Consider the following 115,343-nt stretch of genomic DNA (forward strand, 5'->3'; position numbering starts at 1 on the left):
ATTCTCGAAATTTTTGTTTACTAAGAATTACGACTTTGGCTTTTCTCTTTTTTGCAAGAAATTTAATCTGACTAATATGATTTCCTCTTGCACCAAAAAGGATATAAACTTTCTCAACAAAATTTTTTGATTTCAACGCTTCTAAAACTGGCTGACGACCTACTATTAATGGCATCTTTCTATCCTTGCATTTTTGTTTGACCTAAATCTTTAATACTAAAACTCTTTTTCTCTTTCTGAATAAATTTAATATTGAATCAAAAACTTCGATCGATCCAATTTTAATTTTTAAGACAATTACAAATACTATTTGATTTAATTAAGGTTACTCCCAGAAACCTTAGACTATTGGAGAACACCTCAACTCTCTTACTCTCTAATTCAATAGAGCCTGCAATTTATTTTCTCTTCTTTGGTTCATATTTGATTTGTTTGGGATCAAATTGAACCAGACCAGGATTTTTCTTCAGATAAAAAATTCCAACAATTCCCGCAGCAACAAGAATGATAGATATTAATTGAGCTTCAGAAAGACCAAAAAGAATTCTTGGATTAATTCTAATAAATTCCACTAAAAATCTTGCGCTTCCATGCAAAATTAAGAACCACATAAAAATTTTACCATTCACATCTGTTTTCTTTCTCATATTCCATAAAATCAAGAAAATTATCACACCAAGTAAAAACTCATAAATTGGCGTAGGATGCAAGGGAGTATTATCAGGCACAATTCCATTTGGATAATTTTTTGCAATCTCTGTTCCTCTGAAAGCATAACTTGGAGGATAAGTTCCTTTTGAGTAATCCACACCCCATGGAAGGTTAGTTGGGATTCCATAATCTCCATCACCTGAGAGATGGCAGCCAATTCTGCCAATACCATAGCCGAGAGCAAGAGCAGGAGCGGCAGCATCACCAAGAACAAGGAAAGGAAGATTTCGTCTTCTCGAATTAATATAAACTACAATTAACGCGACTAAAAATCCGCCGTACCAAACAAGCCCTCCAGGTGAAAAAGCCTCACCAATTGGATTCTGTAAAAATGCATCCCACTCATCAAACAAATGAAAAAGTTTTGCTCCAATGATACCAAAAATCAATGCGAATAAAGTTACTTCAGAAGCAAGGTCGGGATGAATACCTTTCCTTTTGAATTCAATTGTCAGAATATAACTCGCAACTAAAAACGCAATTCCTAACATTAAACCGTAACTATAAACCGTTAAAGGACCTATCTTAAAGAGTTCTGGGCACATAAGTTCATCCTAAAAATTGAACAAATTTTCTGTTCGTTTTTTTATCAGGGAATTCTTTTTTTAATTGAATTATTCCTTTAAATGGATCAATAGTAAAATGGAAAACATTTTCTTCTCCGCTTGCTCTTCTGAAATGAAAAACATAATCACCTGCTAAATCTCCAAATTCAATTCTTGCTCGTGCTTTACCCAGACCAGGGAATGATTGATTTTCTGTATTCAAACCTTTTAATGTTATGAAGAATTCAGTTTTCTTTTTCACAACTTCATAATCTATGGTATAACTAAAAAATGCAAATTCACGAAAACTAAAAACATCAATAATAAAAACAGGTTTTGAATTATTTTTTGAGATTTCAAAAGATGGTTTAATTTGAAATTCTATTTTTTCAATCCAGCCTTTTTCTTTATTAAAATGAGGCTGTTCCTTTTCAGGAACATAATATTTCTGTTTTGCCATCTTTATTTGTTATTCAATTTATTTCTAAGATAATCACACAGGTCATTCAAAAAAATTATTTCCTGATCTCCAGTCGATAAATTTTTGACAACAATTTTTTCATTTGCAAGTTCTTCTTCACCAAGAATTAAAGCAAATTTTGCATTAGATCGATTAGCTTCTCGCAACTGAGCTTTCATGCTTCGATCGAGCATATCAGTTTCACAGCTAAAATCATTTTTTCTAAGTTCAGATAGAATTTGAAATGCTTTCACCTTAAATTCAGGTTTTTGAATTACAACGAAAGCATCCAGTTCGTACTTAATTGGTTGTTCATATTTTTCTGAAGCAAGTAAAATTCTTTCGATTCCACAAGCCCAGCCAACTCCTGGAGTTGGTTTACCTCCAAGTTGTTCAACAAGTAAATCATATCTTCCACCACCGCAAATTGCATTTTGAGCACCGAGATCGCTTGATGTAATTTCAAACGCTGTTTTTGTGTAATAATCAAGTCCCCGAACTAAATAAGGATTTTCAACGAACTTAATCTGATTCTGGATAAGGAATTCTTTCAAACCTTCGTAATGCGATTTACACTCGTCACATAGATTATCTAATATTGAAGGAGCGCTCTTCTTTAATTCAATATCTCTTTCATCTTTTGAATCAAGTATTCGTAAAGGATTCTTTTTTAATCGTATCTGGCTGTCTTCTGAAAGTTTATCCTTTAATGGTTCGAAGTATTCTACAAGTTTCTTAATAAAATTTGGACGGCAGTTTTGACATCCGACACTATTTAGCTGAAGCTCAAGATTTTGAACATTTAGCTTTGAAAGCAAATCAATGGCTAAAACTATTAGTTCACCATCGGCGGTATAATTTTTCACGCCGAAAATTTCCGCTCCGATTTGATGAAACTGTCTCAATCTTCCTGATTGCGGCCTTTCCTGTCGAAACATTGGTGAGATGTAATAAAATTTATTAACTGGCCTAAGTTCACCCAGATTATGTTGAACAAATGCGCGAACCACAGCTGCTGTCATCTCGGGTTTAAGAGTTAGACTGACATTGCTTTTATCTTTAAATGTGTACATCTCTTTACCAACAATATCAGTCTCACTTCCAATGCTTCGAGCAAAGAGACCAGTTTCTTCAAAGATTGGAGTGCGGATCTCTGTGAAGTTGTAATTTTTCATCAATTGATGTGTAACTCTTTCGAGTCTCTGCCATCGAAAAATCTCCGGCAGAAAAATATCTTTTGTACCGCGGATTGATTTAAACAATTTTACCCACTAAAATTTATTTGTGAATTCGATTAGACATCAAAATAATTTGATTCTTCTTTTCGGAAGATTTCTAAAACTTCTTCTTTTGTTTTTGCATTAAGAAGATTTTCTCGAAACTCATCGTTATTCATTAATCTTGAAATTCTGCTCAAAAGCTTAATGTGAGAACTCACAAGACTGTCTTTTCCAACCATTAACATTACAAGTCTAACTGGTTGATTATCCAGAGCCTGGTAATCGAGTGGTTCTTTTGTGATTGCAAATGCAAGGACAATATCATTAACGGCGTCTGTTTTTCCATGTGGAACAGCAAACCCTTTACCAACTCCTGTCGATAAAATCTTTTCCCGCTCGTAAACGGCTTCTCGGACTTTTTCTTTATCCAGAATTTTCCCGGATTTTGCTGCCACATCAATTAATTTATCTATTAATTCATATTTATCTTTTGCTTCTACATCTAACAATACATTTTCTTCATTTAAGTATTCGCTTACCTTCATATTAAGACCTATTTGTTAGAGCAATGACCATTAAATTTTTGCTTAATTTTGTATTGCAAAGTTATAAATAAAAAATTAATTAACATATATAAGAGGCTGCATTATGGATATCAAAGGCAAATCAATACTAATCCTCGGAGGTTGGGGATTAGTAGGTTATGCTGTTGCCCGACGAATCATTGTCGAGAATCCTTCCAAAATTATTCTTGCATCGCTGAATGAATGGGAAGCCCGAGAAGCCGTTGAAAATTTAAGCAAAGAATTTCCTGATTATCCAAATGAAAACATTATTCCCTGGTGGGGAAATATTTTTTTAAGACAAGAATGGAAAGACCAGAACAAACTTGAATTACTTAAAAATCCAGAAATCAGAAAAATTTTAATTGACGATATAATCGAAGAACTTGATGATGAAATTCTTAAAGCTCAAAGTCTTTACCAATTAATCACAACTTATAAACCTTCAGTAATTATAGATTGTATTAACACTGCCACTGGAATTGCCTATCAGAATATTTACAGCGTTGGAAGAGATGTAAAAAAAGCAATTAAGACCGGTAAAGTCGATAACATAATTGAACAAGCTGAGCGGCTGCTTGCAACTCTTTACATTCCCCAGTTAATTAGACATGTCCAAGTTTTATACAAAAGTATGGAAGAAGCAAAAACTCAGATTTACCTTAAAATTGGTACAAGCGGAACTGGCGGAATGGGTTTAAACATTCCATATACTCACAGCGAAGAAAGACCTTCAAGAGTTTTATTGAGCAAATCATCAGTCGCGGGTGCTCATACATTACTTTTGTTTTTACTTGCTCGAACTCCCAATGCACCAATCACCAAAGAAATAAAACCTACAGCCGTTATTGCCTGGAAAAAAATTGGTTTTGGTGAAATCAAAAAAGGTGGGAAACCAGTCGAGCTTTTAGATCATAATCCTGAATTGGCAATTGAACTCAGTGAAATTTTCAAAATAAAAGATGAAATTCCAGTTGAAAAAACTGGTGAAACACTAAAAGCAGTCTTTATTGATACAGGTGAAAATGGAATTTTTTCCCGAGGTGAGTTTGATACAATAACCACACTCGGCCAAATGGAATATGTAACTCCAGAGGAAATTGCTGAAACGGTTGTCTTTGAGCTGAAAGGTGGTAATACAGGTCACGATATAATAAACGCACTTGACCACGCAACACTTGAGCCAACTTACCGTGCAGGTTTTATGCAAAACTTTGCAATAAAGAAAATGAAAAAACTTGAGGAGCAATACGGAGCCGATTCAGTTGCTTTTGAGATGCTCGGACCACCAAGACTTTCAAAACTCCTTTATGAAGCTCAAATATTAAAAATTTTATATGGTTCAATGCTCAATGTAATTAATCAAAATGCAAAAGATATTTCACTAAAAGCTGAAGAATTAATAAAAAGTAATCGTGTATTGAGATCACAAATCATATCCATTGGAATCCCGATTTTAATGAGAGATGGTAAAAGACTACTTCGCGGACCAGAAATTAAAATTCCACCATATCGAGGTGAAAATGAATTACAGATTACACCAGAAAATATCGATCTCTGGGCACACGATGGCTGGGTTGATTTAAGAGAAAAGAATTTTGAATTATGGATCAAACGATTCAAAAAGATCATCGAAGAAACTGAAAAAATTCCTGAGGATGATACAAGTTCAAGATTTGTCCGTAATCGAGAATTCTGGAACAACTACGAAGAAATTGACATCGGTAAAATTGTTGGATGGCTCTTTATTTACGAAGAACTTGGTGAACGAATGAAATCCTAATTCCTTTTTCAATCTACTCTTTCTTGAGATTTAAAAAGCCTGTCGGGATTGACAGGCTTTTTAATTTATAAAACTTAGAATGAAAACTTTAAGATGAATTTCTCTTAAAATTAAATTCCTTATAAAAACTTGCATAAAAGATTATAAATCTTAAATAACAAGCCTCTCTGTTTTTTCAAGATACTTACTTTATCATTTCAAATTTTCAAATTGCTGAACTTTTTACATATCACTCTTGTTGTTGAAAAAAATCAGGAGGTTTTATGACACGATTTCTTAAAAACAAATTTTTCCTATCCAATCTTTTCATCAGTCTCGTTGTACTCACATCTTTTTTGTTTTATGGGTACTCAACAGGGGTAACAAACAAAACTCGCAAAAATGGTCAGGGTTGTAATTGTCATGGAAATTCTCCCACAGCTTCTGTTAATGTAACAATCTCTGGTCCAAACTCACTTGCACCTAATGCAAAAGGAACTTATCGAGTTTCAATAAGTGGTGGACCGCTTGTAAGAGCTGGAACAAATATAGCTTCAAGCAGCGGAGAACTTTCAATTGTCCAGGGAAGCGGGTTACAGAAAATTGGAGATGAATTAACTCATACTTCACCAAAAGCTCCAACCGGGGGAGTTGTAACTTTTGATTTTGAATTTACCGCACCTGCTGCAAGTGGGCAAGTTGTTCTTTACGCTAATGGTAATTCAGTTAATTTTAACGGTTCATCCAGCGGCGATCAATGGAATTTTGCGCAAGACTTCATAATCAATGTTGGCTCAACATCAGTTGAAAATGAAAATTTATATATCAAAGGTTTTGAATTGTATCAAAATTATCCTAATCCTTTCAATCCCTCGACAAAAATTTCATATCAGTTAGCCAAAGATGGGATGGTTAAACTAAGTTTATTTAATTTATTTGGTGAAGAATTAACAACTCTCGTAAATGATTTTCAAAAAGAAGGATTTTATGAAATTGAATTCGATGCGAGCAAGTTTAACTTAGTTTCGGGGACTTACTTTTATAGGCTTGAGGCAAATGGAAGTAGCGAAATCAAAAAATTGGTTTATATCAAATAATTTTTAGTTTGGTAAGAGTCTCCTCAGCTTGAGGAGACTTTTCATATTAATTACATCCACACATTCCGCCTGAACAACAACTCGAACCTGAATAATCATCGCTGTCATTTGAACCAAAATCTGACGAATCAAAATCTGAATCTTCTGATACTGGTTTTGCAATTCGAGAAAGAAGTTTTACATAATTTTTAGAATTACATTTCGGACAAATGACATCTTCTACTTTTTCTTTTGTAAGATGAAGTATTTCAAATTTTGTGTTGCAATCGTTACATCTATATTCAAAGACAGGCATAAGCTTCCTCCTGTAAATTAGTTTTTATTATTTTCTTTCCAGTGAAACAAATGAAACATTCTATGAAAGACTGGTGCAAAAATAACTCCAATCGCTACAAGAAAAATAATCCCTGAGTATAAAGCATAAAATCCAGCGAAAATTTTACCACCATTTGTTTGTGGAATTTCTACAGGTCCCATTCCACCGAGTATCATTGCCGCATTGATAAAAGCATCAATCCAGTTTAAACTTTCAAAAAAATGGTAACCCATCATTCCAATTAAAAGAGATACAGTCATCAATAACAGAGAAAATACAAAGTGATTAAAAACCCGTTGATAAAATTTTTTTACCGAGATCGGCCTGGTATATCGAGACTCATACATTTTCATCAATTCGAAATTTTATAGTTGTATTTTAGGGTTAAGAACAACTTTTGACTTGATCGAATTCGAAATCAAACAATTCGCTTCTGCTTTATGAATTATTCTTTCTGCGCGCTCAAGATCTTTTTCATATTTAATTTTAATAATTGGCTCAACTGTTACTTCTGTAATCATATACTTATTATCTACTTTTTCCAGTTTGCCAGTTGCACGACTTTCATAAGAGACAAATTCAAGTTTTGATAGCTCGGCGATTGCAAGAAAAGTAGTCATTATACAGACTGCAACAGATGAAACAAACAAATGTTCAGGTGACCAGATACCTTCGTGTCCTCCAAAAAATTGAGGCGGGGTTGCAACTTCAATATCTGGTAAACCAGATGCAGATAAAAGTCCTTTTTTCTGTTCTGTCCATTTAAGATTTATTTCATAGAGATGAAATTCACTCATCTTTTACCTCGTTTTTTAATTTACATTCTTCACATTGACAGAGTTTTCTGAGATATTCCCAGGTATAAATTCCTGTATTGTGACCATCTTTCCAGGAAAGTTGAATTGCATAATTTCCCACAACCTGAATTCCTGTAAGTGTAATTTGTTCGAGTGTAGGAATCATAATTTGTTTAGTGGGACCATAATGTTTCCAGAGAATTGTTTCGCCATTGCAAGTTGCACAGGGGCACTCGAGTCTCAGATGTTTTAATTCATATTTACTAATGTGTCCATCTGACCATTTTATTTCGAGCGCTTCTGGTGAAATCTGCTTAATTGAAGTCGGATAAATATTCATTTTTGTTTCTTAGATTTTGTTGCCAGCTTTATCTTTTTTAAATAAAATTTTTACAAAAATAATTGAGCTTAAAGCTTACATCAAATTAATCATTTTTAATAAACTTCAGTGAAATTGAGTTGATGCAATACCTTTTCCCAGTTGGCTCTGGTCCATCATCAAACACATGGCCAAGATGAGAGCCACAGGATGCACATTTAATTTCAATTCGTCTCATTCCAAAAGAATAGTCGATATTAGTTTCGATATTGTCATAAGAAATTGGTTCGAAGAAACTTGGCCAGCCCGAACCAGAGTCATACTTAGCTCTGGATGAAAATAATTCATTACCGCAAGCTGCACACAAATAAATTCCATCTTCGAAGTTGTGATAATATTTTCCTGTAAATGGTGGTTCAGTTCCTTTTTGCCTGAGAACGTAATATTCTTCAGGAGAGAGAATTTGCTTCCACTCATTTTCTGTTCGAATAACATTTCTTTTGTTTGCCATAATTTATCTCCAAATTTTCTGAGTAAACAAATTATAGATTTTAAAAATTCGAAATCGATGTAAGAGTGATATTGCCTCAATTCTACTTAGTTGCGATTAATATTTCATCAAACTCTGGCAAGATCTGAATCACTAAAGCAGTTAGGTTTGATGAAACAAGTCTATTAATTTAGAAACTTCAAAAAAGTTCAATCGATTCTATGCCATATATAATTGCACAAATTTTATGGGTGGAATGTTGATTTAATGTTTTTACTGAAAATGATTTTAGTTAGTCTGATACATTAACATCATTCTGGCTCAAATATCAAACGCTAAGTAATTTGGTTTTTGCACTGATTCTTGAAATCTGAAAAACATTTTTAATCATCTAAAAAAGTGGGTAAACAAGAAAAAGTAATTACTTGATTTTAATTTGCCTTTCATATCATTCTATGAAGATATATCTATAAACTAAGAACAATATTTCTTCAAAACTCATCATTACAAGAAACAACTAATTACTTTCCATATACTCACCAAAAACTTCTCTCAAAGTATTGCAAATCTCTCCGATCGATGCATAAACTCTAACAGCATCAATTATGAAAGGCATCAGATTAGAATCACCCTGAGCTGCTTCCTTGAGCAACTTGAGTTTCTCATTTACAAGTGAATTATCTCTCTCTGCTTTTATTTTCTTTAGAAACTCAATTTGATTCTTTTCAATTTCTGGATTGATTCTTAAAATTTCGTGTGTCTCATTTTCTTCTACAACAAACTTATTTACTCCAACAATAATTCTCCTGCCTTCTTCAATATCTTTCTGATACTGGTAAGCAGATTTTTGAATTTCTTTTTGAATATAACCAATCTCAATGGCTGCGGGCGAACCACCGAGTTCATCTATTTTCTTAATGTATTCTTCAGCTTCTTTTTCAATTTCATCAGTTAAAGCCTCAACAAAGAACGAACCTGCAAGCGGATCAATTGTATTTACTACTCCCGACTCATAAGCAATAATTTGTTGAGTTCTTAATGCAACCTGAGCTGAATTTTCAGTCGGCAAAGCAAGTGCTTCATCTTTTGCGTTTGTGTGAAGGCTTTGGGTTCCACCAAGCACAGCAGCAAGAGCTTGAATTGTGGTTCGAATGATATTGTTATCCGGCTGTTGTGCGGTCAAAGACGAGCCCGCAGTTTGAGTATGAAATCTTAACATCATTGAGCGTTTGTCTTTTGCTTTGAAACGCTCTTTCATAATTTTTGCCCACAATCGTCGGGCTGCCCTGAATTTTGCAACTTCTTCAAACAAATCATTGTGTGAATTAAAAAAGAATGAAATTCGATTTGCAAATGAATCAACATCAAGTCCTGCATCTATTGCAGCCTGGACGTAAGCAATTGCATTTGCAAATGTAAATCCGATCTCCTGTGCTGCCGTTGAACCTGCCTCACGAATATGATAACCTGAAATTGAGATCGTATTCCACTTTGGAACTTCTCTTGAGCAGAATTCAAATAAATTAGTCACAAGTCTCATCGAAGGTTTTGGTGGAAAAATATAAGTGCCTCGTGCAATGTATTCTTTCAAAATATCATTCTGAACTGTACCAGAAAGTTTATCTCTTGAAACTCCATTTTTCTCAGCAGTAACAATATACATCGCAAGCAATATTGAAGCTGGCGCATTTATGGTCATTGATGTTGAGACTTGATCTAGAGGAATTCCATCGAAAAGAATTTCCATATCTGCAAGTGTATCAATTGCAACGCCAACGCGACCAACTTCACCTTCAGAGTGTTGATCATCGCTATCGTAACCAATTTGAGTTGGAAGATCAAAAGCAACTGAAAGTCCTGTTGTCCCCTGACTTAACAAAAATTTATATCGTTCGTTAGATTCTTTTGCTGTTCCAAATCCAGCATATTGACGCATCGTCCAGAATTTTCCACGATACATTGTTGGTTGAATTCCTCGAGTGAAAGGATATTCTCCGGGATAACCCAGCTTATCGTCATAATTCTCTAAATCAAAATCGAGCGGAGTGTAAAGTCTTTTAATCTCTTTATTAGATGTTGTAACGAATTTTTCTTTTTGTTCTGGATTTTTTTGAAGGAAAGGATTAAGAGTTTGTTTTTCCCAGAGATTTAGCTTTTCAATAAAATTTTTTTTGTAATCTTCGAATGTCATAACTCATCTCCCTGATGAATGAATTTACGAATGAGCTGCTTTAGTCAAGCGATTCATTATCGCAAGTCCTAGTCCGATTTCCGGAACACTCTGACAGAAAATCACCTCGATATTCTCTTCATCACATTGACGGAAAAACTTAAATATATTTCTTGCATAGTCCCGCAAATCATTGACCCTTTTAATTTTTTTCAGTCCTTTTATCTTTAATAAACCAATAAAAGCTGCTTTATCTTTATCAAACTCAATTTTCTCTAAATCTTCCTCTGAGTTTATCAAAACAACTTTTGCTTTTGGAGCATAGTGCTTGTATTTCATTCCAGGAGACTTTGGCTTACTGATATTCTTTGGCTTGTAAATTTTTACATCAGAAAAAACTTTTTTTAAATCTTCAATTGAAATTATTCCTGGTCGAAGAACTACTGGTTTATTCTTTGTGCAATCGACGACTGTTGATTCAATTCCAACTTCACAATCAGGACCTTTTAAGATGCAAGGTATTTTGCCATTCAAATCATTATAAACATGTTTCCAGCTTGTTGGACTTGGAGAACCAGATAGGTTTGCAGAGGGAGCTGCAATTGGAACTCCGCACTCATCAATAAATTTTTTTGTCAATTCAAGGGAAGGCATTCGTATAGCGATGGTGTTTAACCCACCACTTACTAATTCCGAAATTGCGTCATTTTTTTCTAAAACGATTGTAATTGGTCCAGGGAAAAAATTCTCGATAATTGTTTTTGCACAGTTATTTATTTTTTTTACAAGAGATTCGATTTGATTAATATTTGAGATGTGGACAATCAAAGGATTATCGGTTGGGCGTCTTTTTACAACAAAAATTTTTTTTATCGCATCATCATCATAAACGTTTGCACCGAGTCCATAGACTGTTTCTGTGGGGAAAGCAACAACCTCCCCTTTCTTAATAAATTCAGAAGCTATCTTTACTGATGAGGTAACAAGTGTTTTCATTTGTGTTCTAACTTTATTACTAAAATATTAAATTTGTTTAGTTAAAATATGGTCACCGATGAATAAGAGAAAATTAAAATTCAAATTAGAAGAGCTCCCACTTTATTGCGATTTCAGTTGCGATTTTGCTGATTTTACAGATCCTGATTGCATTGGTGCCTGCAGAAGGGACATTGCTGTGTGGTGCACAATCCTTGAAAGATATAATAACAAGCATTCAAAATGTCTTGTAAGAAAAACTAAAATCAAAAATTAATTAATATGGATCAGACAAATTTTAAAATTTTAGTTGTTGAAGATGAAGAGCCAATCCGAGAACTCTTAAAGATGGAACTCGAGAACGAGGGCTTTATTGTTGATGTTGCAGCAAATGGCGCTGAAGGATTGGATAAGGTGAAATCATTTAAACCCGATTTGATTGTCTGTGATGTAATGATGCCCGTGATGGATGGATTTACAATGGCAGAGAGATTAAGTCAAGATTCAAGATATAAAGACATTCCCCTAATTTTTCTTACTGCAAAGTCAGATAAAAAAGATATCAGATTCGGTAAATCGCTCGGAGCTGAAGATTACATAACAAAGCCATTTGAATTTGAGGATTTACTTGTTTCCATAAATGCTAAGCTTAAAAAATATGTTGAGAGGAAACGTATACTCAATGAGAGACTTGATGAAATTCGGAAATCAATTTTATATGCTTTACCTCACGAATTTAAGAATCCGCTAAGCACAATGAATGGATTTCTTTCCCTTCTTCTTGATAAAGGATATGAGAAATCAGAAGAGGAACAGGAAGAATTTCTCAAATACATAAAACAAAGCAGCGATCGCCTGTATCGACTTGTTATGAATTTTCTAAAGATTGCAGAACTTGAAATTATAGAAACTGATGAGAATAAAATCAAAGAAATAAGATCGATCAGAAATCAAAACTGGAAAACTGAGCTTGAAACTATTCTTAACGATTTATCACAAAAGTTTAATCATAAGATTAATTACACATTTGAAGGAGTTAATCTCCCCTGTCCATTTGATTACAACACATTAAACATAATTTTAACCGAGCTTGTAAGTAATGCAATTAAATTTTCACCGGAGGACAGAGTCGATGTATTTGTGTACGCAAAAGCAACACCAACATTTTTTGAGCTGAGCGTGGAAGATAAAGGTCGAGGAATACCAGAAGAAGAAATTGAAAGAATTGTTGAATTGTTTTATCAATACAATAGAAAATATTACGAACAGCAAGGCGGGGGACTTGGTTTAACCATTGTTAATAAACTTGTCGATATTTTTAATGGCAAATTGACGATTGAAAGTAAAGTTGATGTTGGAACTAAAGTTAAGATTTTTGTTCCGCTTGAGTGATTATTCTCTATAAAATCATTTCAAATATTTTGATTTTTGACAATTAGCCTCATCATTTATATTTATCCCGATTGCAACACAGAGCTAAACACATTCAACTCCTCACGAGTAATTGAAAAACCACAAATACAAGATATTTTCTGAAAAATAATTAGTTCGAAAATTATCTTACGAGGCAAATAGTAATGACAAATCAATTCCAGAAAGGATAATATTATTATAGAAAAAAACAAATGCACATAAAAAACAAAAAATTTAAAAACCCCGCAGGGGTTTAATGTGAATAGCCCCCAATCGCATTGGGGGTAAATGAAAACAAAGAAACAAAGAACCCTGAAGGGGTTCAATGTGTAAATAATTTGTTCTTAATCAGCTAAAATTCAATTGAAAAATCTTTTTTAAAAAAATTTTGAACCTCAAATTCAACCCCTACAGGGTTGGAATTTCCTTTTGACGTTATTTCCCGAGTGCAACTCGGGGCTAATCAAATTCAACTCCTTCGAAGTTGATGAAAAGCAATCAAGATAAGATATAGATTTAATTTGCGTTAATTGAAAATTAAATCCAGAATGGATGAGATTATTATAAAAAAAACAAATGCTCACATAATATAAAAATCCCGAGGGGATGACATTATGAATAACAAATGAACAAAGCAAAATTTCAACACGCTGGAATTTTATGATTGATTTGATAATATCACTCCTTCGGAGTTTTAATTTTTGTGTTTGTGTAAATTTCATTCTATAATAATTTCACCACTTCGTGGTTATGGGTTTTTAATCGATAATCTCAATCAATTGTAGGGTTGTAATTTTTTGTTGATATTATCTCATTGAGTATGGTTTAAGGCAAATCACACTCAACTCCCAGAGAATCAATAAATAATAAAATAAAAGAATCGGTAATCTAATTTTAGATGAGTAGTGGACAAAATAATTAAATCCAGAATGGATGAAATTATTATAGGGAAGGACAAAAACACACAATACGTAAAATCCTGAAGGGATGACATTATAAATGATGAAATGACTAGACAAAATTTCATAACGCTTGAATTTTATAATCAATTTATAATGTCACTCCTTCGGAGTTTTAATTTTTTCAGCACGATTTTAATTCTATAATAATTTCACCACTTCGTGGTTAATTCTTCAAATAGGCCGCTCCGATGGAGCTTTGGTATTTTTCGTTTTATGTCTTTTCTACAAATAGTTCGCCTCTACGAAGCTTTTTTATGCTCAATAAAAAATAAAAATTACCTAAACACATTTTGAAAAAAATCGCCTCGCAATGACCTATTTGTAGAGAGAATTTTTAACAATCCCAAAATAAAAGTTGCGCGGCAATGACCTATTTATAGAAAAAATGTTGATCAACCCCCGAATTAGAGTTGCATAGCAACGACCTATTTGTAGGAAAAGTGTTAAACAAACACAAAATAAAAGTCGCGTAGCGACGACCTGTTTGTAGAACGAAATATGTACCGCATAAAAAATCCAAATCCAGAATGGATGAAATTATTATAGATTAAATCCAAGATACCGCAAAAACAAAATTCCGAAGGGATGACATCAAGAATAACCATAATAAAAAAGAAAATTTCTGGGGATTTATTTCTTTATCGTATTGAAAATGTCAATCGATTGGGGTTTTAATTAATCCATCTGAAAACTTTTTCAATAATCATTTCAACAAGATCATCTTCTTTGTCTTCGAAAATTTTTCTGTTTGAATTTTATAAAAATAAATTCCTGAAGGTAAGTCACCAGCATTAAAAATTATTTCATGTTCTCCAGACTTATAAATTTCATCTGTTATTAGTGACTTAACCTCTGAACCTAGCTGATTGTAAACTTTTAAATTAATTTTTTGAGTTTCGGGTATTCGAAATACAATTTTAGTTTTTGAATTAAACGGATTGGGGAAATTCTGCTTCAGATCAAAATCAAATTTTTGCTCATTTAAACTTGCAAATCCAGTTGTACCGATTTTTGTAATTCGGAATGCATAATCTGTTTGAATAGGTGGAACATCAATCTGAAGTGTAGAAGATAATGAGATAGCTGTATCAACCAAAAATATTGATGAACTTTTTGTATCAAACCATTCGACTCTAAAGATCGAATTTTGACCCGCATTTGTAAAAAATATTTTTCCATCTGAAATAATTTGAGGAAGACTGCCAATATCTCTCACATATTTCCAGTTATAATTTCTGTTTTGCACCCATCCAATAATTTCACTTTCAGATTGAAGTGCATAACACTTCAAAGTAACAGCATAATTTGTAAAGACATATTCAGCAACTCTCATCCAATCTATTCCCTGATTATCAACAAAAATTTGATGTTCACCAATTGGAACTGTAATTGAATAAGTCACATTTGTATTTGCAATTTGATCCAATCGTTTAATCCCATTTAACCAAATTTGCAATCGGGGTGAGGTACTGATTGCATTACCAACAACAACTTTGAACTCAGCTATTTCATCGTAACTTACAATAAAAGTCGGTGGATTTCGATATTCAACATTGAATGCTGTTCCGTAAAGAAACTTGCTCAAATTAATTGTATTTGGATTAACTAAACCGAGGTGTGAAACTGAAAAATTATTTGCAGGACTTAATCCCCACAGTGGGAATGCAGGAGCTACAACAAAATCAGCTTTTTGAGTTGTAAATGTCTGCGGACTTACTGGAGCAAAACTTTTATTTAAGAGATTAATATTCGACAAAAACTCACCGACTGATTTAAAGTGATAAAATAAATTTTTATTAGCGATATAATTATTCCATGACCAGCTCATCGCAGTCAAATATGCGCCTGACATCACTGAAGCCCACAAAGAATTATGAAAGTTTATTCCATAAGGATCATTCGTCGAAGCCCAATAACCAAGCTCAAGAAAATCATATTCACCAATCGCGGTTGGTTTATTGTAATCTGAAAGATATAACCTGGTGAGTTCAACAAGAGCTGTTTGCATATCTGCCGTTGTATTGTAATGATGAATTTGAATTATATCAAAAAATATATTGCTCCAGATTAAAGGATCAAGGAATTCATTTGCAAAGCTCGTTGTAACTAAATGTCCATAAATATCTTTGCTTTTTATATACTGAGCAATTTCAATTAACCATTGAGTTACATTCTGTTTATTTTGATTGTAGTTGTGTGTATGGTCAACCTCATTGAAAATTTCCCATGCAAAAAGGTTCGGCGAATATCCCCATCTCGCAATTATGTAATCCAATCTTCGTTTGAAAAATTCTTTTGCTACTTCATTTGTGAAAAAATTTTCAGGAGTTGAACAGGGTCCTCCATTTGCCGAGTTGTAAGGATTATTATTCCACTCAGGATCAACGTTAATTGAAAATTGTCCATGCGGAACAAGACAAAGCTGAACCACAATATTTTTTTCTTCAGCATAATTTAACAACCAATCAAGTTGATAAGCTCTATCGAGACGATTGGTGTAATTTCCAAGTCCAGTATTTTTCCATTCAATTGCAAACGCATTTTCACTCATCCAGACACGAATTAAATTCCCATTATTAGCTGAGAGTGAGTCAATCCATTTTTGATATGAATAAGTTTTCTCTGGGTAATCGTACCATCCCATATTCAAACCGATTCCGAAAAATTGATCACCACTATCAAATTTTAAATAACGATTATTTGCCACTCGTATGAAACCTTTTTTATCAGAAGATAAACATGTGAAATTCCTATTTTCAGTTGTTGTAGTGCCTGTCGGGTCAGTACAAATAATTTGATAAGTCCAGTTACCAATTTCAGTCGGAGTAAATCTGATTTTCCAGAAAGGTTGACCATTTGGGCTTAGATTCTCTGGTGGACCTGTTCGAATAAAATCCTGATAATAAAAACCATCAACAATTAAATTTTGACCAGACGGAGAAATAAAAACAGCCCTCAAATAAATTTCATTTTTATTGTATGGGTTAGAAAATGAAGCAGTAAGATTAATTGAGATTTCAAATTTTTCATATCGGCCTAAAGTATCTCTATTAGTTACAATCGAATTAAAAACTGGCGCAGCAAAAAGTGATGTTTGAATGATTAAAATTATTAAAACTCTGTTTAACAATTTTCCTCCATAAGTATTTGGATTTTCATATTCAGTTTAACGATTCAAAAAATGAATTTCAATTTTAAATTGGTGAAGAAAGAAGGAACACAATTGAAATTCTGTTTTAGAAATTTGTCAGATAATTTTTTCCCTGATAAAGAACTCATCTGATAAGAATTATAAAAAGGAATGGGACAAACAAAACGAGACTAAATTTATCGATTGTTCATTAGGTCACAAATTTCAAGAATGTCTTTTAAACTATTTCCTTTAATTCAAGTAATCAGCAACTAAACTTTGATCAGGAAGGATATTTTATTGAGAATATCTTTAAGGTCAATTCAAATCAAGCAATGATTTGCTGATCTTTATATTGGAGTTGATACAATCTGTAGTAAATTCCTTTTTTCTCAAGCAATTCGTAATGATTACCCATTTCTCTAATCTGACCTTTATGCAATACAATAATCTTATCAGAGTTTTGAATTGTAGATAAACGATGAGCGATCACAATAGATGTGCGACCTTTTAGAAGCCGTGCAATGGCCTGCTGAATCATTTTCTCTGATTCGGTATCTATTGACGCAGTTGCTTCATCAAGAATCAAAATTTTTGGATCATAAGCCAGTGCTCTTGCAAACGAAATCAATTGTTTTTGACCGAGAGAAAGCGTGGCTCCTCTTTCTTTAACTTCTTCGTCATATTTATTCGGAAGCTTCTCAATAAATTGATCTGCACCAACTATTTTTGATGCCTCAATTACTTTATCAAACGGAATTTCTTCGTTCCACAGATTGATATTCGATTTCACATCGCCACTGAAAAGAATTACATCTTGAAGAACAAGAGCAATATGTCGTCTCAATTCTTTTTCATCAACCTGAGAAATGTCTACATCGTCAATCAAAATTTGTCCTTTGTTTATATCATAAAATCTTAACAGTAAATTGATGATACTTGACTTACCCGCGCCTGTCGCACCAACAATTGCAACTGATTCACCCGGATTAATCAAAAATGAAATATCTTTCAAAACATATTCTTCATCGTTATAAGCAAACCAGACATTTTTGAATTCCACTTTTCCTTTCACATCTTTTAAGGAAACAGGATTTTCGGGCTGCTTAATAAAAATTTTTGTATCGAGTAATTTAAATATCCTTTCAGATGATGCCATTCCAGTCTGTAGAATATTATATTTTTCTGCCAGATCACGAACAGGTCTGAAAAACATTTCGGTGTATTGAATAAATGCAAATAAAACTCCGAGTGTTAAATTATTCTTTACGACCTCACCGCCACCATACCAGATAATTAATCCAACAGCAATTGCACTAATAAGTTCAACAGCAGGATAAAAAACTGCGTGATAAAAAACAGCTTGAATGTTTGCATCACGATAATCTTTATTGATTGATTTAAACTTTTCAAATTCCTTTTCCTCTTTATTGAACATCTGAACCACGCTCATACCCGAAATGTGTTCCTGCATATAAGAATTCAATCTTGCAAGATGTTTTCGAACATCGCGATAATTTGCACGGACTTTTTTTCTAAAAAGAAATGTCGCATAAATCAAAACCGGAACAACACTCATAGTTACAAGGGCCAGATCAAAACTCATTAAAATCATAAATACAAAAATCCATACAATGATAAATACATCACTAAAAATCATCACAATCCCTGATGAAAAAAGCTCACTCAAAGATTCAACATCATTTGTAACTCTTGTAACCAATCTTCCAATCGGTGTTTTATCAAAAAATTTTAAAGCCAGTTTCTGTAAATGTTCAAAGATCTCCATTCTCAAATCGAATAAAGTCCGCTGTCCCATGTATTGAGTTGCAAAAGTCATTGCGTAATTAATAATCGCCTGCAAAAGCAAGGAGAGTAAAATCAATAAGATAAGATTAATTAATCCTTTTGAATCACCAACAGCGATGTATTTATCCACCGCAATTTTTGTGAGATAAGGTCTTACGGGCTCGAGTGCGGCAGTTAGAATGTTCAAAAAAATCGCAAGGATAATATAAGCGCGATATGGTCTTACATACTTCAGTAATCTCTTCATTAATCTTGAGTCGTAAGCTTTGCCTAAGACTTCATCATCTTGAAAGAAATCGGACATCAAATCTCCTCTAATTCTTTCTCAAGCAATTGTTTTTGATAAATTCTAAAATAAATACCTTCGAGTTCGAGTAATTCTTCGTGTGTTCCTTGCTCGGCAATTAATCCGTTGTCAATCACGATAATCTGATCCGCATCTTTTACTGTCGAAATTCGATGACTTATGATAATTGAAGTCCTGCCCTTCATAAATTCTTTGAGATTTTTCAGAATTATCTCTTCAGTATTTGTATCGACAGCTGAAAGACAATCATCAAGAATTAAAATCTTTCCACCCTTTGCAACAGCTCTTGCAATCGATGTTCTCTGTTTCTGCCCGCCCGATAAAGTTATGCCTCTTTCTCCAATAATTGTATCAAGACCATTCGGGAATGTTTCAATGTCTGGAATAAGATGAGCAATTTTGACAGCTTCATTTACTCTTTGATTGATAAATTCTTCAGGTAGATCAATCAAACCATAAGCAATATTATGTTTCAAAGTGTCAGAAAATAAGAATGTTTCCTGAGGAACATAAGAAGTTTCGTTCCTTAAAACTTTCAATGGAATTGTTTTAACATTATGCCCATCGATTAAAACTTCACCTTCAGTTGCATCATAAAATCTCAGGATGAGATTGATCAAAGTCGTTTTCCCACAACCTGTGTGACCAATTATCGCATAAGTGGATCCAGCGGGAATTTTTAGATTAATATTTTTCAATACGAAAGGTAGATTTTCACGATATCTGAAAGAAACATTCCTAAACTCAATTTCACCCCGCAATTTTTCAATCGAATAATTAGTCTGATCAGTGTCTTTAATTTCCGGTTCAATTGCAAATAGTGCGTTCAATCTTTTTTGAGAAGCCGCTGCCTGTTGAGTAAGGTTTGTTATCCAGCCAAAAGCAATTGCGGGCCAAATTAAATATCCCATATACAAAACAAATGCTGTTAAACCACCAAGAGTTAATTCTCCATCAATTACCCTTAAACTTCCATACCACATTATTATAATGATAGAACTGCCAATAATAAATAATAAAACCGGATGAAAAAGTGAATCGATTTTGATTTTATTTAAGTTCTTTCTGAAATATTCATAACTCAATTTTTTAAAATGATTAATTTCCGATTCTTCTCTCACATAAGCTTTGATGATCCTTATTCCTGAAAGATTTTCTTGAGCTTTTGAAGTTAAAACCGAGAAGTGTTCCTGTATCTTTGTGAAAAGAATATGGATTTTCTTACCAAAATGATAAACGAAAAACGACATTATTGGAAATGGAAGCAAAGATAAAAGTGAGAGTTTTAAATCAATTGAGATCATCAATGCGAGAGTAAAAACAAAAAGAGTGAAAGTATCTACCGAATACATAACAGCAGGACCGACGAAATTTCTCACAGCGTTAATATCATTGGTAGCGTGAGCCATAATATCACCAGTTTTAGTATTCTGATAAAATCTCAATGAAAGCGATTGAAGATGAGCCCACAAATCATTTCTTAAATCAAACTCAATTTTTCGGGAGGTTACAATTATCGTTTGCCTGATTAAAAATCTAAAAACACCACTGATAAAAGTTACTCCCACAATAAGCAATGCATATTTTAATAAAGCTGGTGATGAGAGGTGTTGCCGAAGTTCATCAATTCCGTCTCTAATTAAAAGCGGGACATAAACACTTGTTATGTTTGATAAAAAGATAAAAATAAATCCTAAATAGATCGTCTTCTTATACTTAACGAAATACTTCTTGAGTTTTAATAATGATTTCATTTCTTACCAAAAATTGAGTGCAAAAGTAAGAATGCAAGTCCTTATGTTCAATGTAAGTTTAATTATCTTAAATCCCTTTTTGAAAATTTCTAAAAGAAAAGATTCCAGAGTATATAATCTAAAATTAAAATTGACGCAGCTGAAATTACAAACGAACGAATTGTTGCAAGTCCAACTCCCTCAGCACCACCTTCGGTTTTAAAGCCGATGTGACAACCGATCAAAGCCGTTACTGATCCAAAGAAAATCGCTTTTACTATTCCATAAATAAAATCCTGAATTTGAAAAAAGCTTCTCACCGACTCAATGTAAACATTCGGTGAAATTTCAAGGAAGAAATTTGAAACAAGAAAAGATCCGAATGTTGCAATTACATTTGCAAAAATTACAAGCAAAGGCATCATAATAAGTGACGCAATATATCTCGGCATTGCAAGGTAACGAACAGGATTAATCGACATTGCTTCGAGTGCATCTATTTGTTCAGTAACTTTCATCGTTCCAAGCTCTGCTGCAATTGAAGCGCCTACTCTGCCTGCAATGACAATTCCAGTTAGTACAGGACCAAGTTCCGTAATAACAGCTCGAACAGTTGCCCCGCCAATAAACGAAAGTGGTGCAAGACCCTTCAATTGATAAGCCGCCTGCCACGCCGAAACAGCGCCTGTAAAAATTGCAATTACAATTACAAGCGGAATCGAATCTACTCCGATATGTTCCATTTGTCTTAATATTAATCTTCGATCTCTAAAAATTCTATAGAGATGAGAATGAATTTTGAAGAATAAAACACTTATTTCACCAAACTCATCTAAGAAATTCAAAATTGCCTTTCCAAATCGATCCAATAAAAAACTAATCATAAGAGTTAATTCAAATTTTTAATTTCTGAAATTATATTTCTTATAGGGAAATAAAGCAAAGAAATCAAACAAAAACTTATCAGGTAATTTCCAAAGTCATTCATTTTTAAAATAATATGAAATGCTTTTGATGATTCTAAGATTGGAAGCAAATATTTAAATACTAAAAATCCCAAAAGAGTAAATAGGAATAAAGCACTAAAAATCAGGAGATAAACTTTTGCGTTACTGTAAAAAGATCTTATTAAGAAGAAAGAAGCGATGGCAAATGCAAAAGCATAATAAAGCAATTCGAAGCTGAGCTTCAATCGATCATTCAATGTTGAACTTTCGAAAGAATAAATTAAGAGCACAATCGAAAAGAAAAATAAAATAATTGAAAAAAGAAGAAATTTGTCGTCAATCCCTAAACTCAGATAATAATAAAAAAATGCAAAGCTAAAGATCAGGAGACTGATGCTCACCCACTCATTTGTTGTCAGATTTATCAATCCGAACTTTACCATTATCCAGATAATACTCGAAATAATTCCAGCCAGTCCAAGATTAAATTGAATTGAAAAAATTCTATTCATTCGCGAACCCATCCTTAGATTTTGCCGGAATAATGAAGTTTAAAACCAGATAGACTATTGCAGCGAGTCCAAAAGATGCAAAGAAAAAAATGACCCATATTAAACGCACAAGATTTGGATTAATATTTAGATATTCACCAAATCCGGCACATATTCCAAAGATAAGTTTTCGATCCGATTTTCTTATCTCTTTTATTTCATTTTCTGGCATAATTACTTCCAATTTGTAATGGTTATTGATTAATAACGCAATACTAAACACTAAAAGAGTAAATGCATCGATCTTCTGTGAGAGGAATGCAAAAATTGTTTTGATTGATATCATATCATTATATAAAAGAAACAGCAAAACAATTCCAATAATGAATAATAAATTCAATGTAATTGTATTTGAGTTTAATCGAGAATACTTTCCCCGATTTTCATTCACAGGTAATAAAATTCCAAATGCAGAATAAATTATAAGAATAGACTGACCCAGAAAGAAAAAAGCCGTTAAAACAATTATTCGAATAAAAACTGGATTTACATTTATGAAATTTCCAAAGGCTTCACAAACGCCCATTAAAAATTTTTCGGATGGATTAATTTCAAGACTTCTCTTTGATTGATAAGATTGAGTTTCTTCTTCCATATTTTGATTAATTAATTTTGGAGCAAATTTACAAAAGATAAAAATTACAATTGAGGAAGAAATTAAAGGCTTGGTCTTTTTAAATCAAAAGGGAGAATTAATTTAAGATTATTCTTCTTAGATTTAATTTAAAAAGAAAAACCCCGATGAAAACATTCAACTTTGATGAATTAATTGCATGAATTGAAGCTATACCAGGAAGATATCTACAAAGCTCAACTTAAATAAATTTTCAAGAACTGACCTTGGATCTTGAAACAAGAAAAGTTTGTACTCATAAAGGTGAAATTGTCTTAACCGAAAAATTAGGAATTGAAGGAATTGGATTAGGTCTCTCGCTAGTAAAAAATATTATCAATCTTATAAAAGGCGAAATTAAAATTGAAGACAACCATCCAAAAGGAACTAAAGTTATTTTAAGATTTAAGCCAATAATATTTGAATGAAGTTCTTACAAATTCAAACATTAAACAACCATCGATAAAGTTGCATATCATCTTAGAACCTTTAAAGAAATTTATCACTGAACTGGAGTAATTTTACGATTTCATTTTCATTCAATATTTAATCTATTCACAAAAATTTTTTTAACTTAATCCCTCATTAACTTTTCATTTCATTTTTTTTATATTAAATCACTAATAAAAACTAAATTGTGAGACTAAAAATTATGACTAAAACAATTTCAATTTTTACAACACTGTTAATCTTAATTTCATTTTCAAATTCTTTTTCTCAACCTCTTGATATGAACAAACTTCACGGACTCAAAGCTCGATCAATTGGTCCAGCTGGAATGAGTGGTAGAGTTACTGCAATTGATGTGGTTCAGAAAAATCCATCAATATTTTATGTCGGAACCGCATCTGGTGGCTTATGGAAAACTACGAGCGGTGGTGTTAGCTGGACACCTATTTTTGACACAATGAAAGCTGCATCAATTGGTGCAATTGCAATAGATCAAAACATTCCAGATATAATTTGGGTCGGAACAGGCGAAGGTAATCCAAGAAACAGTCAGAACAGCGGAAATGGAGTTTACAAATCTTTAGATGGCGGAAAGACCTGGATTCATCTTGGTTTAGAAAATTCCCGAAACATTCATAGAATTATTATTGATCCAAGAAATTCAGATGTAGTTTATGTTGGAGTTCAGGGTTCTGCTTTTGGAGATTCAGAAGAACGAGGTGTCTTCAAAACAACTGATGGAGGAAAGACCTGGCAAAAAATTCTTTATGTGAATGAACGAACAGGAATCGCTGATCTTGTAATGGATCCATCAAATCCGAATAAACTTTTTGCAGCGATGTGGGAATTCCGACGTGAACCCTGGTTCTTTACTTCAGGTGGAAAAGGGAGCGGACTTTATGTAACTTTTGATGGTGGTAAAACCTGGACTAAGCGAACAGATAAAGACGGTTTACCATCTGGTGAACTTGGAAGAATTGGAATCGCAATCGCACGCAGCAATCCAGAAATTGTTTATGCATTAATCGAAGCAAAAGTAAATGCTCTCTACAAATCTACTGACGGCGGATTTAAGTGGTTTAAAGTAAGCGATAAAAACATCGGCGATCGTCCATTCTATTACGCTGAAATTTATGTCGATCCAAAAAATGAAAATCGTATCTACAATATTTATACTCAGGTTTCGGTAAGCGAAGATGGCGGCAAAACTTTTAATATTTTAATTTCAAAAATTCATCCCGATCATCACGCTTTTTATATCCATCCTGAAAATCCAAATTTCTTAATTGATGGGAATGATGGTGGACTTGCAATTTCATACGATCGAGGAAAGACATGGAGATTCGTTGAAAATCTCCCGGTTGCACAATTCTATCACATCAATGTGGATAATGATTTTCCTTACAATGTTTATGGTGGACTTCAAGATAATGGGTCGTGGAGAGGTCCGAGCAGAGTTTTTAATTACATGGGAATTTCAAATTTCGATTGGCAGGAAGTAGGCTTTGGTGATGGATTCGATGTAATGCCCGATCCGGATGACAACAGATTTGGTTATGCAATGTCGCAAGGTGGAAATCTTTTTAGATATGATTCAAAAACCGGAATTCAAAAATCAATTAGACCTGTGCATCCAGACGGAATTGAACTAAGATTTAACTGGAATGCGGCTCTTGCTCAAGATCCATTCGATAATTCTACAATTTATTACGGCAGTCAATTCCTGCATAAAAGTACAAATAAAGGAGATTCCTGGGAAATCATTTCCCCAGATTTAACTACAAACGACACTACGAAACAAAAACAGAGACAAAGCGGTGGACTTACTCCCGACGTAACTTCGGCAGAAAATTTCTGCACAATTGTAGCTATCGCTCCAAGTCCAGTTAAAAAGGGTGTGATCTGGGTCGGTACAGACGATGGTAATCTTCAATTAACAACAGATGGCGGAAAAACCTGGAAAAATGTTGTTGAAAATATAAAAGGCGTTCCAAAAGGAACATGGATTCCACAAATTCATCCATCAAAATACAACGAAGCTGAAGCATTTGTTGTTTTTGATAATCACAGACGAGACGATTGGACGCCTTATCTTTATTATACATCAAACTTCGGTAAAAGCTGGACAAGGCTTGTTGATGAAAAGAAAGTCTATGGTTATTGTCTTTCCATTGTTCAGGACTTCCAAGAACCAAATCTACTCTTTTTAGGAACCGAATTCGGACTTTATGTAAGTACTGATTTTGGTAAAAACTGGACTAAATGGAAAAGTGACTTTCCAACAGTCTCAACAACAGATTTAATAATTCATCCAAGAGAAAATGATTTAGTAATTGGGACATTTGGAAGATCAATTTATATCATCGATAATATTTCGCCACTAAGAGAGATTGCAAAAGAAGGCAACAAATTCTTTGAAAAAAATCTTAAAGTTTTCAATATACCAGATGCATATTTGATGGAATATGCCTCGCCGAAAGGAATGCGTTTTCCAGGTCATGCTGAATTTTATGGTGAGAATTTACCAGCCGGCGCAATGATTACATTTTATGTTAAGCTTGATACAACCTCTAATCCAAATCAAAGTCAAACAGAAAAACAAGAAAATGAAACTCAATTAGAAAAAACTGAAAAAGTTAAAATTGAAATTTATGACGAAAAAGGAAATTTAATTAGAACATTGAACGTAACTGCAAAAGATGGATTGAACAGAACATACTGGAATCTGGAAAGAAAAGGTATCAGAATTCCAAGATGGGAAGAGGCTCAAGTATCAGAAGATTTTGAACCTTCAGGTGCGGAAGTTTTGCCAGGGAAATATTTAGTTAAAATTTCATACAAGAATTTCTCTGATTCAACATATGTAAATGTCTTACCTGACCCAAGAATTAAAATCTCTCTTGAAAACTTAAAACTAAGAGAAGAGGCACTGAATAAATTGTATTCCCGAATGGAATTAATGAGTAAAGCAATCCAGAATCTTAAAGATGCAGAACGAAATATCAATCTAATCTCTCAAAAAATTTCAGCACAGAAATCAGAAAAAATCGAAGAGTTGAGGAAATTACTTAAAGCTAATAAAGACACAATTAGAACGCTTGCCGAAAAGTTTTATTTCATAGAGACAAAAGGAATACAATCCGATCCCAATAAATTAACATCGAAACTTTATCGAGCTCAGAATTATCTACTTTCGAGTTATGATAAACCATCACAAATGTTTGAAATTTCATTCAATGATTTTTCAACCTCACTCGATAAAGTTGTAGATGAAATAAATCAATATTTCCAGACAGGCTGGCTCGAGCTAATGAAAAAAATAAACGAAGCTGATTTGAAGTTAATTGACCAAATTGAGTTAATTGAAAAGAATTGAAATTTAATAGAGAGAAAAAATTCCGTCGGAGCTTTTGCGAAGGGAATGTCATTCTGACCATTCGTCAAAGGGATTGTCACACTGACCTCTCGAATGGTGATATTAGTAAATGCTAACTTATTCCTTCAGGCTCCGACATATTCAGCCTGACCAAAAATTAAAATTTAATCTTTGGCTTTGCTGTCATACTCTTATCTGTTTAATCTCAACAACCGAGTGTGATTTAATCTTGACGGAGAAAGATGAACGGAAAAGACTAATTTTAAAACTTCACAGATTCGATTAGAAGTCATCATCAGAGAAATATTTTTTAACTAAAATTCTAATTCATATTCCGATTTACCATCATAATTTGGCGAAAGTGATAAAACAACTTTAATTCTCTTTTTACCCGGACCAGTTAAAAAATCAACTGAATGACTGTATATCAATGACTCAACAAGAGGAAGGTAAATAAGATTTAGATTGTAGCCATCAGGAAAGATTTTATAAGTCCCGCCTGTATAAGTTGCTAAATCTTTTGGATTTTGATTTGATAAATTCGGTGTTGACCAGAGATTTGTAAATTTTGAAGTATCGTTTGCAAAAACCACATGCACAATACCCTTACCACGAAGATTATTTATAACCCAATTCACCGACCAGTCTTCTCTTGAACTTGGTTTTACAGGAACATCAGTGAATACGACAAAAACTTTTTGCGCATCAAGTCGCCAGTTAAATAAACTATCCGCATATCGAATTGCTGAAACTGGATTTTCATTTAATGAAGAAGAACCAAATTGCGGAAACAAAACCTGAGTTGATGTATCAATAAATCTCTTTGTTCGAACCCATGTTCTGAAATTTGCAACATCTTCTGTTAAAAGTTTTACGCCTCTTATATCTCCCACAAATCCAACTCCGCCAAATCGAGCATCAATTCCATATCTATAAATCAAATCTGAAAAAGAAGAAATTGTGTTAGCTATAGAATCAATTATCGCATCGTTCATACTTCCCGATACATCAACACAAAATACAATATCAGCTTTTAATCTATTTTGTGGACTAACTCTTTTCACCAGAATTCCTTTATTTACACCATCAATTTCAATCCAGATATTTTGATCAGGATCGCCGGTTCCATACAAATCAATTCCATAATTATTAACTACAACTCCACTTAAATTTAATCTTCTTCGCTCAAGCTCAAATGTGTAAAATCTTCCGGATGGAACAACATTATTTTTTACAACCTGAGGAACAGAACCAGCTGGATCAGGCGGAATTTCGGGCAGCTGTGTTTCGGTTGTATTTTCCCTGCAGGAAATTAAAGCAAAAATCGGGAATAAAATTAGTATTAGCAGTTTCTTCATAATTGCACCTTTATTTAGATAAGTTTCATTTTAATTTAAGAAATTGAAAAGAAAGTTTGTCGAAAGATATTTCATAAAAAACTACTCCAATTACTTGCAACATTTAATTCATTATTAAGGATTGAAAGATTGGATTAAGTGAAAAGTCTTCTTGCTATGTTGTCTAATTTTTTAGTTTTGGCTAATTTTCATTTGAATTATGAATGATTGCATATTTTGCAAAATAGCAGCTAAAGAATCCCCTGCGGAAATTATTTTTGAAACGGAAAAAACTATTGCATTCCTTGATATTAATCCAATTAATTACGGACATACTCTTATAATTCCCAAAGAACATTACAAAGAATTCCACGAAATTTCAGACGATATCTCTCAAGAACTTATAGTTGTTATCTCTAAAATTTCAAAAGCGATTTTAGAGAGTTTAAAACCCCACGGTTACAACATTTTTACAAATAACGGAAGATTTGCCGGACAGGCAATTATGCATTGTCATTTTCACATTGTTCCAAGATTTATAAATGATGGATTTAAGTTTAGACCTCATCCAAAATCTTATAAGAAAAATGAGATGCAACTTTATGGAAATTTAATTCGTGAAATGATCAAAAATTAGCTGGAGGTAATTTTATGGAGAGAAAGATTCGTGTTTTAATTGCAAAAGCTGGACTTGATGGGCATGATCGAGGTGCTAAAGTAATTGCGGCTGCACTTCGTGATGCTGGAATGGAGGTTATCTACACTGGTCTTCGACAAACTCCCGAAATGATCGTGGAAGCTGCATTGCAGGAAGATGTCGATGTAATTGGTATAAGTATTTTAAGCGGCGCTCATATGACAATCTTTCCGAAAGTCTTGAAGTTAATGAAGGAAAAAGGTCTGGATGATGTTCTTCTCACAGGCGGCGGAATTATTCCAAAAGAAGACATTCAAAAATTAAAAGAGATGGGAGTGGGAGAATTATTCACTCCAGGAACTCCAACTACTGAAATTGCCGAATACATAAAAAAATGGTATAACGAACATAAAGCTGTCAAAGATGAAGCTTAAAATTTCGTTTCTGATTTTACCTTTATTCTTTTTTTCTGATCAAATCTATGCTCAAGAAATTTTTAGAAATTCGATAAAGAACTATAATATCTCATTAACAAGAACTGGTGAAAGTCAATATTTACTTCAAATCACCAAACAGAAAAAAACAGTCTTCAAAAAAAACTTCCCTTTCATAAAACTCTATTTTTATAATCTTGATACTTATCCAGAAGATGAAATGATTATTGTCACTGGACATATTAGAGATAATGATACTCTTAACACTCTGTATGTTTACACATTCGAAAAAGAATTTAGATTTTGCGACTCAATTTATCTTGATAGGTATTATCCTGAGTTTTATCAGTTTGATATGGACGCAAATTACTTCATTAAAATCTATGACCACGAAATTGAAAGAGCTTTCCCCTCAACAAGAAATGATTTACCTTTTTCATTCTATTATCTTAACAACTGTTTACTTGAATTTGACAACGAAAATTCTTTTGAAGAATATGAAGCCGAAATAAACTACCTTGTTGATGAAATTTATAATTTGAAAAAAAATACGATTTGCGAAATAGAAGAACAGAAAAGAAACTTACAGAGACTTTTAGCCTGTCTTTATACAAACATTATTAATGCTGGAATGGCATTTGACTTTGATAATTTTCTAAAAAACAATTACATCTGCAGTGATAAAGAAGAATTTCTCAAAAAATTAAAATCTCTTTACGAATAGAAAGGAGTTATACCAATGAAATTGGATTGGAGTAAATACTTAGGTTTCGAAATTAACATCATAATGAAAGAATATTATGGTGTGGTTCAGACTTCAAAAATGGATGAACCTTTTTACGAGATTGTTTTTAAGGCTGGAAGACTAACTGGTGTATTTGATGATGGATTAATGATTACTGGTAAATACAATGATCAAATTGTTGAGTCTTTCATTCCATTTGAAAGTATAAAGTGTGTTGACATCTTTCATCCAATTAGAAAAGAACAATGAAAATTTTTTTTCTCATCTTCTCATTCTTTAATCTCACATTTGCTCAAGATTTAATTGAAATTAAAGGACTTCGAACTTATTCTATTAAGGATGAAACCCTTCCTCCAATTATTATTTATAATGATTTTGACCAAAACGGAGTTGAAGATACAAGCAACGATTATATCGTAATTGAGTTTGACATAAAATCTCAACTTAAACCAAATCTGCAAATAATCTTTAAGCTTTGTGATAAAAATTGGAATCCTGTAGATAATATTTTTCTTACCAATTTTGGAAAAGATCGATTTTATAATTTACAATACAGTGTTGCACCGAATGGCGTAAAAAGCTACGATTATTCATTTCGTCAAACTTTCCCTGATAGCAGAGGACAAATTACATTCCCATTTTCAGGTAAGTACAAATATCTCATTACTGAATTCAACGATGAAACTAAAGTTTATGGTGAAGGATATTTTGTCGTAGTATATCAAAAATTTCCTGTCACTGCTTTTTATTCAAAAGAAATAATTGATGATAGTCTTTCAGAAATTATGAATTTTAATCAAAGGGATAGAATTTCTGTAAATGTTGAAATTCCGAAACCCTATGATATTTTTCGTCAAAACGAAATTGAAATTGTTCAAAACCAAAAATTTTTCTTTTCAAGTCTTGTGAATTTCAATAAAAAATCTAAATATGAATTTGGTCGCTATCTTCAGCAAAATGTAAAGCAGTATATTAAACGAGATTTACTGCCGGGCAATGAATACAGGCAATTGGATCTGACCGATTTCAGAAAGTATCCTAATGATAGATTGCTGACTTCATTTGCCGGAATTGATGTAAGCAGAAAATTTAATTACGGAGGAAGTGATTTTAACGGTGGAGTGAGAATTTATTCAATTGATGATATTTACAAAGAATATCTTGATTACCGATTTGATTTAACTCTGCCATATCCAGTAGATGGTGATGTTTATGTGATTGGAAGTTTTAATAACTGGCAAATTGATGAAAAGTATAAAATGGAAAATTCAGGAAATTATTATTCTCTCATTGTAAATCTCAAAAGAGGAATTTATGATTACCAATATGTAATTGTGCACGAAACTCATTCTTCAAATAAAAACTTAAAACTCGATTGGCTCGAAATTGAGGGCAACAGCTGGAATACAAAAAATGTGTATTACATATTTGTTTATTACAATAATCCCGACTACGGCGGCTGGGATGAAATTGTAGCTTTCACTGAAATCAAAACAAATCTAAACTGAGTATTAGATATGGAAAAAATAAGAATTGGAATTGCTGGAGTTGGTCACTTAGGCAAACTGCATCTTAAAAATTTACTCGAACAAAAAAATGCAATTTGTTCTGGAATTTTCGATATAGATCAGCAAAAAGCTCAGCAGATAGCTGAAGAATTTAAAGTTCAAGCATTTAGCAGCCTCAATGAGCTATTTAAGTTTTCCGATGGATTAATAATTTCAACCACTACTTCTAATCACTATGAAGTTGGAAAACTTGCACTTGAAAATAATCTTCACATTTTTATTGAAAAGCCAATTACATCTACCATTGAAGAGGCAGAAGAGTTAATCCAACTTGCAAAAAAAAGAAATCGATTTATTCAAGTTGGACACATCGAAAGATTCAATCCTGCAATTCTTTCTCTTGAAAAGTATGAATTAAGCCCAATGTTTATTCAATCCGATCGATTGTCACAATTTAATCCACGAGGAACCGATGTTGCTGTTGTTCTGGACCTGATGATACATGATATTGATATAATTCTTCATCTTGTAAAAAGCGAAGTTGAAAAAATTGATGCTAATGGTGTGGCTGTTGTTTCGGATAGCATTGATATAGCAAATGCAAGAATTCAATTCAAAAACGGCTGCGTTGCTAATGTAACCGCAAGTAGAATTTCTCAAAAGAAGATGAGAAAAATGAGAATGTTCCAGAAAGACGCTTATATTACAATTGATTTTCTGCAAGGACTCTCTGAAATATATCGACTGGTGAAACCTGACGAAGAGACACTTGGAATTTCTTACGGTGAAATTGGCATCGGAGAAAAAAGAAAGAAGGTAATTTATGAACAGCCTGAAATTCCAGAAGTTAATGCAATGAAATATGAGCAAGAATTATTTATAAAAAGTATTCTAACCAACACTTCTCCAGTTGTTACAGGTGAAGATGGAAAAAAAGCACTTGAAGTTGCTGATTATATTATTAAAGTCATCGATAAAAATATTCAAAAGGTGAATTAATGAAAAGAAATGTTTTAATATTTGCTTTCTTAATTTTCTATAGTTCATTAATAAAAGCACAGGATCACAATTCAGTTTCTCAATTTGGTGCTGCTATCAATTTTTACACAGGCTTTCCACAAAATGAATTCAGAGAAAACATTAAAAGAAACGGATATGGACTTAACCTTGAAGGTTACTGGAAACCTGCAGTAAAACTGCCATTCTCAATTGGTTTAAACATTGGTGTTTTGAATTATGGTTCAGTTACAAGAAAAGAACCATTCAGCTACACAATTCCTGATGTTTATGTTAATGTGACCAATCAAAATAATATCATTAACTATCATATCGTTGCACAGCTCGATCATCAGTTTGGAATTTTGAAACCTTACCTGCAGCTCCTTCTTGGCGGTTCTTACATCTACACACAAACAAAAATTGAAAACCAATCAAATCAACAGGAGATAGCTTCATCTACAAACTTTGAGGATTATGCTTTTAGTACCGGAGTAGGTGCAGGAATGATGTTTAGAGTTTCTAAAGGCAAACCGACTGAAACAGGAGAAAAAACTTTTAATGAGTTGTTCATTAATCTTAAAGTGAGTTATCTTTTTGGATCAAATGCAAAATATTTGAAAGAAGGTTCAATTAGATCTGCCGGAGGAGGTCAAATCAATTACGATGTTCTTGAATCAAAAACAGATTTATTCGGTTTGCATCTTGGAGTTGTCTTTACATTTTAATTTTGTGTATTTGAATTAATTAGATTTAAAAATTTTTTTAAAAAACTTGAATAACTAAGAAATCAACCATGAGGAATATTATGAAAAAATATTTCTTAATAATTATTCTCATCTCGATTAGCTTCCAGAGCTGTTCTGTCTTTAAACAGATTACAAACATTTCAAGATTAAAATTCAAATTATACAATGTCAGCGATTTTACAATCAATGGGATTAACATTAGTAATAAATCATCATTGAAAGATTTTAATGTTTTTGATTCTGCTCAATTGCTTAATTCAATTGCCAAAGGAAGCCTGCCCGTTAAATTCAATCTTAACATTGAAGCAATGAATCCAAATGATGGCGGTGGATATCCAAGACAAGATCTTGATATTGTTGATTTCAAATGGCGACTTATCATTGATGATGTTGAGACTCTAAGTGGAAATATTGCAAGACCAATTTCAGTTCCCGGAACTGGTGAAACAACAATTTTCCCAATAACTGTTGAGCTTGATCTTTACAAGTTTTTCAGCCAGAGAGGTTTTGAAAACATACTTAATCTTGCTTTAGCCATTGGAGGGAAAAATCCAAATCTTTCTCGTATAACCCTCAAAGCCCAACCAACAATTCAGACTCCTTTTGGAAAAATTAAATATCCCGAAGAGATTGATATTATTGACAGAGAGTTTAGATAATTTCATTTTGACAATTATATAAATTTTTCTTCGAGGATAAGCTACTTCAAATTATTAGCATATATTTCTTTTGGAAAAGTTCAAAGTATTCCATTTCCCACTATCAGAATGACAATTCCGCTGTCAGGCTGAGTTCATCGAATTATGACAGCGAGTGAATACAAAATTTTAAAAGTATCGTCATCCTTCGTCAGGGCTCAAGATGACAATTCTTTGTCAGGCTGAGCCCGTCGAAGCCTGACAGCAATAAAACTTGAAACATTCTTTTGGATCATCCTTCGACAAGCTCAGGATGACCTAAAATTTCCACTGTCATACTGAGTTTATTGAACTATGAGAGCAAAAAACAATAATATCACACCCCTACCAAAAGCTCATGGTGACATTCCCTTTTACAGACAAAAAGTGAATGTCTGCTGTAAAATTAAATTAATTGAAGCCTGATAACATTTATAGAAAATGCATTTCAAAAAAAGTTACAGTTTAACAAAATCAACCACCGATATTGACAATTTCTTTTATATTTTATATAATCAATTAGGAATTGGAAAAATTAAATGAAACAAATTAACTCAAAAAAATTTTTTCTTATTCCATTTCTCCCCCCCCCACACACACACACTCATACAAATCACTAATTTATTATTACAACACAAACAATCTAAAAAATTTCTTGAGGGATGTTTATGCTTAAAATTATTAAACACATAAATCTGGTTTTGTTTATTACATTCTTTTTCTTTACTACACTCACCTGCAAAAAATCTTCACCTGTTAATCCAGATGAAAATAATAAAATCATTTTCACATTTGAAGATGCCAGCTGCACAGAAGCCTGGTTTAATTTGAAAATTAATGATTTACAATTCCCTGTAAGAGTTGATTTGTATAAAGATAATTTTCTTAATAAGAGCTTAAATGTTTTTGGATCAACCGATACAACTTTTTACATAGAAGATTTACTCCCCAAGAAAAAATATGAAGTATATGTAAAAGTAAAATCAAATAATGGTGAAGAGCTTACAAGTGAAAGAATAAATTTTGAGACAATGGACACCACAAGCCACAACTTTAGCTGGCAGAGCTGGGAGTTTGGAACGATAGGCAGCAGCACATTATATGATGTGGCTATAATAGATGAGAATGATATCTGGGCAGTGGGAGAGATAAACATAGCCGATACGAGCATAAACGGTTACACAACCTACAACGCAGTCCACTGGGATGGAACGAAATGGGAGTTGAAGAGGATATATACGTATAGCAAATGCAGTTCAATTGATTATGCTCCTTTGAGATCAATTTATGCTTTTGCATCAAATAAAATTGTTGTTACATCAGGTGGAGGAATGTGGTGGTTTGATGGAAATAGATGGATTGCTGAATGTAGCATAAATCCTTTGCTCACTGGTGCCATCAACAAGCTCTGGGGCAGCTCGAGTGAGGATTTATATGCGGTAGGCAACAATGGCAACATAGTGCACTGGGATGGAGTGAGGTGGACAAGGATAGAAAGTGGGACAGATTTGCAGTTTCTTGATATTTATGGTGCAAGTTGCCCTAAGACAGGTGAGTTGACAATACTTGCTGTTTGTACACGTAATAATCCGTTAGGAAAAGGTATTTATAAGATAGCTGGAAATACATCTACTGAAATTTCTTACTATCCGATTCAATGGGAATTATGGAGTGTATGGTTTGTTCCAAATAGACATTACTATGTTGTTGGATCTGGTATTTATGAGAAGATAACTCTTTCGGACAGTTTTTGGAAAAATGGTCCATTAGATATAACACATTATGCAACAACTTGCATTAGAGGAAATGGATTGAATGATGTGTTCATTGTGGGAGCTTTCGGAGAATTATTACATTTCAACGGATTCAGGTGGAAAAGTTTTATTGATCAATTGGGATGGTTTAATGGTAGCTACACATCAGTAGCAGTAAATGATAATTTGGTTTGTGTTGTTGGTGGTAATATGCAAAAAGCAAAAGTATTGATAGGTAAAAAATTTAATTAACAAAAAGAGCATAAAAATGCAAAGGGGTCCACCTAAAAATAAGAACAGTGATGCATTTAATATCACTGTTCGTTATTTCCCTCTGTTATACGGAGAAAAAAGCAAACACAGCTATACTGAATAACCACCTATTCAGGTGATTTATTCTTTTTGTTTGCATAACAAAAATAAAATTAATTTTTGATAAAATTAAATGAGATTAAAAATGAAGAGTTATTATTCAAAACTATCCTTTATGACTATTATTATTCTGATGCTATCATCATTAACTTATAGCCAAATAATACGGTGCGGTGTTCAGGACTTGACACCGAATGAAGTCCAGCAATTAAGGGATGCGTTTAATCAATGGATTGGAGCCGGTAACCGAGTAACTGAAGGAACAATAACGACAATACCCATTGCATTTCACATAATTAGATACGATAATGGTACAGCGGATGTTACTGATCAGCAGATAATGGATCAAATTGCAGTTTTAAATTCCAGTTTTGCAAATACAAATTTCAGATTTTCACTGCATAGTATTGAGAGAGTAAATAATACTTCATGGACTACTCATACCAAGGGCTCTCAACAAGAAATTGATATGAAGAACACCCTTGCTGTTGACCCTGCACATATTTTGAATTTCTATACTTGTGCAGCTCCCAAAGATGAATATGGTAACATATTGTTAGGATATGCAACATTCCCTTGGAGTTATCCAGAGGATAGTTATATGAATGGGGTAGTTGTATTATTTAGTAGTCTGCCTGGAGGATCAGCAATAAATTATAATGAAGGTGATACAGGTACACACGAAGTTGGACATTTTGTTGGGCTTTTTCATACTTTCCAAAATGGTTGTAATGAACCTGGGGATGATGTAGATGATACGCCGTATGAAGTTGGACCAGCATTTGAATGTCCGGTTGGTAGAAATACTTGTCCGCAGCCTGGAGAAGATCCAATCCATAATTTTATGGATTATACTTATGACAATTGTATGGATCATTTTACCTCGGGGCAATCATTAAGAATGAACCAAATGATGTCTCAGTATCGCCCATCCATGCTATCAGTAAATGTACTTGTAACAGTTGATCAAAGAAACAGCAGTAATCAACAAATTGGCATTTTAAAGAAATGGGAAGATAACCATTGGGGCAATACTTTCAATCCGGGCACCCAATTTAATTTCCCAGCTAACTCACAGCAAACTATACTGGGCGATCAGTCAATAATATCTAATCAAAAGTATAATAGATGGGAAAGAAATTTTGAAATTGAAACGGATGTGAATAATCACCATTCATTTACAATTCAACAAAATGATTTTAATTATACATCCAGATTTAATCCAACTTATTCAGGTTTAACAATCAAAAACGACTTTCCGGAAGTAGCTGGATTAAACCCTGCAAATGATATTATTCACTTCAAAGACCCGTGGTTGATTGATTATCCCGATCCGCTATACGGAAATACTTTGCGTAACCGTGGAATGGATGCACCATTCAAACAAAGACCCTCGCCCTTCTATCCCGATTACACAACAAGCTACAACGGCGATGTTTACAAAGGCGTCTTCTTAAATCAAGATTATCATATGCCAGGACAACCCTACTACTCCTTAAAAGCAGATGCAGTTCAGGATATATACTTACAGCAAACGGGCAGGACACACAAATTTTATTTTCAGAACTGGAGTGCAACTCCGCAAGGTAGTGCAGATTTTCAAAATGCAAATGCACTTGAGACAGGAGTTGTGTTCAAACAAGACGGAGCTGTTGTAAGTGCAAATTATAAAGGAAGTTTATTGACTAATCAGGCAAATGCTCTTTCAAATACATCACAGAGGAAAGTAATAAGAACATCCAATGGACATTTGCATGTGTTTTATATAAGTATGGGTAAGTTGTGGTATGAGAAGAGTGTGAACGGAGTAACCTGGTATGCACCAAAAGTTATCAATTACGAAACAGAAGTTATAAGTTTTTCTATCGATAGCTGGCAAAATAAAATTTACATAGCCAGCCATCAAAGAGATGGTAATGACAATGCAATTTTATTTTATATGATTGATGAAAATGGAAATTTATCTAATATTTATTATCCGATTGAGATTGAAAGTGGAGTTGATGCTAAACCTGTAATAGGTGCTTATGATCAAAATATTATTATGGTTTATAAATATAAAGATAACGAGCCTTTAAAATATTTAAGATTATTATTTAATGGGACTTATTGGATAACATTAGAAGATAATATTAATTATTCAAGTAATATATCGATAAATCCATCTTTAAGCATTGTAAAATCTGGTACAAATAACACAGCACCTGAACAAACTTTTATTCATTTAATTTGGGAAGATAGATACAATGAGATAAGTTCAGATATTTGCTATTTAAAAATTGGTTTCATGCCGACAGATTTAAATGCAAATTATTTTTATGATTATGTTGTAATAAGTAAAGGCAGTGGGTATGAGTTATGTACAAATGGAAATATTGTTGCAGTAGATAATTATCTAGCCCATATAGGATTTATAGGACAAAGAAAATTCTATCCTGTTGAAAATTATTATGTCCCTGACGAAAGTCGGGCAGTATTTACTTCACTTGCCCATAAAGGTGTATTTTACTCATTTGGGGATGATGTACAAAGTGTAAGTATAAATTGTTGTAATACGAGATGGACATTTGCCTGGACGAGGGGGAATGATCTTCCAGTACAATATGTGGATTCGAGAGATATAAGGGTAATATACCAGCTTGGTAATTTAAGAGGAGTGGATGTTCATATTACAAATGGTATAGTTCCTGAGGATATGTATGCATTTGTGATAAATACATCACAGTTGCCATATCCGATTAATTATAGAGCAATATATGGAGATATAATACCTGAGGAATTAGTAGTAACAGAGGATAGTCGAGAAGGAATTGTAAGCAAAGAGGGAGCAGATGTTTATTACTCAATTGGTGAGATAAAAGTAGGAGATGAGAAGGTAGGATTTGTTGAAATTCCGGATACAACAGGACTAATAACACTTGAGAATGCAAACAGGTATTTAATAAGTAAGCCTTTTATGGTTAATGATAATTCAGGATTTGTTTATTCGATAAAGTATGGGGTAACAGATTCGAGTGCATTGAAGGAGGCATTGACAAATACGGATTACATAAAGTTTAGAATAGAATTAATAGATTACAACACAAAGGAATTGCTTGGAGTATTTGATGAGGTTAGTTATAATTCGGAGAGTGTATCGAAATATGAGAACATAAATTACTATGTTAACACAGCTGGACTTGGTGAGCGAATGGTTCAATTGCGGCTTGTTATAACAAATAATGTAGATCCATATTATTCGCTTTCAGATAAGTTCAGTGATGCCAATTATAATCTTTCGAAGAAAAAAGCGAGAAAGGAAATAAATTACAAAGGATTACTTGGAGAGAAAGTTTATTCTTATGAGTTGATACAAAACTATCCAAATCCATTTAATCCAGTAACAAAGATCAGATACTCAGTAAAAGAGACAAAGCCTGTGATGATAAAGCTTTATGATATAGTAGGAAGAGAGGTCGCAACACTTGTAAACGAAGTCAAAGATGCAGGTGAGTATGAAATAGAACTTAATGCTGGGAAATTTGGATTGAGCAGCGGGGTATATTTTTATCAGATGAAAGCAGGAGATTTTACTTCAATAAAGAAGATGGTTGTGTTGAAGTAATTTAGAGATTAAAAGCCAGCTCAATTGAGCTGGCTTTTATTGTTTTAAATCATCATGATTGAACTGAATTTGTACTAAATACAATTAAGAGCATTCTTAGAATTAATAGAAAATTATTATTCACAAAAACAAAAGAAGGAGATTAACAATGCCATACCAAAACATTAGTTATGAATTAAAAGACAATGAAAAGAATGAAATCATAGAGCTAATTAATCAAATAAATCAAAAACTTCCATTTTTGATCAATCTGACACCGGAAGAGAGGATGGAACTTCCAAAGATGGGTGATAAAACAATTCCATTTGTAGAGAAAGCTTTAGAGCTTTCAAATTTAAACCCAAATTTAGTTCCTCCATATATAAATTTAGATGAATTAAGGAAAGATTTAGAATTGAGTAAATCATTAAGAGAGATATTAAATTTAGTTGGACAATTATACGAGAAATTGAGCGATACATACACAGCAGTAGGGAGTGAGGCATATGTATCTGCATTAGCATTTTATAATTCTGCGAAGTCAGCTGCAAAGTCAAATGTTCCTGGGACAGATGTAATAGTTAATGAACTTGGTAAGCGATTTACAGGACAAGGAAAATCAAAATCATCAGGTAACAATCCAAATCCACAATAAAGTATTGCCAGACTGACAATTAGTTGACATTCTGACATATTTATTTATTGAATTTATGATACCCCTACCTATACAGGCGGGGGTATCCACCTATATAGGTACCCCCTCCCACCTCAAAGTTGAACTAATTCAAGTTAAAGTTGAACTAATTCACCTTAGAATTGAACTAATTCAGGTCAGAGATGAACTAATTCAGGTCAAAGTTGAACTTGTTTATCTTAAAGATGAAATAATTCACCTCAAAGGTGAACTAGTTCGGGTAAAAGGTGAACTTGTTCAGGTCAAAGGTTAGCTTTTTAAGGTCAAGGGTGAACTTTTTCAGGTCAAAGGTAAACTTATCCATCTTAGAGGTGAATTAATTCATGTAAGAGGTGATGCTGATTTTGTAAATAAAATTCTAATAAAGAATATGTAATAGGCCGCTCCTAAGGGAGCTTTGATATTTTTTTCTTTTTCCTTTCGCTACAAATAGGTTGCTTCTAAGGAAGCTTTTTGAGAAAAAAAATTATTAAGGCCAGAAAAATTGAAGATAAAATTGCAGTCCCCCCAAAAAAACAAAATCCTGAAGGGATGAAATTATATCAAAATTAAAATTCGATTGAAATATATGATTGATTTCTACCATTGATCATAAAATGTCACTCCTTCGGAGTTTTAATTTTTTCTGCGAAAATTTCATTCTACAATAATTTCACCACTTCGTGGTTAATTCTACAAATAGGTCACTCCGATGGAGCTTAGGTTTTTTGTTTCTTGTATTTTCTACAAATAGGTCGCTTCTACGAAGCTTCTTTAAATTTCAATAAAGACAAAAACTTACCTACAGACATTTTAAAAGAAATCGCATAACTGTAACCTGGTTGATGCACTAAATAATTATTTATGAAAATGTGAAGGTGCAGAGCAACGACCTATTTGTAATGAAGAATGTACTTTGGATAAAAATTGAAGTCGCATAGCGACAACCTCTTTGTAGAAAAAATGATGAACGACATCAAAAAAAGTTGCGTAGCAACGACCTCTTTGTAGGAAAAATGTTGAACAGCCAAAAATAAAGTCGCGTAGCGACGACCTATTTGTAGAACGAATTAAGTGCCGAATAAAAAATCAAATCCAGAATGGATGAAATTATTATAGAAAAAACAATTACACATAAAACAAAAATAAATATAAAAACCCCGCAGGGGTTTAATGTGAATAACCCCCAATCGCATTGGGGGTATATGAGAACAAAAACTCATAGAACCCCAAAGGGGTTCAATTATAACAGAATTTGTTCTAAACGATCTTAAAAATTCAATTGCAGAACAGACATTAAAAAAATTTTGAAATTCACATTCAACCCCTTCAGGGTTGGAAACATCTTTTGACATTATTTCCCCGAGTGCAACTCGGGGCTAATCATATTCAACTCCTTCGAAGTTGGTGTAAATAGATCACAAAAGATATTGATTTAATTTCGATTAATTGAGAACCTAATCCAGAAGGGATGAAATTATCTAAAAATCTGATTACAGAAAAAATTTTTGACACTAGAATTTTGTGTTCAATCTGATAATGTCACTCCTTCGGAGTTTTAATTTTTTCTGCGAAAATTTCATTCTATAATAATTTCACCAATTCGTGGTTAATTATATATTTCATAATTACGACAAAAAAGAAACGATAAAAGCCAAAGAGCCAGTTCAATTGGGCTGATTCATAAAAAGACTAGATAATTCTAATTTAATTTTAATAGGTCGCTCCGATGGAGCTTTGGTATTTTTTCGTTTTATATCTTTTCTACAAATAGGACGCTTCTAACGAAGCTTCTTTAAATTTCAATAAAGACAAAAACTTACCTACAGACATTTTAAAAGAAATCGCATAACTGTAACCTGGTTGATGCACTAAATAATTATTTATGAAAATGTGAAGGTGCAGAGCAACGACCTATTTGTAGTGAAGAATGTACTTTGGATAAAAATTGAAGTTGCATAGCGACAACCTCTTTGTAGAAAAAATGATGAACGACATCAAAAAAAGTCGCGTAGCAACGACCTCTTTGTAGGAAAAATGTTGAACAGCCAAAAATAAAGTCGCGTAGCGACGACCTATTTTAGAAACTATAAACCCATTATTTAATTACATTTATAAATGCTTGAAGAGAAATTTTTACTTCCGTATCTGCTAGTCCTCGATAATTATCCTGATAACGAAAACCACTATCGAGCAAAAGCCAGCGATTTATTCCAACTCTTAATCCGCCTGAAAAAACTTTTCTTAAATCCGGAGAGATCAAACCGGTTTTTGGATCGACTTTGAAATAAGGAATTGTTTGAGCTTCTGCGATCAAATAAGTAATTTCACTCAACTGAAAATCAAAACCAATAGCCCCATAAAAAGTATTTTTCATTTTTTCACTCTGGTCAATAAAGAATGAATCAACAAAATATGATTTAAGATTACGGTAACGAAGATCACCAATTCCAAATCCCAGATGCACTCTTGAAAAATCATTCATTTTTTTCGAAAATGAAATAATTAAATGCGTAATTCTTGTATCGTATGTAAGGCTTCTCAATCCAAATTGAGCGAGTTCTGGTTTCTTTTCCTTCAAATCAAAATTTGACGATTGATACCAATCGTTATTAGTTCTCAAAGTAACAGCAATGCCGGGGATGTTCTCTCTTTCTCCAATGATTTTAATTTTTAGAGCAATTGATGCAAAATTTTCCGTCTTGCTAAAAACTGAACCAAGTAAGCTCGCTGTGCTAACCTCAATATCACCATAACCACCGAGACCAAATGAAACAGAACCAAGAAATCCATCTGAATTTTCAAGTCCAAATGAGCCTCCAACTAATAATGCCAAGTCTAATGAATTTTGAACATCTGCTGTAGGAATCGAAAACAATCTTCCTGGATTGTGATCGAACTTCTTTTCTGGAATTTTTTCATCCTGTGAGAATAGAAAACCCGCGAGAGAAAAAAATATTAAAAGGAGAGAAAAATTAAATTTCATAATCACTCCATATTTTTTGTTAATTTAATATAAGTATCAAGAAAAAGGCAAAATAAATCTCATCTTTTTTATAATGAGAGATTAAACTTTTCACTGGGTAATTAAAAATTTATTTGATTGAACAAATTAGATTGACAAAACAATCTATCCATTAGCTTTTCAGAATTATCTAAACTCAAATCTTTATTGAATGGTGAAGTTGATTATTAATTTAAGTCTATTGGGAGCCAAATCAAATTAATCTTTGAATTCTTCTTCACTAGCAGGAATCAAATCAACACTTTCTCCGGCCTTGATCTTATCCTGTGCTTTCTTTGAAAATTTTATAAGTAAATCTTTGATTTCATTTTGATCAGGATTTCCATCCAAAATTGCAGCAATAGGAGCAGGTTCGGTTAATGTAAAAAGTTTGAATTTATTTTGAGCGATCTTAAATATCTTCTTATTCTCAGCATCATTTCTACCAAGAACAATCCATTTGTTTTCATCAATAAAATGTCTGCCAAGAACTATAAGTTGAGCGGTTGTTTCATTGAGAGGTTTTTGCTCATTTAAAATTTTCAAAACTCTTGTTCCAATTTGAGGATCTGTTAAAAGACAACCTCCAGCCGGTGATGAAAAGTTTTGAATTCCAAATTCTTTAACAAGATGTAATTGAAATTTCCTGTTTCGTCCTTGAAATCCGTACAGTTTATTACGATCAACCCAGCCGAGTCTTTCTGGTAATGTTGGTTGTAATATTTTTGCTGATAGTGGCCTCAAAAGTAAATCATCAACATCCGCTTCTTTTCTGATAACTTCCATTGCCCATCTATTTTGAGTCATTGGACGTTGACCGACAACTTCACCGCTTATTAAGAAATCGGCACCAAGTTCTTTTAAAAGTTGTTTAGTCTTCGAAAGCATCAAAATTTTACAGGCAATACAGGGATTAGCGTATTTCCCAAATCCATATTTCGGTTTTGGTAAAATTTTTAGATAATCTTCGGTTAGATTGATAAGCAAAGCTTTTTCAAATCCATGTGATTTACAGTAGTTGTAAAATGAGTCTGGATCTTCATAATATTTCCAGTTGAAAAATGGTGTGATGTAAGTTACGGGTATGACTTCAATTCCCTGTGATTGGATTATCTTCCCTGCGAGCAAACTGTCTAATCCATTTGAAAAAAGTAAAAGTGCTTTCCTCATAAGCTTCCTTTGAATTCTATGTTTTGTTAGTAATAATAATAAAAATTTATTATTCGTTGAATTAATTGTTGAATTGTGAATGAAATCTTCTCAATATATCTTCTATCAAATAATTAAATTTGTAAAAATTTGGTGTAAATATGACAACACAACTCTGGTATTGGATAATTTTTGTTGTTGTAGTAACAATAATGCTCGCAATTGACCTATGGTTCACAGATCATAGAAAAACCAAACTGGGAATAAAAAAAGCTTTTATATGGAGTGCAATCTGGATTGGGGTTGCTTTGCTCTACAACATCTCGATTTATTTTAAATTCCCGAATGGCCATATAAAAGCGATGGAGTTTTTAGCAGCATATTTGATAGAAAAATCTCTCTCGGTTGATAATCTTTTTGTTTTTATAATGATTTTCACAATAATGGGGATTGAAGATAGAGATCAACCGCATATCTTAAAATGGGGGATTTTAGGAGCAATTTTTTTTAGAATAATTTTCATTCTTGCTGGTGTTGCACTTATCGAAAAATTCGATTTTGTGATTTATATATTTGGAGCAATTTTACTTTACACAGCTTATAAAATGGCATTCACACCAGAAAAGAAAATAGAACCAGAAAAAAATTTCTTCGTGAGACTTGCTTCAAAATTTTTCCCGGTTAAAACTGATAATGTGCACAAGTTTTTTGTCAAAGAAAAAGGAAAATTTTATATAACAAATCTTTTCTTAACGCTTTTGCTTATTGAATCAACCGATATAGTTTTTGCAATAGATTCGATACCTGCAGTAATTGCAATTTCAAGAGATCCATTTATAGTTATTACTTCAAACATATTTGCAATTCTTGGATTGCGGGCACTCTATTTTGCACTTGCTGGAATAATGAGCCTATTTAGATATCTCAAATATGGAATTGCTTTTCTTTTGTTTTTTGTTGGTGTGAAAATGTTGATTTCGGAGTTTTATCACATTCCAATTTATATTTCTCTTAGCGTAATTGCTGTTACTATCACTGTTTCAATTCTGGCATCAAAATTAATTAAAGAAAATCCAGAAAAGGATCAGGAGTAAAATTTTACAACCCGAGGAACTGAACTCCGATTCCGCAAAGAAGTATTGTCAATCCAGCTATTGTGTGAATATGTTTTTCAAGTTTCTTTTGTGGAATTATTTCAATACCATATAAGCCGAGAATTACCATAACAAGCATCGTTAGAATTGTTGCAGTTCCAAAAATTAAAATCACCAGGATTAAACCGCTTATACTATGTTGTGCAGCTGGTATCATCAATACTGGAATGAGAGCTTCGCAGGGTCCAAAAACAAAAATTATGAATAATGTCCAGCTCGATATTTTTTCCGGTTCTTTGTGAATGTGTTTGTGCTCAACAGATAAATGATTGTGTTCGTGAGAGTGAACGATATTTTCTTCAATGTGATGATGAGTGTGTGAATGTTTATACTTTGCTTTAATTAATCCATATATTGTGTAACCAAGCCCAAAGGCGATCAAAAGCCAACCTGCAATTTCACCTCTTGCGTTTTCTATAGATTCCAATTTTGAAATTGATAAACCCAGAGCAATTCCAATTATTCCAATCACAACTGTGGATAAAACATGGCCAATTCCGCATAAAGTCGTTACCCAGATCGTTTTGATTTTTGACCAATTCAGAGATTTTGAAAGAGCTATGAACGGTACATAATGATCAACTCCAAGAATCGTATGAATGAAGCCAAGCGATGCAGCTGTTCCAATTAATAGAGTTATTTGTTCGTTCATCTCATTCTTCCTCAATTAATGTTATCATAATTTAATTTTTGCCAACAAAAATATGGAAAATCTCTCAATTAACCTCGATTAGTTTTGAAATCATTTATTAATTTTGAAAAACGATAGATGAGAATATGAACTACGATATTTTAATTAATCTAATTATCATCATTAATATTGTTCTCACATTTTCTGCAAACATTCCCCTTGCCAGTTTCTCTTTTAAGAAAAAGTTACAGCCAGTTTTAACAAGAGCTAACTCATACTTGCAAAATTATCCGAAACTCATCTCGGCGATCATCTTCTTATTGATAATTGCTGGTTTGTTTGGATTTGGGCGTGTCGAAATTGAAAATCCAAATTTTAATTTCGTCAGAATAATAGCTGCTCTAATGTATACTTTATTCTCCTGGATACAAATCTATTCTGCCAAACAACTTGGTGAGTTTTACTCACCTGATATTGTAGTTTATAAAAATCACAAAGTAATTGATAAAGGCTTATATAAATTTATTCGACATCCATTTTATATATCTCAAATTTTGCAGGACATATTTGCCGGTATTGCCCTTTCAAACTGGATAATTCTTTTAATTACAATTGTGCTTGAAGTGCCTCTTTATGTTGCCAGAGCAAATGTTGAAGAAAAGTTACTTCTAAGAAATTTAGATGAATATAAAGATTATCAAAATAGAGTTGGAAAGTGGTTTCCAAAGTTGCGATAAAAGATTTATAACCGAAAAATTCAAATCACTTTTTCAATTTGTCTTTTAGAATATTATTCTCAGGAAAACCTAATTGAACAGCCTTTTGATAATAGTAAGAACTTGAATCGATTTTATTTTGATTAAAAAAATACAGGGCGAGATTAAAATACCCTTCCGCAAAAAATGGATTTATATCAATAGATTTTCTAAAGTACTTGTATGCAAGCAAGTCATTCTTCTTTTTTGCGTAAAGCACACCAAGATTATTATAAGCTTCGAAATAATTGGGATTGATTCGAATTGCCTGTTTAAGGTTAAGCTCTGATCTATCGAGTAAGTTTTTTTGTAAATAAAGATTTCCAAGATTATTATATGCTGTTGAAAGTTCAGGATTTTTTTGAATTGCTTTTATAAAGTAGAATTCTGCACTGTCGAGCATACCTTTCTTTTTAAAGTTTATTCCAAAATTCAAAAATGTTTCTGCTGAGTTTGGATTTAAAGAAATAGAGAGCCGGTAATGCTCTTCTGCAAGATCATATTTATTCATTCGATGGTAAACATTTGCAAGTCCACGATGAACAAAGAATGATTCTGGTGAAGTTTTAGAAGCAGATTCATAAAAATTTAAAGGGTCGCTGAAATTTTTCGTATGCTGGAGATTTAGATAAACAAAGAAAATTAAGCAGATGCTTAAAGCAATAAATATGATGAAGGATTTTAATTGATCAAAAATTCTCATCTGAGATAATGAAATAAGAATTCCAGCAATTGGTACATACAACCTGTGATCGAGAAAATTTGTAAAACCAATTAATCCTATCATTCCGCTGATTGAGAAAAACAAAAACCATAATATTCCAAAAACATAAAGCTTTAAATTATGTATTCCATTCAAACTTAAAAGAGCAAAGATTAAAAATGTTGAAATCCCATAAATAAGATTTATGTTTTCAGGCAAAGTCAATACACTAAGATTTATTGGTAAAAATATTTTACCGAAATAATTGATCAATCCTTTTATGTAGTCAGTTAAAGAAAAGGTAAGATTTTCAATTTCCAGTGATTTAATTTCAGCTTTTGTTCTCAATATGAAATAAATGATCACAGGGATGAGGTATAGCAAAAAGATTCGAAGGATTTTCACATAACTTAGTTTTTCATTGTTCAAAAAAATTAAATACAGAAGAATGAAAAGTAATAATAGTAAAGCATTTTCTTTCACTAAAAGAGAGATAAAGAACGATATCAGACTTAGTATTATCAATATTTGTTTATTATTCTTATCAGCTGATTGAGATTTAATTAGTGCAATTAAAGATAGGCTTAAAAATATAGAAAGAAGTGAGTCGTTTCGTCCTGGTATCCAACTTACAGCTTGACTTATTGCAGGATGAATTGAAAATATCAAGCTTAAAAGAAAAGATTTGAATTTATTTTCAGTTAAACTTTTCAACAATAGAAATAATAAAAAACTTTCAACTAAATGATAGACTATATTTGATAAATGATACATAAACGGGTCATTCCCACCAATCAAGGCATCAATCATAAAACTTAACATTACAACCGGGCGGTAATAAACACCAGAATCAGAGATTAAAAGATTTGTCTGAAAAATATAAGGGATGTTTTTGAGATCTCTTAAGATGTGCTGTTTGTTTACAATTAAATCATAATCATCAAGGGCAACAAAATCAAAAGATAATGATTGGAAGTAAACACCCGTTACAAAGAATGTGAGTATGAGAAAAACTTTAAGATTTGATTGAGAAATATTGTTTGTGAGATCTTTTAATTTTTCAATAATCATAAATCACAAAGCGGCGAGCAATTTAGTTATCGAATCGCTCCCCGCTCTTAAGTTTATTTCACGAAATAATATTCATTGTTTGATCTATCTACATCAGGGATTTTTCTTGATCCAAGTTCAATTGAAATTGGCTTCTTTTCAATTTTAAGCTCATAATGAATTTTATCTTTGTTTTTCCAGACTTTAGTTGTCTCGTAAAGTTCTTGAGTTGAATTATCATCAAATAAAATTTTAATAGAAACTGGAACAGGAATTTTTCCAATCTTTCTAACATCAAAACTTAATTTGTTTTTCACAAGTTTTACATTTTCAATTGCGAGATCTGGTACACCCCTTTCAAAGAACCACGGTATAAAGTACCAGCTTAAATCTTCACCTGCATATTTATTAAAAGTAAAGAAGAAATCATAAGGCAAAGGATGTTTACCGTTCCATAATCGGACATACTCCTTCATAACAGATATAAATTTTTCTTTACCAAGCATATCTCTTAGAAAGTCATAAGCGCAACCAGGTCTTCTGTAAGAAGCAACCCGGTAAGCATTGCCGCTCAGTAAAAATGACGGAGTTATTAAAGGCATTTCTTCATCAGAGCCAGCAAAGTTCTCATAAGAAGTTGCATTACCTGCTCTTGGTCCATCACCCTGAGAATATCTTTCCTGCAAATCGAAAGGAAGCATAACTGCAAATCCTTCATCCATCCAGGCAAATCGTTTCTCGTTTATACCCATATAGAATGGGAAATAAGTGTGAGCAATTTCGTGAGATGTTAGTCCAACCGCAGCAGCGTAAGACTGAACAGAACCATCATTAACCATCATTGGGAACTCCATTCCACCTTGACCATTAAAGACGGTCATTGATGGATAAGGATATGGAATTTGTGGAAATTCATAGGAGAAATAATAAATCACATCACGAGCAATTTTTGCAACATCGTAAAAATCTTTTGATTCTTTTTTATAAGCTGCTGATATGAAGGTTTTTCTATTGGTAGTTTTATCAACAACAAGAGTTGACGCATCCCAGAGATAATGATCACTCAATGCAAAAGCAAAATCAGGGACATATTGTGCTTTGTAATGAAATGTAATTTGGTCTTTATCACTCGTCTTTAGCCTGTTTGATTCAATATCTTCTAATCTGATTATGTTAATTACAGAGTCACTCTTCTGAGCTTGTTCAAATCTTTCAAGAACTTCTTTACTAAAAACATCTGCAGGATTTTGAAGGACTCCGGTTGCCCATACTATAAAATTTTTGGGTACAGTGATTTTTACATCGTAATTATTGAAATCATTATAAAATTCAACTGTCCCTGTGTAAGGTATCTCATCCCATCCATAAACATCATCATAAACAGAAATTTGTGGATACCAGTAAGCAACAAAGAAAGATGTTGAATCATAAGTCCCCATTCTAACATTTGAAAATTTAGGAATGGTTAACTCCCATTCAATTTCAAATAAATTCTGAGACTTTGGATAGATAAACAGCGAAGAGTCGAGTTTTATGTTAAGATTTGTCCCAAACTGATTAACTTTTGATTTGTCATTTAAATCAATCTGTATTCCTTCGATTAAAAGTTTTTTCAGTTTTACTCCATCATGAATATCAGAAGCATTTACCTGGAAATCTCTCGGTGAACCTTTCTTAAATAAGTCCTGGTAAATTCGAATTACAACTCGATTTAATGTATCGGGGCTGTTATTGTTGTAAATGATTTTTTCTCTGCCAATCAATTTTCGCTCAGAGGGGAGAAATTTAGCTTCAATAAAATAGTCAGATGAATTTTGCCAGTAATTTGGTCCAGGAGAACCATCAAGTGAACGAGTCCCTTTTTTATATGCATTAAGGATATTTCTTGGAATTTCAATTTGCGAAAGTAAAACTGAGTTAGTAAAAAAGAAGAATAGTAGAAAAGAAAGAATGGCAAGTTTGTTTTTTCTCATCTGAATTCCCTCACTTAATTATTTTATAATCAGATAATCTTTTAAGGAAGTTATTGATTTCTAAGTCCCAGAAGATCCAGTTGTGTTCACCTGGCAGTTCGTGATATTCATACATCGCACCTTTCTTTTGAAGCTTCTCTACAAGCTTTCGATTTGAATCTAAAAGACCTTCAAGTGGGTCATCTTTACCGCAAGAAATGTAAAGATATGGAAGAGTTGCTGTATTGATGCTGTCAACTAAAACAAGAAGGTCATTTTTATCCCAATGTTCGGTTCGTTTTTCGCCAAATGCTTCTTTTAAACTTTGATTAAGCAAGTTTCTATTTTTTTCAATCATTGAGGGCCATCTAAACGCTCCGCTAAATGAACCTGCATAGTAAAACAGATGAGGATACTTCATAGCAAATTTCATTGCACCATAGCCGCCCATTGAAAGTCCAGCAATCACTCTTCCATGTTTTGTCGAGATTACTCGATATCTTTTCTCGACATACGGAATTAACTCTTTTATTATATAATCTTCATAATTTCTGTTCTTTAGAACTGGTGAATTTGTATACCAACTATTATCAGCTTCAGGTGTGACAACAACAAACGAATAGTTTGATAAGTACTGAACTAATCCTGTTCGATTTATCCAATCTGTATGATCTCCGCTGTATCCATGTAATAGAAAGATTACTTTATATCTTTCATCTGTCTTGAAATAATCTTTTGGTAAAATGATATTGAACCTCTTATATCCACCAACTGCGTTTGAGTAAACGCTGTCAAGAAAAACACGGACTTTATCCTGTGTAAAGAGTTGTTGAACGAATAATAATAAAGCGAAAAATAGAATTGTGCTTCTCTTCATAGACTTTAATCCTTTCTCATTATTACAATCAAATTAAAATAATAAAATTTCAAAAGTATATAAAAGAAATTTTTACAAGCGGCTTTTTAAATATTTATTTCAATTCTTTACTGTGAACTTTTCACCACCTACAGATATTGCTTATTTTGATTAAAATAAAAATCTACTAAAGGTTGATTGAGACTTTTGATTTGTTATTTGAAATAGACTAAGGATAAACTGAAAATGTAGAGTTTAATTTTGAATAACTTGGAAAACTTTTGGTGGAGTTTCTATTGATCTGATTTGGTCTTTCTCAATTTTTCCAATAATAGCTGCATATCATCGGGAAGTTCCGAATCAAACTTTACAAATTCATTTGTTGTTGGATGAATAAATCCCAATGTCTTTGCATGGAGTGCCTGTCGTTTCATAATTTCAAGAAAATTTTCTACTTCATGCTTTATTCGTGAAGTCACATTTGAGTAATGAATTTTTCTTCCGCTGTAAGTTGGATCCCCGAAAACAGGATGATTAATGTGAGATAAATGAACCCTAATTTGGTGTGTTCTGCCAGTCTTAAGTTTTAATCTGAGCAGAGTTAAATATTCAAATTCTTCCAGAACATAATAATATGTAACAGCTTCTTTGCCATCATCTACAACAGCAAATTTTTTTCTATCCGATTTACTTCTTCCGATTTTTGTTTCAATAATGCCTTCAGGTGATTTGAAATGTCCCCAGACGATCGCCCAGTATTCTCTTTCAATCGAGTGTGCGGAAAATTGTTTTGCCAGTTTTGCATGAGCTATATCATTTTTAGCAACAACAAGCAGCCCGCTTGTGTTTTTATCAATCCGATGAACAATTCCAGCTCTATCAACATCTGAAGAACGCGATAAATTTTTAGTATAATAAAGAAGAGCATTAACTAAAGTTCCTGTGTAATTCCCGAGCGCAGGATGAACAACCATTCCAGCAGGTTTGTTAATTATAATTACATCATCATCTTCGTAAATGATATTCAAAGGAATTGGTTCTGGAAGTGTTTGAGCAGGACGAGGTTTAACTGGAATCCTAACCTCGACAATATCTCCGGGATTTAATTGATATGATGGTTTGACAAACTTACCATTAACCTGAACGAATTGATTTTTTATTAAGTTTTGAACTTTTGTTCGTGTGGAATTTTCAATTGCGTGAGTTAGAAATATATCAAGTCGTTCTCTTCTTTTTCCTTCAGGAATCTCAAATGTGTATTTTTTCTCGGTGATAATTTCCATTATTCACGATGAACTTCATCATTACTGCTTAGAGTCTCAATCACATCGCTTTCAAAAACTTTCTCTGTTACTGCACCTTCGCTTTGATTTTCTGATTGCTGTTCTGCCTGAGATTGTTTTTCTTCTTTTGGTTCTCTGTGTAAAATGATAAGTAAAATCACGCCAATTGTGACTGACATATCTGCAATGTTAAAAATGGGCCATCGATCGTAAGTGTAACCAAACAAAGTAATGTTGAAAAAATCGAAATCAAGAAAATCAACCACTTTGCCATAAAACAGCGGCGCATCACCATAAATCAAACCATAAAACATTCGATCAATCAAATTTCCAACTGCACCACCTAAAATCATTGCAAGCGGAAGTCTTAGCGTGAGCTTTTCATTTTTATTTTTTATCAGATAAAAGGTAATTACAATGCTGGCAATTAATGAGAATAAAGTGAGGAATAATTTTGCCTTTTCACCGAAATCAATCCCGAATGCCATTCCTGGATTTTCAATGTAAGTGATGCGGAAAAAATCACCAATTACATTGAAACTATCATAGAGCTGCATTCCTTTTATATCAATTCCGAGCGCCGGAATTTTAATTCCTTTAATCAGAATTTTTGTAATCTGATCAGCAAGAACGATAAAAAAAGTTACATAAAATATTTTCATCACTTACTAAACTTTACTTTACAATTAACACAATGTTGAGTGTGTGGAACAGCTTCTAATCTTCCCTTTTCAATAACTTTACCGCAATCTATGCAGTATCCGTAGGTTCCATCTTCAATTCTTTTAAGAGCGGCATCAAGATAAGATAAGAATTTAGTTTCTCTTTGAGCCCAGAGATAGTTTTTCTCTTTCTCAAATGCATCAGTTCCTTGTTCCGCCATATGCAAAGAATAAGGGGAGTTTTCGTTTACAAACCCTTCCCCGCTTTCATCGAGCATTCTCTCTCTTAAACTTTCAAGCTGTTCAAGGATTTCTTTTCTTTTTTCTAAGATAATCTGCTTGAAATATTCAAGTTCTTTCTTGGAATAAGCTGGTTTTCTCGTCATCACTGTGGTTTTTACCTCCGTCACATTGGTTTTCTGAGCTTTCTTCGCTTTTGATCTCGTTGATTTTACTTTCACTTCTGCTTTTTTTGCAGAGACTTTTTTGGGTGACTTAGTTTTAGCTAAGACTGTGGTTGTTTTTTTCGCTGCTTTTTTTGCAGTAGTCTTTTTAGCACTGGATGTCTTAGCCGACGAACTTTTCGTCTTCTTTGCTTTTGTCGATTTTGCCATTGTCATCTCTCCTATTTTTTAATTATGCTGATTGTACAATCTTCATTCCCAACTTTCCAACTTTGCACAAAACCACCTTCACGAACACCAAATTCAAGTTCTTCTGCAAGTGTTTCTTGCATTATATAAGATTTCATCTTCAAGATGGCTTTTTTAAGATTTTCAGTTCCATCAACATAAATTGAAATACGATCGCTCACTTCAAAGTCAGCATCTTTTCTCATATTCTGCACACGATTTACAAATTCACGAGCTAAACCTTCTTCAATTAACTCAGGAGTTAAGTTAGTATCGAGTGAAACTGTAATTCCATCCTCACTCTCAACAATCCATCCTTTAATTTCTTCGCCAACAATTTCAACATCTTGAGGAGTAATTTCTATATTTTCTCCATTAATTTGAATGGAAATATTTTTACCACTCTCAATGAGTTTTATTTGCTCTGGATTTAAATTTCGAATTTCATTGGCAACGAGATTTACTTTCTTACCAAATTTTGGACCGATTGACTTGAAATTCGGTTTTGCTTTCTTAACTACAATGTCAGAATCGGTATCAAGCAATTCAAGCTGCTTTACATTGACTTCTTCAAGTATAACCTGCTCCATTTCCTTAACAGAGGCTTGATCTTCTTTCTTTACTACAACAAGCATTTTTTGAAGTGGCTGTCGGACCTTAAGATTATTTTTCGACCTGATTGATCGTACAATTGAAACAATCTTCAATGCAATTTCCATTTTATGAAGCAATTGCTCATCAATTGGACCAGCTTCGGGATAATAGGAGAGATGAACTGATTCAAATGGCTCTTTATTTGTTACAGTGTTTAAGCAGCGATAAATCTCCTCAGAAATAAATGGTGCAATTGGTGAACTTAACTTTGCGATTGTTACAAGACACTGATAGAGAGTTTGATATGCTGAAATTTTATCAGCATTCATTTCACTTTTCCAGAAGCGGCGGCGATTTCTTCTAACATACCAATTTGAAAGTTGTTCAATTGTAAAGTAAGAAATTGCACGAGCAGCTTTTGTGATATCGTAATCGTCAAAGTATTCTTTTACTTCTTTGATCAAAACATTTAATGCAGAAAGAATCCATTTATCAATTTCTGGTCTTTGTTCAAATGGAATTTCGGGTTCTTCGTATTTGAAACCATCAAGATTTGCATACAAAGCAAAGAAAGCATAAGTATTGATTAATGTTCCGAAAAATTTTCTTTGCATATCTGCTAAATCTTCTTCATCGAACAAAGTAACTTTCCATGGCGGACTGTTCGCAATCAAATACCATCTTGTTGCATCAGCTCCGTATTTCTCGACGATCTCGAAGGGATCAACAGTATTGCCCAGTGACTTGGACATCTTCTTCCCTTCTTTGTCCAGAATCAATTCATTAACAATAACATTTTTATAAGCAGGTTTTTTGAACAAGAATGTTCCAATTGCATGAAGCGAATAGAACCAGCCTCGAGTCTGATCAATTCCTTCGGCGATAAAATCAGCTGGATAGTTTGTTTCAAAAACTTCTTTGTTTTCAAATGGATAATGAAATTGCGCAAATGGCATTGAACCTGAATCGTACCAGACATCAATTAATTCAGGAGTACGGCGATAAACTTTTCCATTCTTCTCAAAAATAATTTTGTCCACATAAGGTTTATGAAGGTCAAGGTCTTTTAATTCACTGACTGGAATTTTTTTACCATCATCTGTAACAAAGAAACCCTGTTTTAATTCTTCAATACTTCCAACAGCAAACATATCACCATCATCACTGATCCAGATTGGAAGCGGAGTCCCCCAGAATCGATCTCTCGATAATGCCCAATCTTTGTTTTCCTCGAGCCAGTTGCCAAATCTTCCTTTCCCAACTTCTGGCGGAAACCAGTTAATTTGTTTGTTAAGTTCAATCATCAAGTCCACATAACGAGTCGTTGCGATATACCAGGATTCCCTTGCATAATAAAGCAACGGCGATTTACATCTCCAGCAATGAGGATAACTGTGCTCAATCGTTTCTTTTTTGAAAAGAAGTTTTCTTGATTTAAGATTTTGAATGATGTGCGGATCAGCTTCCTTCACATGCATCGATTTGAAGTCGGAAACAATCTCCAGGAATCTTCCGCTTTTATCAACAGGATTGATTAATGGAAGATCATACTTTTTACCAACTTGATAATCGTCTTCACCAAAAGCTGGAGCTATGTGAACAATTCCAGAACCATCTTCGGTCGTAACGAAATCACCTTCAATTACATAAAATGCTTTTTTATCGACCGGGATATAATCAAATAATCTTTCATATTCCCAGCCGAGTAAATCACTACCTTTGTATCTTTCAACAATTTCATAACCTTGAGGCAGGACAGAGATTCTCGGTTCTGCAAGAATTAAATAGTATGGATTTTTATTCTCATCAAGTAATTTTACTTTGACATAATCAACATCTTTATTTACAGCTAAAGCAACATTTGAAATTAATGTCCAGGGAGTTGTTGTCCATACCAGAAAGTAAGTATCAGGTTGATTTTTTATTTTGATTGCGACATAAATTGAAGGATCTTTTACATCCTGATATCCGAGTGAAAGTTCGTGTGAAGAAAGCGGAGTTTCACATCTTGTGCAGTAAGGTTGAATTTTGAATCCTTTGTAAATGTAACCTTCATCAAAGAATTTTTTGAGTGACCACCAGACTGATTCTATGTATTCATTTGTACAGGTAATGTAAGCATCGTCAAGATTTATCCAGTAACCAATTCTTCTTGTTAATTCATTCCAATCTTTGAGATAAGTGAAAACTGAATTTTTACAAGCTTGATTAAATTTCTCAACGCCGTAGACTACAATTTCATCTTTTGATTTAATACCTAACTCTTTTTCAACTTCGATTTCAACTGGTAAGCCGTGTGTATCCCAGCCAGCTTTACGATTAACTCTAAACCCTTGAAGAGTTTTATAACGGCAGACAATGTCTTTAATGGTTCTTGCCATCACATGGTGAATGCCGGGTTTACCATTTGCAGTTGGTGGTCCCTCGTAAAAAGTAAATGAATTTTTCGGATCTCTGGATTCAATGCTCTTCTCAAAAATCTTGTTCTTTTCCCAGAATTCAAGAATGTTCTTCTCAATCTCGGAATACTTAATTTTATCTGAATATTGTTTATACATATCCCTTTCACTCGATTAGTTCAACAACAATAAAATTTCCTCTAAAAAATTGACACTAAATTAATTCTTTTGAATAATTTTTAAAAGTTAAGGAAATTAAAGTTAATCTTTGCAAAGAACTGAAAATTGACGGTGTTTCTATTGTTGTCGAAGAAATTAGAGCTGTATCTCGCACAAACACCTGAACGTATATCGATTAAAATCATAAAAAACTTTTTATCCATATTTTTGTTAGCCGAATTAGGTAGAAATATTTATTCAAGACAATAAAAAGTAAATCTCAATAGGACTGATAAAAATGCCGTATTTTAGAATCAATAATCTGAAACTAAAATCATTTAATATAAAAGAGGAAGAGTTTGCTCAACGACTAAGAAGAATTATCCCCAACGAATACAAACTACAATCAGAAAGCATAGGCGGTAAAAATATTTACAAAACCGATTTTCAGATCGGAAAGCTTTTTGAACATACACTTGGTTTGCTTTATGTTCAGAGTAAATCGTCAATGCTCTCTGCTCTGACATTGTCTCCTTTCAGTGATGAAAAAGTCTTAGATCTCTGTTCAGCTCCCGGCTCAAAAACAACTCTTCTATCCGAATTGATGAATAACGAAGGTTTTATCCTTGCAAATGAAATTTCGCTTGATCGTGCAAAAGCTTTGATGTTTAATATTGATCGACTTGGAAATTTGAACATTACTATTTCCAACTATGATGGGGTTCGATTAGCTTCTCATTTTATAAATTACTTCGACAAAGTTCTTGTTGATCCTCCCTGTACTGCACTTGGCGATACCAGATCAACTCCTCAAAAACAAATTGAGAGAAACTTAAGTCGTCTCGAAAATCTAACGCAAATTCAATATCAATTGCTCGTCTCAGCAGCAAAGATGGTGAAAGTCAACGGAGAGATTGTTTATTCTACCTGCACAACCACACTTGAAGAAAATGAATATCTAATTGATAAGTTTTTAGCTAAATATCCTTTTGAGGTAATTGAGCATAATCTTTCAGAATTCAAAACCGGAAATTTTGTTGGCAAAAATGTCCGTGATGAACTTTTTCGTTCAATTCGCATTGATCCAACCGAAGATGAGGAAGGATTTTTTATTGTCAAATTGAAAAAGAAAAACAATTTTTCTGATCACGAAAATTTACAGGAGAGCAGTTTCAATTTCAACGAAAAAATATTTGATGCTGACTCAAAAGAAATTAAAGAGATTATTCATCAAATTTCGAATAACTATGGTATTGATGAAAATTTCTGTAAAGATTTTCTTTTTATCTTGAGAAGCGGGGATGTTTATTTCATTTCAAGGAACGATTTTGATTACAGCAGAATTAAATTCTTGCGAATCGGGATAAAGCTTGCTTCACTTGATAAAAAAACAGGATGGAGATTAACTTCAAACGCTGTCCAAATTTTAGGCAATAATCTTACTCAAAACATATTAAATCTGGAGAATAAAGATCAATTAAAAACATATTTTATGGGGCAAAAGACAAAAGTTGATTTTCCCGATTCAAGTTTCGTTGTGGTTAAGTATAATGATTACTTCATTGGAAGCGGGAAAGTAAAGGATTCGATTTTACTTTCATATTTCCCAAGAAGCAGAAGAACAATTGAAATTGATTTTTCTTTAATTCCTTGATTACAAGGTAAATGTCTCTCCGACTTCGTAAATCATAACCTGAGTTTTGTACTTTGGAGCCGATTTTTTCAACCACTGAACTGGCTCATCAAATGGTTCTCTTCCGTGGGGAAATGTTCTTGTGTGCATTGGAAGGAAATATTTTGCTTTGAGATCATCAGCCATCATCAATGCTTCTTCAGGATCGCAATGCGACATTCTCCAGGGATTGTAAGCTCCAATTGGCATTATTGCTACATCTATGTTTTCGTTTCCATATTTTTTTAACCAATCTATGTAAGCAGTATCTCCTCCAAAGAAAATTTTCTTTCCCATTCTTTCAATAATATAAGCATTAAAACTTCTCCCATTTTGAAATCCTTTTGATCTGTCTTCCTGCCAAGGATATCGCCAGCCAAAATGTTTAACCCTGATAGCTCTAATTTTTAAATCCGAAATTTCTGTTGTTTCATCCCAATCAAGTTCGATTATTTCTTTAAATGGAAGATTTTCAATAACATCTTTTGTTTTGAATGCTGTAATAACCGGAATTTTATTTGAAAATTTTTCTGCGAAATATTTCAATGTCGGGTAATCCATATGGTCAAAATGTGCATGCGATAGAAGAATTAAATCTGGTTGTGGAATTTTTTCCGGTCTGACCGCAGGTGCAATGATTCTTTTCGGACCCAGATTTGTAATTAAAGCATAGAGTCCAATTCGATTTGAAAAAACAGGGTCAGTTAAAATTATCTTGCCGTAAAAGTTAATCAGATAAGTTGAATGCCCAATCCAGCAAAAATTTATTTTATCATTTGTCCAATAACTAAGATCGGGTTTGAAAGGTGCTTCCTTAGGTTCAAGACTATCTGTCGCAGCGAAAAGTTTTTCAAAAATTCCTGATAACAGAATACCGAAGGAACCAGCTGAAAAGATCTTCAAAAATTCTCTTCTTTTCATCATTGATTGTTTGAGTTGTTTAAATTGATCCTTCTTTTCTCTGTGATTATGGTTCGAATAGTAATGGTTGATAAAATTATCAATCCACCCAGGATTGCATAGGGAGAAGGTTTTTCACCGTATCCAATATAAACCCAAATTGGATTCATAACCGGCTCAATCATTGCGATTAAAGCAGCTTCAATTCCTTCGATTCTTTTAATTGAGTAAGTAAAGACCGCATAAGCTAAACCGATCTGAAATATTCCTAAATAAGCAACCATCAGAAAATTCTTTAAATCAATTTGAAATTCTGGATACACAGAAAAGAAACATAGAACTGGAATGAAAATGTTCCCCCAGAAAATTGATGGGACCCGAAATTCTTCGCTGCTTTTTCTTATTCCGATTAAAAATGCGGCAAAGCAAACTCCAGAAAGCAAGGCAACCAGATTCCCCTCCATATGCGTGGGAGAAATTTCACCAACAAAAAACAAAATCATTCCAATAAACGAAATAAAAACAGCGATTACATTTATAGGCTTAAGTTTGGTTTTAAGAATCAATGGTTCAAAGATTAAAACATAAATAGGAGCAGTATACTGAAGAAAAATTGCATTGGCTGCGGTTGTTAGTTTAGTTGCAACAACAAAAAGAATAAGAATTCCAGCATAGAACAATCCATTAATTAAGATTGGGAAATTAAAAACAAAAACTTTCTTTCTAAAAAGCAAAATGAAAGTCAAAGCAGAAAAAAGCGAACGATAAAATGAAAGCTGGTACGCATCAAGTGAAATTAGTTTTATAAATAAACCACCCGTGCTCCAGAGCAGAGCTGCTGTTACAATTGCTATAATTCCTTTACGATGTTCAGTCATAATTTTTCAGAATTTTTTGTTTATTAATTTAATTGAATTTTTAATAGATGAAAAAATTGTAATTCGATCAATGAACAAAAATATAAAATGATTATTTGCACACGATAAGTCTAACATCAATCAGAAAAAACATTTTTAGATTATCAAGAAACAAATTTAGAGCTTAAATCATCTAATGTGCTGGAAATTTACTGATCATTTTCAAATAAAGTCTTTTATTTTTAATTTTTAGTATGTCTACGCCATTAATGAAGCAATATTATAAGATAAAGCAAAAATACCCTGATACTATTTTGCTTTTCAGGATGGGTGATTTTTACGAAACTTTTGAAGACGATGCTGTAATTACTTCAAAAGTACTTGGAATTACATTAACCAAAAGAGCCCATGGTGCATCAGGTGATGTTCCACTTGCTGGATTTCCACATCATGCCCTCGATTCTTACTTACCAAAATTGATTCGAGCCGGATATAGAGTTGCTATCTGCGAGCAGCTTGAAGATCCTAAATTTGCCAAAGGAATTGTCAAACGAGATGTGATTGAAGTCGTCACACCCGGTGTTGCATTCTCTGAAAAATTGCTCGACCATAAATCAAATAATTATTTATGTGGAATTTACATTAAAGATGATAAAGCAGGAATTGCTTTTGCCGATGTATCAACTGGTGAATTTTATACAACCGAGATCCCGTTCAAAAAAATAAAAGAAACTCTTGAATCAATCACGCCTGCAGAAGTTTTGATCTCCAAACGAGAATTGTCCAAACTTCAATCCATATTTGATCAAATTCCATTCAAATTTACAATTACAAAAGTAGACGATTGGATCTTTTCATATGAGTATTGTTTCGAAATACTCACGATGAATTTTAAAACAACATCGCTTAAAGGTTTTGGGATCGATAACAATCAAACTGAAGCCATAATTGCAGCAGGAGTTGTTCTCCATTATCTTCAGGAAACTCAAAAAGCAAATCTTTCTCATATTAAAAAACTCTCTCTTTACAACCCAACTGATTTCATGATTTTAGATCCAGCAACAAAAAGAAATCTTGAGATACTTGCTTCGATGTCAGATGGTTCGAGAGCTGGTTCGTTAATTTCTATTTTAGATAAAACTAAAACTTCAATGGGCGGAAGGCTCCTCAAAAAATGGGTTTCTCTGCCACTCTTGAAACTTGAACAAATTCAAAATCGTCTTGAAGCTGTTGATGAGCTATTTCAAAATGAAAATCTCAGAAATCAACTTGCAGAAGAATTAAAACAAATTGGCGATCTGGAAAGAATCATTTCTAAAATATGCACCGGCAGAGCAAATCCAAGAGATGTGATTAACTTAAAATTAAGCTTGAAAAGGATCCCCGTTATTAAAGACATTCTGCGAAATGTAAAATCCCTTGCTTTGCAAAAAATTCGTGATAATTTAATTGGACTGACTTACATTGTTGATAAAATTGAAACGATGCTTGTTGATGATCCTCCGCTAAATATTGCAGATGGCGGAGTGATTAAAGCCGGTTTTAATGCCGAACTTGATGAACTGCGAAATCTTTCCACTTCGGGCAAAGATTATCTTGCTCAACTTCAAGCAAGAGAAAGGGAAAGAACTCAGATTCCTTCTTTGAAAGTTGCTTACAATAAAGTTTTCGGTTATTACATCGAAGTATCTAACGCTCACAAGAACAAAGTCCCTCAAGATTACATTCGGAAACAAACTCTTGTAAATGCTGAAAGATACATTACACCTGAATTAAAACAATATGAAGAAAAAATCTTAAATGCTGAAGAAAGAATTTATCAACTGGAAACAGAATTTTTCAATGAATTGAGAATAACTATATCAGATGAAGCCGAAAAAGTTCAAAAGAATGCACAACTGATAGCAGCACTTGATTGCTTCTTAAGTTTTGCAGAAGTAGCAATTGAAAACAATTATGTTAAACCTGAAGTCAACGACGATGATGCAATAATTATTAAAAATGGAAGACATCCAGTTGTAGAAAAGATTCTTCCTTATGGAGAAAAATTTACTCCTAACGATACATATTTGGATAATTCAACCAATCAAATTATGATCATTACTGGACCAAATATGTCTGGTAAGTCGGTCTATCTTCGACAGGTTGGATTAATAGTTCTGCTCGCTCAGATTGGTTCATTTGTCCCAGCCGAAAGTGCCCGAATAGGAATTGTAGATAAAATCTTTGCACGAGTTGGAGCTTCTGATAATCTTGCTGCCGGCGAATCTACTTTCCTGGTTGAAATGCACGAAACAGCAAATATCGTAAACAACGCTACTCCAAAAAGTTTAATCCTCCTCGATGAAGTTGGTAGAGGAACAAGTACTTTCGATGGCTTATCTATCGCCTGGGCTTTGACAGAATATCTTCATGAAAATATTAATGTAGCAGCTAAAACTTTATTTGCCACTCACTATCATGAATTAAATGAGCTCGCAAATATTTATCCAAGAATTGTGAATTATAAAGTTGATGTTAAAGAAGTTGGCGATAAAGTTATTTTCCTTCACAAAGTTGTTCCCGGCTATGCTGATCATAGTTATGGAATTCAGGTTGCAGAGATGGCTGGACTTCCGTTTTCAATTACAAAAAGAGCCAAGCAAATTCTTAAAAATCTTGAAAGCAAAGAACTAAGTCCATTAGACCATCGTAAAAAGAAAGCGAAGCAAGAAGAGGAAGAAATTCAATTATCCCTGTTTGAAATTAGAGATGATCCTCTCAGAAAAGAACTTGAAGAACTTGAAATCGAAAAACTTACTCCAATTGAAGCTTTGATAAAACTAAACGAACTTAAAAACAAAACAAAACAGAATTGAAAGGAATATGACTTTGACAAAACAATTAATTGTGGTTGGAGATCGTGTCTTAATAAGACCCGATGAAGCACATGAAAGAACAAGTGCTGGTTTATATCTTCCACCTGGCGTAAAAGAAAAAGAAAAAGTGCAAAGCGGTTATGTCGTCAAAGTTGGACCAGGCTACCCAATTCCAACTCCAGATGTTGTTGATGATGAACCATGGAAAGAAAAAAAAGAGAAGCCTAAGTATTTACCACTCCAGGCTAAGGAAGGTGATTACGCAATTTTCCTAAGAGATCAAGCTGTAGAATTCGAATTTGAGAACAAAAAATACTTGATTGTTCCACACAGTGCAATTTTGGTCTTATTAAGAGATGAATTTCTCGAAGAGTAATTCAAAGCTATTTCATTGAGATTAAAGCTCAACCGCAAGCAGTTACAAAAAGTTATTCTGCTAATTTTTGTAAAATCTTTTCTTTGATTTTTTCAGCTGACGGTATTCCATTTGGATAAAATCTACAGGCAAGGACAGGTTCTTCAGGTTCGGGCAAATCTTCAATATCCTGTCCATTTATAAGTAAAGTTGGTGATCCACGAAATTTAAACTTTTTGGCTGTCTCATCATCTTCAACTAAAATTTTTTCAAGCTCAATTTTATCTTCAAGTCCTTTAATCGCTTCAAGTAAGTTTTTGTGAAGTTTTTCATGATTTGGACAACCTTCAAAATACTGGAATTGCAGCTTCAGTTTCATTGTATTCTAATCTCCTTTTTTAGTCGTTATTATGTGTAATGATCATTATGGAAAATAATAAAAACCATAATTCATAATATAAAAAAATCGAACAAGCAAGAAGATCTTTTGTTTATTAAATCAGATTTCAATCAATCAACCCGAGATTTTTTAGAAATTAAAAGAATAATCTAACGAAATGAAAGGTTTTTAAAATCTTACTGGCTCTTTTTAACTTGCAGAAAAAATTAGCAGAAAAGAATGAAACGAGTAACCGTCTTTTTACCATACAGTAATCGAGAACATTCAAACTTATTAATAAATGAATTTCTCTATCATCCGCTTGTAGAAAAAATAATTTTAATAGCTGATCAAAATTATAATAATGGTTTTACCACCATTGTTTCAAAATCCATTTTTTCGTCTAAAGTTATTCAAGAAGTTCTGAAACTTGCAACAAGCGATTACTTTTTACTTGTAACAAAAGATACTTTGATCAGACTAAATCAATTTGCTCTTGAAAGATTTATCTCTTTTGCAGAAACTTACGATGCCTCTCTTCTTTATTCAGATTATTATGATTTGAATAATGATAAAAAAACACCTCATCCCGTTCAGGATTATCTGCCTGGAAGTGTAAGGGACAACTTCAACTTTGGTCCGCTTTTATTCTTCTCAAATAAAAAAATTCAACAGATAAAAAAATCTTTCGGAAATCTTTCTCAAACCAATTATGCAGGACTCTACGAATTACGCTTACGAATTGCCACCGAATATTTCCAGAAGAAAAATTCAAATCCTATTCTGCGAATTCCTGAATATCTTTACTCACAGATTGAAACCGATATCAGAAAATCTGGAGAAAAACTTTTTGATTACGTAGATCCCAAAAACCGAGAAGCACAAATTGAATTTGAAATAGTCTTCACAAAATTCTTAAAACAAATTGGAGCTTACCTTCCACCAAAGTTTGAAAAAATTCCAGCCGATGAAACAGAATTTCCAGTCAAAGCAACTGTCATTATTCCTGTTTTAAATCGCGTCAATACAATTGGAGATGCAATAGAAAGTGTATTTAAGCAAAAGACTGATTTTTCGTTCAATTGTATTGTAGTGGATAATCACAGCACAGATGGAACAACTGAAAAACTCAAAGAACTTTCTTATAAATATCCTAAACTATTTCACATCATACCTAAATCTAAAACTCTCGGAATTGGCGGATGCTGGAACGAAGCAATCTTTCACGATAGATGCGGGAAATATGCTGTTCAACTTGATTCAGACGATATTTACGCTGATGAAAATACACTTCAAAGAATTGTTGATTTATTAGATACCGGGAAATATGCAGCTGTAATTGGTTCCTACAGGATGGTAAACTTCGACTTGAAAGAAATTCCACCTGGAATAATTGATCATAGAGAATGGACTGATAACAATGGAAGAAATAATGCTTTAAGAATTAATGGACTTGGTGCGCCGAGAGCATACAGAACTTCGCTTCTGCGGAAAATTAAATTCCCTAATGTCAGTTATGGTGAAGACTATGCAGTTTGTCTTGAAATAACAAGAAAATATCGAATTGGAAGAATTTACGAGCCAATTTATTTATGCAGAAGATGGGAAGGCAATACGGATTCTCAACTTTCTACTCAGGCTGAAAATCAACATAACTTCTACAAAGACACAATCCGAACAAAAGAGATATTTGACCGCATTAAATATCTAAAAGGCAAGTAAATTAATGCACAAAAGCCTTGATGATTTAATCAGGAAAAGACTGCTTTCTATTGAAGAACTTAAAAAAGTACATCCATCTCTGGATGAATCCGATTACACTGAACTGATCTATGCAACATTCCTTCATCAAAAACAAAACTGGGGAATGTTCAGCGATGGATGGAATGGCTTTTTATCAAGTGAATATAAAAAGTTTCAATTCGATTGGTTTCAAATTAAAGTTCAATTTAATCCAACAAGATTTGTAAGTTCATCTGCCAAAGTGGACGATGAGTCAATAAAAAAACGAAAATGTTTCTTATGCCTCGAAAATCTTCCTGAAGAACAGAAAGGAATTTTGTTTGAAAGTAAACTTAAGCCAGAAGATAAATTAATTTTTCTCTGTAATCCTGCACCAATCTTTAACGAACATTTTACAATCTCAAATGTAAAGCACAAACCGCAGGAAATTTTAAATAATTTTTCAATGATGCTTGAGCTTGCTCAGCTGTGCAATAATGAGTATACAGTTTTCTACAACGGTCCAAAGTGCGGTGCATCCGCTCCGGATCATTTTCATTTTCAAGCCTGTCCAGCCGAAGAATTACCAACAGAAAAAGATTTTCTCAAACACCCTGAAAAGTTCCAAACATTGATTGATAAAGGTGGGATAACTATAAAATTCATAAGTCAAAGAGAATATTTAAGAAATGTTCTGGTTTTCTCATCCAGAAACAGATTAGAACTAATTAATCAATTCCAAAAATTTTACAAGGCATTACAGGAAGTTAACGGCATTACTACAGAGCCAATGATGAACCTTTTTGCATTGATGAGAGGTGAAGATTATCATATTGTTATATTTCCAAGAGAGAAGCACAGGCCGGATTTTTATTTTGCTGAAGGCGATGCGAATATGTTAATTAGTCCTGGACTTGTTGATATGTGCGGAATGATGATAACTCCATTGCAGAAAGATTTTGAAAGAATAAATGATGAGATAATAAGGCAAGTTTATTCCGAAGTGAGTCTTTCAACTCCAAAATTTGAAAAGCTGCTCGATTTACTTAATCAATCCTGATAAAATAAAAGAACTCATCACCAATTAAGATGATGAGTTCCTTCTGATTTATTTTTCAGAAAAGCTATTTAAGGCTTATTTATTTTGTGAGCCTCTGGCTTCGCTGACAACAATTTTTCTTCCTTTAACTTCACTGCCGTTTAATGCCTCTAAAGCATCGTTAGCAGCTTCATCGGAAGTCATTTCAACGAAACCATAACCCTTTGAGCGGCGAGTTTGTTTATCTCTGATTACTACAGCAGATGTTACTTCGCCATAGGGTTCGAACAATTTTTGGAGCTCCTCATTTGTAGTTGAGAAAGGCAAGCTCCCAACAAAAAGTTTTTTGGACATAGAACTACGATCCTTATAAAAACATCTTGCAGCTGCCCTTCATAGAATCTTATAAAAAGATTTTCACTCCATTAACTATGAAAGCTACTGCAATTGATTTTAATTTAGATAAATAAAAATGGATTTCAAAACGATTGAGGGGGAAATTGCTATGTTTTTTAAGATCGATCAGCCAATTAACTAAATCACTGTTTTTAGATAATAGGAAAAAGCTAGTAAGAAAAAGTTCTATAAAATGAAAAAATTAAAGTCTTAATTAAATTTTTGAAAACTTACAATCGTTACATTTTTTGCTGGGTTTAAAACAACAATCCCGACGAATGTCGGGACTGTTGTAAGTTATTCACTACGGAATAATCCTTATTGTGATTTGCTGGTCTAAATTAATTATTTTTATAACAAAAAGAAAGGGCTAAAAATGAAAAAAATATTGGGCTTAGACATCGGTTCCAACTCAATAGGTTGGGCTCTCATTGAAAATAATTTTAATGAGAGAAAAGGAAAAATTCTTGGAATGGGTAGCAGAATTATACCCATTGAAACCGAGCTACTTAAAAATTTTGAACAAGGGTTATCAGCTTCAAAAGCAGCAGAAAGAAGAGCAGCAAGGCAAATTAGAAGACTAAGGCATAGATATAAATTAAGAAGAGAAAGATTAATAAAAGTATTTAAACAACTCGGATGGTTCCCACAGAATTTCCCTGAGAAATTTGATTCGCTTGAACAATTTAATATCAATGATTTGGTTCCATTTTCTGAGGAAACAATTAATGAAGCTAAACAAATCTTTAAAGTCGAAAAACTACCCGTTGATTGGGCAATATATTACCTAAGAGACAAAGCATTAAAACAAAAAATAACTCTTAATGAACTTGCTCGCGTTATTTATCATTTCAATCAAAGACGAGGCTTTAAATCTACGAGAAAAGAAAAATCAGATAGTGAATCCATAGAAGAAATTGATAACAAAAAAGTATTCTTAGAATATATTCGTGTTGAAAGTATTACAGATACTGGCGAAACCTCCAGAGGGAAAAAAGTTTTCTTACTAAATGGCAAATCTCCTGATGGCAAAATTTATACAGGGAAATTGATCAGAAAAGAAATCCCATCTGAATGGATAAATAATACAATTCAATTAGAAATAGCAGAAACACAGACAAGAAACGGAGAAACCAAAGTAGAATTTCGTAAACCCGATCTAACTGATTGGAAAAAACAATTAACAGCACTGGAAAAAGAAATTAAAAGTTCGGGTTTATATGTAGGTCAATATCATTTTTATAACCTCATCGCTGATCCAAATTATAGAATTAAAGAAAAAGTCGTAAGCAGAAATTTTTATCAAGAAGAACTTGAAGCAATCTGGAAAAAACAATCAGAATTTTATCCTGAATTAAATGACAGATCTAAGCTCGAAGATGTTGCTAAACTTCTCTATCCACACAATATTCAAAAACAACAGGAACTCTTAAAAGGTGATTTATTAAACATTATTGAAAACGATATCATTTATTACCAAAGACCCTTAAAATCTCAGAAAAAATTAATCGCAGGATGCAGATTTGAAAAGAAAAATTATGTTGATATCTATGGTAACCGACCAGGTTATAAAGTCGCACCTAAAAGTTCTCCTCTTTATCAAGAATTTAGAATATGGCAAGACATTCATAACCTTAGAGTATTTCAAAAAGAATTTAAAACTCCAGATGGGAAATATCTTTTTGACATAGAACAAACCGATATTTTGCTAAACACAGAAAACAAAGAAAAACTTTTTGAACTTTTTGATAATAACGCAAAAATTAAAGTTGATGATATTTTGAGCACTTTATCTGATTCTAACTTTAAAGTATCTAAAGACACTCATCGAATTAATTTCCCTGAGGATAAAGAATTTCCAGGCAATGAAACTAAACATAAATTCAGGCAAGCATTTAAAAAATTTAATTACACTGAAGAAGGAGAAAAAATTCTCAACGATCCTGACAAATTTTTTGAACTATGGCATATCTTCTATTCATTAGAAGACGAACTGGTAATTAAAAATGTTTTAATTAAAAAATTTGGATTTAGTAACGAACTGGCATCTTATATATCATCTTTACCTTCATTTAAGAAAGATTATGCTGCATATTCTTCAAAAGCTTTGAAAAAATTATTACCATTGATGCGCTGTGGAAAATATTGGAGACCCGACGAAATTCATCCAGAAACAATTGAAAGAATAAATAAAATTATTTCCGGTGAATTACTTCCAAAATTTCCCGAGAACATTCAAAAGATTTTTAAAAATGGTAATTTCCAATCTTTAAATGATTTTCAAGGACTGCCGGTTTACCTTGCCACTTATGTTGTTTATGGATTGCATTCAGAGAGAGAGAATTACGAAAAATTTGAAAGCCCCGACGAAATCGATACAAACAAACTTTTACCAAATAATTCCCTAAGAAATCCTGTTGTCGAACAGGTGGTTCGTGAAACTCTAAATCTGGTCAAAGATGTATGGAAACAATACGGTCAACCTGATGAAATTCACATTGAGCTTGCAAGAGATCTAAAAAACAATAGCGAAACACGAAAAAAGATTGCAGATGCAATGAGACAAAATGAAAAAGATAGAAGAAGAATAATAGGTATCCTGAGACATCTAAAAAACGCTAATCCATACTCTGAAAACGATATTGAAAAATTAAGACTCTGGGAAGAAACCGCCAATATCGATGCTAAACTTTCAATGCCTAAAATTTCTGATAACCCTACCGAAGCTGAAATTCAAAAATATTTACTCTGGGGTGAACAAAATCACATTTCTCCATATACAGGTAAAGTTATCCCGTTGAGTAAACTCTTCACAAACGAATATGAAGTTGAGCACATAATTCCAAAATCTCGTTTCTTTGACGATTCTTTTGCCAATAAAACCATTTGTGAAGCAGCAGTAAATAAGTACAAAGATCAAAGAACTGCATTTGAATTTATTTCTGAATTAGGTGGAACAACTGTACCAGATACTAACATCCGAATCTTAACAATGGATGAATTTAGACAGCATATCAATCTTACATTTAAAGGAAAAAAGAAAAATTATTTCTTAAGGCAGTCAATTCCAGACAATTTTATAAATCGCCAGATTAATGAAACAAGATACATCAACAGAAAACTTGGACAACTACTTTTCCCGATTGCAAAAGAAAGCATTGTATTTACATCAGGACAGATAACAGCTGCACTAAAATCAGAGTGGGGCTTAAATCGTGTCTGGAAAGAATTATTGCTTCCAAGATTTGAGAGATTAGAAAAAATTCTTGGTCAACAAATTATTATTAGAGATGAAACCAATAATGATATTCATTTCAATATTGATTGTGATAAAAAACGAATAGATCATCGTCATCACGCACTCGATGCGCTTGTAATTGCTGCTACAACTCGCGAACACATCAGATATTTAAATTCTCTCAATGCTGCTGATAAAGACGAAATACAGCAAATAAGATATAAACTTGTCAAAAAAGGCATACGGGAATTCCACTTACCCTGGCTAACTTTCACAAAAGAGGCTAAAGAAAAATTACAAGGCGTGATTGTCTCATACAAAAATCGTATGCGAATTGTTCAGAAAGGATACAACAAATATCAAAAATGGGTTTATGAAAATGGGAAATGGGTGAAAAAGTTTGTCACTCAGGATAGAAGTAAACTTTATTCAATTAGAAAATCATTATTTAAGGAACCGCTCGGTGTTATTAATTTAGCCACTTATAAAGATGTAAGAGTAAACGAAGCAATAAAAATACAGTTCGAATATCTTACAAATTATAAAGACTCCCTGCAACCAAGAATTGCAAATAAAAATCTGAGAAATCAAGTAAACCAATTGATTAAAAATTGTTCCTTTGATCTTAAGGAAACTTTAGATTACATCAAGTCAAAACCATTGAAAGATGAAAATGGAAAACCATTAGATAGAATTACAATTCTGAAGTTTGAACAATACGCAGGAAAAAGAGTGCAGCTTGATGCGACTTTTGATGAAACTAAAATTGATAAAATTCCTTACTCATATCATAATCCAATTGTAAAAATTTTAAAAGAACATCTTGCCGAATATAATAACTCTTCAAAAGAAGCTTTTACCGGCGAGGGTTTAGAAAAACTTTACAAGAAAATTGGTTTCCCAATCCGCAAAGTGACCCGCTTTGAGGATATTGGCAATAAGTTGAATTTTAAAGGAAAACTGTTCGAAACTGATAAAGGCGGAAATGTATTTTTCATTATCTACGAAAATATTCACGATCCAACGGATAGAATAATTACAGCCGAGTCAAGTATTTCGGTTCTGGATGCAGTACAAGCTTTCATTGAAGGCAAAAAGAAAAATGATTTAGGTGAATACAAACCAGGCTATAGAAAAATTATTTTATCACCGCTTGACTTAGTTTATGTTCCGGATGATGGTGAAGTGATTGAAAGTATTGATTGGAGTAATACAGAAAAGTTAAGTAATAAAATTTACAAAGCTGTTAGCTTTTCAAAAGGTTCTATTTTCTTCGTACCTCATTTTGTTGCTAAACCTATTGTTGAAACAAAAGAACTGGGTTCAAATAACAAGGCAGAACGGGATTGGACTGGCAAAATGATCAAAGAAAGATGCATTAAACTGGTTGTTGATAGACTCGGAAATATTAAACCAGAATAAAAATTCTTGATTCTATGATTAAAAGAACAATTTATATCGGAAATCCTGCTTATCTCTCAAAGAAAAATGATCAATTAATAATTAACTTCATTGAGAAAGATTCCAAAGATGTTTCAGAAGATAGAATTGAAAATAAAGCTCAATCAATTCCAATTGAAGATATTGGTTTTTTGATACTCGATAATTTTCAGATAACCGTAACGCAAAGCTTGCTCATATCTCTTCTTGAAAATAATTGCGCCATAGTTACCTGTAACGATAAACATATGCCCAAAGGTCTGTTTTTTAATCTTGAACATAACATTGAACAAAGTCAGCATTTTCAGGAACAGGTAAATGCATCAGAACCTTTAAAGAAACAACTATGGCAGCAAACAATAAAAGCAAAAATTCTTAATCAGGCGCTTGTCCTCGATAAATACAAAAAACCTTCTGATAATTTGAAGAAATGGGCAAGGGAAGTAAAGTCAGGCGATACTTCAAACCTTGAAGCAAGAGCATCATATTATTACTGGAAGAAACTTTTTCCTGAAGACTTAAATTTTGTACGAGATAGAGAAGGTTATCCGCCTAATAATTTACTTAATTATGGTTATGCAATTTTAAGAAGCGTTGTTGCCCGTGGACTTGTTGCTTCGGGTTTATTACCTACTCTGGGCATTCATCACCACAGTAAATACAATGCCTTTTGTCTTGCTGATGATATAATGGAACCTTACCGACCCTTTGTTGATGATATTGTTGCAACTATAATTTACAATGGCGAAGATTTTACAGAACTTTCAAAATCAATTAAACAACAATTACTTCAAATTCCAGCAATTGATGTCAGAATTGAAAACCAAACAAGACCATTAATGATAGCTGTTCAAAGAACAACATCTTCCCTTGCCAGCTGCTTTTCAGGAGAAACTAAAAAACTAATTTATCCCATTTTTCATTATGAGAATAAATCAATATAGAACAATGTGGATTTTAGTCTTTTATGATTTGCCAACCGATACTGAAACGGATCGAAAAAACTTTACTCGATTCAGAAATAATTTATTGCAAGATGGATTTACAATGTTTCAATTTTCAATTTATATAAGACATTGTGCCAGTAAGGAAAACGCAAAGGTCCACATAGATAGAATAAAAAGTTTTCTCCCGCCGAAAGGGCATGTTGGAATTTTAACCATAACCGACAGACAATTTGGAATGATTGAAATATTTTATGGGAAAGAAAAAGAAAAGAATCCTATCCAGGAACCCCAACAGCTCGAGTTATTTTAATAAAAAAGCGGTGAAAAATTCACCGCTTTCAACTTAAAAAAACAATTAAACGAGCAAAATTTTTATCCTGATTTTGCTCTAACTCATTATATTTTAATGAGATATTATATAATGAGCTGATTCAATATTTGAAAAGAACTATTTGAAAGCAAATCACAACTAAACAAAGTTTCAAACGAAGGAGAACAAAGCTGATTCAATATTTGAAAAGAACTATTTGAAAGCAAATCACAACTGGAGCTGTGGGGATTCGAACCCCAGTCCTGCTGATTCAATATTTGAAAAGAACTATTTGAAAGCAAATCACAACGAAAGTATTTTCAACGAAAAAGTTGAACCGCTGATTCAATATTTGAAAAGAACTATTTGAAAGCAAATCACAACTCAATCTCTTTTGCCTTTTCTGGATTAAGAGCTGATTCAATATTTGAAAAGAACTATTTGAAAGCAAATCACAACTAAAAATGTAAAGTTCTTTGCTTTCGAATAGCTGATTCAATATTTGAAAAGAACTATTTGAAAGCAAATCACAACACTTTACTTTCATAAATAATAAGAGAGCCTGCTGATTCAATATTTGAAAAGAACTATTTGAAAGCAAATCACAACCTAATGCTTCCTTAAAAACCTTAGCATATTGCTGATTCAATATTTGAAAAGAACTATTTGAAAGCAAATCACAACCCCTTTCTTGGACGAATTCATTGACTATTCGCTGATTCAATATTTGAAAAGAACTATTTGAAAGCAAATCACAACACGAGTATTTGAGCCAACTAATTGGAATTTGCTGATTCAATATTTGAAAAGAACTATTTGAAAGCAAATCACAACAAGAGAATATAACGGTCACCAAGTTTTACTGCTGATTCAATATTTGAAAAGAACTATTTGAAAGCAAATCACAACAACTTATTTGCGAGAAAGTTTTCAAGATTTGCTGATTCAATATTTGAAAAGAACTATTTGAAAGCAAATCACAACACTTTACTTTCATAAATAATAAGAGAGCCTGCTGATTCAATATTTGAAAAGAACTATTTGAAAGCAAATCACAACAAACAGAAAGCAGTGGTTAAAACTTCGTTCGCTGATTCAATATTTGAAAAGAACTATTTGAAAGCAAATCACAACTTATATTACTAATGGCTATATAGCGTTCGCGCTGATTCAATATTTGAAAAGAACTATTTGAAAGCAAATCACAACATAAAAATCAATAGCAAATATAATCTTTGGCTGATTCAATATTTGAAAAGAACTATTTGAAAGCAAATCACAACCTTTCTACCTTGAAATGGTCTAAGAAATTCGCTGATTCAATATTTGAAAAGAACTATTTGAAAGCAAATCACAACTTAATTTATCAATTCTATTTCTGTCCCTTTGCTGATTCAATATTTGAAAAGAACTATTTGAAAGCAAATCACAACAAAATCATCATATTCACATCTGCGAGTAAGGCTGATTCAATATTTGAAAAGAACTATTTGAAAGCAAATCACAACCCCATTTACAATAACAAGTTTATACCTTTCGCTGATTCAATATTTGAAAAGAACTATTTGAAAGCAAATCACAACTTGATGAAAGAACACAAAAAGGAAAGACAAGCTGATTCAATATTTGAAAAGAACTATTTGAAAGCAAATCACAACGAATTCATCAATTTTCATTGTTTGACTCCTGCTGATTCAATATTTGAAAAGAACTATTTGAAAGCAAATCACAACTAATATAGATGAAAAAGAAAGAAGGTTAGTGCTGATTCAATATTTGAAAAGAACTATTTGAAAGCAAATCACAACGAAAAACTTATTGTCATTCAAAAAGTTATTGCTGATTCAATATTTGAAAAGAACTATTTGAAAGCAAATCACAACAGAGATAATGATACTCTTTTAGTTTGTTATGCTGATTCAATATTTGAAAAGAACTATTTGAAAGCAAATCACAACCCGATGCTTGCATAATCACTTAAAGAAAAGCTGATTCAATATTTGAAAAGAACTATTTGAAAGCAAATCACAACATATAAGTGGAGTAACTAATAACAAAATAGGCTGATTCAATATTTGAAAAGAACTATTTGAAAGCAAATCACAACTTTTAGAAAGAGCAATTGCAAATGAGTATGGCTGATTCAATATTTGAAAAGAACTATTTGAAAGCAAATCACAACTGTTGAGTATACATTCATCAATGGTGTTTAGCTGATTCAATATTTGAAAAGAACTATTTAAAAGCAAATCACAACATGACTGTAAATATATTTTTAAATTTAAAAGCTGATTCAATATTTGAAAAGAACTATTTGAAAGCAAATCACAACAGGATTGAGATTTTAAGGATTGAGATTTTAGCTGATTCAATATTTGAAAAGAACTATTTGAAAGCAAATCACAACTGAATGAATTGAATATTAATTGTAGTTCATACTGATTCAATATTTGAAAAGAACTATTTGAAAGCAAATCACAACGCAAATTCCGAAACGATGTCAATTACTTCCGCTGATTCAATATTTGAAAAGAACTATTCGAAAGCAAATCACAACATTCCATATAAACATCACAATCATTACATCGCTGATTCAATATTTGAAAAGAACTATTTGAAAGCAAATCACAACACATGGAGTTCAATTGCAAAGAAATTTTACGCTGATTCAATATTTGAAAAGAACTATTTGAAAGCAAATCACAACAATTTGTTCTTTAACTCGGGAGGTATTAGCGCTGATTCAATATTTGAAAAGAACTATTTGAAAGCAAATCACAACCGAAATCAACAATAGGAAAATTAAATTCTTGCTGATTCAATATTTGAAAAGAACTATTTGAAAGCAAATTAAAACAATAGTAACCGAAGCCTCCCGGCTTTCGTTGCTGATTCAATATTTAAAAAGAACATTTTGAAATCAAATCAAAACGTATCCAAACTAATCAGTCGAAATCGGTCGGTAAGGCGGGATTTTTGTAGTGTTCAAAAAATCTTTCAATTTGTTTTCGAGTTATTCTGCCAGTGCTTAATTCGGGCAATTCATCAAGTCCAAAGAAACCGACATCTTCAGTCTCGTAACTTGTTTTTGATTCTCCGCCAATAATTTCGCACAAGAAGAAAATCTTATAAAGATGAAAAATATAAGGAGTGTGTCCCTGCTTGTTGCGATCGTAAACGGCAAGTACTTTTTTAGCTTTTACTTTATAACCAGATTCTTCAAAGACTTCTCTTTCTGCATTTTCGCTTGGAGAAGAACCAACATCAGCCCAGCCACCGGGAACTGTCCACTTTCCATCAACTTTCTCTTTTACTAAAAGAATTTTTCCATCTTTGAACACAACACCTCGAACATCAACTTTTGGTGTTGAATGTCCAGCCTCACTCATAAACAATCTGTCAATTTCCTCTTTATCAAAACCTGTATTCATCGAAATCATTTCTTCGGCAATTTCCATTACCATTTTGTAGCGTTCAATTTCAAACTCATTATTCGAATAAAATAATCCCGATTGAGCAATTGATTGAAGTTTTTGAGCAAGCTCTAACCATTTTTCCTTCATCTCTTCTCCTCAAAATAATTTGAAAAATAATTTACAATTTCCAGAACATCATTGCTCAGAAGAACATTTATTTCTTTTCTGCCTTCCAGTGTGTTTCTGTTATTCATTAATCTTGTAAGGTCAAACCAAAAGTCTTTATCAGCTGCAATTGGTTTTGAAACAATTAAGCTCTTGTTAATTAATTCGAGTATGGCAGAATATTCGAGTAATGTTCCTGTTCCGCCTTTTAAGACAATGTAACCATCTCCGAGAGAAATCAATTTTTGAATTCTATCAAAAAGATTTGTGAAGTGAATTTCTTCTTTTATATAACTATTAGCTTTAAGATTAAACGAATTGACAGTGACGCCAATTGTATGTGCGCCTGCTTCAAAGGCACCTTTTGCTGTTGCTTCCATTGTCCCGTAAAATCCGCCGTTGCAGATATTAAATCCAGCTTTTCCGAGTTCTTTACCGAGTTGATAGGCAAACTCATATTCGTCATCACCTGGTTTGGGGAATGAAGAGCCGAAGATTGTAATAATTTTTCTTTCAGTCATAAAACTCCCAGATTAATCCAAATCTAAATTGGATATCATTAGTCGGATAATATGGAATTAAATAGAATTTTCTATTCAAAAGATTCTCAATTGAAAGATAGACAATTGCCGATTCCTTAATTCTGCCGGATGCAAACAAATCGATTGTAAAGTTCGATGGAATTTTTATTAACGCAAAATTAATTAAGCTATCGTTATAAAGCCGCACATCAACAAATGTCAACTTTGAAGGCGAAAAACTTCTCGCAGAATACGAACTAAATACATTTATTCTAAAACCAGCCATCAAGTCAAGACTTGATTTGAAAAGTAAATCGCGATAATAAGTTTCAAATCTTGTTTGAAATCTCGGCTGAGTGATTTTATGAAAAGAAGAACCGTTAAAATTCTGAATTCTGTCATTGTAAAGAAAAGAAAAATTCGAGTGAAGTTTCCAGTAAGAATATTGGAAATCAAATTTGCCGCCGTAAAGTTTTTCTGATGAAGGATAATAATTTAGAAGATTATTGTACTGCTCAATTGAGTAATAAGTTGTTGGATTAGAAAAATATTTTTCTGTTCTAAGATAACTCTCGAGATTGATTTTTAAGTTTTCACTTGAATAATTAATCTTTCCAGAAATTATTTTATTTCGAACTTCAAAATCTGTAAGATCAAAAGCATTGAAATATCGTTCATCGAAGCTTAAAGTTGAAATAAAATCAGCGTATCCAATAATGAAATTAATTTTATCCGAAAGGTCTACACTTAAATCAGATCCGTAAGACAATAGAGTTTTATTTGGGTTGTCCAGCTTTGTAATCTTTGAATAGAACGATGGTTTTATTTTTTCAGAAATTTTTAATCTGTAAAAAACATAACCGGATAATTGATCATCAATAAGTTTTGAAAAGTAGAACGGCGATTCAATAATTATTCTTTCATATTTAAGCTGAAGTTCTAATACATTTATTGCGTAAGTCAGATTTTCTTTGAGTTCAAGACCAAGAACTTTTGACCAGTGATTATTAAAAATCCTCAAAGAATCAGCTTTGTGTTCATTATCACGAAATTCTCTTAAAGCTTGATTGAAATAAAAATTTAACTGCGTCAGAGAAAAATCAATCGGCTTAAAAAGTGATTGAAAATTGACTCTGTGTATTGTCCATTTATGGTAAGCATCATCGTTAATAACAATAGCTCTTTGATTATCATAAAGAACATTCTCGACAGGTTCATCTGGAGCAAGGAGAGGATTATTTAAATTAATACCTTCATTAAAATGAACAATAGACTTTGAGTAGCGATAAACTAAATTTAGATTTAATTCATTTGACAGGAAATAAGTTGATTTTAATTTTCCTGCCCAAAGATCTTTTTCACTATTCAAAAATCTTCCTAATGCGTTGTGTTTCGTTACGCCAAATTCAAAATTAATTTTTGGTGAAAAGTTCACATTAAACATACCATCAAAAAACAAATTATCATAGGGAGCTTCAATGTATTTAACTTTTGAATAAGGAATGGAGGAATATCTGCTCCATTCGTTTAAGATAACGGCTCCAGCTAAGTTAGACCTGGAAAGTAAAAATGATCTTGAAGGAAATACAATCTCAATCGATTCAAATTCATCAAATCTTAAATCTCTTAAATCAACAAGGTTTGTTAACGGCTCATTTAGTTCAAGGTTATTTATTAAAAACGAGATTGAACGATTATTCAGCTGAAATAAATTAAAATCGTAAAAGTTTGAGGGGAGACCAGTATCAAGGAGAAAGGAATTTGTCTGCCAGTTAATCAAGTGAATTGGTGAGAAAAAATTTTTTCTTTCAATTAATAATTTATCAACGATTTGAGAATTGCTTGTTATAAACGAAACTGACCTAATTGGAATAATCGAATCTTTCACTGAAACATAGTTTAAGGAGGCGTTTAAAGAATCATCAAAAGATTTTGGAATTGACTCTAATTCGTCGTGGAATTTTATCGAAGTATTAAGATCAAAAGGATAAACAGAATTTGTAAAACTTAATGAGAATAAAATTACAGCAAGAAATTTAGAGACGAGACTTTTCAATTTATCTTTCAAGAAGTTTTTGAAATAAGTTCCCTGGTTTCGTGAGCAACTTGGGCTATATAAGAAGCGATAGCAGCAAGATCGTCGGATATGCATGCATCGGCAATTAGACTTTCGACAATTACTAAAATATCCATATCATCTTCGTTGATAATTGCAAAAGAGCCATACTCAAGTTCAAAGTTATTTTTGAGAAATGTATAAAGTAAATCAGCATTTTTGATAATTGGTCCTATTGTAACAGTACAATCAATTTTGGGCACATCGTAAGAGTCAATAGTTTCATAAAAACTAACTTCTTCCGTATGCCCGTCTTCGGTTTTTATCGGCAAAGTGTAAACATCATCTTCGAGCGAGTATGTCGTCTCGAGCAATTCACAAACTTCTTCAATTAATTCTTTGAGATTAATTCTCTCTTCCATTTTATTTCCATTCACTTTTGTTATCAAATTAAAATTAAATAATGAAGGTTGAAAATTAAAATGAACTGAAAAAGTTGATCTGAAATCAAATCTTGAATTAAAAGAGCGAGTTTTTAGTTCGGGCTAAAAATAAATTAAATCAAACTAAAATACTCACTGAAATCAATTTTGAAATTTTCAGGATAGTAGCTGCCTGTTTTTCTATCCTGTCTGTAATTTCCTTTATATTCTTTGTTAATTATTTTCCTAAGTATCTCTATGAATTCATCGATTTCTTCTCTGGTGTTGTAAATTCCAAAACTTGCACGAACAGCTCCGGGCAGATTTGAGCGATCACCAGCCAGAATTTTTTCCTTCATTAATTCATATTCTTCTTTGCTTACTTTGAGGAGTTTCTTTACATAAGGATGGGCACAAAAACATCCGTTGCGTACTCCCACGCCTCCTTCATAACAAAGAATGGCTGCAACGAGTGAATGATACATCTCCTGAACATTAAAAGTCAAAACTCCGAGTTTATTTTCAAAACTTGCAAAATGTTTTGGACCTAATAAATCTACTTTTTCAAGTTCATTTATCTTTTTGAATGCATATTCGGTTATTTCCATTTCGTGCTGAGCGACATTATCCATTCCAATTTTTTCAAGCATTTGAATCGCACAAGCTAAAGCGACTGCGCCGATTAGATTTGGAGTTCCAGCTTCTTCACGATCTGGAAGATGAGTCCATTTGACTTCTGTTTCTGAAACAAGATCAACTGTTCCACCGCCAACCTGATCAGGATCGCCTTCATTGAAGATAGATTTTGGACCAATTAAAACGCCTGTTCCAAAAGGTGCATACATTTTGTGAGCTGAAAAAACAAGAAAATCTATGTGCTGTGCATCTTCGTCTGGCTTCATATCAATCTTTCGATGTGGGATTAATTGAGCAGCATCGACTAAAATTTTTGAGCCATATTTATGTGCCAGCTCGGCAATTTGATGAATTGGATTCACAAGTCCAGTTACATTGGCTGCACCTGTAATGGCAACAAGTTTAAGTTGTTTCTGATATTTTTTGATTTTTTCTTCAAGGTCATTTAAATCAAGAGTCCCGTCTTCATTAACATTGGAGTGAATTAAAGTTGAGTATTTTCTCCACGGCAAATCATTTGAGTGATGATCCATCAAAGAACAGATTACAACATCATCTTTTTGAAGATTTAATCGATTAGCTACTTTGTTAATAGCTTCAGTTGTGTTCTTTGTGTAAATGACTGTATTGTTCTCAAGATTTGCATTCACAAATCTGGCGACAATCTCTCGACTATCGTCATAAGCTTTTGTTGCAACAAGTGATTTTATTCCAGCACCACGATGTACTCCCGAATACCATTCAAGAATTTCGTTAACAGCGTCTCTGATAAAAGTAAAAGTCGGAGTGCTTGCAGCGTTGTCAAAGTAAATGTATTGTTTTTCAGTTCCATCGAGGAGTTTGACTTTTTTATTGATGCCAACTAAGTAGTTTCGGACATTTTGAATTGAAAGATCGGAGGGAAATAAGTTTTTTGAACAACACATATATCACTCGATTTAGTTCAACATCTAATTCAAAAATAAGAAAGTGAACAATTAAAATTTTTTTGATTAAGAGAAAAATAAAGGTAACAACGAACTATAGAATGGACTATTAATCAAAGGCAGAATTTAAATTGTGAAGTATCTTTTTTCAAAATTTTGTTTGAGCTTTTTTGTCTTTACTGTTGAAAATGTTTTGAGGTTTGAAATTGATTTAACCGGAATAATGCCGTGCAAAGAGTTGGTTAGAAAAACTTCGTCTGCTTTCTCAAGTTCATCTTTATGAACGGTTGTTTCAATCACCTGAATATCTTTTTCCTTTAGAAAATCAATTAATATTTTTTTGGCAATTCCAGGTAAAACACCGCACTCAGTTGCTGGGGTTTTAATTGTAAAACTTTTTTTATCATCATCATCAAAAATTAGAAAGATATTTGTTCTCGAACCCTCAAGTATATGATCTTCGTTATCCAAAAAGATTACTTCATCGAAATTTTGTGTGCGAGCTTTATTAAATGCATAAATATAATGGAAAGCGTTTGTTGTCTTATATTTTCTAATTTCATCTCCATGTAATAAAATGTGATCAAAGTCTATCATTATCTTCGCTTTATCTTTAAATGTTGGTTTGAATGGAAGGATTTCATAAGTCACCACTGGCTTCGTCGGTTCACCCTGTAATGAATATGTTATTCGAATTCGAGCATCGTTTAAACTTTTTTTGTTTAATTGCATCATTATTTTTTCATAGACTTCAGGCGGATCAAGCGGCTGTAGATCAAAAACTGAAAGTGTATAATTCAACCTGAGCATATGTTCGGTAAAGAAAATAATGTTCTTATTAATTGCCCGCATTGTTTCATAAAAGCCAAAGCCAAATTTGTAAGCTGAATTTGTATATGGATCTATTACCTGTTTCACTTTGAATCTAAAATTGCTGCAAAAATTTTTTTCCCTTTTTGAAGAGTTTCTTCGTATTCTTTTTCTGAATCGCTGTCGTAGACTATTCCGCCGCCTAAATTGAAATAAAGTTTTCCATTATCATAAACTATAGTTCTGATTGCAATATTAAATCTTGAATTTCCATTTAAGTCAATGTAACCAATTGAACCTGTGTAAACTCCTCTTTTACATTTTTCAAGTTCATCAATTATCTCCATTGATCTTTTCTTTGGTGCCCCGGTTATTGATCCGCCAGGGAATATTGCCTCAATTAAATCAAAAACATCTTTCCCTTCTGCTAATTCGCCCTCAATTTCTGAAACAAGATGATGTACCGACGCATAAGTTTCGATTTTTTTCAAAGAATTTACTCGAACACTTCCTGCCTTTGAAACTTTACCCAGATCATTTCTTTCGAGATCAACTATCATTGTAAGTTCTGCCGTGTCTTTTTCACTATTCAATAGTATTGATTTTAATTCATTGTCTTCTTCGGTTGATTTCCCTCGCCGTATTGTGCCTTTAATTGGTTTGGTAATTACTTTTTTATTAACTAAATCAAAAAGTAATTCAGGTGAAGAGCTCAATATCCATTGATTTTCGTCAACGCATATTAAAGCACTGAATTGCGCTGGATTGGTCTCCCTCAGTCTTGAATAAATTTGAATTGGATCTTCATCTGTTTCACAAAAAAATTGCTGCGAAAGATTTACCTGATAAATTTCGCCCGCTTCGATGTATTCCTTTGCTTGTTTAACTGTACTGATATATTCTTCTTTTGAAAAATTTGATTTGATTTCCGGTTTGCGTCGGCTTGATGTAAAATTTTTTTTCTTTTCAAATCTTCTAAAAATAAAATCTAAAAATTCCTTTGGCTCTCTTATTGAATAAACGGTGTATTTAGTTGTAAGGTGATCATAAACTAAAACTGACTCAAAAAATCCGAAGAAGAGATCTGGTAAATTTGTGTTTGATGGTTTAGTACTCTGAACATTTTCGAGCATCATTCCAAAATCATAAGCAATATATCCTGCAAATCCGATTTGAAATTTTTCATAATCAGAGATTAAAGCAGGATGTTCTTTTTTCAATTGATAATAAGTTTGCTTGATTATCTTAATCGGGTTAGTTGTTTCAAAGGTTTCTGTGCTTTGATTCTGTTTGGTTAGAAGGTTGTTAGTGAACGAGAAAATGAAAGATGGTTCAATCACTAAGATTGAATAACGATTGTAAGGAACATTTTGAAGTGCAGAGTCAAAAAACATCCAGCCTCGTTCTGGTTTTATTCGGCTGAAAAGTTCAAACGGAGTGATGTTTAAACTTACTTCAAACTTGTTTATCATAGTTGTGATTAAACTTCTGGCAATTGGCAGGAACCAGATTCGTATTTATTGCCATATCGAGCAAAAATTTCTTTTTGAATTTCATTAAAATCATCGATACTCAGAATTGCCTGTGAATGTTCAAAAAGCTCTCTTTCCTCGAATCTAATATGTTCATTTAATGCTTTTGCAATTTCTTTTAAGATTGATTTAATCTTTTGAAAATCTGAATTTTCTTTTTTTAAGAGCAGAAACAGACTATGAATTAAAATGTGATCATCAAGGGTTTTTCTAATCAAATCTGAGTTTACATTTTGATTAAGAATCATTCTTGGCAAAAGACATTCTTCTTCTGCTCTGAAGTGAGGAAGCAAATCTTTCTCATAATGATTTATAGTTTCAATCCTTTTTTGTGAAATTTCCTTATCTGACAATGTATCGATATACTTTTGAATATTAAATGCTTCTAAAAGAGTATTCCGATGATCCCAGGAGAGATAATGAATTTGTTCAAAGCGTTTCATAAGAAAATCAGGATTGAGTAACCATTTCTTCTTTTCTATAAACTTTCAAAATGTTGTAAAGCGTATCTCTTTGTGCAGCATCAAAGCCAGCACCATGAATAAGATCAATTACTTCGTCAGTTGAACTTTTATTAATGAAATTTGCTGCGGCGTGAACATTTTCTTCTTCAAGTGTTCCGCCAAAATCATCGGCACCAAAGTGTAAAGCGACCTGACCAATTTTCTTACCTTCACTGAACCAGCTCGCCTGTATGTGTGGAAAATTATCGAGATAAATTCTTGAAATCGCTATCATCTGTAAATAACGATATGGCGAAGCAAAAGATTTTATATGTTTTTCGAGGGGAGTATTTTCAGGTTTGAAACTCCAGGGTATGAATGCTGTAAATCCACCAGTTTCATCCTGAAGTTTTCGAATACTATCTAAATGAATGACAATATCTTCATCAGTTTCGATGTGACCAAACATCATTGTTGCTGTCGTTTTATATCCGAGCAAATGAGCTTCTCTCATCACATTGAGCCAATCGGCACTTGTACCTTTTTTCTTGCTGATTTTTCTTTTAACTCGATCACTTAAAATTTCTGCACCACCGCCAGGAATTGTATTCAAACCTGCTTCTTTTAATTTCACGAGAACTTCACGCACTGATAAACCGCTGACTTCACTCATTCCAATAATTTCGGATGTTGAAAAGAAGTGAGGATGAATCTCTGGAACTTCTTTTCGAGTTCTTTCAACAAGTTCAAGATAATAATCGAATGGTAAATCGGGATTTACTCCGCCCTGAAGCAGAACAGTAGTTACTCCTCTTCGTGCAGCATCTTTAAATTTTTGAATCATTTCATCTACTGAGTAAGTGTAAGCATCGGGTTCATCACGATGGCGATAAAATGCACAGAAAGTACAATCGATTTCGCACACATTTGTATAATTTGGATTGGTATCGATAACAAAGGTCACATAACTTTCCGGATTATGTCTGAAACGAATTTCGTTTGCCGTTTCACCGAGTTCAAGTATATCGTTGTATTTAAGAAGTTGTAAACATTCATCATTCGTAATTCTTTCACCATTCAATGCTTTCTGAAGTATATCTTTTGTGTTCATAAAACAATATCCTTAAGTTGATAATTAAAACAATTAAAGTCTGAAATGTAATTTTCTATTAACCTCAATAATGCTTCAATTAAAAGATTTTTCCTCGATCAAATTTTTCTGATTAAGTTTCAGATACAAATCTTTGAAAATATTAATAGCTCTTAATTCATCTTCGCCTAAACGATAAACTATATTATTTAAATAATCTTTAATCTCTTCTTTGCTCAAACCAATTTTTGAATTGTAAAATTCTTCGATAACAGTTTCTGTAGAGAAGAATTTATTCAGTGCGTCATTAAGCAATTCATTCAATGCATCGACTTTTTGTTGAGCGATATCTTTCTTAAAAGCCCATACTGCAAAAACAAATGGGAGCTTTTGCCATTCATACCAGAGTTGTGCAAGGTCATAAACATAATCAAAGCCTTCAATTTTATGTTTCATAAATCTAAGTGCATCGTCACCAATTGTTAAGAAAGCATCAAAGTTCGGTAGATTTTTTTCTCGAGCTGATATCTTTTCTCTAACATAAACAACATCTAATCCATATCTCATTTCAAGCAGAACTTGAAGCAATCGAAACGAAGTGGAAGTTTCGTCAGTTACAGCGATGCTTTTCTTGTCGAGTTTTTCGATCGGATGTTTTGAATAAAGAATTACACTTTTAACATTTTTATTTCCAACAATTCCGTATTTAAGAAAAGAATAATCATTTTCTCGTTCAAAGTAATCAACAAGTGAAACAATTCCAGCATCAATGTTTCCATCTTTAAATAAAAATCCAAGTTGACGAGGTGGAGCAGGAAAAATTTTATATTCTCTGTTATCTAAAAATTTAAAGAATGGCAATGTGTTCAAATAAGATACTCGCCCAATGATATTGTTTGAATGCAGCTTTACTGGTTTATAGAAAATATCTCGTTCAACCGGAATTTTATTGGCATCGTTAATGATTTTAATAAGTTTGTTTTTAGCAAGTTGCATTGGCGAGATTGCACCGGCATCGTGAGCAATCCTTTCTCCGCCAACTGTCCCATCCATATCATCAGCACCAAAATTTAATGCAACAGCTGCAAGTTCTTCGGTCAACATAACCCAGTAAGCTTTAATGTGATCAAAATTATGAAGCATCAATCTCGAAACAGCAATTGTTTTTAAATCATCAATTGCAGAAGTGAATTGATTTCTCGGTTTAATTCCAGTATCGCCGGGTTGAAAAGCGAGCGGGATGAAAGATAAAAATCCACCTGTTTCTTTTTGTAAATCTCTTAATAAGAGAAAATGTTTTACTCTTTCTTCAATTGTTTCGATGTGACCGTAAAGTAAAGTTGCATTCGACCTAATTCCAAGTTGATGGGCTGTTTTATGAATCTCGAGCCAGCGTTTTGCGCCGATTTTCTGATTGAAAAGAAGCCGTCGAACTCGTTCGGAAAAAACCTCAGCGCCACCACCGGGCAAAGTTCTTAAACCAGCTTCTTTTAATTCAAGTAAAACTTCTTCGATAGATTTTTTAAATTTCTTCGAAAAGAAATCAATCTCAACTGCTGTAAAAGCTTTAACATCAATTCTTGGAAAATGCTTTTTAATCTCGCGAACCATATTTACATAGTAATCCCATTCCCAATCTGGATGCAATCCACCGGTAATGTGAACTTCGAGCAGTTCCGGATTTAATTTTTCTAAAATTGCTTCAATTGTCATCTCATAAGCTTCGGGAGAATTTTTCTTAACAGCAAAATCACAGAATTTACACGAAAGGACACAGATATTAGTCGGTTCAATTTTCTGATTTACAACAAAGTAAACCGCCTCACCACTTTTTTCTCTTTGAAGCCAGTGAGCCATCTTGCCAATTGAAAGTAAATCAGGTGAATTATAGAGAGTAATTCCATCTTCAAATGTTAACTCCTGACCACTCTGAACTTTTTCCCAAATTGGAATAAGACTTTTATCCTTAAAGTTTATCATAATTTTTCCATTTTTAACTTTACAAAATTCTTGAATAATTGGTAACTAAATCAATTTACAAATTTTTCCATATAAAAAAGTTTTTGATAAAGCATAACTTATTTTGATACTAAAAAATTCCAATTTTAGAAGGTTGAAATATCAAGCTATCGTCGATAAGAAAAAATCTTGATTGAAAATCAGTTATTAATGATGAACTATTAGTCCAGAGTTATCAAATAGTTCCAAGCTATAACCAAAAAAAATCATCAGATCAAATTAAAATGACTCCAAAATTTATTTCACAAATGTTTATTAGTTTAACTTGTTCGAACAATACTTTTTTAAGAAATTTGTTTCAAGACTCACCAATTTAGAGAGCATTATGAAAAAGATTTTTATTGTTTTACTTTTAAGTCTTTTATTGACATTACATTTACAAGCTCAGTATCCAAAACGTGAATTTAGAGCTGTCTGGATTGCAAGCGTATCAAACATCGATTGGCCATCCAGTAAATATCTCTCGACCACTCAACAAAGAACTGAATTCACTTCAATGTTGGATTATCTTAAATCGTGCGGATTTAATGCGGTTATAGTTCAAATAAGACCTTCGTGTGATGCATTTTATGCTAATGCTAAGGAACCATGGTCGGAATGGTTGATGGGAACTCAAGGACAAGCTCCGATTCCTTTTTATGATCCACTACAATTTATGATTACAGAAGCTCATAAGAGAGGAATGGAATTTCATGCCTGGTTTAATCCTTATCGATCTCAGGTAAGCGCATCAAGTTCGATTCATCCAACTCATATTACACAAACTAAACCAGAATGGAATTTAAGATTTAATTCGCCATACAAAATGCTCGACCCTGGCTTACCTCAAGTGCGTGAATATGTTGTGAGTGTAATTATGGATGTTGTTCGAAGATACGATATTGATGGAGTTCACTTTGATGATTATTTCTATCCTTACGAAGGAATTCAAAATCAGGATAGTGTCTCCTGGTCTTTATATTCAGGAGGATTTACAGATAAAGGAGATTGGAGAAGAAATAATGTCAATACCCTCATAAGAATGGTTTATGACAGTATAATGTCAGTCAAACCAAAAGTAAAATTTGGAGTAAGTCCTTTTGGCATCTGGAAAAATTCAGCGGCTGGGACGAGTGGATTTGAAGCTTATTATGGAATTTATTGTGATGCTGTTACCTGGTTACAGGAAAGTAAGGTTGATTATATAATGCCTCAGATTTATTGGGCATTTGCAAGAACAGCCGCACCTTATGGTAATCTTGTTCCATGGTGGTCAACCGTTTTGAATGGAAGACATTTATATGTTGGTCACGGTGCCTATAATATGAGCAAATCAGATCCTTTCCCTGTTGGAAGTTGGCCCTCAAGTGAATTGTGTGATCAGATAAGATTTAATCGATTGTTTAATAATGTTCATGGGAGTTGTTTCTTTAGCGCAAAACATATCAAAAACAATGTAAAGAATTTTGCTGACTCATTGCGATTAAATCTTTATAAATATCCTGCTTTACCACCCGCAATGCCGTGGAAGGATTCAATACCACCTCTTCCGCCAGTTAATTTAACTGCGAATGGAAATTCGGTCAGCATTGTTCTTAGCTGGGAAAAACCTGATACTGCAATTGACGGTGAGAAACCAAGTTATTTTATTATTTACAAAGCTGTTGACACAGATTCAATTGATGTTAATGATCCAAAAAACATTTTAAAAGTTCTTCCAAATGATACAACTGTCTATTACGATGTCTTCCCTGTTCAATTCAATAAAAAGTATACTTACATTGTCACCTCCGTCGATAGACTTCATAATGAGAGCAAACCTGTTGCAAAAGTCCAATTTATTCTAACCGATGTTGCTGATATTTCTGAAAAATTTGATTATCAACTATTTCAGAATTATCCAAACCCATTTAATCCTGTCACAACGATAGAATTCAGCTTGCGTGAAAGAGCATTCACCGAATTAACAGTTTATGATCTGCTTGGCAGAGAAATCAAAAAACTCATTTCTGAAGAATTGAACAAAGGCAAGCATTCAATCGAATTTGATGGAACTGATTTACCAAGCGGAGTTTATTTTTATCGTTTAAAATCAGGTGATTTTGTTCAAACTCGAAAGATGATTTTGCAGAAGTGATTCTTCAGAAGAATTCTCTTAAATAAAATTCGAGTTCTTCAATTGTCTTCTCACCAAGAATTATTGTAACAAATTCTGCAAAATTATTTAGAATGATAAGCGAATTAATACTTGCGTCTTTATTTGCAAGATTAACAATCTTTTTTGAAACAGAATGATTTAATTGTCTTACGTCTTCGTAAATCTCTTTCAATTTTTTCATTTCCCAATCTGGTTCTTCACCCTTCAACATTTTGACATATTGAGCAAGTAAATAAAACGCTAACGCTCGAACCTCCGTTTCTTCGATTGAAGCAAATGGAAGATGAAAATAAAGGAGAGGTTTTAATTTGCCCATAATAGGACAACCAGAGCTTACCATTAAAATACCAAGCAAGCTGCTCACTCCCTGTTGTAATGAAGTCTTTTTCTCATAATTTCGACTTGCCGTTTCAACATATACTCTTACCGCTTCAAATGAATTTTTGTCATTGAATTCAGAGAGTATCAATTGAAGATTAAGAGCGAGAGGGCAGTATTCATTTGTTTTTTCATCGAGTGGACAATGTGGACATTTGAAATTACTTAACTTTGCCCAATCAGGATAATATTTACAGGTTGGTTCAATGATTGAAAGATCTTTTTTATCAACCAGAACAGTAATCAACTTTTCAGAATCATCTTTGAAATAGAAATGGTATTTAAAGATTATTTTCTCTTCCCGTTGGGGCATAAATTATCTTTCAGCTTTTAGTTTAATTTATGATTTAAAATTTTTATTTAAAACCAATGTAGACATTTTTCAAATTACATTAAACTCTAAGTCAAAATTCAACTAATTGATAGACAGCCTTAAAATTTTTTCATATATTAAAATCCTATGAAACAATACAATGAAAGCTTAAAAATAAATTCTAAAGATTCCTTCGACAAAAGAATAATTAAAGCGGTAAATCATCTCAAAAGAAACGATAAGATACTAGCTAAAGTTATTAATGAAGTCGGATCCTGCACATTAAAACCTCAGACTGATCCGTTCGAATCAATTATTGATGCAGTAATTTCGCAGCAATTATCAATGTATGCGGCACAATCTATCTTTAATCGTTTTGTTGACTTTTACAAACCAAAGACTTTTCCAACTCCCGATGATATTCTTAAAACAGAAGATGATGATTTAAGAAAAATTGGTATTTCGAATGCAAAAATTCGTTGCATTAAAGATTTAAGTGAAAAAATCAAATCAGGCAAAATTCATTTAAACCAAATTCATAATCTTAGTGATGAAGAAATAGTTAAAGAACTTACTCAGGTCAAAGGAATTGGCAGATGGACAGCTCATATGTTTTTAATCTTTTCACTTGGCAGATTAAATGTTCTACCAACTGAAGATCTTGGCATCAGAAAAGGGATTATGAAATTATATCGTTTGAGAAAACTTCCAGACGAAAAGAAAATTCGTGAAATTGCAAATAAAAATAATTGGTTTCCTTATTGTTCTATTGCCAGCTGGTACATCTGGCGAAGCCTTGAATTAAAATGAGGTCAAAAATGCTGAAAAAATATTTCATCATCTTTTTAACATTTTCAGTTCTTATTGGATGTTCATCATCAAAAGAGCCAAGAAATCTTTATTATGCCAAACAAGAAGTTAGAGTTTATATTGACGATACCACTCGATATTTAAGAGATATTCGAAAAGTTGTTGAAGAAGCGAAGAAATATGTTGAAAAAAACTTTGACCCAACAAAAAACAATGCAGCTATTTTTGATATTGATGAGACTTCGCTGAATAATTTCGAATATATCAAGCATTATGATTTCGGTTTTACAATGGAAAGCTGGGAAGATTGGATTGATTCAGCAAAAGCCACTGCTATTGAACCGGTTCTTGAACTTTATAAATTCATTAAACAAAAAGGCATTAAAGTTTTCTTTATCACTGGTCGATATGAATCAAAAAAGATTAAAAATCCCGACCCAACAGTTAAAAATTTAATCGATGTAGGATTCAAAGACTTCGACGGAATTTTCTTCAAACCCAGAACTCCTAAGATGAAAACTTCAGAATTCAAATCATCAATCAGGAAAAAATTGGTCGAACAGGGTTACTACATTTTTATTAACATCGGCGATCAATTTTCAGACTTTGAGGGAGAATATCCGGGAAAAACTTTTAAGTTGCCTAACCCAGCTTACTTAACTTTTTAGAAGAAAGATTTTTTTGCTTCATCTATGTTGTTGTAAATTCTTAAAAGTTTATCGAGTTGAGATACTTCAAATCTTTCGTAAACCGACTGAGATTTCACGACCAGATTCATTTTGCCGTTTATCATAATCAGTGATCTGTAAGTCTCCACTATCACACCTATCAATGAACTTTCGATAAATTTCAAATCCGATAAATCCAGGAGTATCTGGTAAAATTTCTCAACATCAATTAATTCTTTTAGTATTTCTTTCAACTTTATTGAAGTCGAAAGGGAAACAATTTCTCCTGAAATTTTGACAATGCAATATCTTTCTGATTTTTCAATTGTAATCACATTGTTGTTATTCATTTTTCTCTCTTTTATTCAAAATTTTTTACCAAACATTACAGCATTAAAAATAGTTCTGAAAAAATACACTTTTAAATTAATATTTCTAACTGATCGTAAGACGCAAAACAATTTACATTACTACCTAAACTTTTTAAGTAAGATTTTGTCTCATCGACAAATTTATCAATAAATTCATCATCATAATCCGGATCGTAATGAAACAAATATAAATTCTTAACCTTTGCGAGATTTGCAAAAATTGCAACTGCCAGATTGCTCGAGTGCCCCCAGCCAATTCTTCTGTTATAATCATCAAATGAATAGCTTGAATCGTGAATCAAAACATCCGCATCAAGACAAAAATCAATCAAGTTCTTATGATTTGTCAGAATTAATTTTTCAATGTCTTCAACAGAATGATTGTTTTGAATTAATTCATTATCAGTAAAATAAACTATCTTTTTATCACCATTGGTTACTTTATAACCAAGCGTTGGATTGGGATGATGAAGCTTGATCGTTTCTATCTTAAACTTCTGGGTTTCATATACAAAATTGCTATCAATATTGTGAAATTGAAATTTAGATTTGAAGTAATCTTTTGTAATAGAAAAAAGAGGAGGACTTAAAATTAAATCCAAAATGTCTTCAGTATTTTTCAATGTATAAGGTTGAGCAAGAATCTCAATATTAAATTCATCATTATACAAAGGAGCAAAAAAAGGCAATCCAACAATGTGATCGGTGTGAAAGTGAGATAGAAAGATCTTTATGTTTCGATAATTTCTGTTAATTAAATCAATTCCCAGTTCACGAATGCCTGTGCCCGCATCAAGAATAATCAACTCATCAGAATCGTCGAATGAAACTTCAATGCATGGAGTATTACCTCCATACTTGCAATAATTCTTGCCCGTTACCGCGATGGAACCTCTTGTTCCCCAAAATTTAAGTTTCATAGTAAAAATTAAGAAAAATATTTATGTGAAAGAATTACAAATCAAATTATTCTGCGATTTAAATCTAATAATTGGTCTGGCTATTCACCAATTCATTTTTTTAATCAAGATTTTTTCTTAAATTAAATCAGATAAAATTATCTTATTATAAAATATGTCAGTGATATTTTCTAAAAAATGTGAATACGGTTTACAAGCAATTCTTTATCTGGCGAGCAAAAACGATAAAGAATTTTTTTCGGCTAAAGAAATAGCCAGCGACTTAAAAATTCCAAAAGAATTTGTTTCCAAGATTTTACAATCACTTGTGAATTACAAAATTGTCGGTTCAAAAAAAGGTAAAAACGGAGGTTTCTTTCTCGCCAAAAAACCAAGTCAAATTAGATTGATTGACATTGTTGAGGCTATTGATGGCTTGAAAGTTTTTGAAACTTGTGTCCTGGGATTCCCTGATTGCAAATCAGATGTTCCTTGTCCGGTTCATTATCAATGGGGGAAATTAAGAAGTATGGCGTATGAAATGCTCAGCGCCGAAACCATTGATAAATTCACTGATAAGGTTCTCGAAAAAATAAAAACTCTATAGTCAGAAAATTTTAAATCTTGTGGTTTTGATATGCGGACAGAAATTGAAGCAATCACAAAAATCAATTCTCAAAAGTTAAATCAGCCAAAGAAATTAAAAAACAAAATTATAAAGAACGAGGAAAGATCAATTCAGAAGGTAAGATTTATTATTCAAATCTTATCCGTTTTACTTTCAATCTGGATCGGAATTGAGTTTATTCTATTCGTTAAATTTTTAGAAAGCGGTGGTCAGTCAATTTTTGTCGAAAGGCCACCTGGTGTTGAAGGCTACCTTCCAATTAGTTCACTAATGTCGTTGAGATATTTTCTGGCAACCGGAGAAATTCACTGGGCACATCCAGCTGGAATGTTTATTTTTTTAGCAATAGTAATGATGTCACTTGTGATCGGAAAATCTTTTTGCAGCTGGTTCTGTCCAATTGGATTTCTATCTGAAAATCTTGGGGATTTTGGAGAAAAGATTTTCAAAAAAAGATTAAGGATGCCAAAATTTTTGGACATACCTCTTCGAAGTTTAAAATATCTTCTTCTCGGATTTTTCCTTTATGTGATCTTTTTTGCAATGGATATTATTTCCCTCAAACTTTTTCTCGATAGCCCATATAACCAAGTAGCTGATATTAAGATGTATTATTTCTTCGCTCGAATTTCAAAATTCTCTCTCAATGTAATAATAATTCTTGCAGTTCTCTCAATTCTTTTCAGAAATTTTTGGTGCAGATACTTATGTCCTTATGGTGCATTACTTGGATTGGTTGGGCTTCTTAGTCCAATTAAAATTAAACGAAATATCAAATCCTGTATCGACTGTAATAAATGTTCTAAAGTTTGTCCAAATTTTATCGATGTGGCTCACAAAAAATATGTAATTTCTGATGAATGCAACTCTTGTATGAATTGCGTTGATGTTTGCCCGGTAAAAGACACTCTTTATTTAGAAATTCTTCCAGCCAAAAGGAAGTTTTCTAAGAAATTTGTTGCTGCTGCTGTAGTTGGATTATTTATGTTAATCACTGGACTAGGTATGATTACAGGCAACTGGAAAAATAAAATCAAACTGGAAGATTATTTCTACCATATTCAAAGAATAGAAACTTCTGATTATTCACATCCAACAGGAGTAAATAAATAATTCCTTATGTAAATTGAATCAATAACTTCAATCAAACAAATCAAAAAACAAAAAGGAGAGAAAAATGAAAAAATTACTAACGATATTCTGTTTCACTCTGCTCTTACTTTCCAATTTAAATTCGCAAAGCTTAACAAAAATCTCCGGTCTTGCATACTATGACTATTACTACAATTTAAAAAATAACGACATTACCAAAAGAGACCAGCAAGGTTTCCAATTCAGACGCGTGTTTTTAACTTTTGATTTTGATGTAACAAATAAACTCTCTGCAAGATTAAGAATTGAACCAGAGTATCAAGGAATAAAAGATAATAACAAGCAATTTCTCTTTTTGAAAGATATGTTCTTTCAGTACAAATTCGATCAATTCCAGCTATTTGCGGGACTAATGCCTACTCCAAATTTCGAAGCTGAAGAAAGATACTGGGGATATCGCTCAGTTGAAAAGACCCAATCCGATTTAAGAAATTGGATAACAATCCGTGATTTAGGATTATCTATTAAGGGGAAAGCCAGCGAAAGCTTGAATTATGCAGTAATGATTGGTAATAATAGTTTTCATGGAACAGAAACTGACAAATACAAGAAATTATATTTTCATCTTTTCAATTCCTTTGGTAATAATATTGGCGCATCATTTGACTTTAACTTTGCAAATGGTCCTCAAAATAAAAATGTTCTTTACTCTAAGTTTGGATTATACCGATCGACTAACAGTTATTCAGGAGGCTTAACGTTTGTTTATGGACTAAGACAGAAATATTTGAGCAATAATGAAAGTTTAAATGAACTCGGCTTATCAGTTTTTGGTAACTATAAACTTTCAGATAGCTGGAAAACATTTCTTCGATTTGATTATTACGAACCAAATACTAAAAACTCTTTAGATCAAGAGTTTACACTCATTGGTGGTATTGACTATATGCTTGATAAAAATTTAAATATCATTCCAAACTTTATTTATAATGATTATGAAAACCGAAACTTTCAGGATGACTTAACATTTAGATTAACATTTCATTATCAATTTTAGGTAGAAATATGAAAAGTGGAGTAAAAAAATTAATTGATTACATAATTCCACCTCACAACTGGATTGTTGCTGTATCTTTGATTGTCGGGCTTTTTGTTGGAATTGCGATGTTAATCCTTTACATTTCAAATGCACCATCATATCTATCCGATAGACCAGAAGCTTGTATAAATTGTCATGTTATGACGCCTCAATACATCACCTGGAGAAATTCAAGTCATTTTAGAGTTGCAACCTGTAATGATTGTCATGTTCCGCAGGATAACTTCGCAAGGAAATTATATTTCAAAGCAAGTGATGGGCTAAGACATACAACCGTATTTACTTTTAGAATGGAACCTCAGGTAATTCAGATCAAAGAAGCAGGGAAAAAAGTTGTTCAGGAAAATTGTATTAGATGTCATCAGAATCTTATTGATCAAACTGAGTTGATTAATGTTAGTTATACAAAATTCTCACACGGTAAGGATAAATTATGCTGGGATTGTCATCGAGAAACACCTCATGGCAGAGTTAATAGTCTTGCATCTACGCCTTATGCTCGTGTTCCAAAATTAAATCCTGTATTACCCGATTGGCTTAATAAATTTTTCCAAACAGAGAAATAAAAAAAGGAGAGAACTATGAAACCAATAAGAGAACTAATTAAAGAAAAACCCTGGACTGGTTGGTTATTATTTACATTAACTGCTATTATAGTTTTTCTTCTTGGACTTTTTGCCTCCTCAATTGTCGAACGAAGAAGCGAATCAATGATGCTTCAGCAAGTAAAACCAATTAATGAATGGGAGCCAAGAAATGAAGTCTGGGGAGAAAATTATCCAAGAGAATATGAAACTTACTTAATGACAAGCGACACAACTTTCTTTTCAAAATATGCTGGAAATGGTCATATCGATTTACTCGAAAAATATCCATCTATGGTTATCTTGTGGGCAGGTTACGCTTTTTCAAGAGATTATAATCAAGCAAGAGGTCACTATTACTCTGTAGAAGATGTTAGAAAAACTTTGAGAACTGGTGTTCCACAACCTGCAACTTGCTGGACTTGTAAAAGCACCGATGTTCCAAGATTAATGAGTGAAATGGGAGTCGCAAACTTCTATAAAGCTAAATTAACTGATCTGGGCGCTGAAGTGTTGAATCCAATTGGTTGTCAGGATTGTCATGATCCAAAAACAATGAATTTAAGAATTACAAGACCTGCATTAGTTGAAGCTTTCCAAAGACAGGGGAAAGATATTACAAAAGCTACTCATCAAGAAATGCGTTCACTTGTTTGCGCTCAGTGCCATGTTGAATACTACTTCAAAGGCGAAGGCAAATATCTTACTTTTCCCTGGGATGATGGAATCTCCGTTGAAGCAATGGAAAAATATTATGACGAAATTGAACATGTTGATTTTGTTCACGCTTTGAGTAAAGCTCCTATAATTAAAGCACAACATCCCGATTGGGAACTTGCCCAATTTGGAATTCATGCACAAAGAGGCGTAAGCTGCGCTGACTGCCATATGCCATACAAAAGCGAAGGTGGAGTAAAGTTTACAAGCCATCATGTGGTCAGTCCATTGAAAAATATTTCTGGTTCCTGTCAGGTCTGTCATCGTGAAAGCGAAGAAACATTAAGACAAAATGTTTACGACAGGCAAGATAAAGTTCGAGAATTATTAGACATCGTTGAAAATAGTCTCGTTAAAGCTCATATTGAAGCAAAGATTGCATGGGATAATGGTGCAAAAGAAGAAGATATGAAACCCATATTAAAATTAATTCGTCAAGCTCAGTGGCGATGGGATTACGTTTCAGCAAGTATTGGAGGAGCCTTCCATGCACCACTTGAATGCGCAAGAATTCTTGGTAACGCAATTCAAAAAAGCGAACTAGCCAGAAACGAACTAACCAAACTTTTGATAAAACTTAATGTGAAGTTACCTATTCAATATCCCGATGTTTCAACAAAGGAAAAAGCTCAAAAGTATATAGGGCTTGATATGCAAAAACTCTTTAAAGAGAAAGAAGAATTTCTAAAAACTGTTGTTGCTGAATGGGATAAAAAAGCAAAGAAGAATTATTAATAATTCAGGTTGATCATTTCAAGATTGTAGTAACAAGACATCCTGATTAAAAATTATATGAAAATCAGGATGTCTTTTCGCTGTTAATTCAGAATTAAAAGCTGGAGAGATACACAGAGTAAAAGAGTGTTAAAATAGAAGTGAGACCAATTAATTGCTTTTAGAGAAAGGGCGGTCAACTGACCGCTTTTTTAATTAGATTTTTTTATTTAGCTAGTAAAATCGATATTTCTCATTAAGTTTTCAATCATTCTTAAACTGTTGGAGTTTAAAATTTCGGCTGCTTATGAATTGATAAAAAATCTCTGTACATTTTTATGAATGAACGGGAACTCTTCTTCTTTTTTTTTAAATTTCTACTAATCTCAAAGTTTTAATGATTTATTAAAAATATTTTTGATTATTTGGTTTTTTAATCAAACTCAAAATCACGAATAAAATAAGGAACAAAAAACATAAAAAGGAAACTAAAAATTGCCATTGCTACGAACGCATAACCAATCTCTTCAGCATATTCAATAATATTTAATTTATTTAATATCCAGTTCCAATCATGAGCGCCACCGATAATTCTAAGTTTCATCTTGTTTGCATCATCAACATAAACACTTATGTTAATAAAATTATGACCGAGCCAGAAGAAAAAAATTTGAGAAAGATATCTTTGACCTTTTAGAAAAAATACAACCCCAACACTAAACGGTAAAATAATCTGCATTAAAGTCCCACCAAGAAATTGAATGAATTCTCCAAACAAACCAAAAATTAAATGACCTGGTTCATGAATAAATAAATCTATCAAATCCAAAAAAGTGTAGTTGCCCCGATTAAGAAGGAAATAAATTGCCGCAAATGATAAAAGATAACTTAACCAATAATTCTTAAAGTGACTCTTTAAAGTATCATTCACAAAAAAGTGAACTCATTTCGTTGCGAGTTTTTCATAATAATTTTTGTAATCAACTACAGCTTTGAAAATTGCTTCTGCAATTTCTTGTTGACCTTTTTCGCTTCGCAAATAAAGCTCATCTTCAGGGTGATTAATGTAACCTGTCTCAATTAATACACTCGGCATTGATGCACCAACAAGGACAAAGAATCCAGCCTGTTTAACTCCATTATGCTTAAGAGGCAAACTTTTGTGAAATTTTTCTGAAAGTAGTTCAGCAAATTTTTCGCTGTGTCTTACATTTGCTGTTGACGCCATTGCGGTTAAAATAAAATTCTCATCGCTTAAATACTTATATCTTTCCTGATAACCTTCTTCAAGCTTAATTACACTATTTTCTTTTTCTGCAATTCGAATTGCATCTTCAGTTCTTCCAGGTCGAAGTATATAAACTTCTGAGCCTTTATTTAATCCAGGCTTATCATCTGTTGAATTACAATGTATCGAGATAAATAATTTTCCATTATTTTCATTTGCAATTTGTCCACGACGATAAAGCTCAACAAATTGATCATCTTTTCTTGTGTAGATAACTTTTACATCTTTTAATTTATCCTCGAGTAATTTACCCAGCTTTAAAGCTATTCCAAGATTTACATCTTTCTCTTTTATTCCTCGATAACCAATTGCGCCTGGATCCCTCCCACCATGTCCAGCATCAATTACTATAACATCGAACTTGGAGTTTTTATTTTTTGCCTCAAGTATTTTCTTGCTTTCTTCTTTTAATTTCTTGATAATATCCGATGAAACATGTAACAATAGCAAAACATCATTTGTTTTCTTTTCACTGACTATTTCTTGAGATTGAATCTTTTCTCTTAATGTAATCTTCAAATCAGCATCTTTCCCATTTTGAATTGAGTTGACTGCTGAAATTATACCAGAACTTAATTCAGTATTAAATCTATCAGTATCAATTGTTGAGTTAGGAATTCTTAAATAAAGAAAATTTCCCGACAGATTTTTCGAAACACTTTTAATTTGTTTCCTGGATTTTATTCTGAGGATATATCCATTCGCTTTCTCTTCCATGGTAAAATCATACAAATCAAAGTTCGTTTTTGGCGGAGATGTTTCATAAGTTATTTGGGAAGACCGCGGTAAGTTCACATCTGCTCTGGAAGATGTAACCATTTGTTGTGGGATATTTTCAACTGGTTTTGAAGAGGCTAATTTTCTCTCTGATTTATTGTATTTGATATTGATTAAAAAAACTTTTTCGTTGATCTCAACCTGAATTGATGTATACTTATTTAAGAAATTTGATATGCCTTTTGCTGGAATAAACAACTTTCCGTATCTATAATCAACATTCTGCTGCAATTGAATAGTAAACTTTTTCCCATCGTTTTGAACAAAAAACAAAAATGGATTATAAGCTGTAATAAATAAGTTGCCTTCGTTCAGCGAAATTTGTCCTCTTAAAACTTCTGAATCAAAATTCAATGGTATTTCAAGAACACTAAGTAAATCTTCAATTGCAATAAAAGTTGCATTTGATTGATAAGCCCGTATCATCAATTGAGATGGTTTGCCATTTAAATTAACAGAGAAAGAATAAAGTTGTGCAAATAGCTTATTCCAGAGAGCTAAAATCAAAAAAGCTATTATAACTACTTTTTTCATTTTTTAATTAACTCCGAAATTCCTTATTAATTCTTTAGCATCTTTATTCTTTTCTCTTTCGATTATAAGAATTATCTCGTTTAAAAACTTGCGTAGAAATTGCATAGACTGAAATGCACTAATTACTTCAATTTTGAATTCAATCAATAGATTGTCTTTTATTTCCTTAAGCTGACTCTTATCTCCATAATATTTGACAATGAAATTAATAATCTCATTAAAATATAAATCATAGTATTGCGTTTTTTCTTTTCTCGGAAAACTTAAAGCAATTCGATGCTTTTGAATTATTACTTTCTCAAAAAATGCACTTTGAGCGAGTAAACGAATTTTAGCAATTTCAAAAAGGTTAATCACACTATCGGGGAATTCACCAAATTGATCCCGCATTTCATAAGCGATTTCGTCAAGTTGTAATGAATTATTTGACGAGAAAATTCTTGAATAATAATTAAGCCGAATTTCCTGATCGTAAATGTAATCATCAGGAATTGTGTAATTGAAAAATACTTCAAGAGTAGTTTCTATATTTTCTTTTTCAAGTGTCAGTTTGATGATATCAGGATACTCCTGCTGCTTAATTTCACTCACTGCCTCTTCTAAAATTTTCATATACATATCGAAACCAACTGCATTAATAAATCCGCTCTGTTCTGTACCGAGCAAATTTCCAGAGCCGCGAATTTCCAGATCTCTCATTGAAAGAGAGAATCCACTTCCAAGTTCGGAAAATTCTTCAAGTGCTTGAATTCTTTGAATCGCGTCTTTCGTAATTGTTTTTAAAGATGGAACAACAAGATATGCATAAGCTTGTTTGTTAGTCCGTCCGACTCTCCCCCGAAGCTGATAAAGTTCAGCAAGTCCAAATCTATCAGCACGATTGATTATGATTGTGTTTGCATTAGGAATATCGATGCCTGATTCGATTATTTTAGTACTTACAAGAACATCATATTTTCTTGAAAGGAATTGATGCAGCACTTCTTCTAGCTTGGATGGTTTCATCTGACCGTGAGCAACTATAAACTTCGCGTCAGGAATATGGGATTGCAGATAATCTGCTATTTTTTGAATTGATTTCACTCTATCGTGGACAAAAAATACCTGACCGCCTCTGCTTATTTCAAATCTTATAATCTCCCTAATTCTATTAATATCGAATCTCATTACTTCCGTAATTATTGGCAAGCGGTTCGGAGGCGGAGTTGTAATTAAAGAAATGTCCCTTAATCCGCTTAATGCCATATTCAAAGTTCGAGGTATCGGTGTTGCTGTTAAATAAAGCGTATCAACATTCGATTTAATTTTTCTAATTTTTTCTTTTGCAAGGACTCCAAATCGATGTTCTTCGTCAATTATCAAAAGACCAAGATCTTTAAATTGAATATCCGATGAAAGAAGTCTATGAGTTCCAATTATAATATCAATCTCACCTTTTTTTAATTTCTCGACGATTTTGGTTTGTTCTGATTTTTTAATAAATCTTGAGAGTATTGCAATTTCGACTGGATATTTCTCAAGACGGTCTTTGAAAGTATTGTAATGCTGCTCAGCAAGAATTGTCGTGGGAACAAGTACTGCAACTTGTTTACTATCCATCACTGCTTTGAATGCAGCACGGATAGCAACTTCTGTTTTTCCAAACCCAACATCACCACAAATTAGACGATCCATTGGAAAATCCGATTCCATATCTCGTTTTATTTCTTCTGTAACTTTTATCTGGTCAGGGGTATCTTCATAATAAAAACTTGCTTCCAGTTCTTTTTGCCAGACAGTATCCGCTGAAAATTTAAAACCTTTAGAAGCTTTTCTCTCAGCGTAAAGTCGAATTAGCTCCTGAACTGCATCTTTAATCTTTTCTTTTATTTTCTCTTTTGTGTTTTTCCATTCAGCTGTTCCAGGTTTTGATAATTTTGGAACAGCTCCTTCTTTTGAAGAATACTTTTTAACTTTATGAAGATAATTGATATTTACATAAACTATGTCGTTATCCGCAAAAGCGATTTTAATAGCTTCATGAGTTGTATCATCAAATTTTATTTGTTCAAGTCCAAGAAATTTCCCGATACCATAATCTGAATGAACAACATAATCGCCAATTTGAATCGTTTTTAAGAATTGTGTAGAAGATGTTTTTGGTTTTTTAACTGATCTTGAAGAAATAAAGAAAGGTCTTTCAAAAATTTGATGCTCAGGAAAAATTGCAACTTTGTTCTCTTCAAGGATAAACCCATCAAGAACGGGAATTAATTCGAATTTTATTGTACCATCATCAATTCTTTCAAGGAAAAATTCTGAGTATTCCAGTAATAGATCCTTCACCCTCTGCAATTGTGATTCTTGATCAGATGTAATAACTATTCGATAATTTTCCTTAACTAATTTTTTTAATTCGTATTCAAGTATTTCTAAATTTTTATGAATAGATGGAATGGAGCGAATCCTAAAATCAATTAACTCTTTTGAATGAAATTCTTTTTCAACGATCAGTTTGTAAGTTCGTAATTCATCTGCCCGATCCAATAAAAATATTTCCCTTGTAATTAATATCGGATTACTGGCATAGTCAAATAACGAACTATCCTTCTCGACAAATTCACTTAAATTGGTCGAATAAATAGGATATTCATTAATAATTTGAAAAGATCTCTGACTTTCTGGATCAAATAGTCTTAATGATGATATTTCATCCCCATCAAATTCGATTCTAACTGGAGTGGTGTGGGAATAAGAAAAGATATCAATGATAGAACCTCTAACTGCAAACTCTCCTTTTGATTCAACGAACTTTTGTCGGCTATAATTTAATTCTTCGAGCAATTGAATAAGTTCGTTATAAGATAGTTTGGTATCCTTACTAATTAGTATTTGATTGCGTTCAAATACGTCTTTTGATTGGACTTTAATATCTAATGTTTTTGGAGTGGTAACTATTATAAATTTATCTTTTTGAATTTGTGTCAAAAATTCTTCTGTACTCAACGAATGAATATCTTCTTGCTCGAAGGTGAAAAGGATAGATTGTTCTACCAAGCCCAATAATTCTAATTCAGATTTTATTTGTCGGGCTTGAATGTAATTTTCGCAAATTAGAAATGGTGTGAAATCTTTCTTGAATAATTCAATTGTAAGATATGTTTTTAAGCTTAATGGTAATTTTAAAATCGAGAATGTACTTTCCCCTTCCAATCTTTGAATGATTGGCTCAAATAGCAAATGATATTTTGTAATTATTTTTATTGTGTCTAAGTATTTCAAGCCTTAATCAAATTTACCTTCAATAGCTTTTCTTACAAAACCATCACTTAATTCTAGTCTGCGAACTGCTTCTTCATAATCTACATTAGCAAGAATCATTACAAGAGCAGTCTTAACATTTCCTTTTGCTTCTTTTAGATATTTTTCTGCTTCTTCGTAACTGACGCCGGTAATAATCATCACAATTCGTTTCGAACGTTCAACTAACTTTTGATTTGTCATCTGTAAATCAATCATCATATTCTCATAAACTTTACCAATTCTAATCATTGCTGTAGTGGTTATCATATTAAGAATTAACTTTTGTGCTGTCCCACTTTTCATTCGTGTCGAACCCATAATTACCTCTGGACCAACCTCTGGACAAATAGCAACATCAACCTCTTTAATATTAAATTCCTTTCTCGGATTAGAAGTTATAAAAACCGTCTTTGCTCCTAACTCTTTAGCTTTTTTTATTGCACCGACGACATAGGGAGTTCTTCGACTTGCTGCAATTCCTACAACTGTATCTTTTGATGTAACATTTGCTTTTAAAACATCATTGGCTCCATTTTCTTCTTTATCTTCTGCACCTTCTTGTGCAACAAACATAGCTTCACGACCACCTGCAATGAACCCCTGAACCAATTCGTGAGGAGTCCCAAATGTTGGAGGGCACTCTGCCGCATCTACAACACCAAGCCTGCCACTTGTTCCAGCCCCGAAATATAAAAGTCGTCCTCCTTTCTTGAAGGAATCGACAACAAATTCAACTGCTTGAGCAATGTATGGTATTTCCTTTTCAACAGCATATGGGACTTTTTTATCTTCTTCATTTATAATTCTAAGAATTTCAGTTGTTGATTTTGAATCGATATCCATACTGTTTGGATTTCTTTGTTCAGTAAGAAGATTTTTTATTTCTTCAAATACTTTTTTACTTCCTTCCATTTATCCTCTCCACAATTACTATATATTTTTTGTTTATGTTATCTGGATTTTCTGGTAAATAAATTAAAGGAATTTTTTGAACCACAATATAATTAAATCTCTTTTTTGCTTCTGTTATTTCTTGATCAAGTTCATCACCGCCTTTCATTACTGCGATCTTTGATTCTTTTGCTTTTAAAAGAGGTAAAGAATATAATATAAGAGTTTTCAAATCGGCAACTGCTCTTGAGATAATTAAATCAAAACTTTTTCCATATTTTTTTATAAAATTTTTATCTTCTGCCCTTGTCCAAACAACTTCAACATTGTCCAATCCAATTATTTGAACAATCTCTTTAACAGCCAATACTTTTTTATTGATTGAATCTATCAGTGTAATGCGAGATTTTGGATTTTCAATTGAAAATGGGATCCCCGGCAATCCGCCGCCTGTCCCAATATCCAGAACATTCCCTTCAAAACCTTTGAACAATGTTGAAAAAATTAAACAAGGGATAATATGCCTTTCAATGATGTTATTTTCATCTTTTCTTGAGATAAGATTTATTTTTTTATTAAAATTTAACAATTGTTCAACATAATTAAGACAAACAAGCCTGGAATTCTCAGGCAAAACTATTGAGTTTAACCTTAAAAGTTCATCGAATTTGTCTATAAGATTTTTCACGTGAAAAATTATTTTAGATGTACTAAAAGGATTGATAAATCAGTTATTCTAATACCAGAGATTCGGCTTGCCTGTCCAAAAGAAGAAGGCCTGATTTTCTCGAGTTTTTCTCTGCTTTCCATGGAAAGCGCTTTTACTTTTGAATAGTCGAAATTTTTAGGGATTGTGATATTTTCATTTTCAAGAAATTTTTGAATATCCTCATTCTGGCGTTTTATATAACCCTCATATTTTAGTTCAATCTCTGCTTGAAAAATTGCCTCTTTGCTTATTTTTTGATCGTTTATAAAATTATATCCCGATCGATGAAGCAGTTCTAATAATGTAATATCTTTCCTTTTAACTAACTTCGAGATTGATTCATTCTGATTAATTTCGCTTTGTTCATACTTTCTAAGTAAGTCATTTACTTGTTCAGGTTTTAAATATATTTTATTTGACCAATCCAGTATTCTGTTAATTTCCTGTTCTTTCTTAAGTACCTGTTCATATGCCCAGGCCGGAATCAACCCAAGTTGATATCCGTATTTCATTAATCTTCTATCCGCGTTATCTTGTCTTAAATTTAATCGATATTCTGCTCTTGAAGTGAACATTCGATATGGCTCATCAGTGCCTTTATTTACAAGATCATCAATCAAAACGCCTATATATGCTTCATGTCTTTTTAAGATTAAAGGATCGTTGCCTAATATTTTAAGTGCTGCATTTATTCCAGCCATAATTCCTTGTGCTGCAGCTTCTTCGTAACCTGATGTTCCATTAATTTGACCAGCAAAATATAATCCTTCAACAAGCTTGGTCTCTAAAGTCAAATCAATTTGATATGGTGGGAAGAAATCATATTCAACTGCATATCCTGGCCTGATCATCTCAGCTTTTTCAAGTCCTGGAACTGTTCGTATAGCTTTTAATTGAATATCTGCTGGTAAGCTTGATGAAAAACCATTTACATAAATAACATCCGTATTTAACCCATCAGGCTCCAGAAATAAATGATGTCTTTCTTTATCACTAAATCGATAAATTTTATCCTCAATTGATGGGCAATAACGAGGTCCAACACCCTTTATTATTCCAGTGAAAAGCGGAGAATCTACAAATCCCATTCTGAGTATATCGTGAGTCTTTTGATTTGTGTATGTAATAAAACAAGAGACTTGCGGTAAAGAAAAAGATGTTGTTTTATAAGAAAAGAAAGATGGTTCCTCATCACCTTTTTGTTCTTCCATTACAGAGAAATCAATTGTTTTTCTATCAAGTCGTGGTGGAGTTCCTGTCTTTAATCTTCCACTAACAAAACCGATTTCCTGAAGCATTTCAGTTAACCCGGTTACCTTAGGTTCGCCATATCTCCCTCCTTCCATCTGAGTTCTGCCCGTGAACATTTTACCATTTAAAAAAGTCCCTGCAGCTATTATCACAGCTTTTGAGAAAATTTTAATTCCATTAAGTTCAACACCTTGAACTTTATTATTTTTCACTAAAATTTTTGTGACAATTCCTTCTAAAATTTCTAGATTTCTGATTTCAGAAAGTAACTGTAATGCTACAATAGAATAAAGTTCGCGATCATTTTGTGTTCTCGGTGACCAGACTGCTGGCCCTTTTGATCGGTTAAGCATCTTAAATTGAATTGCTGTTTTATCTGCAATTTGACCGATCAAACCACCGAGCGAATCTATTTCTTTTACTAAATGTCCCTTTGCCGTTCCTCCTACCGCAGGATTGCAGGACATTCTGCCTATTGCCTTTTTGTCCATAGTTATTAAAGCAACCTGAAGTCCCATATTGGCACCTGCTGCGGCAGCTTCAATCCCGGCATGACCGCCGCCAATAACAATTATATCATACTTTTCTTTCATAAAAGCAATCCTTAAATTTTCACGTGAAAAATTTACTTACCTATGCAGAATTTTGAAAAGATTGAGTTTAAAATTTCCTCGGATGTGATTTCTCCGGTTAATTCTTTAAGTGAATTTGCAGCCTTTCTTAAATCTATTGCAACAAATTCATTTGATTGGTTTTCAATTAAGCTCTGTTTAGCATTTAAAAGTGCATCTTGGGCCGATTTTAATGAATTATAATGTCTAATATTTGAAATAACAGCAACATCCTCAGAATAAATTTGATGATCAATTACGTAGTTCTTAAACAATTCAAATAATTTATCAATTCCATCACCCGTTTTCGCAGAAATCAAAATAATGTTTTGATACTGCATCAAATTTTTTCGTTGTTCATCTGAAATTAAATCTGATTTATTCAATACTTTAAAAACCGTTTTATTTGATGCATAAATTCCAAAATCGTTTAATTGTTCTTCAAGGTTATCAAACTCAACAAGATGAAGAATTATATCTGATTTTTCTACAAGATTCTTTGCTCTTTTTATGCCTTCTTCCTCAATTACATCTGAAGAAATTCTCAAACCAGCGGTATCAAAAAATCTAAAGAGAGTTCCATCTATAAATATCTCTTCCTTAATTACATCTCTTGTTGTTCCTGGAATATCGCTCACTATGGCTCTTTCATCATTGACAATTTTATTTAAAAGACTTGACTTACCAACATTTGGCTTTCCAATGATTAAAACATTGATACCTTCGTAAATTAATTTGCCTCTATTAAAAGTTGATAGCAATTTATCGATGAGATTTTTAATATTTTCAATCTTTGCAATTAAAATTGTTTTATCAACTAATTCTATATCATCCTCAACAAAATCTAGTTCAAGTTCAAGTAGTCCAATTACTTCGACCAGGTAATTTTTAATTTCTCTGATTTTATCGGATAAAATTCCGTCCAATTGCTTTCGAGCACTTTGTACAGCAATGTCCGACCTTGATTGAATTATTTCGGACACTGCTTCCGCTTGAAGCAAATCTATTTTACCATTAAGGAAAGCTCTTTTTGTAAACTCACCCGGTTCGGCAAGTCTTGCTCCATTTTCTAAAAGTAATTGAATGATTTTTCTTGTGATCAAAAAATTTCCATGATGTGAAATCTCTATTGAATCCTCCCCAGTATAAGAATGTGGTTCTCTAAACACAGAAATTAGTACATCATCAATGTTATTTAATAACCGACCGTAATATATCCTGTGAGTTGGCGAATCAGAAAGTTTATGTTTGCCAACAAATATTTTATCACCAATTTCGAGTGCTTTAGGACCACTTACTCGAACTATTGAAACTGCGCCAATTCCATAGGCGGTTATTGCAGCACAAATTGTATCATTATTTTTCTTCATATCGAAATCAAATTTAGTGAATTATTTAACTTTTGACATCCGAGCATTTTACTTTAAATTGCAAATTCAAGCTCCAAAAAATCAATAAAAAGTTCAATTAATCAATTTTTACCCAATGAACGAAGAAAATCTTTATTTTATTAAAGTAGATGATGTAACCGTTAGCAGTACTGTGATTGATGAATACTTTCAATGCGATCTTGAGAAATGCAAAGGTGCTTGTTGTACAATTGAAAACGCTTATGGCGCTCCAATTACTCTTGAAGAAGCAAATATTCTAGTAAAAATTCAGGATAAGCTTTTCAAGTATCTTCCGGAAAAACATATTCAAATTTTACAAAAATACGGACCTTACGAGGTTCATAAAGGATTTTATCATACAAGGACATTTGAAGATAAAGAATGTGTTTTTGTCTACTATGATGGTGATATTGCAAAATGTGCAATTGAAAAAGCTTTTTTAGAAGGTGAGATTGATTTTAGAAAACCAATTTCTTGTCATCTTTTCCCAATTCGAAAAATAAATTTTGGCAGTGATGTTTTAAGAGCAGAGTTTCTTTCAATCTGTGAAGCTGCTTTGACTCGTGGACTTGATTCGAAAATACCCGTTTATGAATTTTGTAAGGACTCTTTGATACGTTTATACGGTAAAAGTTGGTTTGAAAAATTAAAACAGGCTATTAATAAACTGAAAAAATGAGTTATGCTAACATTAAATCAGAAATTATCTCAACAACTTCAACTTCTTCCACAACAAATTCTCTACCAAAAGTTATTACAATTAAATAACCTATCACTTGAACAAAAAATCAGAGAAGAATTACACTTAAATCCTGTTCTTGAAGAAGTCCCTATTGAAGAAAACATTCAAACTCAGGAAGAAGATAGAATTTCCTCTGAAACAGAAAGTTTAGCAGATCAGCACGAGGATCAAATTGAAGAAATTGAATCTTTTACAATCGAAGATTTTATGAATGATAATCCTGAGTCTTTCTCTCCAGATTATCAAGGTGGAGATGAAGAAGTAATCGAAATACCATCACCTGAAAAACAAAGTCTTTATGAACAATTATTAAACCAATTAAGTTTGCTAAACCTTTCACCAGATCTTTTCAGATTAGGCGAAGAGATTATTGGGAATATTGATGAAGATGGTTATTTAGCTGTTAATCTAGAAGATATCTTAAAGGATCTTGAGCTCTTTGAAAATATCAAAATTCCCTACGAAAAGGCAGAAAAGTTATTAAAACAAATTCAACACTTTGAACCACTTGGTATTGCATCCAGAAATCTTCAAGAATGTTTACTTATCCAGCTTGAAGAAAAAGATATAAACCCGAAAGTAAAGAATATTGCAAGGAAAATTTTATCAGAACATTTTGATGATTTTACTTCAAAGCGATATGAATCAATAGAAAACAAATTAAAAATTACCCGCGAAGAACTTAAAGAAGCTTTGAATGTAATTCAACATTTAAATCCAAAACCAGGTGAAGGAACATTAACTAACACCGATTTACAACAAATCACTCCCGACTTAATTGTAGAAAAAGTTGATAATAAATTTGTTGTCTATCTCAATGACAGAAATATACCACAACTTCGTATAAATCCTGAATATGAGATTATTTTTAAAAAGAAATTAAAAAAGATTAAATCAGGTGACGAAAAAGAACTCAAGAAATTTATTAAAGAGAAACTGGACGCTGCTAAATGGTTTATTGATGCCATTGAGCAAAGGAAGATAACATTGCTTAGAGTTATGAATATGATTGTAGAAAAGCAAAAAGACTTTTTTGAGTATGGTGAGAAACATCTTAAACCGATGATCTATAAAGATATTGCTGAGCCGCTCAATCTCGATATCTCAACTATAAGCAGAGTCGTTAATGGTAAGTATGTGCAATCACCCGTTGGAATTCATGAATTAAAATACTTTTTCTCAGAAGGGCTTGAAACCGAAAACGGAGAAGCTATTTCGAACAAAAATGTAAAAATCAGAATAAAAGAAATAATTGATAACGAAGATAAAAGTAATCCTTATAACGATGATGAAATTGCTAAAATTCTAAATAAGGAAGGCATCAAAATTGCCCGCCGTACCGTTGCCAAATACAGGGAGCAACTTGGTATCCCTGTTGCTAAACTCCGACGGCAAATTTAATTAATATGCAGCTTGTTATTGAAATCATTCAAATTATTTTTTTCTTTTCCATATTTGCCATCATCCATTCGGTGCTTGCAAGTCTCAGAATTAAAAATTTTATCAGGGAAAAATTTGGGAACTTAATCGCTTTTTATAGAATGGGCTATAATTTTTTAAGTATAATTTCGTTTGGTTTATTCCTTTACTTTGCTCCTAAGCCACATCAAATTGTATTTGAAATCCCTTATCCTTTTGATTTAATTGTATACATTTTTCAAATATTATCTCTTATCGGAATACTCTGGTCTGCTAAAAATACAGATTGGAAAGAATTTCTTGGTTTAAGTCAAATAAAAAGATACTTTAATGGAAATTACAATGATCAATTTGATGAGAACTATAAATTAAAAATTAACGGAGCTTATAGAATTTCTCGGCATCCAATTTATTTATTTTCGATTTTATTTCTGGCACTAAGACCTTATATGACTGTCTTTTATTTTGTCACTTTATTGTTAATAATTTTGTATTTCTATATTGGATCAATTTTTGAGGAAAAGAAATTAGAAAAAATATTCGGAATTGATTACATAAACTATAAAAAAGAAGTTTCACGCATCTTTCCTTATAAATGGTTAGTAAAAGGATTCACCATGAAGAAAATTTTGGCATTTTTAATTTTTGCAGCATTATTTTTCACAGCGGAAAATGTTTCCGCTCAATCGAAAGATTCAATTTTAGTTGACATGGGCAATAAAGTCATAACTGTTGATGAATTTGTAACTCGTTTTGAGTTTACACCCTGGCCAAGAAGAAACATCAGATACATTGATAATGAATTGAAACTTGAATTCCTGAAAACATTAATGGCAGAAAAACTACTTTCGATTTATGGCAATGAGATAAAAATTGATACAAGCTTCGACTTAAATCAGACTTTTAATAATCTCGAGAAAATGATAGTGCGAGATGCTCTTTACAGGAAAGAAATTCTTGGGAATATCAAGATAGACCAAAACGAATTAAACAATGCAATCGCTAAAAGCCAAATAACATTATTTGTCAGATATATTTTTGATCCCGACTCCTCCGAAATATATTCAATCTTTTATAAGCTTTTAAGCGGATCGAATTTCGATTCAATATTATCAACAAGAGCTGAGAGTGAAGACCAGAAGTTTCCGATGCCAGTAACATACGGGACTTTAATCGAAGACTTTGAAAATGTTGTTTATAAAACTCAGCCGGGAGATTTTACTTATCCATTAAAATCAACTCTTGGGTATTATATTTTCAAAGTAGACAGTTCAAAATTCGAAGTCGGGCTTGGTCCAAAAGAATTCAGTGATGCAGCAAGAAAAGCAGAAAAGATTCTCAAACAAAGAATCGAAGAAAAACTTTATCAAGAATATTTCAAAAAATTTTTCTCGAAAAAAAGAGGCGAGGCTGATGGAGAAGTTTTTTGGAAATTTGTTGATGCTGCAGCAAAAAGATTTAAATGGAAATTTGAAAACCAAAATCCTGTCAGAAATAATGAGTACATTATTGATGTTGAAGATGTAAGACAAATTGAAAATGAGCTGGGTGAGTTGAAAAATCAGGTTTTAATCAAGCTTGAAAATAGGAATGCAACGGTCAGTGAATTTTTGAGATCACTTTTATTCAAAGGTTTTACAGTAACTGTTTCAAGCGAAAGATATATTGCCGCAAGATTAAACAAAGCAATCAAAAATTTTTTAGAGGATGAATATCTTGCAGAGGAAGGGTTCAGGCAGGGCTTGCATCTTAAACCAGAAGTCAAAAAAGATATTGATATGTGGCGTGACTTCTATTATGCAAACTGGTACACATTAACCTTGAAAAACAATATCCAGATCACTGATGTTGAAATTGAGAATTACATCAAAGAAAGAAGCATTAAATCGGAAGAAGTCATTTTTGTAAATGTCCAGGAAATTTTAGTCGATAGTCTTGAACAAGTTGAAGTTCTTCTGAACAAACTAAGAAATGGTGAAGATTTCGGAGAACTTGCACGGAAATATTCAAAACGGAAATGGGCAGCCGAAAAAAACGGCGAGCTTGGATTTTTCCCATCCTCAATGTATGATGAAATTGGAAATACTGCTGAGAGAATGAATGTAGGTGAAATTTTTGCACCCGTTGAAACAAAAGATGGTTTTTCTATTATTAAACTTTTAGACAAAAAAATAGAACGCCCAGACACTGTGAATGTTCAAGATTTTTCTGATTTAAAAGAAAAAATTCGTAACGAATTAAAACAAAAAAAGTTCGATAAAGAAAGAGATAAACTTGTAGCTGAACTTGCTCAGAAATATGTGAAAAACATTAATGTCGACTTATTAAACTCTATTAAAGTTACAAATCTGAATATGTTTGTTTATCGTTATATGGGATTCGGGGGAAAAATGACAGCGGTACCTGTAATCGCACCGTACATTTCATGGTACGAAGAATGGAAAAAAATTAACAAAACTTTGCCATAGGAGCCGGTATGAAAGAAATTCATTCCACAACAATTATTGGACTTGTTCACAATGGTCAAGCAGCAATGGGAGGAGATGGACAGGTTACTCTCGGTCAAACTGTTATGAAACACAACGCCAGAAAAGTTAGAAAACTTTACAACAATACAGTTCTTGCTGGATTTGCTGGTGCATCAGCCGACGCATTCACTTTGCTTGAGAGATTCGAAGACAAACTTGAACAATACAAAGGGAATCTTTCGCGTGCGGCTGTTGAACTTGCAAAAGACTGGCGAACTGATAAATACTTACGAAGACTCGAAGCAATGCTTGCCGTTGTTTCAAAAGAGAAAGCATTAATCATCTCTGGAAATGGAGATGTAATCGAGCCAGATGATAATATTGTTGCCATTGGTTCAGGTGGAAGTTATGCGTTGGCTGCTGCAAAAATGTTAATTAAACACAGCAATCTTTCTGCAAAAGAAATTGTCGAAGAAGCATTAAACACTGCTGCGGATATTTGCATTTATACCAATAAGAATTTAATCATCGAGGAGCTTTGAATTTTATGAAAACTAAAAAGAACAAAAACAATCAATACGAAATCAAAAGTCTGACACCATCCGAAATAGTACGTGAGCTGGATAAATATATAGTCGGTCAAGATGCTGCAAAAAAAGCTGTTGCTATTGCTTTAAGAAATAGATGGAGACGACAGCAGGTAAAAGAAAATCTTCGTGAAGAAATTTTACCTAACAATATTATTTTAATAGGACCAACTGGTGTTGGGAAAACCGAAATCGCGCGGAGGCTGGCAAAACTTGCAAACGCTCCATTCCTGAAAGTTGAAGCATCAAAATATACAGAGGTTGGTTATGTTGGCAGAGATGTAGAATCAATGATTAGAGAGATTACAGACATTGCTGTTAATATGGTCAAGCAAGAACGAATGGAAGAAGTTCGAGAAAAAGCACAGAAATTAGCCGATGAAAAAATCCTTGATATTTTGCTTGAACCAGTAAGAAAAACTGTTCGCGAGCCTCTCCCTCTTATCTCCGATCAAGAAATTAAACCCGTAGAAGAAATCGAACAACCAAAAAAATCTGCTCGAGATTATTACAGAGAAAAATTAGTAAAAGGAGAACTCGACGATACTATAATTGAATTTGATACTCAGGCAGATACAAGCGGCCCAGTTATGCAGATACTTGGTCCATTTGGTCCTGATGATTTAGGAATCAATATTCAGGAAATGCTCGGTAATATTTTACCGAAGAAGACAAAAAAGAAAAAGATGACAATTAAAGAAGCTCGTCAATACTTCCGCGAAGAAGAAGCAAAAAAATTAATCGATATGGACGCGATAATTAAAGAGGCAATCTTTAGAGTTGAGAATACAGGTATCATATTTATTGATGAAATTGACAAAATTGCAGGTCCTCCATCTAAAGTTGGTCCCGATGTTTCAAGAGAAGGTGTTCAAAGAGATTTACTACCAATTGTAGAAGGTTCAACTGTTAACACCAAATATGGACCAGTAAAAAGTGATCATATTTTATTTATTGCTTCAGGTGCATTTCATGTATCAAAGCCGTCAGACTTAATTCCCGAATTGCAGGGAAGATTCCCAATCAGAGTCGAGTTGCATAGTTTAACAGAAGATGATTTTGTGAAAATCCTCACACTTCCAGAAAACGCACTAATTAAACAATATGCAGCTTTATTAAAAAGCGATGGGGTTGAAATTGAATTTGATGAAGGCGCAATAAGAGAAATTGCAAAAACAGCCGCAGAAGTGAATGAGCAGGTTGAAAACATTGGAGCAAGAAGACTTCACACAATTCTTACAACTTTACTGGAAGATATTTTGTATGGTGTACCTGATTTAATCAAAGAGAAAAAAATTAAAATCACCAAAGAAATGGTAAACGAAAAATTAAGCAAGATTGTGAAAAACAGAGATTTAAGTAAGTATATTCTGTGATTTATTATTTGAGCTCACAAGAAGTGTAGAATATCACAGTCGGGAAATAAAATTAAATTTGATATTTTTTCTAAAGCTCAAGAGAGAATTAACATTTAATTGTATTAAAAGCAGAAACCCAGTAATAAAAAAAGAAATCACCAATTTTTTTACAATCAGGTATTTATAAAGCCAAGATTAACCAGATCATGCAGATGAACCATTCCTACCGGACGATTTTCATCATCAATGCAAATTAATTGAGTGATTTTATATGTTTCCATTAATTGAATTGCATAAGATGCAAGCACATCC

The 115,343-nt window shown here is 32.7% G+C and carries 95 protein-coding genes, 2 pseudogenes and 3 CRISPR repeat arrays (2 of these 100 cut by a window edge); of the genes and pseudogenes, 43 read left to right on the top strand and 54 right to left on the bottom strand.

The annotated features are described in order from the left end of the window. The 5 genes from rlmB to HPY57_05365 form a co-directional block, all read right to left on the bottom strand. On the bottom strand, positions 1 to 175 hold the start of the coding sequence (gene rlmB / locus HPY57_05345; GenBank protein ID NPV11201.1) for a 23S rRNA (guanosine(2251)-2'-O)-methyltransferase RlmB. The gene continues 596 nt to the left of window position 1, outside the view; only the first 175 of its 771 coding nucleotides appear in the window; its start codon is at positions 173 to 175; the stop codon falls past the left edge of the window. A 223-nt stretch (positions 176 to 398) separates the two neighbouring features. Continuing rightward, positions 399 to 1,256 carry a prolipoprotein diacylglyceryl transferase gene (lgt, locus tag HPY57_05350; GenBank protein ID NPV11202.1) on the bottom strand — a complete coding sequence of 286 codons (858 nt, stop codon included), beginning with the start codon at positions 1,254 to 1,256 and terminating at the stop codon, positions 399 to 401. Positions 1,257 to 1,260: 4 nt separating this feature from the next. Next, on the bottom strand, positions 1,261 to 1,716 hold the full coding sequence (locus HPY57_05355; GenBank protein NPV11203.1) for a hypothetical protein: 456 nt from the start codon (positions 1,714 to 1,716) through the stop codon (positions 1,261 to 1,263). A 2-nt stretch (positions 1,717 to 1,718) separates the two neighbouring features. After that, a complete protein-coding gene (locus HPY57_05360) occupies positions 1,719 to 2,978 on the bottom strand; it encodes a histidine--tRNA ligase (protein ID NPV11204.1) in 1,260 nt (419 codons plus the stop codon). 32 nt (positions 2,979 to 3,010) lie between these two features. After that, the gene (locus tag HPY57_05365) at positions 3,011 to 3,481 is read right to left on the bottom strand and encodes a PTS sugar transporter subunit IIA (protein ID NPV11205.1); all 471 of its coding nucleotides are present in this window, start codon (positions 3,479 to 3,481) and stop codon (positions 3,011 to 3,013) included. Between the two features lie 103 nt (positions 3,482 to 3,584). On the opposite strand from HPY57_05365, the gene HPY57_05370 reads away from it, so the two are divergent. Further along, complete coding sequence (locus HPY57_05370; protein ID NPV11206.1) at positions 3,585 to 5,282, top strand: short-chain dehydrogenase; 1,698 nt, start codon at positions 3,585 to 3,587, stop codon at positions 5,280 to 5,282. 263 nt (positions 5,283 to 5,545) lie between these two features. Next, positions 5,546 to 6,358: a T9SS type A sorting domain-containing protein gene (locus HPY57_05375; GenBank protein ID NPV11207.1), complete on the top strand. Its 813-nt coding sequence runs from the start codon at positions 5,546 to 5,548 to the stop codon at positions 6,356 to 6,358. A gap of 46 nt (positions 6,359 to 6,404) precedes the next feature. On the opposite strand, the gene HPY57_05380 is transcribed toward HPY57_05375, so the two are convergent. The 7 genes from HPY57_05380 to HPY57_05410 all read right to left on the bottom strand — a co-directional run bounded on the left by HPY57_05380 (position 6,405) and on the right by HPY57_05410 (position 11,446). Further along, positions 6,405 to 6,653, bottom strand: coding sequence for a zinc ribbon domain-containing protein (locus HPY57_05380; protein NPV11208.1), 249 nt, complete (start codon positions 6,651 to 6,653; stop codon positions 6,405 to 6,407). A 17-nt stretch (positions 6,654 to 6,670) separates the two neighbouring features. Beyond that, positions 6,671 to 7,021: a hypothetical protein gene (locus HPY57_05385; GenBank protein NPV11209.1), complete on the bottom strand. Its 351-nt coding sequence runs from the start codon at positions 7,019 to 7,021 to the stop codon at positions 6,671 to 6,673. Positions 7,022 to 7,039: 18 nt separating this feature from the next. Then, a complete protein-coding gene (locus HPY57_05390) occupies positions 7,040 to 7,471 on the bottom strand; it encodes an OsmC family peroxiredoxin (protein NPV11210.1) in 432 nt (143 codons plus the stop codon). Beyond that, a complete protein-coding gene (locus tag HPY57_05395; GenBank protein ID NPV11211.1) occupies positions 7,464 to 7,811 on the bottom strand; it encodes a DUF971 domain-containing protein in 348 nt (115 codons plus the stop codon). Before HPY57_05395 ends, HPY57_05390 begins: the two co-directional genes overlap by 8 nt. An 85-nt stretch (positions 7,812 to 7,896) precedes the next feature. Next, the gene (gene msrB, locus HPY57_05400) at positions 7,897 to 8,301 is read right to left on the bottom strand and encodes a peptide-methionine (R)-S-oxide reductase MsrB (protein NPV11212.1); all 405 of its coding nucleotides are present in this window, start codon (positions 8,299 to 8,301) and stop codon (positions 7,897 to 7,899) included. A 496-nt stretch (positions 8,302 to 8,797) separates the two neighbouring features. Next, positions 8,798 to 10,471: a methylmalonyl-CoA mutase family protein gene (locus HPY57_05405; protein NPV11213.1), complete on the bottom strand. Its 1,674-nt coding sequence runs from the start codon at positions 10,469 to 10,471 to the stop codon at positions 8,798 to 8,800. 24 nt (positions 10,472 to 10,495) lie between these two features. Further along, positions 10,496 to 11,446 (bottom strand): threonylcarbamoyl-AMP synthase, encoded by a 951-nt coding sequence (locus HPY57_05410; protein NPV11214.1) that lies wholly within the window; start codon positions 11,444 to 11,446, stop codon positions 10,496 to 10,498. Positions 11,447 to 11,504: 58 nt separating this feature from the next. On the opposite strand from HPY57_05410, the gene HPY57_05415 reads away from it, so the two are divergent. Together HPY57_05415 and HPY57_05420 are read left to right on the top strand one after the other, a co-directional pair. Continuing rightward, complete coding sequence (locus tag HPY57_05415) at positions 11,505 to 11,702, top strand: hypothetical protein (protein ID NPV11215.1); 198 nt, start codon at positions 11,505 to 11,507, stop codon at positions 11,700 to 11,702. Between the two features lie 5 nt (positions 11,703 to 11,707). Then, positions 11,708 to 12,817, top strand: a complete 1,110-nt coding sequence (locus HPY57_05420) for a response regulator (GenBank protein ID NPV11216.1) — start codon at positions 11,708 to 11,710, stop codon at positions 12,815 to 12,817. Positions 12,818 to 14,503: 1,686 nt separating this feature from the next. Here HPY57_05420 and HPY57_05425 read toward each other — a convergent pair. The 6 genes from HPY57_05425 to HPY57_05450 all read right to left on the bottom strand — a co-directional run bounded on the left by HPY57_05425 (position 14,504) and on the right by HPY57_05450 (position 22,872). Next, positions 14,504 to 16,930, bottom strand: coding sequence for a DUF5060 domain-containing protein (locus HPY57_05425; protein NPV11217.1), 2,427 nt, complete (start codon positions 16,928 to 16,930; stop codon positions 14,504 to 14,506). A gap of 328 nt (positions 16,931 to 17,258) precedes the next feature. Beyond that, positions 17,259 to 19,043, bottom strand: coding sequence for an ABC transporter ATP-binding protein (locus HPY57_05430; protein NPV11218.1), 1,785 nt, complete (start codon positions 19,041 to 19,043; stop codon positions 17,259 to 17,261). Then, complete coding sequence (locus HPY57_05435) at positions 19,043 to 20,800, bottom strand: ABC transporter ATP-binding protein (protein NPV11219.1); 1,758 nt, start codon at positions 20,798 to 20,800, stop codon at positions 19,043 to 19,045. The genes HPY57_05430 and HPY57_05435 overlap by 1 nt, the downstream gene beginning before the upstream one ends. Before the next feature lie 89 nt (positions 20,801 to 20,889). After that, entirely contained in the window at positions 20,890 to 21,663 is a 774-nt protein-coding gene (locus HPY57_05440; GenBank protein ID NPV11220.1) for an ABC transporter permease, read from the bottom strand. A gap of 5 nt (positions 21,664 to 21,668) precedes the next feature. After that, positions 21,669 to 22,238 (bottom strand): hypothetical protein, encoded by a 570-nt coding sequence (locus HPY57_05445; protein ID NPV11221.1) that lies wholly within the window; start codon positions 22,236 to 22,238, stop codon positions 21,669 to 21,671. Continuing rightward, positions 22,231 to 22,872, bottom strand: coding sequence for a PspC domain-containing protein (locus tag HPY57_05450; protein ID NPV11222.1), 642 nt, complete (start codon positions 22,870 to 22,872; stop codon positions 22,231 to 22,233). The genes HPY57_05445 and HPY57_05450 overlap by 8 nt, the downstream gene beginning before the upstream one ends. Before the next feature lie 245 nt (positions 22,873 to 23,117). Between HPY57_05450 and HPY57_05455 the strand changes: the two genes are divergently transcribed. Continuing rightward, entirely contained in the window at positions 23,118 to 23,318 is a 201-nt protein-coding gene (locus tag HPY57_05455) for an ATP-binding protein (GenBank protein NPV11223.1), read from the top strand. Positions 23,319 to 23,542: 224 nt separating this feature from the next. Further along, positions 23,543 to 26,716, top strand: a complete 3,174-nt coding sequence (locus tag HPY57_05460) for a hypothetical protein (GenBank protein NPV11224.1) — start codon at positions 23,543 to 23,545, stop codon at positions 26,714 to 26,716. Between the two features lie 314 nt (positions 26,717 to 27,030). Here the strand turns inward: HPY57_05460 and HPY57_05465 are convergent, their stop codons facing one another. Further along, on the bottom strand, positions 27,031 to 28,074 hold the full coding sequence (locus HPY57_05465) for a VWA domain-containing protein (protein ID NPV11225.1): 1,044 nt from the start codon (positions 28,072 to 28,074) through the stop codon (positions 27,031 to 27,033). 199 nt (positions 28,075 to 28,273) lie between these two features. Here HPY57_05465 and HPY57_05470 point away from each other — a divergent pair, with 199 nt between their 5' ends. The 14 genes and pseudogenes from HPY57_05470 (at position 28,274) to HPY57_05535 (ending at position 40,455) form a co-directional block, all read left to right on the top strand. Beyond that, entirely contained in the window at positions 28,274 to 28,690 is a 417-nt protein-coding gene (locus tag HPY57_05470; GenBank protein NPV11226.1) for an HIT family protein, read from the top strand. A gap of 14 nt (positions 28,691 to 28,704) precedes the next feature. After that, positions 28,705 to 29,124: a cobalamin B12-binding domain-containing protein gene (locus HPY57_05475; protein NPV11227.1), complete on the top strand. Its 420-nt coding sequence runs from the start codon at positions 28,705 to 28,707 to the stop codon at positions 29,122 to 29,124. After that, positions 29,114 to 29,848 (top strand): hypothetical protein, encoded by a 735-nt coding sequence (locus HPY57_05480; GenBank protein ID NPV11228.1) that lies wholly within the window; start codon positions 29,114 to 29,116, stop codon positions 29,846 to 29,848. The genes HPY57_05475 and HPY57_05480 overlap by 11 nt, the downstream gene beginning before the upstream one ends. A 15-nt stretch (positions 29,849 to 29,863) precedes the next feature. After that, positions 29,864 to 30,118 (top strand): hypothetical protein, encoded by a 255-nt coding sequence (locus tag HPY57_05485; protein ID NPV11229.1) that lies wholly within the window; start codon positions 29,864 to 29,866, stop codon positions 30,116 to 30,118. Beyond that, entirely contained in the window at positions 30,115 to 31,377 is a 1,263-nt protein-coding gene (locus HPY57_05490) for a hypothetical protein (GenBank protein ID NPV11230.1), read from the top strand. Before HPY57_05485 ends, HPY57_05490 begins: the two co-directional genes overlap by 4 nt. Before the next feature lie 18 nt (positions 31,378 to 31,395). Next, entirely contained in the window at positions 31,396 to 32,376 is a 981-nt protein-coding gene (locus HPY57_05495) for a Gfo/Idh/MocA family oxidoreductase (protein ID NPV11231.1), read from the top strand. Beyond that, positions 32,376 to 33,101: a hypothetical protein gene (locus tag HPY57_05500; GenBank protein NPV11232.1), complete on the top strand. Its 726-nt coding sequence runs from the start codon at positions 32,376 to 32,378 to the stop codon at positions 33,099 to 33,101. The genes HPY57_05495 and HPY57_05500 overlap by 1 nt, the downstream gene beginning before the upstream one ends. An 80-nt stretch (positions 33,102 to 33,181) precedes the next feature. Continuing rightward, positions 33,182 to 33,781, top strand: coding sequence for a hypothetical protein (locus tag HPY57_05505; protein NPV11233.1), 600 nt, complete (start codon positions 33,182 to 33,184; stop codon positions 33,779 to 33,781). 686 nt (positions 33,782 to 34,467) lie between these two features. Then, positions 34,468 to 35,805, top strand: a complete 1,338-nt coding sequence (locus tag HPY57_05510) for a glucosyl transferase (GenBank protein NPV11234.1) — start codon at positions 34,468 to 34,470, stop codon at positions 35,803 to 35,805. Between the two features lie 193 nt (positions 35,806 to 35,998). Beyond that, positions 35,999 to 36,841, top strand: a pseudogene (locus tag HPY57_05515) (zinc metalloprotease). Between the two features lie 555 nt (positions 36,842 to 37,396). Then, a pseudogene (locus tag HPY57_05520) lies at positions 37,397 to 37,657 on the top strand (hypothetical protein). A 1,458-nt stretch (positions 37,658 to 39,115) separates the two neighbouring features. After that, positions 39,116 to 39,529, top strand: coding sequence for a T9SS type A sorting domain-containing protein (locus HPY57_05525; protein ID NPV11235.1), 414 nt, complete (start codon positions 39,116 to 39,118; stop codon positions 39,527 to 39,529). A gap of 148 nt (positions 39,530 to 39,677) precedes the next feature. After that, on the top strand, positions 39,678 to 40,163 hold the full coding sequence (locus tag HPY57_05530) for a hypothetical protein (GenBank protein ID NPV11236.1): 486 nt from the start codon (positions 39,678 to 39,680) through the stop codon (positions 40,161 to 40,163). Positions 40,164 to 40,218: 55 nt separating this feature from the next. Further along, on the top strand, positions 40,219 to 40,455 hold the full coding sequence (locus HPY57_05535; GenBank protein NPV11237.1) for a hypothetical protein: 237 nt from the start codon (positions 40,219 to 40,221) through the stop codon (positions 40,453 to 40,455). A gap of 1,824 nt (positions 40,456 to 42,279) precedes the next feature. Here HPY57_05535 and HPY57_05540 read toward each other — a convergent pair. Continuing rightward, positions 42,280 to 43,167 (bottom strand): hypothetical protein, encoded by an 888-nt coding sequence (locus tag HPY57_05540; protein ID NPV11238.1) that lies wholly within the window; start codon positions 43,165 to 43,167, stop codon positions 42,280 to 42,282. Positions 43,168 to 43,404: 237 nt separating this feature from the next. Next, positions 43,405 to 44,355 (bottom strand): hypothetical protein, encoded by a 951-nt coding sequence (locus HPY57_05545; GenBank protein ID NPV11239.1) that lies wholly within the window; start codon positions 44,353 to 44,355, stop codon positions 43,405 to 43,407. A 140-nt stretch (positions 44,356 to 44,495) separates the two neighbouring features. Here HPY57_05545 and HPY57_05550 point away from each other — a divergent pair, with 140 nt between their 5' ends. Further along, complete coding sequence (locus tag HPY57_05550; GenBank protein NPV11240.1) at positions 44,496 to 45,428, top strand: TerC family protein; 933 nt, start codon at positions 44,496 to 44,498, stop codon at positions 45,426 to 45,428. Positions 45,429 to 45,432: 4 nt separating this feature from the next. On the opposite strand, the gene HPY57_05555 is transcribed toward HPY57_05550, so the two are convergent. Further along, positions 45,433 to 46,140 carry a hypothetical protein gene (locus HPY57_05555; protein NPV11241.1) on the bottom strand — a complete coding sequence of 236 codons (708 nt, stop codon included), beginning with the start codon at positions 46,138 to 46,140 and terminating at the stop codon, positions 45,433 to 45,435. Positions 46,141 to 46,265: 125 nt separating this feature from the next. Between HPY57_05555 and HPY57_05560 the strand changes: the two genes are divergently transcribed. Then, on the top strand, positions 46,266 to 46,856 hold the full coding sequence (locus tag HPY57_05560) for an isoprenylcysteine carboxylmethyltransferase family protein (GenBank protein ID NPV11242.1): 591 nt from the start codon (positions 46,266 to 46,268) through the stop codon (positions 46,854 to 46,856). A gap of 25 nt (positions 46,857 to 46,881) precedes the next feature. Here HPY57_05560 and HPY57_05565 read toward each other — a convergent pair whose 3' ends face one another. The 7 genes from HPY57_05565 to HPY57_05595 all read right to left on the bottom strand — a co-directional run bounded on the left by HPY57_05565 (position 46,882) and on the right by HPY57_05595 (position 57,164). Further along, positions 46,882 to 48,648, bottom strand: a complete 1,767-nt coding sequence (locus HPY57_05565; GenBank protein ID NPV11243.1) for a tetratricopeptide repeat protein — start codon at positions 48,646 to 48,648, stop codon at positions 46,882 to 46,884. Positions 48,649 to 48,701: 53 nt separating this feature from the next. Further along, positions 48,702 to 50,600, bottom strand: coding sequence for a M1 family metallopeptidase (locus HPY57_05570; protein NPV11244.1), 1,899 nt, complete (start codon positions 50,598 to 50,600; stop codon positions 48,702 to 48,704). A gap of 10 nt (positions 50,601 to 50,610) precedes the next feature. Beyond that, on the bottom strand, positions 50,611 to 51,456 hold the full coding sequence (locus HPY57_05575; protein ID NPV11245.1) for an esterase family protein: 846 nt from the start codon (positions 51,454 to 51,456) through the stop codon (positions 50,611 to 50,613). Between the two features lie 272 nt (positions 51,457 to 51,728). Next, positions 51,729 to 52,718 carry an RluA family pseudouridine synthase gene (locus HPY57_05580; GenBank protein NPV11246.1) on the bottom strand — a complete coding sequence of 330 codons (990 nt, stop codon included), beginning with the start codon at positions 52,716 to 52,718 and terminating at the stop codon, positions 51,729 to 51,731. Then, entirely contained in the window at positions 52,718 to 53,380 is a 663-nt protein-coding gene (gene lspA / locus HPY57_05585; GenBank protein ID NPV11247.1) for a signal peptidase II, read from the bottom strand. The genes HPY57_05580 and lspA overlap by 1 nt, the downstream gene beginning before the upstream one ends. Next, entirely contained in the window at positions 53,380 to 53,994 is a 615-nt protein-coding gene (locus HPY57_05590; protein NPV11248.1) for a conjugal transfer protein TraR, read from the bottom strand. The genes lspA and HPY57_05590 overlap by 1 nt, the downstream gene beginning before the upstream one ends. A gap of 11 nt (positions 53,995 to 54,005) precedes the next feature. Continuing rightward, positions 54,006 to 57,164, bottom strand: coding sequence for an isoleucine--tRNA ligase (locus HPY57_05595; protein ID NPV11249.1), 3,159 nt, complete (start codon positions 57,162 to 57,164; stop codon positions 54,006 to 54,008). Positions 57,165 to 57,462: 298 nt separating this feature from the next. Between HPY57_05595 and HPY57_05600 the strand changes: the two genes are divergently transcribed. Further along, the gene (locus tag HPY57_05600) at positions 57,463 to 58,818 is read left to right on the top strand and encodes a hypothetical protein (protein NPV11250.1); all 1,356 of its coding nucleotides are present in this window, start codon (positions 57,463 to 57,465) and stop codon (positions 58,816 to 58,818) included. Here HPY57_05600 and HPY57_05605 read toward each other — a convergent pair whose 3' ends face one another. Beyond that, entirely contained in the window at positions 58,819 to 59,757 is a 939-nt protein-coding gene (locus tag HPY57_05605; protein ID NPV11251.1) for an MBL fold metallo-hydrolase, read from the bottom strand. Next, positions 59,757 to 60,614, bottom strand: a complete 858-nt coding sequence (locus tag HPY57_05610) for an EamA family transporter (GenBank protein ID NPV11252.1) — start codon at positions 60,612 to 60,614, stop codon at positions 59,757 to 59,759. The genes HPY57_05605 and HPY57_05610 overlap by 1 nt, the downstream gene beginning before the upstream one ends. A 248-nt stretch (positions 60,615 to 60,862) precedes the next feature. Between HPY57_05610 and mutS the strand changes: the two genes are divergently transcribed. Then, complete coding sequence (gene mutS / locus HPY57_05615; protein ID NPV11253.1) at positions 60,863 to 63,451, top strand: DNA mismatch repair protein MutS; 2,589 nt, start codon at positions 60,863 to 60,865, stop codon at positions 63,449 to 63,451. A 7-nt stretch (positions 63,452 to 63,458) separates the two neighbouring features. Continuing rightward, positions 63,459 to 63,827 (top strand): co-chaperone GroES, encoded by a 369-nt coding sequence (locus HPY57_05620; protein NPV11254.1) that lies wholly within the window; start codon positions 63,459 to 63,461, stop codon positions 63,825 to 63,827. A 52-nt stretch (positions 63,828 to 63,879) separates the two neighbouring features. On the opposite strand, the gene HPY57_05625 is transcribed toward HPY57_05620, so the two are convergent. Beyond that, entirely contained in the window at positions 63,880 to 64,185 is a 306-nt protein-coding gene (locus HPY57_05625) for a DUF2703 domain-containing protein (GenBank protein ID NPV11255.1), read from the bottom strand. 240 nt (positions 64,186 to 64,425) lie between these two features. Between HPY57_05625 and HPY57_05630 the strand changes: the two genes are divergently transcribed. Beyond that, positions 64,426 to 65,907, top strand: coding sequence for a glycosyltransferase family 2 protein (locus tag HPY57_05630; GenBank protein ID NPV11256.1), 1,482 nt, complete (start codon positions 64,426 to 64,428; stop codon positions 65,905 to 65,907). 4 nt (positions 65,908 to 65,911) lie between these two features. After that, a complete protein-coding gene (locus HPY57_05635; GenBank protein NPV11257.1) occupies positions 65,912 to 66,967 on the top strand; it encodes a DUF4922 domain-containing protein in 1,056 nt (351 codons plus the stop codon). Positions 66,968 to 67,042: 75 nt separating this feature from the next. On the opposite strand, the gene HPY57_05640 is transcribed toward HPY57_05635, so the two are convergent. Continuing rightward, positions 67,043 to 67,300, bottom strand: coding sequence for an RNA-binding protein (locus tag HPY57_05640; GenBank protein ID NPV11258.1), 258 nt, complete (start codon positions 67,298 to 67,300; stop codon positions 67,043 to 67,045). A 418-nt stretch (positions 67,301 to 67,718) separates the two neighbouring features. Here HPY57_05640 and HPY57_05645 point away from each other — a divergent pair, with 418 nt between their 5' ends. The 3 genes from HPY57_05645 to cas2 are packed head-to-tail and all read left to right on the top strand — an operon-like array spanning position 67,719 to position 73,277. Continuing rightward, positions 67,719 to 72,002: a hypothetical protein gene (locus HPY57_05645; GenBank protein ID NPV11259.1), complete on the top strand. Its 4,284-nt coding sequence runs from the start codon at positions 67,719 to 67,721 to the stop codon at positions 72,000 to 72,002. A 14-nt stretch (positions 72,003 to 72,016) separates the two neighbouring features. After that, positions 72,017 to 72,964: a type II CRISPR-associated endonuclease Cas1 gene (gene cas1 / locus HPY57_05650; GenBank protein NPV11260.1), complete on the top strand. Its 948-nt coding sequence runs from the start codon at positions 72,017 to 72,019 to the stop codon at positions 72,962 to 72,964. After that, positions 72,945 to 73,277: a CRISPR-associated endonuclease Cas2 gene (gene cas2, locus HPY57_05655; GenBank protein NPV11261.1), complete on the top strand. Its 333-nt coding sequence runs from the start codon at positions 72,945 to 72,947 to the stop codon at positions 73,275 to 73,277. Before cas1 ends, cas2 begins: the two co-directional genes overlap by 20 nt. Positions 73,278 to 73,392: 115 nt before the next feature. Continuing rightward, positions 73,393 to 73,737: direct repeats of the CRISPR family, unit length 46 nt; unit sequence GCTGATTCAATATTTGAAAAGAACTATTTGAAAGCAAATCACAACT. A gap of 629 nt (positions 73,738 to 74,366) precedes the next feature. Beyond that, positions 74,367 to 74,935: a CRISPR direct-repeat array (repeat unit 45 nt; unit sequence GCTGATTCAATATTTGAAAAGAACTATTTGAAAGCAAATCACAAC). Positions 74,936 to 74,965: 30 nt separating this feature from the next. Then, positions 74,966 to 76,059: a CRISPR direct-repeat array (repeat unit 45 nt; unit sequence GCTGATTCAATATTTGAAAAGAACTATTTGAAAGCAAATCACAAC). A 163-nt stretch (positions 76,060 to 76,222) separates the two neighbouring features. On the opposite strand, the gene HPY57_05660 is transcribed toward cas2, so the two are convergent. From HPY57_05660 to mqnE, 10 genes are all read right to left on the bottom strand, one after another. Continuing rightward, entirely contained in the window at positions 76,223 to 76,840 is a 618-nt protein-coding gene (locus HPY57_05660) for an NUDIX hydrolase (GenBank protein ID NPV11262.1), read from the bottom strand. Next, complete coding sequence (locus tag HPY57_05665; GenBank protein ID NPV11263.1) at positions 76,837 to 77,379, bottom strand: LOG family protein; 543 nt, start codon at positions 77,377 to 77,379, stop codon at positions 76,837 to 76,839. The genes HPY57_05660 and HPY57_05665 overlap by 4 nt, the downstream gene beginning before the upstream one ends. Next, the gene (locus HPY57_05670) at positions 77,372 to 79,435 is read right to left on the bottom strand and encodes a hypothetical protein (GenBank protein NPV11264.1); all 2,064 of its coding nucleotides are present in this window, start codon (positions 79,433 to 79,435) and stop codon (positions 77,372 to 77,374) included. Before HPY57_05670 ends, HPY57_05665 begins: the two co-directional genes overlap by 8 nt. An 8-nt stretch (positions 79,436 to 79,443) precedes the next feature. Next, positions 79,444 to 79,857, bottom strand: a complete 414-nt coding sequence (locus HPY57_05675) for a hypothetical protein (protein NPV11265.1) — start codon at positions 79,855 to 79,857, stop codon at positions 79,444 to 79,446. A gap of 134 nt (positions 79,858 to 79,991) precedes the next feature. Then, a complete protein-coding gene (locus HPY57_05680) occupies positions 79,992 to 81,419 on the bottom strand; it encodes an aminotransferase class V-fold PLP-dependent enzyme (GenBank protein NPV11266.1) in 1,428 nt (475 codons plus the stop codon). A 126-nt stretch (positions 81,420 to 81,545) separates the two neighbouring features. After that, a complete protein-coding gene (locus tag HPY57_05685; GenBank protein ID NPV11267.1) occupies positions 81,546 to 82,337 on the bottom strand; it encodes an aminotransferase class IV in 792 nt (263 codons plus the stop codon). Then, positions 82,334 to 83,701 (bottom strand): aminodeoxychorismate synthase component I, encoded by a 1,368-nt coding sequence (gene pabB, locus HPY57_05690; protein ID NPV11268.1) that lies wholly within the window; start codon positions 83,699 to 83,701, stop codon positions 82,334 to 82,336. The genes HPY57_05685 and pabB overlap by 4 nt, the downstream gene beginning before the upstream one ends. Before the next feature lie 8 nt (positions 83,702 to 83,709). After that, a complete protein-coding gene (locus HPY57_05695) occupies positions 83,710 to 84,204 on the bottom strand; it encodes a hemerythrin domain-containing protein (protein ID NPV11269.1) in 495 nt (164 codons plus the stop codon). Positions 84,205 to 84,211: 7 nt separating this feature from the next. Then, the gene (mqnC, locus tag HPY57_05700) at positions 84,212 to 85,315 is read right to left on the bottom strand and encodes a dehypoxanthine futalosine cyclase (GenBank protein NPV11270.1); all 1,104 of its coding nucleotides are present in this window, start codon (positions 85,313 to 85,315) and stop codon (positions 84,212 to 84,214) included. A 75-nt stretch (positions 85,316 to 85,390) separates the two neighbouring features. Next, a complete protein-coding gene (gene mqnE / locus HPY57_05705) occupies positions 85,391 to 87,274 on the bottom strand; it encodes an aminofutalosine synthase MqnE (protein NPV11271.1) in 1,884 nt (627 codons plus the stop codon). A gap of 364 nt (positions 87,275 to 87,638) precedes the next feature. On the opposite strand from mqnE, the gene HPY57_05710 reads away from it, so the two are divergent. Then, the gene (locus tag HPY57_05710) at positions 87,639 to 89,429 is read left to right on the top strand and encodes a family 10 glycosylhydrolase (protein ID NPV11272.1); all 1,791 of its coding nucleotides are present in this window, start codon (positions 87,639 to 87,641) and stop codon (positions 89,427 to 89,429) included. A 4-nt stretch (positions 89,430 to 89,433) separates the two neighbouring features. Here the strand turns inward: HPY57_05710 and HPY57_05715 are convergent, their stop codons facing one another. Further along, positions 89,434 to 90,141 (bottom strand): hypothetical protein, encoded by a 708-nt coding sequence (locus tag HPY57_05715; protein NPV11273.1) that lies wholly within the window; start codon positions 90,139 to 90,141, stop codon positions 89,434 to 89,436. A 147-nt stretch (positions 90,142 to 90,288) separates the two neighbouring features. Between HPY57_05715 and HPY57_05720 the strand changes: the two genes are divergently transcribed. Together HPY57_05720 and HPY57_05725 are read left to right on the top strand one after the other, a co-directional pair. After that, positions 90,289 to 90,951, top strand: a complete 663-nt coding sequence (locus tag HPY57_05720) for a DNA-3-methyladenine glycosylase 2 family protein (protein ID NPV11274.1) — start codon at positions 90,289 to 90,291, stop codon at positions 90,949 to 90,951. Positions 90,952 to 90,959: 8 nt separating this feature from the next. Next, positions 90,960 to 91,619, top strand: a complete 660-nt coding sequence (locus HPY57_05725) for a hypothetical protein (GenBank protein NPV11275.1) — start codon at positions 90,960 to 90,962, stop codon at positions 91,617 to 91,619. Here HPY57_05725 and HPY57_05730 read toward each other — a convergent pair. Continuing rightward, positions 91,616 to 91,969: an STAS domain-containing protein gene (locus HPY57_05730; GenBank protein ID NPV11276.1), complete on the bottom strand. Its 354-nt coding sequence runs from the start codon at positions 91,967 to 91,969 to the stop codon at positions 91,616 to 91,618. The two genes, HPY57_05725 and HPY57_05730, sit on opposite strands and share 4 nt — an antisense overlap. A 71-nt stretch (positions 91,970 to 92,040) precedes the next feature. Then, positions 92,041 to 92,910, bottom strand: a complete 870-nt coding sequence (locus HPY57_05735; GenBank protein NPV11277.1) for an MBL fold metallo-hydrolase — start codon at positions 92,908 to 92,910, stop codon at positions 92,041 to 92,043. 154 nt (positions 92,911 to 93,064) lie between these two features. Between HPY57_05735 and HPY57_05740 the strand changes: the two genes are divergently transcribed. From HPY57_05740 to nrfA, 5 genes are all read left to right on the top strand, one after another. Next, positions 93,065 to 93,496 (top strand): Rrf2 family transcriptional regulator, encoded by a 432-nt coding sequence (locus tag HPY57_05740; GenBank protein NPV11278.1) that lies wholly within the window; start codon positions 93,065 to 93,067, stop codon positions 93,494 to 93,496. Between the two features lie 30 nt (positions 93,497 to 93,526). Then, positions 93,527 to 94,630 carry a 4Fe-4S binding protein gene (locus HPY57_05745; protein NPV11279.1) on the top strand — a complete coding sequence of 368 codons (1,104 nt, stop codon included), beginning with the start codon at positions 93,527 to 93,529 and terminating at the stop codon, positions 94,628 to 94,630. 64 nt (positions 94,631 to 94,694) lie between these two features. Continuing rightward, complete coding sequence (locus HPY57_05750) at positions 94,695 to 95,666, top strand: hypothetical protein (GenBank protein NPV11280.1); 972 nt, start codon at positions 94,695 to 94,697, stop codon at positions 95,664 to 95,666. An 8-nt stretch (positions 95,667 to 95,674) separates the two neighbouring features. Further along, positions 95,675 to 96,274, top strand: a complete 600-nt coding sequence (gene nrfH, locus HPY57_05755) for a cytochrome c nitrite reductase small subunit (GenBank protein ID NPV11281.1) — start codon at positions 95,675 to 95,677, stop codon at positions 96,272 to 96,274. A gap of 15 nt (positions 96,275 to 96,289) precedes the next feature. Then, positions 96,290 to 97,744: an ammonia-forming cytochrome c nitrite reductase gene (gene nrfA / locus HPY57_05760; GenBank protein ID NPV11282.1), complete on the top strand. Its 1,455-nt coding sequence runs from the start codon at positions 96,290 to 96,292 to the stop codon at positions 97,742 to 97,744. A gap of 412 nt (positions 97,745 to 98,156) precedes the next feature. Here the strand turns inward: nrfA and HPY57_05765 are convergent, their stop codons facing one another. The 7 genes from HPY57_05765 to mnmE are packed head-to-tail and all read right to left on the bottom strand — an operon-like array spanning position 98,157 to position 108,436. Beyond that, on the bottom strand, positions 98,157 to 98,654 hold the full coding sequence (locus HPY57_05765) for a hypothetical protein (protein ID NPV11283.1): 498 nt from the start codon (positions 98,652 to 98,654) through the stop codon (positions 98,157 to 98,159). Positions 98,655 to 98,666: 12 nt separating this feature from the next. Then, positions 98,667 to 100,322: an N-acetylmuramoyl-L-alanine amidase gene (locus tag HPY57_05770; protein ID NPV11284.1), complete on the bottom strand. Its 1,656-nt coding sequence runs from the start codon at positions 100,320 to 100,322 to the stop codon at positions 98,667 to 98,669. Positions 100,323 to 100,325: 3 nt separating this feature from the next. After that, complete coding sequence (gene mfd / locus HPY57_05775) at positions 100,326 to 103,583, bottom strand: transcription-repair coupling factor (protein NPV11285.1); 3,258 nt, start codon at positions 103,581 to 103,583, stop codon at positions 100,326 to 100,328. Between the two features lie 3 nt (positions 103,584 to 103,586). Continuing rightward, complete coding sequence (murQ, locus tag HPY57_05780) at positions 103,587 to 104,516, bottom strand: N-acetylmuramic acid 6-phosphate etherase (protein ID NPV11286.1); 930 nt, start codon at positions 104,514 to 104,516, stop codon at positions 103,587 to 103,589. Beyond that, positions 104,503 to 105,183 (bottom strand): 16S rRNA (guanine(527)-N(7))-methyltransferase RsmG, encoded by a 681-nt coding sequence (rsmG, locus tag HPY57_05785; protein NPV11287.1) that lies wholly within the window; start codon positions 105,181 to 105,183, stop codon positions 104,503 to 104,505. The genes murQ and rsmG overlap by 14 nt, the downstream gene beginning before the upstream one ends. Before the next feature lie 8 nt (positions 105,184 to 105,191). Next, positions 105,192 to 107,048, bottom strand: a complete 1,857-nt coding sequence (mnmG, locus tag HPY57_05790; GenBank protein NPV11288.1) for a tRNA uridine-5-carboxymethylaminomethyl(34) synthesis enzyme MnmG — start codon at positions 107,046 to 107,048, stop codon at positions 105,192 to 105,194. Between the two features lie 32 nt (positions 107,049 to 107,080). Beyond that, positions 107,081 to 108,436 carry a tRNA uridine-5-carboxymethylaminomethyl(34) synthesis GTPase MnmE gene (gene mnmE, locus HPY57_05795; protein NPV11289.1) on the bottom strand — a complete coding sequence of 452 codons (1,356 nt, stop codon included), beginning with the start codon at positions 108,434 to 108,436 and terminating at the stop codon, positions 107,081 to 107,083. Positions 108,437 to 108,551: 115 nt separating this feature from the next. On the opposite strand from mnmE, the gene HPY57_05800 reads away from it, so the two are divergent. The 5 genes from HPY57_05800 to hslU all read left to right on the top strand — a co-directional run bounded on the left by HPY57_05800 (position 108,552) and on the right by hslU (position 115,049). Continuing rightward, a complete protein-coding gene (locus tag HPY57_05800; GenBank protein ID NPV11290.1) occupies positions 108,552 to 109,136 on the top strand; it encodes a DUF3109 family protein in 585 nt (194 codons plus the stop codon). A 3-nt stretch (positions 109,137 to 109,139) separates the two neighbouring features. Beyond that, positions 109,140 to 110,600 carry an RNA polymerase factor sigma-54 gene (gene rpoN / locus HPY57_05805; protein ID NPV11291.1) on the top strand — a complete coding sequence of 487 codons (1,461 nt, stop codon included), beginning with the start codon at positions 109,140 to 109,142 and terminating at the stop codon, positions 110,598 to 110,600. Between the two features lie 140 nt (positions 110,601 to 110,740). Further along, positions 110,741 to 113,086 (top strand): hypothetical protein, encoded by a 2,346-nt coding sequence (locus tag HPY57_05810; protein ID NPV11292.1) that lies wholly within the window; start codon positions 110,741 to 110,743, stop codon positions 113,084 to 113,086. Between the two features lie 8 nt (positions 113,087 to 113,094). After that, a complete protein-coding gene (hslV, locus tag HPY57_05815; GenBank protein ID NPV11293.1) occupies positions 113,095 to 113,628 on the top strand; it encodes an ATP-dependent protease subunit HslV in 534 nt (177 codons plus the stop codon). 5 nt (positions 113,629 to 113,633) lie between these two features. Then, positions 113,634 to 115,049 (top strand): ATP-dependent protease ATPase subunit HslU, encoded by a 1,416-nt coding sequence (gene hslU, locus HPY57_05820; protein ID NPV11294.1) that lies wholly within the window; start codon positions 113,634 to 113,636, stop codon positions 115,047 to 115,049. A 155-nt stretch (positions 115,050 to 115,204) separates the two neighbouring features. Here hslU and HPY57_05825 read toward each other — a convergent pair whose 3' ends face one another. Beyond that, positions 115,205 to 115,343, bottom strand: the final stretch of a protein-coding gene (locus HPY57_05825) for a KpsF/GutQ family sugar-phosphate isomerase (GenBank protein NPV11295.1). It continues 833 nt past the right edge of the window; 139 of the gene's 972 nt are visible here — the last part of the coding sequence; its start codon lies beyond the right edge, outside the window — the gene reads right to left on this strand; it ends in the stop codon at positions 115,205 to 115,207.

This window comes from Ignavibacteria bacterium (assembly GCA_013177855.1).
Taxonomy (GTDB): Bacteria; Bacteroidota; Ignavibacteria; order Ch128b; family Ch128b; genus Ch128b.

Coding starts and splice junctions, on each gene's coding strand:
- lgt (NPV11202.1), bottom strand. CDS start 1,256: ATGTGCCCAGAACTCTTTAAGATAGGTCCTTTAACGGTTTATAGTTAC.
- HPY57_05355 (NPV11203.1), bottom strand. CDS start 1,716: ATGGCAAAACAGAAATATTATGTTCCTGAAAAGGAACAGCCTCATTTT.
- HPY57_05365 (NPV11205.1), bottom strand. CDS start 3,481: ATGAAGGTAAGCGAATACTTAAATGAAGAAAATGTATTGTTAGATGTA.
- HPY57_05370 (NPV11206.1), top strand. CDS start 3,585: ATGGATATCAAAGGCAAATCAATACTAATCCTCGGAGGTTGGGGATTA.
- HPY57_05375 (NPV11207.1), top strand. CDS start 5,546: ATGACACGATTTCTTAAAAACAAATTTTTCCTATCCAATCTTTTCATC.
- HPY57_05380 (NPV11208.1), bottom strand. CDS start 6,653: ATGCCTGTCTTTGAATATAGATGTAACGATTGCAACACAAAATTTGAA.
- HPY57_05385 (NPV11209.1), bottom strand. CDS start 7,021: ATGTATGAGTCTCGATATACCAGGCCGATCTCGGTAAAAAAATTTTAT.
- HPY57_05390 (NPV11210.1), bottom strand. CDS start 7,471: ATGAGTGAATTTCATCTCTATGAAATAAATCTTAAATGGACAGAACAG.
- HPY57_05395 (NPV11211.1), bottom strand. CDS start 7,811: ATGAATATTTATCCGACTTCAATTAAGCAGATTTCACCAGAAGCGCTC.
- msrB (NPV11212.1), bottom strand. CDS start 8,301: ATGGCAAACAAAAGAAATGTTATTCGAACAGAAAATGAGTGGAAGCAA.
- HPY57_05405 (NPV11213.1), bottom strand. CDS start 10,471: ATGACATTCGAAGATTACAAAAAAAATTTTATTGAAAAGCTAAATCTC.
- HPY57_05410 (NPV11214.1), bottom strand. CDS start 11,446: ATGAAAACACTTGTTACCTCATCAGTAAAGATAGCTTCTGAATTTATT.
- HPY57_05415 (NPV11215.1), top strand. CDS start 11,505: ATGAATAAGAGAAAATTAAAATTCAAATTAGAAGAGCTCCCACTTTAT.
- HPY57_05420 (NPV11216.1), top strand. CDS start 11,708: ATGGATCAGACAAATTTTAAAATTTTAGTTGTTGAAGATGAAGAGCCA.
- HPY57_05430 (NPV11218.1), bottom strand. CDS start 19,043: ATGTCCGATTTCTTTCAAGATGATGAAGTCTTAGGCAAAGCTTACGAC.
- HPY57_05435 (NPV11219.1), bottom strand. CDS start 20,800: ATGAAATCATTATTAAAACTCAAGAAGTATTTCGTTAAGTATAAGAAG.
- HPY57_05440 (NPV11220.1), bottom strand. CDS start 21,663: ATGATTAGTTTTTTATTGGATCGATTTGGAAAGGCAATTTTGAATTTC.
- HPY57_05445 (NPV11221.1), bottom strand. CDS start 22,238: ATGAATAGAATTTTTTCAATTCAATTTAATCTTGGACTGGCTGGAATT.
- HPY57_05450 (NPV11222.1), bottom strand. CDS start 22,872: ATGGAAGAAGAAACTCAATCTTATCAATCAAAGAGAAGTCTTGAAATT.
- HPY57_05460 (NPV11224.1), top strand. CDS start 23,543: ATGACTAAAACAATTTCAATTTTTACAACACTGTTAATCTTAATTTCA.
- HPY57_05465 (NPV11225.1), bottom strand. CDS start 28,074: ATGAAGAAACTGCTAATACTAATTTTATTCCCGATTTTTGCTTTAATT.
- HPY57_05470 (NPV11226.1), top strand. CDS start 28,274: ATGAATGATTGCATATTTTGCAAAATAGCAGCTAAAGAATCCCCTGCG.
- HPY57_05475 (NPV11227.1), top strand. CDS start 28,705: ATGGAGAGAAAGATTCGTGTTTTAATTGCAAAAGCTGGACTTGATGGG.
- HPY57_05480 (NPV11228.1), top strand. CDS start 29,114: ATGAAGCTTAAAATTTCGTTTCTGATTTTACCTTTATTCTTTTTTTCT.
- HPY57_05485 (NPV11229.1), top strand. CDS start 29,864: ATGAAATTGGATTGGAGTAAATACTTAGGTTTCGAAATTAACATCATA.
- HPY57_05490 (NPV11230.1), top strand. CDS start 30,115: ATGAAAATTTTTTTTCTCATCTTCTCATTCTTTAATCTCACATTTGCT.
- HPY57_05500 (NPV11232.1), top strand. CDS start 32,376: ATGAAAAGAAATGTTTTAATATTTGCTTTCTTAATTTTCTATAGTTCA.
- HPY57_05505 (NPV11233.1), top strand. CDS start 33,182: ATGAAAAAATATTTCTTAATAATTATTCTCATCTCGATTAGCTTCCAG.
- HPY57_05510 (NPV11234.1), top strand. CDS start 34,468: ATGCTTAAAATTATTAAACACATAAATCTGGTTTTGTTTATTACATTC.
- HPY57_05525 (NPV11235.1), top strand. CDS start 39,116: ATGGTTCAATTGCGGCTTGTTATAACAAATAATGTAGATCCATATTAT.
- HPY57_05530 (NPV11236.1), top strand. CDS start 39,678: ATGCCATACCAAAACATTAGTTATGAATTAAAAGACAATGAAAAGAAT.
- HPY57_05535 (NPV11237.1), top strand. CDS start 40,219: ATGATACCCCTACCTATACAGGCGGGGGTATCCACCTATATAGGTACC.
- HPY57_05540 (NPV11238.1), bottom strand. CDS start 43,167: ATGAAATTTAATTTTTCTCTCCTTTTAATATTTTTTTCTCTCGCGGGT.
- HPY57_05545 (NPV11239.1), bottom strand. CDS start 44,355: ATGAGGAAAGCACTTTTACTTTTTTCAAATGGATTAGACAGTTTGCTC.
- HPY57_05550 (NPV11240.1), top strand. CDS start 44,496: ATGACAACACAACTCTGGTATTGGATAATTTTTGTTGTTGTAGTAACA.
- HPY57_05555 (NPV11241.1), bottom strand. CDS start 46,140: ATGAACGAACAAATAACTCTATTAATTGGAACAGCTGCATCGCTTGGC.
- HPY57_05560 (NPV11242.1), top strand. CDS start 46,266: ATGAACTACGATATTTTAATTAATCTAATTATCATCATTAATATTGTT.
- HPY57_05565 (NPV11243.1), bottom strand. CDS start 48,648: ATGATTATTGAAAAATTAAAAGATCTCACAAACAATATTTCTCAATCA.
- HPY57_05570 (NPV11244.1), bottom strand. CDS start 50,600: ATGAGAAAAAACAAACTTGCCATTCTTTCTTTTCTACTATTCTTCTTT.
- HPY57_05575 (NPV11245.1), bottom strand. CDS start 51,456: ATGAAGAGAAGCACAATTCTATTTTTCGCTTTATTATTATTCGTTCAA.
- HPY57_05580 (NPV11246.1), bottom strand. CDS start 52,718: ATGGAAATTATCACCGAGAAAAAATACACATTTGAGATTCCTGAAGGA.
- lspA (NPV11247.1), bottom strand. CDS start 53,380: ATGAAAATATTTTATGTAACTTTTTTTATCGTTCTTGCTGATCAGATT.
- HPY57_05590 (NPV11248.1), bottom strand. CDS start 53,994: ATGGCAAAATCGACAAAAGCAAAGAAGACGAAAAGTTCGTCGGCTAAG.
- HPY57_05595 (NPV11249.1), bottom strand. CDS start 57,164: ATGTATAAACAATATTCAGATAAAATTAAGTATTCCGAGATTGAGAAG.
- HPY57_05600 (NPV11250.1), top strand. CDS start 57,463: ATGCCGTATTTTAGAATCAATAATCTGAAACTAAAATCATTTAATATA.
- HPY57_05605 (NPV11251.1), bottom strand. CDS start 59,757: ATGAAAAGAAGAGAATTTTTGAAGATCTTTTCAGCTGGTTCCTTCGGT.
- HPY57_05610 (NPV11252.1), bottom strand. CDS start 60,614: ATGACTGAACATCGTAAAGGAATTATAGCAATTGTAACAGCAGCTCTG.
- mutS (NPV11253.1), top strand. CDS start 60,863: ATGAAGCAATATTATAAGATAAAGCAAAAATACCCTGATACTATTTTG.
- HPY57_05620 (NPV11254.1), top strand. CDS start 63,459: ATGACTTTGACAAAACAATTAATTGTGGTTGGAGATCGTGTCTTAATA.
- HPY57_05625 (NPV11255.1), bottom strand. CDS start 64,185: ATGAAACTGAAGCTGCAATTCCAGTATTTTGAAGGTTGTCCAAATCAT.
- HPY57_05630 (NPV11256.1), top strand. CDS start 64,426: ATGAAACGAGTAACCGTCTTTTTACCATACAGTAATCGAGAACATTCA.
- HPY57_05635 (NPV11257.1), top strand. CDS start 65,912: ATGCACAAAAGCCTTGATGATTTAATCAGGAAAAGACTGCTTTCTATT.
- HPY57_05640 (NPV11258.1), bottom strand. CDS start 67,300: ATGTCCAAAAAACTTTTTGTTGGGAGCTTGCCTTTCTCAACTACAAAT.
- HPY57_05645 (NPV11259.1), top strand. CDS start 67,719: ATGAAAAAAATATTGGGCTTAGACATCGGTTCCAACTCAATAGGTTGG.
- cas1 (NPV11260.1), top strand. CDS start 72,017: ATGATTAAAAGAACAATTTATATCGGAAATCCTGCTTATCTCTCAAAG.
- cas2 (NPV11261.1), top strand. CDS start 72,945: ATGAGAATAAATCAATATAGAACAATGTGGATTTTAGTCTTTTATGAT.
- HPY57_05660 (NPV11262.1), bottom strand. CDS start 76,840: ATGAAGGAAAAATGGTTAGAGCTTGCTCAAAAACTTCAATCAATTGCT.
- HPY57_05665 (NPV11263.1), bottom strand. CDS start 77,379: ATGACTGAAAGAAAAATTATTACAATCTTCGGCTCTTCATTCCCCAAA.
- HPY57_05675 (NPV11265.1), bottom strand. CDS start 79,857: ATGGAAGAGAGAATTAATCTCAAAGAATTAATTGAAGAAGTTTGTGAA.
- HPY57_05680 (NPV11266.1), bottom strand. CDS start 81,419: ATGTGTTGTTCAAAAAACTTATTTCCCTCCGATCTTTCAATTCAAAAT.
- pabB (NPV11268.1), bottom strand. CDS start 83,701: ATGATAAACAAGTTTGAAGTAAGTTTAAACATCACTCCGTTTGAACTT.
- HPY57_05695 (NPV11269.1), bottom strand. CDS start 84,204: ATGAAACGCTTTGAACAAATTCATTATCTCTCCTGGGATCATCGGAAT.
- mqnC (NPV11270.1), bottom strand. CDS start 85,315: ATGAACACAAAAGATATACTTCAGAAAGCATTGAATGGTGAAAGAATT.
- mqnE (NPV11271.1), bottom strand. CDS start 87,274: ATGATAAACTTTAAGGATAAAAGTCTTATTCCAATTTGGGAAAAAGTT.
- HPY57_05710 (NPV11272.1), top strand. CDS start 87,639: ATGAAAAAGATTTTTATTGTTTTACTTTTAAGTCTTTTATTGACATTA.
- HPY57_05715 (NPV11273.1), bottom strand. CDS start 90,141: ATGCCCCAACGGGAAGAGAAAATAATCTTTAAATACCATTTCTATTTC.
- HPY57_05720 (NPV11274.1), top strand. CDS start 90,289: ATGAAACAATACAATGAAAGCTTAAAAATAAATTCTAAAGATTCCTTC.
- HPY57_05725 (NPV11275.1), top strand. CDS start 90,960: ATGCTGAAAAAATATTTCATCATCTTTTTAACATTTTCAGTTCTTATT.
- HPY57_05730 (NPV11276.1), bottom strand. CDS start 91,969: ATGAATAACAACAATGTGATTACAATTGAAAAATCAGAAAGATATTGC.
- HPY57_05735 (NPV11277.1), bottom strand. CDS start 92,910: ATGAAACTTAAATTTTGGGGAACAAGAGGTTCCATCGCGGTAACGGGC.
- HPY57_05740 (NPV11278.1), top strand. CDS start 93,065: ATGTCAGTGATATTTTCTAAAAAATGTGAATACGGTTTACAAGCAATT.
- HPY57_05745 (NPV11279.1), top strand. CDS start 93,527: ATGCGGACAGAAATTGAAGCAATCACAAAAATCAATTCTCAAAAGTTA.
- HPY57_05750 (NPV11280.1), top strand. CDS start 94,695: ATGAAAAAATTACTAACGATATTCTGTTTCACTCTGCTCTTACTTTCC.
- nrfH (NPV11281.1), top strand. CDS start 95,675: ATGAAAAGTGGAGTAAAAAAATTAATTGATTACATAATTCCACCTCAC.
- nrfA (NPV11282.1), top strand. CDS start 96,290: ATGAAACCAATAAGAGAACTAATTAAAGAAAAACCCTGGACTGGTTGG.
- HPY57_05770 (NPV11284.1), bottom strand. CDS start 100,322: ATGAAAAAAGTAGTTATAATAGCTTTTTTGATTTTAGCTCTCTGGAAT.
- murQ (NPV11286.1), bottom strand. CDS start 104,516: ATGGAAGGAAGTAAAAAAGTATTTGAAGAAATAAAAAATCTTCTTACT.
- mnmG (NPV11288.1), bottom strand. CDS start 107,048: ATGAAAGAAAAGTATGATATAATTGTTATTGGCGGCGGTCATGCCGGG.
- mnmE (NPV11289.1), bottom strand. CDS start 108,436: ATGAAGAAAAATAATGATACAATTTGTGCTGCAATAACCGCCTATGGA.
- HPY57_05800 (NPV11290.1), top strand. CDS start 108,552: ATGAACGAAGAAAATCTTTATTTTATTAAAGTAGATGATGTAACCGTT.
- rpoN (NPV11291.1), top strand. CDS start 109,140: ATGCTAACATTAAATCAGAAATTATCTCAACAACTTCAACTTCTTCCA.
- HPY57_05810 (NPV11292.1), top strand. CDS start 110,741: ATGGGCTATAATTTTTTAAGTATAATTTCGTTTGGTTTATTCCTTTAC.
- hslV (NPV11293.1), top strand. CDS start 113,095: ATGAAAGAAATTCATTCCACAACAATTATTGGACTTGTTCACAATGGT.
- hslU (NPV11294.1), top strand. CDS start 113,634: ATGAAAACTAAAAAGAACAAAAACAATCAATACGAAATCAAAAGTCTG.